The organism is Streptomyces sp. NPDC127068, from assembly GCF_042724695.1.
Classification (GTDB): Bacteria; Actinomycetota; Actinomycetes; order Streptomycetales; family Streptomycetaceae; genus Streptomyces.
Genome location: NZ_JBHXEN010000006.1, coordinates 1 through 114541 on the forward strand (window position 1 = coordinate 1; position 114541 = coordinate 114541).

The 114541-nt window shown below is 73.3% G+C and carries 94 protein-coding genes and 3 pseudogenes; 32 read left to right on the plus strand and 65 right to left on the minus strand.

Features of this window, described 5'->3' with window-relative positions:
* Positions 1–215: 215 nt before the first annotated feature.
* The 7 genes from cobT to ACFWIA_RS05015 form a co-directional block, all read right to left on the minus strand.
* The gene (gene cobT, locus ACFWIA_RS04985) at positions 216–4874 is read right to left on the minus strand and encodes a nicotinate-nucleotide--dimethylbenzimidazole phosphoribosyltransferase (RefSeq protein ID WP_387000489.1); all 4659 of its coding nucleotides are present in this window, start codon (positions 4872–4874) and stop codon (positions 216–218) included.
* A gap of 366 nt (positions 4875–5240) precedes the next feature.
* On the minus strand, positions 5241–6446 hold the full coding sequence (gene cbiE / locus ACFWIA_RS04990) for a precorrin-6y C5,15-methyltransferase (decarboxylating) subunit CbiE (protein WP_387000491.1): 1206 nt from the start codon (positions 6444–6446) through the stop codon (positions 5241–5243).
* A gap of 240 nt (positions 6447–6686) precedes the next feature.
* A complete protein-coding gene (locus tag ACFWIA_RS04995; protein WP_387000493.1) occupies positions 6687–7325 on the minus strand; it encodes a GNAT family N-acetyltransferase in 639 nt (212 codons plus the stop codon).
* Between the two features lie 170 nt (positions 7326–7495).
* Positions 7496–8323 (minus strand): MetQ/NlpA family ABC transporter substrate-binding protein, encoded by an 828-nt coding sequence (locus ACFWIA_RS05000; protein ID WP_387000495.1) that lies wholly within the window; start codon positions 8321–8323, stop codon positions 7496–7498.
* Positions 8324–8381: 58 nt separating this feature from the next.
* Positions 8382–9212 (minus strand): MetQ/NlpA family ABC transporter substrate-binding protein, encoded by an 831-nt coding sequence (locus ACFWIA_RS05005; RefSeq protein WP_387000498.1) that lies wholly within the window; start codon positions 9210–9212, stop codon positions 8382–8384.
* 92 nt (positions 9213–9304) lie between these two features.
* Complete coding sequence (locus ACFWIA_RS05010) at positions 9305–10069, minus strand: methionine ABC transporter permease (RefSeq protein WP_387000500.1); 765 nt, start codon at positions 10067–10069, stop codon at positions 9305–9307.
* Positions 10066–11106 carry a methionine ABC transporter ATP-binding protein gene (locus ACFWIA_RS05015; protein ID WP_387000502.1) on the minus strand — a complete coding sequence of 347 codons (1041 nt, stop codon included), beginning with the start codon at positions 11104–11106 and terminating at the stop codon, positions 10066–10068. The genes ACFWIA_RS05010 and ACFWIA_RS05015 overlap by 4 nt, the downstream gene beginning before the upstream one ends.
* A 597-nt stretch (positions 11107–11703) precedes the next feature.
* On the opposite strand from ACFWIA_RS05015, the gene ACFWIA_RS05020 reads away from it, so the two are divergent.
* Together ACFWIA_RS05020 and ACFWIA_RS05025 are read left to right on the plus strand one after the other, a co-directional pair.
* Positions 11704–12063, plus strand: coding sequence for a hypothetical protein (locus ACFWIA_RS05020; protein WP_387000503.1), 360 nt, complete (start codon positions 11704–11706; stop codon positions 12061–12063).
* Position 12064: 1 nt separating this feature from the next.
* Positions 12065–12514, plus strand: a complete 450-nt coding sequence (locus tag ACFWIA_RS05025) for a hypothetical protein (protein ID WP_387000505.1) — start codon at positions 12065–12067, stop codon at positions 12512–12514.
* Between the two features lie 46 nt (positions 12515–12560).
* On the opposite strand, the gene ACFWIA_RS05030 is transcribed toward ACFWIA_RS05025, so the two are convergent.
* The 3 genes from ACFWIA_RS05030 to ACFWIA_RS05040 form a co-directional block, all read right to left on the minus strand.
* Positions 12561–13058 (minus strand): GNAT family N-acetyltransferase, encoded by a 498-nt coding sequence (locus ACFWIA_RS05030; protein WP_387000506.1) that lies wholly within the window; start codon positions 13056–13058, stop codon positions 12561–12563.
* A gap of 37 nt (positions 13059–13095) precedes the next feature.
* Positions 13096–13629 (minus strand): RNA polymerase sigma factor, encoded by a 534-nt coding sequence (locus tag ACFWIA_RS05035; protein ID WP_387000507.1) that lies wholly within the window; start codon positions 13627–13629, stop codon positions 13096–13098.
* A 74-nt stretch (positions 13630–13703) separates the two neighbouring features.
* Positions 13704–14954, minus strand: coding sequence for a glycerophosphodiester phosphodiesterase (locus ACFWIA_RS05040; protein WP_387000509.1), 1251 nt, complete (start codon positions 14952–14954; stop codon positions 13704–13706).
* 319 nt (positions 14955–15273) lie between these two features.
* Here ACFWIA_RS05040 and ACFWIA_RS05045 point away from each other — a divergent pair, with 319 nt between their 5' ends.
* Positions 15274–15945 (plus strand): lysophospholipid acyltransferase family protein, encoded by a 672-nt coding sequence (locus tag ACFWIA_RS05045; protein WP_387000511.1) that lies wholly within the window; start codon positions 15274–15276, stop codon positions 15943–15945.
* A 23-nt stretch (positions 15946–15968) separates the two neighbouring features.
* On the opposite strand, the gene ACFWIA_RS05050 is transcribed toward ACFWIA_RS05045, so the two are convergent.
* Entirely contained in the window at positions 15969–17342 is a 1374-nt protein-coding gene (locus ACFWIA_RS05050) for an HEXXH motif domain-containing protein (protein WP_387000513.1), read from the minus strand.
* Complete coding sequence (locus tag ACFWIA_RS05055) at positions 17339–18649, minus strand: FxsB family cyclophane-forming radical SAM/SPASM peptide maturase (RefSeq protein ID WP_387000515.1); 1311 nt, start codon at positions 18647–18649, stop codon at positions 17339–17341. The genes ACFWIA_RS05050 and ACFWIA_RS05055 overlap by 4 nt, the downstream gene beginning before the upstream one ends.
* Positions 18650–19141: 492 nt before the next feature.
* Here ACFWIA_RS05055 and ACFWIA_RS05060 point away from each other — a divergent pair, with 492 nt between their 5' ends.
* From ACFWIA_RS05060 to ACFWIA_RS05070, 3 genes are all read left to right on the plus strand, one after another.
* On the plus strand, positions 19142–19324 hold the full coding sequence (locus ACFWIA_RS05060; RefSeq protein WP_387000517.1) for a hypothetical protein: 183 nt from the start codon (positions 19142–19144) through the stop codon (positions 19322–19324).
* A gap of 102 nt (positions 19325–19426) precedes the next feature.
* Positions 19427–23155 carry an FxSxx-COOH system tetratricopeptide repeat protein gene (fxsT, locus tag ACFWIA_RS05065; protein ID WP_387000520.1) on the plus strand — a complete coding sequence of 1243 codons (3729 nt, stop codon included), beginning with the start codon at positions 19427–19429 and terminating at the stop codon, positions 23153–23155.
* Positions 23156–23278: 123 nt separating this feature from the next.
* On the plus strand, positions 23279–24298 hold the full coding sequence (locus tag ACFWIA_RS05070) for a hypothetical protein (protein WP_387000522.1): 1020 nt from the start codon (positions 23279–23281) through the stop codon (positions 24296–24298).
* Here the strand turns inward: ACFWIA_RS05070 and ACFWIA_RS05075 are convergent.
* The 8 genes from ACFWIA_RS05075 to ACFWIA_RS05110 form a co-directional block, all read right to left on the minus strand.
* The gene (locus ACFWIA_RS05075; RefSeq protein ID WP_387000523.1) at positions 24249–26858 is read right to left on the minus strand and encodes a hypothetical protein; all 2610 of its coding nucleotides are present in this window, start codon (positions 26856–26858) and stop codon (positions 24249–24251) included. The genes ACFWIA_RS05070 and ACFWIA_RS05075 overlap by 50 nt on opposite strands.
* A gap of 35 nt (positions 26859–26893) precedes the next feature.
* Positions 26894–28045 (minus strand): hypothetical protein, encoded by a 1152-nt coding sequence (locus tag ACFWIA_RS05080; RefSeq protein ID WP_387000525.1) that lies wholly within the window; start codon positions 28043–28045, stop codon positions 26894–26896.
* The gene (locus tag ACFWIA_RS05085; protein ID WP_387000527.1) at positions 28042–28968 is read right to left on the minus strand and encodes a hypothetical protein; all 927 of its coding nucleotides are present in this window, start codon (positions 28966–28968) and stop codon (positions 28042–28044) included. Before ACFWIA_RS05085 ends, ACFWIA_RS05080 begins: the two co-directional genes overlap by 4 nt.
* Before the next feature lie 14 nt (positions 28969–28982).
* Positions 28983–30404, minus strand: a complete 1422-nt coding sequence (locus ACFWIA_RS05090; RefSeq protein WP_387000529.1) for a hypothetical protein — start codon at positions 30402–30404, stop codon at positions 28983–28985.
* A 520-nt stretch (positions 30405–30924) separates the two neighbouring features.
* On the minus strand, positions 30925–32499 hold the full coding sequence (locus tag ACFWIA_RS05095) for an MFS transporter (RefSeq protein ID WP_387000531.1): 1575 nt from the start codon (positions 32497–32499) through the stop codon (positions 30925–30927).
* On the minus strand, positions 32496–33047 hold the full coding sequence (locus tag ACFWIA_RS05100) for a TetR/AcrR family transcriptional regulator (protein ID WP_387000533.1): 552 nt from the start codon (positions 33045–33047) through the stop codon (positions 32496–32498). Before ACFWIA_RS05100 ends, ACFWIA_RS05095 begins: the two co-directional genes overlap by 4 nt.
* A gap of 170 nt (positions 33048–33217) precedes the next feature.
* The gene (gene argH, locus ACFWIA_RS05105) at positions 33218–34681 is read right to left on the minus strand and encodes an argininosuccinate lyase (RefSeq protein ID WP_387000535.1); all 1464 of its coding nucleotides are present in this window, start codon (positions 34679–34681) and stop codon (positions 33218–33220) included.
* A gap of 182 nt (positions 34682–34863) precedes the next feature.
* On the minus strand, positions 34864–36057 hold the full coding sequence (locus ACFWIA_RS05110; protein ID WP_387000537.1) for an argininosuccinate synthase: 1194 nt from the start codon (positions 36055–36057) through the stop codon (positions 34864–34866).
* Positions 36058–36229: 172 nt separating this feature from the next.
* Here ACFWIA_RS05110 and ACFWIA_RS05115 point away from each other — a divergent pair, with 172 nt between their 5' ends.
* Complete coding sequence (locus ACFWIA_RS05115; protein WP_387000539.1) at positions 36230–36949, plus strand: L,D-transpeptidase family protein; 720 nt, start codon at positions 36230–36232, stop codon at positions 36947–36949.
* Positions 36950–36999: 50 nt separating this feature from the next.
* Here ACFWIA_RS05115 and ACFWIA_RS05120 read toward each other — a convergent pair whose 3' ends face one another.
* The 5 genes and pseudogenes from ACFWIA_RS05120 to argC all read right to left on the minus strand — a co-directional run bounded on the left by ACFWIA_RS05120 (position 37000) and on the right by argC (position 42189).
* Positions 37000–37536 (minus strand): arginine repressor, encoded by a 537-nt coding sequence (locus ACFWIA_RS05120; RefSeq protein WP_385493172.1) that lies wholly within the window; start codon positions 37534–37536, stop codon positions 37000–37002.
* Between the two features lie 18 nt (positions 37537–37554).
* Entirely contained in the window at positions 37555–38697 is a 1143-nt protein-coding gene (locus ACFWIA_RS05125; protein WP_387000761.1) for an acetylornithine transaminase, read from the minus strand.
* 164 nt (positions 38698–38861) lie between these two features.
* A pseudogene (gene argB, locus ACFWIA_RS05130) lies at positions 38862–39758 on the minus strand (acetylglutamate kinase); the annotation flags it as partial.
* A 132-nt stretch (positions 39759–39890) separates the two neighbouring features.
* A complete protein-coding gene (gene argJ, locus ACFWIA_RS05135) occupies positions 39891–41042 on the minus strand; it encodes a bifunctional glutamate N-acetyltransferase/amino-acid acetyltransferase ArgJ (protein WP_387000541.1) in 1152 nt (383 codons plus the stop codon).
* Positions 41043–41160: 118 nt separating this feature from the next.
* Positions 41161–42189 (minus strand): N-acetyl-gamma-glutamyl-phosphate reductase, encoded by a 1029-nt coding sequence (argC, locus tag ACFWIA_RS05140; protein WP_387000544.1) that lies wholly within the window; start codon positions 42187–42189, stop codon positions 41161–41163.
* Between the two features lie 150 nt (positions 42190–42339).
* Between argC and ACFWIA_RS05145 the strand changes: the two genes are divergently transcribed.
* From ACFWIA_RS05145 to alaS, 5 genes are all read left to right on the plus strand, one after another.
* Positions 42340–43137 (plus strand): hypothetical protein, encoded by a 798-nt coding sequence (locus ACFWIA_RS05145; RefSeq protein WP_387000546.1) that lies wholly within the window; start codon positions 42340–42342, stop codon positions 43135–43137.
* Between the two features lie 155 nt (positions 43138–43292).
* The gene (locus ACFWIA_RS05150) at positions 43293–44327 is read left to right on the plus strand and encodes a hypothetical protein (protein ID WP_387000548.1); all 1035 of its coding nucleotides are present in this window, start codon (positions 43293–43295) and stop codon (positions 44325–44327) included.
* 87 nt (positions 44328–44414) lie between these two features.
* On the plus strand, positions 44415–45032 hold the full coding sequence (locus ACFWIA_RS05155; protein ID WP_387000550.1) for a TOPRIM nucleotidyl transferase/hydrolase domain-containing protein: 618 nt from the start codon (positions 44415–44417) through the stop codon (positions 45030–45032).
* Between the two features lie 78 nt (positions 45033–45110).
* On the plus strand, positions 45111–46181 hold the full coding sequence (gene tsaD, locus ACFWIA_RS05160; RefSeq protein WP_387000552.1) for a tRNA (adenosine(37)-N6)-threonylcarbamoyltransferase complex transferase subunit TsaD: 1071 nt from the start codon (positions 45111–45113) through the stop codon (positions 46179–46181).
* 68 nt (positions 46182–46249) lie between these two features.
* A complete protein-coding gene (gene alaS, locus ACFWIA_RS05165) occupies positions 46250–48895 on the plus strand; it encodes an alanine--tRNA ligase (RefSeq protein ID WP_387000554.1) in 2646 nt (881 codons plus the stop codon).
* A gap of 96 nt (positions 48896–48991) precedes the next feature.
* Here alaS and ACFWIA_RS05170 read toward each other — a convergent pair whose 3' ends face one another.
* Positions 48992–50062, minus strand: coding sequence for an NAD-dependent epimerase/dehydratase family protein (locus tag ACFWIA_RS05170; protein WP_387000556.1), 1071 nt, complete (start codon positions 50060–50062; stop codon positions 48992–48994).
* Between the two features lie 400 nt (positions 50063–50462).
* Between ACFWIA_RS05170 and ACFWIA_RS05175 the strand changes: the two genes are divergently transcribed.
* Complete coding sequence (locus tag ACFWIA_RS05175; protein WP_387000559.1) at positions 50463–52607, plus strand: HEAT repeat domain-containing protein; 2145 nt, start codon at positions 50463–50465, stop codon at positions 52605–52607.
* Positions 52608–52611: 4 nt separating this feature from the next.
* On the opposite strand, the gene ACFWIA_RS05180 is transcribed toward ACFWIA_RS05175, so the two are convergent.
* Positions 52612–53901, minus strand: coding sequence for a serine hydrolase domain-containing protein (locus tag ACFWIA_RS05180; RefSeq protein WP_387000560.1), 1290 nt, complete (start codon positions 53899–53901; stop codon positions 52612–52614).
* Between the two features lie 97 nt (positions 53902–53998).
* Entirely contained in the window at positions 53999–54358 is a 360-nt protein-coding gene (locus ACFWIA_RS05185; protein ID WP_387000562.1) for a hypothetical protein, read from the minus strand.
* Positions 54359–54639: 281 nt separating this feature from the next.
* Between ACFWIA_RS05185 and ACFWIA_RS05190 the strand changes: the two genes are divergently transcribed.
* Positions 54640–55110 (plus strand): hemerythrin domain-containing protein, encoded by a 471-nt coding sequence (locus ACFWIA_RS05190; RefSeq protein WP_387000565.1) that lies wholly within the window; start codon positions 54640–54642, stop codon positions 55108–55110.
* Between the two features lie 36 nt (positions 55111–55146).
* Here the strand turns inward: ACFWIA_RS05190 and ACFWIA_RS05195 are convergent, their stop codons facing one another.
* On the minus strand, positions 55147–56466 hold the full coding sequence (locus ACFWIA_RS05195) for a carboxylesterase family protein (protein ID WP_387000567.1): 1320 nt from the start codon (positions 56464–56466) through the stop codon (positions 55147–55149).
* 120 nt (positions 56467–56586) lie between these two features.
* Here ACFWIA_RS05195 and ACFWIA_RS05200 point away from each other — a divergent pair, with 120 nt between their 5' ends.
* Complete coding sequence (locus tag ACFWIA_RS05200) at positions 56587–56736, plus strand: hypothetical protein (RefSeq protein WP_387000569.1); 150 nt, start codon at positions 56587–56589, stop codon at positions 56734–56736.
* A gap of 22 nt (positions 56737–56758) precedes the next feature.
* Here the strand turns inward: ACFWIA_RS05200 and ACFWIA_RS05205 are convergent, their stop codons facing one another.
* On the minus strand, positions 56759–57340 hold the full coding sequence (locus ACFWIA_RS05205) for a histidine phosphatase family protein (protein WP_387000571.1): 582 nt from the start codon (positions 57338–57340) through the stop codon (positions 56759–56761).
* A gap of 176 nt (positions 57341–57516) precedes the next feature.
* A complete protein-coding gene (locus tag ACFWIA_RS05210) occupies positions 57517–58983 on the minus strand; it encodes a PLP-dependent aminotransferase family protein (RefSeq protein WP_387000573.1) in 1467 nt (488 codons plus the stop codon).
* On the opposite strand from ACFWIA_RS05210, the gene ACFWIA_RS05215 reads away from it, so the two are divergent.
* On the plus strand, positions 58982–59947 hold the full coding sequence (locus ACFWIA_RS05215) for a DMT family transporter (RefSeq protein ID WP_387000575.1): 966 nt from the start codon (positions 58982–58984) through the stop codon (positions 59945–59947). The two genes, ACFWIA_RS05210 and ACFWIA_RS05215, sit on opposite strands and share 2 nt — an antisense overlap.
* A gap of 174 nt (positions 59948–60121) precedes the next feature.
* On the plus strand, positions 60122–60334 hold the full coding sequence (locus ACFWIA_RS05220; protein WP_387000577.1) for a DUF1918 domain-containing protein: 213 nt from the start codon (positions 60122–60124) through the stop codon (positions 60332–60334).
* On the opposite strand, the gene ACFWIA_RS05225 is transcribed toward ACFWIA_RS05220, so the two are convergent.
* Entirely contained in the window at positions 60325–61584 is a 1260-nt protein-coding gene (locus ACFWIA_RS05225) for a glycoside hydrolase family 10 protein (protein ID WP_387000579.1), read from the minus strand. The two genes, ACFWIA_RS05220 and ACFWIA_RS05225, sit on opposite strands and share 10 nt — an antisense overlap.
* A gap of 205 nt (positions 61585–61789) precedes the next feature.
* Here ACFWIA_RS05225 and ACFWIA_RS05230 point away from each other — a divergent pair, with 205 nt between their 5' ends.
* Positions 61790–62650: a 3-hydroxybutyryl-CoA dehydrogenase gene (locus tag ACFWIA_RS05230; protein ID WP_387000763.1), complete on the plus strand. Its 861-nt coding sequence runs from the start codon at positions 61790–61792 to the stop codon at positions 62648–62650.
* A gap of 309 nt (positions 62651–62959) precedes the next feature.
* Here ACFWIA_RS05230 and ACFWIA_RS05235 read toward each other — a convergent pair whose 3' ends face one another.
* The 3 genes from ACFWIA_RS05235 to ACFWIA_RS05245 all read right to left on the minus strand — a co-directional run bounded on the left by ACFWIA_RS05235 (position 62960) and on the right by ACFWIA_RS05245 (position 66736).
* A complete protein-coding gene (locus ACFWIA_RS05235; protein WP_387000581.1) occupies positions 62960–63115 on the minus strand; it encodes a hypothetical protein in 156 nt (51 codons plus the stop codon).
* A 96-nt stretch (positions 63116–63211) separates the two neighbouring features.
* A complete protein-coding gene (locus ACFWIA_RS05240; protein ID WP_387000583.1) occupies positions 63212–63589 on the minus strand; it encodes a hypothetical protein in 378 nt (125 codons plus the stop codon).
* 399 nt (positions 63590–63988) lie between these two features.
* Positions 63989–66736, minus strand: a complete 2748-nt coding sequence (locus tag ACFWIA_RS05245) for a hypothetical protein (protein ID WP_387000585.1) — start codon at positions 66734–66736, stop codon at positions 63989–63991.
* A gap of 386 nt (positions 66737–67122) precedes the next feature.
* Between ACFWIA_RS05245 and ACFWIA_RS05250 the strand changes: the two are divergent.
* The 5 genes and pseudogenes from ACFWIA_RS05250 to ACFWIA_RS05270 form a co-directional block, all read left to right on the plus strand.
* Positions 67123–67239: pseudogene (locus ACFWIA_RS05250) on the plus strand (DUF4158 domain-containing protein); the annotation flags it as partial.
* A gap of 94 nt (positions 67240–67333) precedes the next feature.
* Positions 67334–68244, plus strand: a pseudogene (locus ACFWIA_RS05255) (DUF4158 domain-containing protein); the annotation flags it as partial.
* 272 nt (positions 68245–68516) lie between these two features.
* Positions 68517–69722: an NAD(P)/FAD-dependent oxidoreductase gene (locus tag ACFWIA_RS05260; RefSeq protein ID WP_387000587.1), complete on the plus strand. Its 1206-nt coding sequence runs from the start codon at positions 68517–68519 to the stop codon at positions 69720–69722.
* A gap of 33 nt (positions 69723–69755) precedes the next feature.
* Complete coding sequence (locus tag ACFWIA_RS05265) at positions 69756–70655, plus strand: RNA polymerase sigma-70 factor (RefSeq protein WP_387000589.1); 900 nt, start codon at positions 69756–69758, stop codon at positions 70653–70655.
* Between the two features lie 470 nt (positions 70656–71125).
* Positions 71126–71419: a hypothetical protein gene (locus tag ACFWIA_RS05270; protein WP_387000764.1), complete on the plus strand. Its 294-nt coding sequence runs from the start codon at positions 71126–71128 to the stop codon at positions 71417–71419.
* A gap of 711 nt (positions 71420–72130) precedes the next feature.
* On the opposite strand, the gene ACFWIA_RS05275 is transcribed toward ACFWIA_RS05270, so the two are convergent.
* The 8 genes from ACFWIA_RS05275 to infC form a co-directional block, all read right to left on the minus strand.
* Complete coding sequence (locus ACFWIA_RS05275; RefSeq protein ID WP_387000591.1) at positions 72131–73201, minus strand: PP2C family protein-serine/threonine phosphatase; 1071 nt, start codon at positions 73199–73201, stop codon at positions 72131–72133.
* 223 nt (positions 73202–73424) lie between these two features.
* Positions 73425–75953, minus strand: a complete 2529-nt coding sequence (gene pheT / locus ACFWIA_RS05280) for a phenylalanine--tRNA ligase subunit beta (protein ID WP_387000593.1) — start codon at positions 75951–75953, stop codon at positions 73425–73427.
* Positions 75953–77086, minus strand: coding sequence for a phenylalanine--tRNA ligase subunit alpha (pheS, locus tag ACFWIA_RS05285; protein WP_387000596.1), 1134 nt, complete (start codon positions 77084–77086; stop codon positions 75953–75955). Before pheS ends, pheT begins: the two co-directional genes overlap by 1 nt.
* A 229-nt stretch (positions 77087–77315) precedes the next feature.
* Positions 77316–78446: an ATP-binding protein gene (locus tag ACFWIA_RS05290; protein ID WP_385493143.1), complete on the minus strand. Its 1131-nt coding sequence runs from the start codon at positions 78444–78446 to the stop codon at positions 77316–77318.
* 159 nt (positions 78447–78605) lie between these two features.
* Positions 78606–79451: a TrmH family RNA methyltransferase gene (locus ACFWIA_RS05295; protein WP_387000598.1), complete on the minus strand. Its 846-nt coding sequence runs from the start codon at positions 79449–79451 to the stop codon at positions 78606–78608.
* A gap of 176 nt (positions 79452–79627) precedes the next feature.
* Positions 79628–80014, minus strand: coding sequence for a 50S ribosomal protein L20 (gene rplT / locus ACFWIA_RS05300; protein ID WP_351247848.1), 387 nt, complete (start codon positions 80012–80014; stop codon positions 79628–79630).
* A 101-nt stretch (positions 80015–80115) separates the two neighbouring features.
* Positions 80116–80310, minus strand: coding sequence for a 50S ribosomal protein L35 (gene rpmI, locus ACFWIA_RS05305; RefSeq protein ID WP_003947156.1), 195 nt, complete (start codon positions 80308–80310; stop codon positions 80116–80118).
* Between the two features lie 106 nt (positions 80311–80416).
* Positions 80417–81160, minus strand: a complete 744-nt coding sequence (gene infC / locus ACFWIA_RS05310) for a translation initiation factor IF-3 (protein WP_387000766.1) — start codon at positions 81158–81160, stop codon at positions 80417–80419.
* Between the two features lie 335 nt (positions 81161–81495).
* Here infC and ACFWIA_RS05315 point away from each other — a divergent pair, with 335 nt between their 5' ends.
* Positions 81496–81891 carry a DUF1844 domain-containing protein gene (locus tag ACFWIA_RS05315; RefSeq protein WP_387000600.1) on the plus strand — a complete coding sequence of 132 codons (396 nt, stop codon included), beginning with the start codon at positions 81496–81498 and terminating at the stop codon, positions 81889–81891.
* 68 nt (positions 81892–81959) lie between these two features.
* On the opposite strand, the gene ACFWIA_RS05320 is transcribed toward ACFWIA_RS05315, so the two are convergent.
* Both ACFWIA_RS05320 and ACFWIA_RS05325 read right to left on the minus strand, forming a co-directional pair.
* The gene (locus ACFWIA_RS05320; protein ID WP_387000602.1) at positions 81960–82691 is read right to left on the minus strand and encodes an SseB family protein; all 732 of its coding nucleotides are present in this window, start codon (positions 82689–82691) and stop codon (positions 81960–81962) included.
* Positions 82692–82783: 92 nt separating this feature from the next.
* Entirely contained in the window at positions 82784–83044 is a 261-nt protein-coding gene (locus tag ACFWIA_RS05325; RefSeq protein WP_387000604.1) for a hypothetical protein, read from the minus strand.
* 31 nt (positions 83045–83075) lie between these two features.
* On the opposite strand from ACFWIA_RS05325, the gene ACFWIA_RS05330 reads away from it, so the two are divergent.
* On the plus strand, positions 83076–83864 hold the full coding sequence (locus ACFWIA_RS05330; protein WP_387000606.1) for a serine hydrolase: 789 nt from the start codon (positions 83076–83078) through the stop codon (positions 83862–83864).
* A 28-nt stretch (positions 83865–83892) separates the two neighbouring features.
* On the opposite strand, the gene mycP is transcribed toward ACFWIA_RS05330, so the two are convergent.
* Both mycP and ACFWIA_RS05340 read right to left on the minus strand, forming a co-directional pair.
* A complete protein-coding gene (gene mycP, locus ACFWIA_RS05335) occupies positions 83893–85065 on the minus strand; it encodes a type VII secretion-associated serine protease mycosin (protein WP_387000608.1) in 1173 nt (390 codons plus the stop codon).
* A complete protein-coding gene (locus ACFWIA_RS05340; RefSeq protein WP_387000609.1) occupies positions 85062–86045 on the minus strand; it encodes a hypothetical protein in 984 nt (327 codons plus the stop codon). The genes mycP and ACFWIA_RS05340 overlap by 4 nt, the downstream gene beginning before the upstream one ends.
* A 1154-nt stretch (positions 86046–87199) precedes the next feature.
* Here ACFWIA_RS05340 and ACFWIA_RS05345 point away from each other — a divergent pair.
* Complete coding sequence (locus ACFWIA_RS05345; protein WP_387000611.1) at positions 87200–88399, plus strand: amino acid deaminase/aldolase; 1200 nt, start codon at positions 87200–87202, stop codon at positions 88397–88399.
* A gap of 19 nt (positions 88400–88418) precedes the next feature.
* Here the strand turns inward: ACFWIA_RS05345 and ACFWIA_RS05350 are convergent, their stop codons facing one another.
* Positions 88419–89039, minus strand: a complete 621-nt coding sequence (locus ACFWIA_RS05350) for a TetR/AcrR family transcriptional regulator (protein WP_387000613.1) — start codon at positions 89037–89039, stop codon at positions 88419–88421.
* A gap of 181 nt (positions 89040–89220) precedes the next feature.
* On the opposite strand from ACFWIA_RS05350, the gene ACFWIA_RS05355 reads away from it, so the two are divergent.
* Positions 89221–89649, plus strand: coding sequence for a pyridoxamine 5'-phosphate oxidase family protein (locus ACFWIA_RS05355; protein ID WP_387000614.1), 429 nt, complete (start codon positions 89221–89223; stop codon positions 89647–89649).
* A 16-nt stretch (positions 89650–89665) separates the two neighbouring features.
* On the opposite strand, the gene ACFWIA_RS05360 is transcribed toward ACFWIA_RS05355, so the two are convergent.
* Genes ACFWIA_RS05360 through ACFWIA_RS05370 form a run of 3 tightly spaced genes read right to left on the minus strand, consistent with a single transcriptional unit; the run spans position 89666 to position 93282 of the window.
* On the minus strand, positions 89666–90481 hold the full coding sequence (locus tag ACFWIA_RS05360; protein WP_387000615.1) for a 3-oxoacyl-ACP reductase: 816 nt from the start codon (positions 90479–90481) through the stop codon (positions 89666–89668).
* Positions 90482–90484: 3 nt separating this feature from the next.
* Complete coding sequence (locus ACFWIA_RS05365) at positions 90485–91864, minus strand: aldehyde dehydrogenase family protein (protein ID WP_387000768.1); 1380 nt, start codon at positions 91862–91864, stop codon at positions 90485–90487.
* A gap of 44 nt (positions 91865–91908) precedes the next feature.
* A complete protein-coding gene (locus ACFWIA_RS05370; protein ID WP_387000617.1) occupies positions 91909–93282 on the minus strand; it encodes a glutamine synthetase family protein in 1374 nt (457 codons plus the stop codon).
* A 196-nt stretch (positions 93283–93478) separates the two neighbouring features.
* On the opposite strand from ACFWIA_RS05370, the gene ACFWIA_RS05375 reads away from it, so the two are divergent.
* On the plus strand, positions 93479–94165 hold the full coding sequence (locus ACFWIA_RS05375) for a gamma-glutamyl-gamma-aminobutyrate hydrolase family protein (protein WP_387000619.1): 687 nt from the start codon (positions 93479–93481) through the stop codon (positions 94163–94165).
* Positions 94166–94182: 17 nt separating this feature from the next.
* Here ACFWIA_RS05375 and ACFWIA_RS05380 read toward each other — a convergent pair whose 3' ends face one another.
* Together ACFWIA_RS05380 and ACFWIA_RS05385 are read right to left on the minus strand one after the other, a co-directional pair.
* Complete coding sequence (locus ACFWIA_RS05380; protein WP_387000621.1) at positions 94183–94737, minus strand: AAA family ATPase; 555 nt, start codon at positions 94735–94737, stop codon at positions 94183–94185.
* Between the two features lie 10 nt (positions 94738–94747).
* Positions 94748–95674 (minus strand): LysR family transcriptional regulator, encoded by a 927-nt coding sequence (locus ACFWIA_RS05385; protein ID WP_387000623.1) that lies wholly within the window; start codon positions 95672–95674, stop codon positions 94748–94750.
* A gap of 70 nt (positions 95675–95744) precedes the next feature.
* Here ACFWIA_RS05385 and ACFWIA_RS05390 point away from each other — a divergent pair, with 70 nt between their 5' ends.
* The gene (locus tag ACFWIA_RS05390; RefSeq protein WP_387000625.1) at positions 95745–96893 is read left to right on the plus strand and encodes a C4-dicarboxylate ABC transporter; all 1149 of its coding nucleotides are present in this window, start codon (positions 95745–95747) and stop codon (positions 96891–96893) included.
* Between the two features lie 26 nt (positions 96894–96919).
* Here ACFWIA_RS05390 and ACFWIA_RS05395 read toward each other — a convergent pair whose 3' ends face one another.
* The 4 genes from ACFWIA_RS05395 to ACFWIA_RS05410 all read right to left on the minus strand — a co-directional run bounded on the left by ACFWIA_RS05395 (position 96920) and on the right by ACFWIA_RS05410 (position 101442).
* On the minus strand, positions 96920–97651 hold the full coding sequence (locus tag ACFWIA_RS05395) for a helical backbone metal receptor (RefSeq protein WP_387000627.1): 732 nt from the start codon (positions 97649–97651) through the stop codon (positions 96920–96922).
* Positions 97652–97697: 46 nt separating this feature from the next.
* Positions 97698–98276, minus strand: coding sequence for a helix-turn-helix domain-containing protein (locus ACFWIA_RS05400; protein WP_387000628.1), 579 nt, complete (start codon positions 98274–98276; stop codon positions 97698–97700).
* A 240-nt stretch (positions 98277–98516) separates the two neighbouring features.
* A complete protein-coding gene (locus ACFWIA_RS05405) occupies positions 98517–100325 on the minus strand; it encodes an ABC transporter permease/substrate binding protein (RefSeq protein WP_387000630.1) in 1809 nt (602 codons plus the stop codon).
* Positions 100318–101442 carry a glycine betaine/L-proline ABC transporter ATP-binding protein gene (locus ACFWIA_RS05410; protein ID WP_387000632.1) on the minus strand — a complete coding sequence of 375 codons (1125 nt, stop codon included), beginning with the start codon at positions 101440–101442 and terminating at the stop codon, positions 100318–100320. The genes ACFWIA_RS05405 and ACFWIA_RS05410 overlap by 8 nt, the downstream gene beginning before the upstream one ends.
* A gap of 369 nt (positions 101443–101811) precedes the next feature.
* Between ACFWIA_RS05410 and ACFWIA_RS05415 the strand changes: the two genes are divergently transcribed.
* Positions 101812–102720, plus strand: a complete 909-nt coding sequence (locus ACFWIA_RS05415; RefSeq protein WP_387000770.1) for a 5'-3' exonuclease H3TH domain-containing protein — start codon at positions 101812–101814, stop codon at positions 102718–102720.
* Positions 102721–102766: 46 nt separating this feature from the next.
* A complete protein-coding gene (locus ACFWIA_RS05420; protein ID WP_387000634.1) occupies positions 102767–103603 on the plus strand; it encodes a siderophore-interacting protein in 837 nt (278 codons plus the stop codon).
* 87 nt (positions 103604–103690) lie between these two features.
* On the opposite strand, the gene ACFWIA_RS05425 is transcribed toward ACFWIA_RS05420, so the two are convergent.
* A complete protein-coding gene (locus tag ACFWIA_RS05425; protein ID WP_387000635.1) occupies positions 103691–104290 on the minus strand; it encodes a GNAT family N-acetyltransferase in 600 nt (199 codons plus the stop codon).
* Between the two features lie 132 nt (positions 104291–104422).
* On the opposite strand from ACFWIA_RS05425, the gene ACFWIA_RS05430 reads away from it, so the two are divergent.
* Entirely contained in the window at positions 104423–105379 is a 957-nt protein-coding gene (locus tag ACFWIA_RS05430; RefSeq protein WP_387000637.1) for a pseudouridine synthase, read from the plus strand.
* 27 nt (positions 105380–105406) lie between these two features.
* Here ACFWIA_RS05430 and ACFWIA_RS05435 read toward each other — a convergent pair whose 3' ends face one another.
* The 7 genes from ACFWIA_RS05435 to ACFWIA_RS05465 all read right to left on the minus strand — a co-directional run bounded on the left by ACFWIA_RS05435 (position 105407) and on the right by ACFWIA_RS05465 (position 114541).
* Entirely contained in the window at positions 105407–106924 is a 1518-nt protein-coding gene (locus ACFWIA_RS05435) for a cytochrome P450 (RefSeq protein WP_387000639.1), read from the minus strand.
* Between the two features lie 141 nt (positions 106925–107065).
* Positions 107066–107716: an ATP/GTP-binding protein gene (locus tag ACFWIA_RS05440; RefSeq protein ID WP_387000641.1), complete on the minus strand. Its 651-nt coding sequence runs from the start codon at positions 107714–107716 to the stop codon at positions 107066–107068.
* Positions 107697–108071, minus strand: coding sequence for a DUF742 domain-containing protein (locus ACFWIA_RS05445; RefSeq protein ID WP_385493117.1), 375 nt, complete (start codon positions 108069–108071; stop codon positions 107697–107699). The genes ACFWIA_RS05440 and ACFWIA_RS05445 overlap by 20 nt, the downstream gene beginning before the upstream one ends.
* Positions 108068–108475: a roadblock/LC7 domain-containing protein gene (locus ACFWIA_RS05450; protein WP_385493116.1), complete on the minus strand. Its 408-nt coding sequence runs from the start codon at positions 108473–108475 to the stop codon at positions 108068–108070. Before ACFWIA_RS05450 ends, ACFWIA_RS05445 begins: the two co-directional genes overlap by 4 nt.
* Positions 108472–110133, minus strand: coding sequence for an ATP-binding protein (locus ACFWIA_RS05455; RefSeq protein WP_387000643.1), 1662 nt, complete (start codon positions 110131–110133; stop codon positions 108472–108474). Before ACFWIA_RS05455 ends, ACFWIA_RS05450 begins: the two co-directional genes overlap by 4 nt.
* A gap of 580 nt (positions 110134–110713) precedes the next feature.
* On the minus strand, positions 110714–113530 hold the full coding sequence (locus ACFWIA_RS05460; protein ID WP_387000645.1) for a DEAD/DEAH box helicase: 2817 nt from the start codon (positions 113528–113530) through the stop codon (positions 110714–110716).
* 90 nt (positions 113531–113620) lie between these two features.
* Positions 113621–114541, minus strand: a complete 921-nt coding sequence (locus ACFWIA_RS05465) for a diacylglycerol kinase (RefSeq protein ID WP_387000647.1) — start codon at positions 114539–114541, stop codon at positions 113621–113623.

Sequence of the window (114541 nt, forward strand, 5' to 3'; positions counted from 1 at the left end):
CCGGACGTGACAGGGCGCCCGTGGACAGGGGTTCCCGCTGGTCAACGATACGGTTTCGCTGGTCAAGGCCGTGGTCGGGGCCGTCCCCGGGGCGTCGGCACCGGGGCTCGGCGGGACGCCCCGCCGAGCCGGTGCCGAGCGGGGCGGTGACGGGCCCGGCGATCCGGGGGAACGGCGGCCGGTCGCGCGGCCGTGCTCCCCCGGATCGGGGCGGGTCACTTCTCGGTGACCCCGGCGGAGTCGAAGGTGGCCACCTCGTGCATCGCGCGGGCCGCGCTCTGGACGAGCGGCAGGGCGAGCAGCGCGCCGGTTCCCTCGCCGAGCCGCAGGTCCAGGTCGACCAGGGGCCGCAGTCCGAGCTTGTTGAGGGCCGCGACGTGGCCCGGCTCGGCGCTGCGGTGGCCGGCGATGCACGCCGCGAGCGCCTCGGGGGCGATGGCCCGGGCGACCAGGGCCGCCGCACCCGCGCTGACGCCGTCCAGGATGACGGGGGTGCGCAGGGAGGCGCCGCCCAGCACCAGGCCCACCAGTGCGGCGTGTTCCAGGCCGCCGACCGCGGCGAGCACGCCGATCGGGTCGGCCGGGTCCGGCTGGTGGAGTTGCAGCGCACGCCGGACCACGTCCGTCTTGCGGGCCAGCGTCTCGTCGTTGATGCCGGTGCCCCGACCGGTGACCTCCGCGGGGTCGGCCCCGGTGTACACGGAGATCAGCGCGGCCGACGCGGTGGTGTTGGCGATGCCCATCTCTCCGGTGAGCAGCGCCCTGTTGCCCGCGGCCACCAGGTCGCGGGCGGTCTCGATGCCGACCTCGATGGCCGAGGTGACCTCTTCGCGGGTCAGCGCGGGCCCGGTGGTCATGTCGGCGGTACCGGCGCGCACCTTGCGCGGCACCAGGCCGGGGGCGGCGGGCAGGTCGGACGCCACACCGACGTCGATGACGCACACCTCGGCGCCGACCTGCTGGGCGAAGGCGTTGCAGACCGCGCCGCCGCTGAGGAAGTTGGCGACCATCTGGCCGGTGACCTCCTGCGGCCAGGGGGTCACGCCCTGGGCATGCACACCGTGGTCGCCCGCGAAGACCGCGACGGCGGCCGGCTCCGGGATCGGCGGCGGGCACACCCGGGAGAGGCCGCTGAGCTGTGCCGAGATGATCTCCAGCATGCCGAGCGCGCCGGCGGGCTTGGTCATCCGCTTCTGCCGCTCCCACGCCTCGCCGAGCGCCTTGGCGTCCAGGGGGCGGATGCCGGCGACGGTCTCGGCGAGCAGGTCGTGCGGCTCCTCGCCCGGCAGGGCACGGCGCCCGTACGTCTCCTCGTGGACGACCCAGGACAACGGGCGGCGCTGGGACCAGCCGGCCTGCGCGAGCTCCGGCTCCTCGGGGAACTCGTCGACGTAGCCCACGCACAGGTACGCGACGACCTCCAGGTGCTCGGGGAGGTCGAGGGCGCGGACCATCTCGCGCTCGTCGAAGAAGCTGACCCAGCCGACGCCGAGGCCCTCGGCGCGGGCCGCGAGCCACAGGTTCTCCACGGCGAGCGCGGAGGAGTACGGGGCCATCTGCGGCTGGGTGTGGCGGCCGAGGGTGTGACGGCCACCGCGGGTCGGGTCGGCGGTGACGACGATGTTCACCGGGGTGTCGAGGATCGCCTCGATCTTCAGTTCCTTGAACTGCTTGGCCCGGCCCTTGGGCAGCGACTTGGCGTACGCGTCGCGCTGGCGGGCGGCCAGTTCGTGCATGGCCTGCCGGGTCTCCTCGGACCGGATCACCACGAAGTCCCAGGGCTGGGAGTGGCCGACGGACGGCGCCGTGTGCGCGGCTTCCAGGACCCGCAGCAGGACCTCGTGCGGAATGGGGTCGGAGCGGAACCCGTTGCGGATGTCCCGGCGCTCGCGCATGACCCGCAGCACCGCCTCGCGCTCGGCCTCGTCGTATCCCGGGGCGGCGGGGCGGGCGGCCCGGGGCGCTTCGGGGGCGACGGAGTCGGCGGGAGCGGTCGGTTCGGCGGGCTCGGGTGCCTGGTCCTCGGCCGGGGGCGGGGTGGCCGCCGGGCCGGTGGGGGCAGCGCCGCGGTCCTGGACGGAGACGGTGACGGTGTCCGCCTCCGTACCCGCGTCGGGGCCGCCGGGCTCGTCGTCGGCGGAGTGGGTGGGCAGGCTGTCCGGAGTCTGCGCGGGGGTCTCCGCCTCGGCTGCTTCGGCGCCTTCGGGGACGTCGGTCCCCTCGGCGCCTTCGGAGGCATCGGTCGCGTCGGTGGCGGGTGCTTCTTCCTCGGTGCCGGTGGGGGCGTCCGGGGCCTCGGCCGGCTCGGCGGCTGCCTCGGGGGTGACCGGGGCGTCCGGGGTCTCGGCGGGGGGCGCCTGGTCGGCGGGGGCCTGAGCGCTCGCGGGCTCCGGAGCCGCCACGGCTTCCGGCGCGCTCTGCGCCTCGGCGGGAGCTGCGGTGTCGGCCTCCGCCGTCACCTCGGCCTCCGCGGACGGCTCGGGGGTCGCTTCCGGTGCGTTCGGCGTCGCCTCGGTGGCCGGGACGGCGGGTGCTTCGGCGCCCTCGGCCGTGGCTACGGGGGCTTCGGCGGCCGGGACACCGGTCGGCGTCTCGTCAGCCGCTGCCTCGGCCGGGGACGCGGGCGCGGTGGGTGCGGGGGGCTGCGTGGGGGCCTCGTGCGGCTCAGCCGGTGGTGCCGCGGCGATCTCGCCGGTGGGCGCGGTGGGCGCCTCGGTGGCGGCGGGGGCCTCGGCGGGCGGCTCCTGCTGGGCAGGGGTGGCCGTCTCGGGTGCATCGGCCGGGTCCGGCCCTGCCGCGGGGGCGTCGGTCGCCGCCTCGGGCGCGGCCACGGCCGGAGTCGGCTCGGCGGGGGGCTCCTCGGGGGAGGGCTCCTCGGGGGCAGTGGCTTCGACGGGTGCCGCGGGCGTTGCTTCGGCAACCGGGTCCGGGGTGACCGGCTCGGGCACGGCCTCGGCCGCCGCGGGCTCGGCATCGGGGACGGCGGCCTCGGGAGCGGTGGCCTCGGGGGAATCCGGCCGGGCCGGTGCGACCTGGGCCGGGTCCGCGGTCGCGACCGCGGCCGGGGCGGTGACCGCGTCGGACGGCGGGGTGGCGGGCTGGTCCTGCACGGGGGCGGGGGCGGGCTCGACAGCGCCGGGCGCGACCCCGGCGGGGGTGGTCGGGGTCCGGTCGGCGGCCGGTTCAGCGGTGGTGGCCGCGGACTCGGGCTGCGGGTCCACGGGTCCGGCCGCCGGGGCGGCCTCGGGCTCCGCCGCCGGAGCGGGCGTCACGACCGGGGCGACGGGCGCGGGCGCGACGACCTCGGCGACGGTCTCCGGCGCGGGGGCCTCCGACACCGCCGGCGCGGCGGGTACGGGCGGCTCCTGCTGCGGAGGCAGGACGAGGGCGTGCGGCGGGGTCGGCGCGAGGTGCGGCGTGGAGGGCACGGAACCCGCGACCGGGACGAACTCCCCGACCGGGGCCGGAGTTTCGACCACCCGTGCCTCGTGGACCGGCGCCTCGTGGGCCGGGGCTTCCTGGGCGGGCGCTTCCTGAACGAGCACGTCCTGGATCGGGAACGTGCCGGTCGCCCGGGCCACCGCGGCGAGCGCGGCATCGGGCGCGGGGGTCACCGGCGCGACACTCACGGGCGCGGCGGCTTCGTGCGCTGCGGGGGCCATCCGCACGCCCCGGCCTTCGGTGGGGTCCCCGACCGGCTGCGCACCGGCAGCGGGGGTCGCCGCCCCGACGGCCTGGGCGGCCGGGGCGGATGCGTCGCCGTCCGGGCGGACCGTCGTCCCGGTGGACGGCTGCGGCTCCGCGGCGGGGGTGGGCGACGGGGTCTCGACGGGGAGCACGGGGGCGGGGGGCGCGTCGGTCACCGGGACGCCGGTCGTGGCCACGGGCGCGGACACCTCGGCCGCGGGCATGGTCTGGGCGCCCTGCGGGGCGGTCCCCCCCGGGTGCAGCAGCTCGTTCCGGCCCAGGGTGGCCCCTGCGGATGCGGGCGGCGGACCCCAGGGGGCACCGGCCTGCGGGGGGATCTCGGCGAGTTGGGGGCCCGGCAGCGGGTCCGCGGCGCGCTGGGGCTCCGACTGCTCGAGAGCGTCCGGCTGCTCAGCCTGCGGGCTCTGCCGGCGGGCCTTGACCGCACCCCGACGGGAGCCGGCGGGTCCCCGGTCGGCGAGCGAGCGCACCGGGCTGGAGGCGGTGTCCGGGGTGGGCGGACCGAGGTGCAGGGGGCGGCGGGGAGCGCCGGGTCCCTGGCCGGGCGCGGGGTGCGCGCCGGGGGCTCGACCGTCGGACACCTCGACGGAGGCGCTGTCGCGGCCGGCCGTCTCGTGCGGTCCTGGCTCGTGCCCGGTGGCGGCCCGGGGTGTCTCGGGACCGGCCGCGGGCGCCTGGGCGGCGGGGGTCGGTGTGGGGGGTTCGGCGGTCACGGGTGCGTCGGCCTCGTACGGGTTCGGGGGCTCGTCGTCGTCCGGTGTCTCCAGCGAGGTGGGCACCGAGAGGACGGGGGCGGGCCCTGCGGGCGCGGTGGGGCGCGGTTCGGCGGAAGCGGCGGCGGGCAGAGGGGACGCGGTGGGGTCCCCCGGCTGTGCCGGGGCGGGGCCCGGCGCCGGGGCACCGGTGGTGTGGACCACCGGCGGGTAGGTGTCGGCCGCCGGGGCGATGGGGAACACTCCGGAGCCGCTGCGGCCCTCGATCCACGCGCCCTGCGAGCCGGGCATCAGGAGTTGGTCGTCGTCGTGGGGCTCGGCGTGCTCGGGGTACGGTCCGGGAACTCCGGGGCCCGGCTGCGGTGCCGTCCGGCCGCGGACGGACGCGGCAGTGGTCCCCTCGCCGGGGTGGTCCGGCAGTGCCTCGTCCGGAATCCGGCCGGTGTCGGTCATGCGTACCCCTCGCCCATCGGTAGTGCTTCTACGACCGTCCCGGCCCCCGCCGGTCGGCGCGCCCGGACCGGGCGGCGTCCGACCGCCCGTCCGGAGAACGAGCGGGCGCGCCGCGCGGCACGTGCCGACGGCGCAGGCGGCGCCGTCACAAGGCATTGTCCCGGTTGGCCCCCACCTCGGCACGTAGTTCCCGGAACGGTCCCCTGTTGGACTGCTGGACTGCGCCACGTCGCGCGTCCTTGGCCTCTGCCGTACCACAGTCCACCCAAAACGGGCGGGATTTCTGGACATTGGGTCACGAATGAGCCAGGGGTCCAGTGCGGTACAACGATCGTCCAGCCTACCTCGCGCGCACCGCCGCGGCGTTCAGGGGGCGCGGTCCGGGAGGTGTCCGGAGAGGAGGAATCCGACCGTCCGTTCCTTCTCCGTCCAGGCGCGGGTGTCGAGTTCGACGGACTGGAGGAGGGCGCATTCGACTTCGTACCCGTGTTCGACCAGGTCACGACCGATGCGTTCGGCGGCGTCCCGGGTCGCGGCGTGCGTGACGATCCGGCCGGGGCGCCGATCGGCGACGGCGGCGACGACGGGGGCGCCGCCGCCGCCGATCCGTACGACGTCGGGCTCGGGCAGCGTCTCCAGGACGTGCGGGGCGCGACCGTGGACGGTGTGGAGCTGGACGCCGAAGCGGCGGGCGGCGGCCGCGGCGCGGGCGCAGTTGTCGGGGTGCTGGTCGACGGCGATCACGGCCGCGCCGAAGCGGGCCGCCTCCACGGCGAAGGCGCCGCTGGCGGAGCCGATGTCCCAGACCAGGTCGCCGACGCGGGGGCCGAGGCGGGCGAGTTGGGCGGCGCGCAGTCGTGCGTGCTCGCTCTCGCGCAGTCCGTGGCCGTAGGCGTCGGCGGGCAGGGCCCAGCCGCGCGGGCCGGCGCCGGGGTCGCGGCCGGCGATCCAGCCGGGTTCGGTGGCGGACGTCCCGCCGATGGAGATCACCACGTTGGGGTCGCGCCAGCTGCGGTCGGCGGCCTTGTCGGAGGTCATCACGGTGACCCGTTCGCGGTCGGTGCCGAGTTCCTCGCAGACGACGAAGGTGCGGTGCACGCCGTCGAGGAGGAGGCCGAGTTCCGCGGGGCCCGCGCCGGGGGCGGTGAGCACGGCGACCTTGGTGTGGGCGCGGCACACGTTGACGGCCCGGCGCAGGGTGCGGCGGTGGGCGACCACGACCTCGGCGTCGTCCCAGGGCATCCCGGCCCGGGCGAACGCCTGGGCCACCGCGGAGGTGGCGGGCACCACCTCGACCTCCAGGCCGAACTCGGGGTCGCGCAGGGCGCGGACGACACCGAAGAAGCCCGGGTCGCCGTCCGCGAGGACCACGGCGGTGCCCCGGTGGGCGGCGATCCGACGGGCGGCGAGGGCGAAGCTGCCGAGACGGATGCGTTCGGCCTGCTCGGGCACCTCGGGGAAGGCGAGGTGGTGCGGGGCCCCGGCGACCAGGGTGGCCACCGCGAGCGCCGAGCGAGCCCCGGCGGGGAGGGGTGAACCGTCCCAGCCGATCACCGTGACCCGGTCGGCCATCGTCGTCAGTCTCCAGGGGTCGAGGCGGTCGGCACGGTGTCCGGGCGGCGGTGCGGGACGTGGCGGGCGCGGGGGCGCGTGGGGGTGGGGCACCGAGGGGAACGGGGCGTGCGCGGAGCAGGGCGCGGGAGCGTGACCGGACGGCGGGAGGGTGCCGCGCGCGATCGGGCACCGTGAGCGTACCGGGTGCGGACGTCCGGTGCCCCCGGTGTGCACGGGCCGGCCGGGGAGGGGTTCCGGTCAGTTCCAGTCGGTGAAGGCCGTGTAGGCGCCGGCCTCCGCGAACTGCTCGCCGGAGCCCTCCAGGTCCTCGGGGAGCAGGCTCCACACGATGAGGTCGGTGCGCTGGTCGATCCAACCGTCGTCATCGGTGCGGGCACGCGCTATCCGCGCGCCGCGCAGGACCCCTTCGCTGATGCAGCCGATCTTCTGCGCGACCTGTTGTGCGGCCGTGTTGGCGGCGGCCGTCCGCAACTCCAGGCGCTCGAACTTCTGGTCGTGGAACAGCCACCCGGCGGTGGCGAGCGACGCCTCGCAGGCATAGCCCTCGCCGCGCGCCCAGGGGGCGGTGGCGTAGGCGAGTTCGGCGGACCGGACGCGCCAGTCGACGGCGCGCAGCCGGACGGTGCCGACCAGGCGCTGGGTGAGGAACTCCGTCACGGCGAAGGCGATGCCGTGGCCGCCGGTGCGTGTGCCCGGGGCCCCTTCGGTGATCCAACTGCGGGCGTCGTCCTCGGTGTACGGGTGCGGTGCCGAGCCCCACATGACGACGAGTTCGTCGTTCATCATCTCGGTCAGGGCCGGGGCGTCCACGTCCTCGAAGGGGCGTAGGACCAACCGTTCCGTGCTGAGGGAGATGTCGGGAAAGGTGGTCGTCATGGCGCCGCTCCGTAACCTTCAGGAATCTTCAGGTCTCTGTTGAGTGGACCAGCATGCAACATCTGCGGGCGCCGACGCACCACGGGGCCGCCGTCGGACGGGGGCGCGGGCGTGGTGCGGGCGGGCCCGGGGCGTCGCGGCGCGGTGGCCGAACGCCCCGGGCGCCGGGGTCAGCCGCGTCCGACGGGGAGGACGGAGCCCTGGTAGGTGTCCTCGATGAACTTCGCGACCTCGGGCGAGGTCAGCAGGTCGGCGAGCTTCTTGACCCGGGGGTCGTCCTCCTCGCCCTTCTTCACGGCGAGGACGTTGTTGTACGGGTTGTCCTTGGCGGTCTCCAGCAGGATCGCGTCCTTCTTCGGGCTGAGGCCCGCGTCCAGGGCGAAGTTGTTGTTGATGACCGCGGCATCGACGTCGTCGAGGGAGCGCGGCAGCTGCGCCGGGTCGAGTTCCTTGAACACCAGCTTCCTGGGGTTCTCGGCGACGTCGGCGGGGCTGGCGTCGGGGCCCGCGTCCGCCTTCAGTTCGATGAGGCCCTGGGAGGCGAGGAGCTGGAACGCCCGTCCCTCGTTGGTGGTGTCGTTGGGCACCGCGACGGTCGCCCCATCCGGCAGGTCGGCGAGGTCGTCGACCTCCTTGGAGTACACGCCCATGGGCGGCAGGTACACCTCGGCGACGGGGACCAGGTCGGTCTTCTTGGACTTGTTGAAGTCGTCCAGGTAGGGCTGGTGCTGGTACAGGTTGGCGTCGAGCGAGCCCTCCTGGAGGGCGGTGTTCGGCAGGACGTAGTCCTGGAACTCCTTGATCTCCAGGTCGAGGCCCGCCTTCTCGGCGAGTTCGTCCTTGACGTGGGCGAGGACCTCGCCGGCCGGGACGGGGGTGACGCCGACGACCAGGGCGCCGTTGTCGTCGCCCCCGGACGAGCCGGAGCCGCAGGCCGTGAGGGCGACGGCCAGTGCGGTCCCGGCCGCCGCGGCGAACAGGGTTCGGGTGGTGCGCATGGGGGTGGTACTCCGCTGCTGAGGGGTGCGAGGGGGAGGGGGTGCCGGGTCCGCCGGATCAGAAGGCGGGGATGACGGCGCCGTCGTACTTGTCCTCGATGAACTTCTTCACCTCGGGGGAGGTCAGCAGCTTGGCGAGCTTCTTGACCCGGGGGTCGCCCTCGTCGCCCTTCTTCACCGCGAGGAAGTTGCCGTACGGGTTGTCCTTGGCGTCCTCGGCAGCTATGGCGTCCTTGGCGGGGCTGAGCTTCGCCTCGATGGCGTAGTTGCCGTTGATCACCGCGGCGTCGACGTCCGACAGGGCCCGGGGCAACTGCGGGGCCTCCAGCTCGCTGAACTTGAGGTCCTTCGGGTTGTCGGTGATGTCCTTGGGGGTCGCCGCGAAGCCGACGCCTTCCTTCAGCTTGATGACGCCCTTCGCGGCGAGGAGCTGGAGGGCGCGGGCCTCGTTGGTGGTGTCGTTGGGGACCGCGATGGTGGCCCCCTTCTTCAGGTCGGCGAGGTCCTTGACGTTCTTGGAGTAGACGCCGAGCGGCTCCAGGTGGACCGTGGCACCCGGGACGGGCACGATGTCGGTGCCCTTCTTCTTGTTGAAGTCGTCCAGGTACGGCTTGTGCTGGAAGTAGTTGGCGTCGAGCTCGCCCTCCTGGACCGCGGTGTTCGGGGTCACGTACTCCGTGAACTCCTTGACCTCCAGCTCCAGGTCCTCCTTGGCCGCGAGGTTGTCCTTGACGTAGGCGAGGATCTCGCCCTGCGGGGTGGCGGTCGCGGCGACCTTCAGGGGCCCGTCGGAGCCGGAGTCGGAGTCGTCCGCACCGCAGGCGGTGAGGCCGAGGGTGAGGGCTCCGGTGGCGAGGACAGCGGTGGTGATCTTGGCGGTGTTACGCACGAAAAGTGCCTTTCTCCATGGTGCTGGTCCCGGCGGTCTGCGCGGGACGCGTGGGTGGGCGGCGGCGGTGCGGTCGGCACCGCCGGCCGAGGTCAGGGGACCTTGAGGGGGTCCAGTTCGGCGCTCGCCGGAGCGGCGCCGCCGGAGGGCGGCGGGGCGGCCCGCAGCAGGCGCAGTCGGGGCGCGGACCCGGCGCGGCCTGCCCTGCGGTGCAGGGAGCGGGCGGCGAAGTCGCCGGCGAACTGGATGAGGGAGATCACGACGGCGAGCACCGCCACGGTGATCCACATCAGTTCGGTCTCGAAGCGCTGGTAGCCGTAGCGGATGGCGATGTCGCCGAGTCCTCCGGCGCCGACCGTGCCGGCCATCGCGCTGTAGCCGATGAGGGCGACGACGGTGGTGGTGGCACTGGAGATCAGCGAGGGCAGCGACTCGGGGACGAGGACCTTGCGGACCACCGTCCAGGTGTTGCCGCCCATGGACTGCACGGCTTCCACCAGACCGCCGTCCACCTCGCGCACCGCGGTCTCCACCAGGCGGGCGAAGAACGGGATCGCGCCGATCGCCAGCGGGACGATCGCGGCCTCGCGGCCGATGGTGGTGCCGGTGATCGTCCGGGTGAAGCCCATGAGGGCCACCATCAGGATGATGAACGGCATCGAGCGGGCGATGTTGACGACCTGCCCGATCACCTTGTTCACGACGGTGTTCTGGAGGAGGCCGCCCCGGTCGGTGAGGACCAGGAGGACGCCGAGCGGCAGTCCGCCGACCACGGCGATCACCGTGGACCAGCCCACCATGTACAGGGTGTCCCAACACGCCTGCTCCAGCAGCGGCCACATCTCGGACCAGGTCACTTGGCACCTTCCTTCACCAGGGTGGACCGCTCGGTCCGCTCGACGACGTCCACCTGGAGGCCCTGCTCGCGCAGGAAACCGACCGGTACGACGTTGTCCTCGTAGCGGCCGGGCAGTTGGATGCGCATCCGACCGACCTGCTTCCCGGCGACGGTGTCCATCGCGGCGCCGAGGATCGAGATGTCGATGTTGTAGGTGCGGGAGAGCTGCGAGATGACGGGCTGGGTGGCCGCCTCGCCGTGGAAGGTGACGTCCACGACGGTCCGGTCGGGCCCGGTGGCGTCCCCGCTGACGGGGAAGAGGGCGGTGGCGAGTTCGGAGCCGGGGGTGGCGAGCAGTTCGCCGACCGTTCCGGACTCGACGATCTGACCGTGCTCCATCAGGGCGGCGGAGTCGCAGATCGACTTGACGACGTCCATCTCGTGGGTGATGAGCAGGACGGTCAGACCGAGCTGCCGGTTGAGGTCGCGCAGCAGCTGGAGGATGGAACGGGTGGTCTCCGGGTCGAGGGCGCTGGTCGCCTCGTCGGAGAGCAGGACCTTGGGGTCGCCGGCGAGGGCGCGGGCGATGCCGACGCGCTGCTTCTGGCCGCCGGACAGCTGGGCGGGATAGACCCGGGCCTTGTCCGAGAGCCCGACGAGGTCTAGCAGTTCGAGTGCCTTGCGGGAACGTTCCTTGCCGGAGACGCCGAGGATCTCCAACGGCAGTTCGACGTTGTCCTGGACGGTGCGCGTGGACAGCAGGTTGAAGTGCTGGAAGACCATGCCGATCCGGCTGCGGGCGTCGCGCAGGGCCTTGCCCGCGCGGGGACCGCGACCGGCGAGTGCCGTGAGGTCCTGACCGTCGACCGTCACGGTGCCGGCGGTCGGGCGTTCGAGGAGGTTGACGCAGCGGATGAGGGAGGACTTGCCGGCGCCGCTCTGTCCGATGACGCCGTACACCTCTCCTTCCCGTACGTGGAGGTCGACGCCGTCGAGGGCGGTGACCTCGCGACCGCGCGAACGGTAGACCTTGGTGAGGCCCTGGGTGGTGATCACTGGGATTCCGTCACTGTCGAGTGCGCGACGCCGTGGTGGGCGCCGGGCACGGGGCATACGTCTTCAGAACGCGGCACGGTTCTCGTGGTGGCGGTGGTGCGGGGGGAGAAACGTGCGCTCGGGGCAGGCGGGTCCGGCCGACGTGAGGTCGGGGACACGGCTCGACCGTCTCGCTTCGGGGCGCGAGGCTGGTGGTGCGGGGGCCCTCAGAAGGCGCACATTCGACACATACAAGCAGCACCGGGCGTCATCATCGCCTCGGTCGCAAGGGTGCGGCTGCTCGTCGTGGTCATGCGGGCAAGTAAAGCAGACGTCAGGGCGGTGTCCACCCCCTCTGTCCGAATAGCGGACGCTCTTGGACAATCCCTGGACACCCGCCCGTACCCCCGCCAACGCCCGCAACCCCGCCCGTCACCAGCCGGTACGGGACCCTCCGGGCATGCGCGCGTCCCCGGTGCGGCCCGGCGCGCACCCGGCGACTGTGGCCAAGACCACGGTCCGGGGGTGCGGAGCGCGCGACGGGCGCGCCCCGGCGAGCCGGTCGTGCGCGGCGGGGGCGGCGCGGGCCCGCGCCCGGCCGCGTAATAGGGTCACCGCATGCTTGCTGCACTGACGATCGCGACCGCGGTGGCCGCGCTCGTGCTCGCCGCCTGGTGCGGTTTCGCCGCGTACCGCGACCAGCCGACCAAGGACTGGCACTTCATGGGCATGGCCGTGGTGTCGGTCATGGCGCTGGCCCAGCTGGTGATCGGCGTCGTCCAGCTCGCGCGCGGCGAGGAACCGGTGAAGGGCACGGCGATCTTCGTGGGGTACCTGATCGGTTCGGCGTGCTGCGTCCCCGCCGCCGGATTCCTGTCGCTGGCCGAGCGCACCCGCTGGGGTTCGGTGACCGCGGCGGCCGGTGGCGTGGTCCTCGCGGTCCTCCAGGTACGGCTCTACGACATCTGGGGAGGCTGAGGTGGCGGGGACGACCGAGCAGGACGCGCCGAGCGCACGCCGGACGCTGATCAGCGGGCCGGGCACCCTGCTGGTGTGGTTGTACGGGGTGATGGTCGTCGGCGCGGTGTCGCGCTCCGCGGTGCAGATCGCCACCGACTTCGCACGGGCCCCGCTGGCCTACACCCTGTCCGCGATCGCCGGACTGGTGTACGGGTTCATCACCTACTCGTTGGTGCGCGGCGGCGAGCGGGCCCGGCGGGCCGCGCTGGTGTGCTGCGCGGCCGAACTGGCCGGGGTGCTGGTCGTGGGCACCTGGACGCTGGTCGACCCGTCGGCCTTCCCCGACACCACGGTCTGGTCCGAGTACGGGATGGGCTACCTCTTCATCCCGGTACTGCTGCCCCTGACCGCCATGTACTGGCTGCGGCGGGCGCGCACCGCGCCGTCCGCGGCCCCCGGGACGGGCTGAAGACACCCGTTCCGCGGCGGCGGGTGGCCCGCCGCCGCGGAGTCGCTCAGGCCGTGGCGGCCAGCAGGCCCACGGTCTTGGTGAGGGTGACGACGGTGAGCCGGTCGTCGATCTCCCGGGTGCCGACGGGCGCGTACCCGTGCTTGCGGTACAGCCGCAGGTTGCGGTCGGAGCGGTGGCCGGTGAACAGCTCGAAGCGGGTGGCCGTGCCCGCCGCGCCCAACCGTTCCTCGATCGCGGCGAGCAGCCGGCCGCCGAGCCCGTGCCGGCGCATCCGGGGGTGGACGATGAGCTTGCCGATGTGGGCCACGCCCACCGCGTCCACCGTGCCGCGGACCGAGGCCACGACCTCGTCGCCGAGCCGGGCGACCAGGACCAGGCCCGTGCTCAGTTCCGACCGGAGGGACGCCAGCGGTTGGGTGAGCGGCTCGATGGAGTAGTCGCCGTAGAGCTCCGCCTCGCTCTGGTAACACAGGTACTGCAACTTCAGGATCTGTTCGGCGTCCTGCTCCGTCGCCGCAGAGATGGTCACGCTCATGCCCATGTGCGCATGCCTCCCGCTCACCTGCTCCACCGGTTGTCTAACGCACCCTTCCCCGCGGGTCGGGAACCGCAACCTCCGCCGCGAGCATTCTGCGCAGACATCCCAGGCATCGGGAACGTTCCGGCCCCAGGCTCCCCTGTGAGATACCCAACTCCCCTGCGATTTCGCGGTACGTCAGCCGGTCCGGCGAGAGGAAGGCGAGCACCAGCCCACGACAGCGCGCGGGCAGTCGCCGGACCGCGGCGCGCAGGGAGCGACGCAGGTCGGCGGCGAACGCGAGGTCCTCGGGGTCCCCTTGCACCGCGACGGGCAGTCGGGTGCCGCAGGGCAGTTCGCGGCGGGCCGCGCACCGGGCGCGGTGGGCCTCCGCGCGGACGGCGGCACGCAACCAGCGGGCGGGGTCCACCGGCGGCCCGACGGCGTCCAGGTGTTCGAACAGGCGCAACCACACGTCCTGGGTGAGGTCCTCGGACGGGAACCCGGGGCGGTCCGCCTCGGCCGCCACCGCGCGGGCGAGCAACGGGGTGAGGTCATCCACCAACGGGTGCGGACGGGGGGTGGGGTGGCTCATGTGGACCAGGGACGTCGCCGGCCCGGTCCGGGTTGCCGGGGCGGCACCGATTCAGTCGCACGGGGGCCGACGGCTCAGCGGTTGACGAAGTCGGCGCGGGCCAACAGGGCGGTGTCGGGGTGGTCGGTGAAGATCCCGTCGATGCCGGTCGCGAAGTACCGGCGGAAGGCGCCGAAGGCGTCGCCGTAGCCGTCCGGTTCGGTGCCCCTGCGGTACTCGGCGGGGAGGAAGGGGTTCTCGTTGCGCAGGGTGTAGGGGTGCAGGAGCAGTCCGGCGCGGTGGGCGTCGGCGACGAGCGTCGTCGGCGTGGTGAGCCGTCCCGCCGCGTCCCTGGGGATCACCAGGTCGAGGGTGGGGCCGATGCCCCGCGCGTAGGAGGCGATCCAGGCCAGTCCGGACGGGGTGACCAGGTCGGCGGTGGTGCGCGGGTCGCCCCCGACGACGAAGTCCCACGGCCGCGATCCGGCGCCGGCCAGCAGCACGACCCCCGGAGTGTCCACGAGCCGGGCCAACCGCCGGACGCTGCTCGGCTCGAAGGACTGGACGAAGGCGGGCGCGTCGCGGCGGTGGCGACCGTACCGGCGCAGCAACCGGGCGAGCCGTTCCTCCAGCCCGAGGCCGAGTCCGCGGAAGTAGGTGGGGTGTTTGGTCTCGATGTGCAGCCAGACCGGTTCGCCGCGCCGACGGCCGGTGCGGTCGGCCCACTGGAGCACTTCCTCCAGGGTGGGCACTCGCCACCGGCCGTCGTAGAGGGTGTTGTGCGGCCGGTTCGCCGGGATGCGCTCCGTGGCACGCAGGGTCCTCAGTTCGGCGAGCGTGAAGTCCTCGGTGAACCAGCCGGTGATCCGGGTGCCGTCGATGGTCTTGGTCGTCTCGCGGTCCGCGAACTCGGGGTGGTCCGCCACGTCGGTGGTGCCGGTGATGTCGTTCTCGTGGCGGCACACCAGATGGCCGTCCCGGGTGGGGACGATGTCCTGCTCCACGACGTGGGCGCCCAGGTCGACGGCGAACTGGTAGGCGCCGAGGGTGTGTTCGGGACGGTGACCGCTGGCGCCCCGGTGGGCGATGACGGTGGGTACGGGGAGTGCGGCGCCGTCTCCCCTGCGCGATCGCCGGGCGGCCGAGGCGGGCGCCCCCAGGGCCAGTGCCGTTCCCGCAGCCGCCGTTCCCGCAGCCGCCGCGCCGAGGAGCGCCCGCCGACGGGGAGCGGCGCGCCCCGCTCCTGCCCCTCCCGCACCAGCCGTATCAGCCGTATCAGCCGTGGAGTGCGGGCGGTCGGTGCCGTCCGGGCGCGGTGCGTCCGGGGCTCCTGCTCGGGTACCCATCGCGTGCTCCCTCCGACGGGCGCCCTGTCGGTGCGCCCGTCCCGTGTGCGTGGCCGTCGTGTGCGGTGCCGATCGTAGGAGCGGGACGGTGACCGTCGAGGGACCTGCGGTGGAACACCGGTCGGACCGGAGCGGTACGGCCCGTGGCGCACCCCCGCCGACCGAAGGACCCTGCGTTACGTTTGATCGACACCGCGTGACCATTTCGTAAACCCGATGTGCGCGGGACGGTGACGCGCGAGTATCGTCCTTCACCTGCACGGACTGCTCGCGGATTCCGTGACCGGCGCACCCAAGAATCCCGACCCCGGAGGGCCCGTTGTCCCGTTTCGCGCTCATCAAGGCAGTGCTCGGACCGATCATGCGCCTGATCTTCCGGCTCCGGGTGGAGGGCGCTCAGCACATTCCGGGCACGGGACCGGTCATCCTGGCGGGCAATCACCTGACCTTCATCGACTCGATGATCCTGCCGCTCGTCTGTGACCGTCAGGTGGTCTTCATCGGCAAGGACGAGTACGTCACGGGCAAGGGCCTCAAGGGCCGTGCGATGGCGTGGTTCTTCACGGGCGTCGGCATGGTTCCGGTGGACCGCGACGGCGCCCGGGGCGGGGTGGCCGCCCTGATGACGGGGCGTCGCATCCTGGAGGACGGCCGGATGTTCGGCATCTACCCGGAGGGCACCCGCTCCCCCGACGGCCGGTTGTACCGGGGTCGCACGGGCATCGCCCGGCTCACCCTGATGACCGGGGCGCCCGTGGTGCCGTTCGCCATGATCGGCACCGACAAGCTCCAGCCCGGCGGCCGGGGCATCCCGCACCCGGGCAAGGTCACCGTCCGGTTCGGCGAGCCGATGGAGTTCTCCCGGTACGAGGGCATGGACCGCGACCGGTACGTGCTGCGGGCCGTCACCGACTCGGTGATGACGGAGGTCATGCAGCTGTCCGGGCAGGAGTACGTGGACGTGTACGCCACCAAGGCGAAAGCGGCGTAAGCGCACGCGGGCGACTCCGGCTGCTACGGCCGGGTGGCCCGTAGCGGGCCGGCGTGACGACGGGCCCAGCGGCCCCGGTGGGCCCGGGCCAGCTCGGCGGCGCGGGCCGCCGCCGGGGCCGGCACCCGATGGGCCTCCAGCGCGGTCAGGGCCTCCCCCGTCCGCCGGACGAACCGGGCGCCGACGGCGGTCAGTCGGCCGCTCCCGAGCAGGGTGGCGTTGGCCTCCCGGGTGACGTCCCGCCAGCGGGCGAACTCGATCCAGGCGCGGTGCCGTGCCTCCGCTTCGGCAGCGGCTTCGAGCTGCCGCAGCCAGAACCGGGCGACGCCGAGGTGCGCGTACACGCCGTGCAGCAGACCGACGAGCGGGCGGGGGTCGTCCCGCCAGGGGGCGTAGAAGAGTTCCCCGGGGCGCTCGTCGATGAGGTCGAACAGGTGGGTGAGGGCGGCGAGCTTGTTGTGCTGGGCTTCGTGGACCAGGTCCACCGCGAGGCCGAGCACCGAGCGGGGCGCGGACATGCCGGTGCACCCGAAGGTCTCGTTGGAACTGCCGCTCAGATCGCGGGAGTCGGGCGCGAGTACCGGGACGACGGCCCGGAACACGGCCGCCACCTCCGCCAGCGGCTGTGGATGGACGCCGTGCAACAGCTGCCAGGCACCGGTGAACGTCCGCTGCCAGTGGGCCCGTTCCCCGGGGGTCAGCCGGCCGGTTCCCGGGGAGGCGGGGAAGCAGTCCGGGTCGAGGTCGTCGAGGAGCAACGGCGGGCCCCCGGCCGATGCCGCGAGGGGGTGGAGGGCGAGCCAGCCCGTGCCGCCGGGCTCCGGGTCGGCCGGCGGTTCGGGGGTCGGGGTGCCGGGCACCAGCACGGGCACGCTGACGCTGCGGCCGGCGACGGTCACGGTCGCCCCGCGCGGCCCGGTGCGCACCCGCGCCGACTGTCCGGGGGCGGCGTCCCCGAACTGGGCCGCGCCGAGGGAGGGCAGCAGCACCCGGCCGTGCCGCAGCGGGAGCGACACCTCGGTGGACAGCCCCGCGCGCAGGGCCGCCACCGCGGCGGCGGCGAGCAACCGGTCCGGTCCGCCGACGGTGGCGGCGGCCGGGTCCAGCAGGGTGTTGAGGGCGCGCAGTTGGGCCGGCCCGAAGGAGGGGTGGGTGAGCGTCTCGCGTACCGCCCCGGGGGCCGCCCGGTGCACCGCGGCCAGCAGCGACCAGGCGTCGCGGGCGGTCCGTGCGGTCGGCCCGCCGTGCCGTTCGGCGTGCGCCACCACCTCGCGGGCCAGGAGCAGCCGACGGCTGTACTGGCCGCGGCGCAGGAGTTCGACGGCTTCCGGCCCGCCGCCGCCGAGGGCGATCCGGTCGAAGAGCGCTCCGCTCACCCGGTGTCGGGGGGTGCTCATGCCGCCCCCGTCGGGGCCGGTGCCGGACGGGCCAGCAGCCGTCCCAGGTCCTGGGTCAGTCGACGGCCGACGTGGGCGATGAGGGACGCGAGGTCGGGGCAGTAGACGCTGGGGTTGGCGAAGTGCGTGCCGTCGGCCCGGTAGCGGTGGGTGACGTGGCCGCCGCCGCAGACGCGGTGCAGCGGGCAGGCCCGGCAGGTCGCCGACAGCCCGGCGAGCCCGGGGCCCGGCACGGCGGCAGGGGCGGGGGCGCCGGGCGGCGGGCGGCTCCCGGCGGGGTGCAGGGCGCGGTCGAAGGGGTCGCGCAGGACGTGCAGTCCGGTGGTGATGGCGCCGGGGTAGGTGGTGCGCAGGGTCGCGTCCCGGCCGATGGCGCCGTCGGTCTCCACCACGGCGTAACCGACGGGGGCGAGCCCGAGCCCTTCCGTCTCGGCCCGCCCGCCCAACAGCAGGGCGACCAGGTCGTCGAGCAGTCTGATCCGGGTCTCCCGCACGGGCGCGTCGAACCACACGTCGAACACCGCGGCCAGCCAGTCGGCGTAGGGCGTGGCCGGGGAGCCGGGGAGGCGGCCCGGTGGGGGCTGGGACCAGTTCCCGTGGGGCAGCAGGAAGTCGATGACGGGCGGCGCGTAGCCCAGCAGGTGGCGGTAGGTGGCGAGCGGGTCGTTGCGCGGGTCGATGACGCACAGCAGCCCCCCGAACAGGTGGCGGTGGGGCCCCTCGGTGAGGCGCCGCAGGGCGGCGGCGACCTCGGTGTGGCTGCCGCGGCCGTTCGCCCGGCGCCGGTGCCGGTCGTGGCCGGCCGCGTCGCCGTCGAGGCTGACGCCGACCCGGACGTCCAGTTCGGCGAAGAGCGCCAGGTACCGCTCGTCCAGGCCGAGGCCGTTGGTCTGCACGGCGATGTCGACGCGTTCCACCGGGACCGCGTCGAGGGCCCGGCGCAGGGCGCGGACCGCGCGGCCCAGCCCGGCGGGGCCCATCAGCAGGGGTTCACCGCCGTGCAGGACGACCTTCACCGCGGACAGGCCGTGGGTGGTGGCGTGTTCGGCGATCCGGGCGGCGGTGCGGTCGAGCACCGCGGGTGACATCGTCCTCGGCTGCCCGCGCCAACTCTGGTCGGCGCCCTCGTACATGTAGCAGTAGTCGCAGGCGAGGTCACAACGGCTGTGGATCTTGAGGATGAAGGAGTGGAAGGGCACCGTCGGGGCGGGACCCTCGGGAGCGGCACCGGTGAGGACGGCCGCGTCCCGCACCCGGGTCCCCCTCGCCCCCGGTTCGTCGGACCGGGCCGGATTCGCGTCGCGCACGGTGCGTGCACCCCTCAGGACGGTCGTGCCGGGCCGTGCTCCGACCGAAGCACAGAAAGCCCACTCAGTATTTTCAGCGGCCCTCGCGATCGTCAAGAAGGCGAATCGGCCGTCCTGTCCCGTTGCCGCCCCACCACTGGCCCGCCGGGTCGCCGGGGGTCCGCCCGGGGCGTTTGCTCGGGCGACGTCCGCACCGGCCGACGGACGCCCCGGCGCCGCCCGGGCGCAGCCGCCACCGGGCCCGGGAGCTCCTGCGGCGGCGGCTCGCTGAGGGGCGCCCCGAGATGCCGAAACCTGGTCGCTGACTGGGGGAGATGGCTACCATGTCCTTGCGTGCGTCCGCCCGTCCAGCACCCCGCACAGCCACGCACCCGCACACCCGCTCCACCGCACCCCACCGGTACGCGACGCGCATCCGTACGCGAACCGCCCCGCACCACCAGTTCCGCGGCACGGGCCGTCCCGCAGACGAGAAGGGTGGACGATCCCCACATGGCCGATCCGGCCGAGGTGCTAGACGACCTCGAATCCCTGTTGGTGGACCTCTCCGAACTGCCCTTCGAGACGGTGTCGGAGCTACCCGACTCCGCCCTCGGCTGCGCCCTGCGCAGACTCCACGAGGCCGTGCGGACCCCGGACCGCATGTTCGCCTCCCAGTACCAGGATTCCCTGTAGCGTCCCGGCCGGCGGACCCGGCAGGCGCCGGCCCCTCCGGGGCCGCGTCCGAGCCGAGCGGGGAGGACCCGGGTTCGGCAGCCCAGAAGTGGAGCGACCCCCATGGCAGTTGAGGCCGACACCGACATCCGCCCGCGCGTCACCCTGTTCTGTTCCCCGGCCGAGAACATCGGGCAGACCACGACGGTCCTCAACACCGCGCTGATCCTCGCGGAGGCCGGCCGCCGGGTCCTCGTCGTCGATCACGGCGCCGCCGGGATCGGTGCCGCCCGCTACCTCGGTGCGCTGCCCGGGCACCGACGCGAGACGCCACCGGCCGAGGACCGCGTGCCCGGCACCGACCTGCCCCGGCCCACCGTGTGGTTCCTCGCCCCGCAGGGACGGCCGGTCCGGCTGGACCTGCTCAGCGCGCGGCGCCCGGCCGACCTCGCCGACCTCCCGGTGCGACAGGGCGGCACGGCCGCGGGCCGCGCCTCCTTCGCGGAGTACGACGACGTGCTCATCGACGCGCCCGTCCCGCGGTCCGCCGACGACCGGGCCGTCCTCGCGCCCCTGCCGCACGTCCTCGCCGTCTGCTTCACCCTCAACTCCTGGCTCATCGAGAGCGCGGCGACCCTCGCCCGCGCACTGCGCAAACGGGCCGCCGGACGGCTGGGGGTGCTGGCCGTCGGGCTCAAGGCGGACAGCAGGACCAACGACCAGCTCCGCATCGCCCGCGCCCTCATCCGGGACTCCTTCGAGGGATTCAGCGACGGAGCCGGCGCCCACTACGTCGAGTTCCCCTACGACCCGCTCTACACCCAGTCCGACACCCTCGCCGTCTACGAGGAACGGCCCGCGCCGAGTGGCGACGACACGGTGGCGGGCGGCGAAGGGCTGCGTCCCGGCTTCCTCCGGCTCGCCGACGAACTCTCCCGGTCCCGCCCCGTGGAGCTGCGCCGGGTCACCCTGCTGCACACGCCCCGGCACCTGGCCTGGGCGGAGTGGATCGAGACCCAGCTCCAGGCCCGGGGCGTGCGGGTGCGCCGCTCCGGCTACGGGCTCTACAAGGGCGAACCGCCGCTCCCCGGCGGGATGCTGGTGGCGCTGTCGCCGCTCGGGGTGGCCCCGGAACAGACGGACCTGCTCGCCACCCTGTCCCACCCCGACGTCCGCATGGTGCTCGTCGACGAGGAGCCCCTGCCGCGCGGGCTGTCCCACCACGAACAGATCGTGCTGCGCCGACTGACCGAACCGGAGGCCCTGCTACGGCTGCGGCGCGGACTACGACTGCCGCCGGCGGGCGAACTCCCGGTGGCGCTCAGCCGGTTCCCGAAGCTGCCGCCGTGCAACAACCTGCACCCGCGCAACCCGGACTTCGTCGGTCGGGACGAGGTCTTCGAGGGGATCAGGTCGATGCTGGCCGCCGCCGAACGGGCCCAGGGCCACGGCGTGCTGAGCGGGTCGCCCGGCATCGGCAAGAGCCAACTCGCCCTGGAGTACTGCCACCGCTTCCCCGGCGACCACGAGGTGGTGTGGTGGGTGCGCGCGGACAGCGCGGGGGCGGCCCGGCGCAGCCTCACCCGGCTCGCCGAACGCCTCGGGGTGCCCACCGTCGGGGACGTGCCCCGCCGGGTGATCGAACACCTGCGCTCCGCCGCCGTGGGTCCCTGGCTGCTGATCTACGACGACGTGCGGGACCCGGAGATCCTGTTCGACACCCATCTGGTTCCGCGCGGCGGCGACGGCGGCCACGTGCTGCTCACCGCCCGCCGCTCGGTCGGGCTGTCCGTTCCGCACCAACTGGACGTGCCCGCCTTCTCGGAGGTGGAGAGCCGGGCCCTGTTGACCACCCGGGTGCGGGGCCTGACCACGGAGCACGCCGAACGGCTCAGCCGGACCGTCGCCCACGTTCCGCTGCGGGTCAAGCTGGCCGCGGCCTGGGTGGAGGTGCGCACGGCCCTGCTGACCTCCTTGAACCGGCCGCGCAAGGACGCCGTCGACAAGGCCGTCGCCGAGTTCGCGGACGCGTTCGTGTCCCAACAACAGGAACTGCTGGCGCTGCACAAGGAGGTCTCCCCGTCCCGGGTGGTGCTGGAGGTGGCGCTGCGCGCGCTGCGCCAGTCCCCCGGCTCCGAGGCGTGGGGGCACGAACGCGGCGACAGCACCGTCACCCGCTGGTTGCTGGAGTGCTGCGCCCTGCTCACCGGCCCGGGCGCCAGCCTGCAACTGCTGCGGTCCCCGCAGATGCAGACCGCGCTCGCCCGGCGCACCGCCGAGGTGAACGGCGACACGCCGGACACCGCGATCAGCGACGAGCTGATGGTCGACGTGGCCCTGTGGGCGATGGCCCGCTACGGCCTGATCGAGGTCGACTTCGCCCGGCAGGAGCGTCCGGTCCGGCAGCACCAGGTGCTGCGCGACGCGGTGTTGGAGCGGATGAGCGCCGCCGAGCGCCAGCAGCGCGAACACGAACTGCGGGCCGTGGTCGCCGGATTCACCCAGGCGGAGCCCCGGGGACGGGCCCTCGCCGAGTTCAGCGACCAGCAGGCCCGCCAGCTCACCGCGCTGCGGATCTGGGAGGACCCGCGCCCCGAGGTCCGCAGGCGGCTCAACGAGCACCTGGGGAACCTCGCGAGGACCCGTGACGAGCTGCGGCTGCGGGAGGTCCTGGAACTGGGCGGCCGGGCCCACAAGCACTGGCAGGAGGACGAGCCGTCCGCGGAGTACCTCCGGCTGCACACGGTGATGGCCTCGGCGCTGCGCGTCCTCGGGGAGTACGCGGAGGCGTCCCGACACGCACGGATCGCCCTGCGCGGCTACCGCTCCGCGTTCGGCGTGAACCACCCGCGGACCCTGCTCTCCGCGGACGCGTACGGGGCACTGCTCCGCGCCGACGGGCACTTCGCGGACGCCCTCACCCAGGGCAACCACGTCTACCAGCGGATGCGGGAACTCCTCGGCCCGGACCACCGGACCACCGCACAGGCCGAACACAACCTCGCGCTGTGCGAGGCGCTGATGGGCAACGTGGCCTCCGCCCTCGACCGGCTCCAGGGCCAGTTGAACCGGCGGCGGGCCATCGGCGGGCCCGACGACCCCGCCGCCTGGACGGTCCTCGTGCCCCTGGCCGCCGCCCAACGGGCACTCGGGCAGGACCGGGAGTCGTACGACCTGCTCAAGCAGTTCGTGAGCCGCAAGAGCGGGGAGGCCGGGACGGGCATCCCCTACTCGGAGATGGCGCGGGTGGAGACCGGACTGGCGGTGTGCGAACGGCGGCTCGGCAATCCGACGGGTGCCTGGGAACGCGACGGCCGGGTCCTGCGGGAGTGCCTGCGGCTGTTCGGGGCGTCGAGCCCCGTCACCGTGCGCACCCGGTTCAGCTTCGCCAGCGACCTGCACGCCCTCGGTCGTCACGAGGCGGCGCTGGAGCAGTCCGCGCTGTGCCTGAAGGCCCTGGACAGCAGCATGGGCACGGACCACCCGTACACCCATCTGGCACGCATCCGGCACGCCGTGCACGAGCGCGCGGCGGGGCGGGTGGCCGCCGCACTGGAGTGGGGCGGCCATGCGTACCGACGGCTGGAGGCCCGGCTCGGCGCCACCCATCCGTGGACCCTGGCCGCCGCTTCCGGGCTCGCCGGGACGCTCGTCGCGGACGGCGCCTACGACGACGCGGAGTGGCTGGAGGAACAGGCCCTGGACGGCTTCGAGGAACTGCGCATGACCCAGCACCCCTCCCGTGCGCTGATCGCCGCCAACCTGGTGGACACCCGCGCCCACCTGGACACGGGCCGGCCCGCGCCCGGGGTGCGGCGCGGGGACGTCGATCTGGAGCTGCCCGGTGTCTGACGCGGGCGGCCCGGAATCCGGGTGGGGATCGGCGCGGGAACGCGACACGACGGGGCAGGGGGGCGTCCGACGCGCGAGCGGGGCGGCGGACGGGAACCCGACGGCACGAGGGAGTGACGGCACGTGAGTGGGGACCACCGACCGGACGAACGGCAGAGCGCCGAACTCGTCCCGCTGTACGCGGAGCACTGGCGCCGGGCGCCGTTCGAGGAGATCAGCGACCGCTGCACGAGTGCGGTGGCGGGGTGCGCCGCCCTGCGGTCGCTCAGCTACTTCAACAACGGCGTCGTCGACTTCGTCATCCGTCCCGCCGACGCCCCGCCGCTGCCCGGCGGCCGGGAGCTGGACCTACCGATCGATGTGGAGAGCCGCCCCGGACACCAACTGGTGCTGAGCATGGAGACCTTCGACAAGGCGCTCGGGCCGCTGCTCACCGGTGCGCTGATGCGGACGGTGGTGGCCACCCCGACGGGCGGGCTGTACTGCGGCCGGGTCAAGGAGCAGCAGCACATCGTGGGCATCACCCTGCGCGGGGACGGGGTGGACGCCATGGACCGCACCCTCAACGAACTGGTGACCGACATCCGGGTCCATGTGCTGAACCGGTCGGCGGAGAACCCCGGCGGGGTGCCCGAGCAGCCTTACCACTCCCCGGACGGTTCCCAGGAGTTGCACTTCACCGCCGGCAGCCGGGTGGACGAGCCATTGGTGGCGCGGCTGCGCGGGCTGTGGCAGCGCCATCTGAACCCGGTGGACCTCCAGTACCTGGCGTACTACGAGAACTGGCACCTGGCGTGCGTGGGCGACGCGTTCGACGACACCCGGATAGGCAAGCGGTTCCTGAACATCAAACCGTCGGCGCGGCGCCGCAAGTACCGGGACGTGGCCGACCAGTTGCGCGACGACATCGCCCGGCTGCGGGACATGCTCCAGCTGGTCAGCCGGGAGCCGATGAACCGGTTGGTGCTGGACGTGGAGGAGGGGGCGGTCTACTTCCACTGGCTGCCCGGCGGGCGCAGCGGTGACTTCCTGTGCGGGGTCACCCTCGACCAGCACGAGGTGGGCAACGCCGAGCGGCGGCTGCGCGAGGTGCTCAGTGAGCTGCCGCGGAAGGTGCCGCGCCCCCGTTCCGTCCGTTGGTGACGAGCCCGAGCACGGCCGACTGCACCCGTTCGGCCAGGCTGCTCAGGACCTCGGCGACCTGACTGCTGCGCAGTTCCCGGGTGCCGCGGTCGGGGTCGGCGGGGCCGGGCGGCAGGGTCTCCGGCCTGATCTCGGGCAGCACCTCCACGGTGATCTCGAAGCTGCGGCACAGTACGAAGAGGCTGTTGCGCTCGTCGTCGGTGGGTTCGCCGTCCCCGCCGGCGACGGTGGTGAGCCAGTCGCCGACGCCGTCGCGGAAGGCCCGGAGCAGCATCCGTACGAGGGTGGTGACGCCGATCGCCTGGAACTGCGGGGCGGAGAAGGTGACGCGTTGCGGGCGCCCGTCCGGCGGGGCCATGCCGGCGGCGTCCACGCCGAGCGAGCGGCGCAGGTCCGTGGGCTCCCCCATGAGCAGGTCGAGGGCTTCGGCGGCCTCGGCGAACAGTCGCCGCACGGGTTGCGGGAGTTCGTCGCGGAGCGGGTCCGCGGCGGGGCGGCGGTCCGGGGTGAGGGCCAACCGTTCGAGGCGGGAGTCGAGTTGTTCGATGCGCTCCAGGGTGCCGGTCTGCTGGGCGGTGACCCGACCGAGGCGGGCCCGCACCTGGTCGAGGGTGCTCTCGCGTTGGGCGGACTCCAGCCGCCGGGCCAACACCTCTACGGCGTGGTCGAGTTGTTCGCCGAACCCGCTGTCGGTGACGACCACGGGCGCGGTGCGGGTGGTCTCCGCGATGCGGTCGCGCATCCTCCGGGAGACGTAGCCGTTGGCGACGACGAGGATCTCGCACTCCCCGCGGGGGAAGGCGCCGTGCGCGGCCCGGGTCACGCGGCCGATCCGTTCGACGTCGTGCGGCTCCAGTACGGAGCGGGAGGGCAGCACGCCGAGGACGGCACCGGCGCCCACCCGTACCCAGTAGGCGATCTCCCGGGTGCTCGGAAGCGGGGGGTCGCCCAGCTCCGGGGGCTGGGCCTCGCGCCGCCACTGGCCCTGGGCGAGGGAGCGTTCGACGGTGCGCAGGACGTCGACCCCGGCCCGCTGTTCGTACAGGTGGCGGACGGCCTCGTGGACCCGGGGCACGTCCACGAGGGTCTCGCTGTCGGTCGTGTCGGTGTCGACGGCTGCGTCCGCCGCGTCGGTGGGGGCTTCGGCGGCGCCTGGTGGGCCGGTCGCGCTGTCCGGTGGGGTGGCGGTGGCGGCGATCCGGCTGGCCAGGGCGTCCCGGGCGAGTTGCCACGCCTGGCGGCAGATCTTGAGGATCTCCCGGGGCACGCCGTTCGACAGCTCGGCGACCTCCGCGACGGCGTCGGGAGCGAAGGGCGCCGTGACGACGTCTCCGGTGTCGTCGTCGGTGGGCGGCACCACGGTCTGGTAGTCGGCGGGTTCAGTGGGCAGGGTGCCCGCTGCGTCTGCCGCAACTGCTGCGTCTGCTGTGCCCTCGGGGGCGCGGGCGAGGCCCGACTGCGGGTCCTCGCCCGGGCGGTCGGTGGCGGTCGGCCCGTCGTGCACACCGCTGACCCGTAGGTAGCCGCTGATCAGCCGGGCCGTCTCGGTCTCGTCGAGTCCGGTGGGCCAGATCTGGAGCACCCGCTCGTGCAGCCCCTGGGGCATCCGGCTCCAGGGCTCGGGCTGGATGCACATGACCAGCAGCCCGTCCTGGTTGACATAGGTGTTGACGAGTTTCTCGAAACCGTTCATGAACTCGCTGCGGTCGCGCTGGGGCCAGCTCAGCACGGTTTCCAGCGCATCGATGACGAGGACGTACCGCTGCCCTACGCGGCCGTGGAGGAAGCTGAACACGCAGAGCGCGTCGAACACCGCCTCGGTGCTGTCGATGGCGCCCCCGATGCCCCGGTCGCGCAGGGCCTGGCTGGGCTCCTCCGCGGTCAGCCAGTCCCACACCTCCCGTTTGAAGTCCCCCTCCAGGAGCAGGGAGAGCCCCACGGCGAACTTGCGGTGGTCGACGGCGACCCGCAGGTGTTCGCGCAGGTGCCGGTGCATCAGTTCCTTGTCGATCCCGAACGCCTGGATGACCTTGCGCGGGTCGAAGGTGCCGTCGCTCAGTCCGGCGATCACGGCCTGGTGCTGGGGCCCGATGTGGAGTTCGGCCGCGTCCGAGCTGCGCAGGAGTTCCACCACCACGTTGGCGTAGTACGCGGACACCACCCGTTCGAACGCGATGCGGGCCTCGGTGTCGTCGCGCAGGCTCAGCATGCGGTTGCGGTAGACCACCCCGAGGTCGAGGGTCGGCTGGTTGATCACCCACAGCGGGACCGAGGCGTCGGCCCGGATCGCCGCGGTCACCTCGCGCGCCATGTGGCTCTTGCCGACCCCGAAGTCCCCGACCAGGGCGACCGCCCGTCCGAGGTCACCACCGGGTCCGGGGCGTTCGAGGTAGTCCGCGACCTGGCGGCGCAGCCGGGTCAGCTCGTCCGTGACGATCGTCGGGTACCGCTTGGGCGGTCGGGCGCCCATGCGCACCGCGTCGGCGAACCCGCCCAACTGCACGACCGGGCTGAAGGGAAAGGGGTTGTCGTTGCGCAGGAAGGTGTCGGTCTGGCTCATCTCGGTGGTCCTCCCGGGGGGCCGTGCGGTCGGCTTCAGAACTCCAGGTCCGGCAGATCGTCCGAGTCCCGGCGTTCGGCGAAGCGGAGCAGTCGATTCATCCTCACCGCCGCTTCCCGATTCCGAATAGCCTCGTCCGACATGTCGTACAGGAATCCCTGTAGTTGTCTGACATTTCTGTACAGATGCCGCCCTGGGCGGTTCTGAATGACTTCCTCCGCAAAGGTAATGCTGTCCCCCGGAAGTCCATCCACCACTGTACGGCGTGTAATGAACACATCCCAGTCCTCGGCGTTCACTGACCCCAACTCCAGGAGGGTGAGGTGGGGTTGGTGCACACCCTCGAACTCTTCCTTCAGCTCTTCCCGGAGCGTGGTGTGCGAGGTCTCCAGGAAGAAGACAATGGACGGTTGGGCCCAGCTGTGGAAACTGCTGACGAACTGCGTCGTCAATCCGGAATCCAGCCATCTCATATCGGGCACGATGATCAGAAGAATGCGGCGGACGAAGTTGAGTCGGCGGCTGATGTCCTCATAGAGGTATGACAGATCATCGGCCTGCGTACGACGCTCGTCGAAACCCTGCCAGAATTCCTCGTCGGCCCTGAGCCTTTCCAATACACGGTCGGCGATCTTCCGGTTGAGTTCGTCGACACCGCTTCGGCGGCCGTTCCGCCTGCTGAATCCGTTGTCGGCGTTGCGGAATCCGCCCACGGCGATTATCTCCACGCCCGGATAGCCGTCACGCGGTAGCCAGAGCCCCGAGGCGCCCTGTGACGGCCCGGCGTCGTGCTGCCCCGTGTCGGACGGACCGTCGGGGGGCAGCCCGGCCGTGGTCGGGGCGAGCCGCCTGGCCAGGTCGTCCACGCACCGGTTGATCAGCGAGGTCTTTCCGGTGCCCGCGGCACCGCTGGCGACCACGACGTGCCCGTGGTTGCCGGCGTCGGCCAGCACCACCGGGTCCGGTCCCCGTTCCACGAAGTGCTTGAACAGTGCCTCCGTGTGGTCGACCGGCACCCACAGGTCCGCGTGGCCCCGGATCCACCAGGGTGTGAGCGGGGCGTCGGCCTCCCAGCGGACCAGGTCGCGGCGCCCGGGGCGCTCGTAGGTCACGGGTACCCCGAAGGGGTTGAACGACTCCCCGTCCTGCGGCGGACGCCGGCGTTCCGGCTCCTCGTACGGGCTCATCGGCCGTCACCCCCTCCTTCGGATCGTCCCCAGCGCCGTCGTAGCGCACGCGTCCCGGCCGACCACAGGCGCAGCGCGCCCCGGCCGGTGCGGCGCAGGTGCCACACGGCGAACGAGGCGTTCACCCCCTCGACACCGGCCACCGCGTCGGCGAGCAGTCCGCGTTGCCGGGTGGCCTCGGCACGCAACTCCTGGGCGCCGAGCGGGTGGAAGCCCCCGGCGCCGGCGCGCACCGAGGTGGCCGGTGCGTCGGACAGCGGGAGTTCCACGGCGAGGCGCTGCGCGTGTCGGCGGCGGCTCCCGGTGTCCCGCAGTCCGCGTAGTGCGGTGGCGAGTTCCGCTCGGCAGCGGGCCACTTCCTCGTGCGGGGTGGCCGCCCCGGTCTGCCAGCCGGCGAGGTAGGACTCGGCGGCGTAGGAGTAGGCGTGCACCGCGGCGGCCAGGGCCTCGTCGCGCTGTCGACGGTAGGTGGCGCCCCGTTCGACCGCGCTGCCCAGCAGGGTGAACGCGGCGGCGACGGCGGCGAGCAGCAGTCCGGTGCCCAGCGCCCCGGGGCTGTCGCCGCCGCCCTTGTCGGGTGCGTCCCCGCGGGCCGCCATGACCGTCCGGCACACCCGTCGGAAGTCGTCCGGCTGCCGGTCCGCCCACTGGGCGACGGTGACTTCGCCGTCGGCGCCCGGACCGGTGCGCAGCTCTTCGGCCGCCCCGGGCACGGCGGTGGCGACGCCCAGCCGCACGGCGGCTTCGGCGACGTCCGACCGGCGGTCGTCGGCCAGGCAGTAGACGCGGTGCAGGTCGTCCTCGCGGCTGTCGGCGCGGGCGGTCTGCGGGGGTGTCAGGGCGAGGGCGGCGCCGGCCAGGAGCAGGGTGGCGACGGCGGCGCGGAACGCGGCGGGACGGCGTGCTGCGCCCGGGTTCGTCATGGGTTCCCGTCCGGTCAGGGCCGCGCGGTGTCGGTGGCCGGCAGGGTGGGGGCGGGCGGGTCCGGGGGCGCGGGGGTCGCCGTCCGGTCCGTGCCGTGCTCGTCGGTGGCCGACCGGTGGACCGCGCGCGTGCGGTGGGGGTCGGCGGGGTCGGACGGGGGCGGGCCGGCCGGGTGTTCCAGCGGTTCGTCGTCGGTACCCGGCCGTAGGGTGCGCTGGTGCTCGGGCGGGGGACCCTCGGGGGCGCGTCGGTCGACGCGGTCCCGGTGGGCGTGCCAGCCGCGGTTGGACGCGTAGTGCAGGGTGTTGATGGTGAGGATGGCCGGCCCGACGATGGCCACCGTGCCCGGGAAGTCGGGTTCCAGGGCGAGGGCGAGGATGATCGCGGTGATGCCGTTCTGCTGGCCGAGCCCGAGGTGGACCCGGTCGGACCGGTTCAGCCCCCGGAAGAGCAACGGCGCGACGAGCAGCCCGATCAGGGCCTGCGCCGCGAACGCCGCGAGACCGAGGGCCAGGCCGCGCCACGGGGAGACGCCATGGGCGAGGAGCAGTCCGAGGACCAGCGCGGCGAGGACGAACGCGACCGAGACCGCGTGGTTGATCAGGGCCGTGTGGCGGCCGGTGCGGACGACGAGGCCGAGCACCGCGACGGCGAGCATGAGCATGGTCTGGGCGGCCACCACCAGCACCGCGGTGACCAGGAGCAGGCAGAGCAGGTCCCGCAGACCGGAGGGTCCCGGGAACGGTACCGGGGTCGCCCCTCCCTCCGGGGCGGGGGGCCGTCCGGACCGGGCGCGTGCGCGCTCCAGGGCGCGGCGCCACAGCAGTCCGGGGAGGTACCACAGGCCCACGGCGGCGGCGAGCAGCAACAGGTTCCCGCCGAGGCCGGCCGCGTAGGCGCCCGCCCCGTCCCCGACGGGCCCGGTGCCCGGGGAGCCCGAGCGGCCGGCGAGGCGGAAGGCGAGGACGGAGAAGTAGAGGGTGAGCAGGACGGTCACCGGGTCGTCGAAGGACGCCCAGACGGAGAGCAGGTTCTTGGCCCGCGGCGACATGCGACTGCTGCGGCTCATCGCGGCCACCGACAGCGGGTCGATCTGGGCGACGGCGATGCCGAGGACCAGGTACTCCGGTTCCTGGAAGGCGGCGACCATGACGGCCGCGATGAGGGCCGACTTGAGCAGGACGCCCAGGGTCACGGTGAGGACGAGGGCCCGCAGGTCGCGGCGGACCTCCCGGAGGTCGATCTCGTGGGTGCTGCCGTAGAGGCCGAGGGCGAGGAGGAGTCCGGCGAGCAGCGGGTACCAGGTCGCGTCGGTGAGCGCACGGGACCCGGTGAGGTGCCCGGTGGCGACCCCGACGGCCACGGCACCGGACGCGGCCAGGAGGACTCCGGGCAGGGCGCGCGGTTCCACGCGGCGTAAGAGGCGCTTCCTCACGAGTGGTTCCCCCGTTCCTCGTGCACGATGCGGTCGTACCGGATCAGCCCGTACCCGTGGAACCCGTGGGACGGGACCGGAACGGGAACGCGCCGGGCGGGTCGGGCGGTGCCGATCCGCGGCCGGTCGGGAGCGGACGCCGTCGGTGCGGGCGCCTCATCATGCCGCACACGGGATGCGCCACGCCCGGCTTCCGCAACTTCCCCCGCTTCCGCGTCACGGTGTCCCCTCCCCCGGCGTCGCCCCGTTCCAACATGCCCCCTGGGCCCGCGATTCTCAAGGGGCGCCGGGTCCGCGGCGGCCGACCGCCGGAGCCCACCACGGCCTGCGTCCGGCGCGTGGCGGGTCACGGGCCGGGCGTCGTCAGTGCCGTGCGCCCCCGGGCGATTCGGCTTGGGGGATACGACTCGGGCGTTTCGACTCCGGGCGTTTCGGCTCCCGAGACCGGACACCGGGCCGGCTCCCGTGTGGGGGCCGGCCCGGTGTCACCCGTCGGGGTGATGGGGCGGTTGCGTGCCGGTCAGGAGTGCGCCGGCGCCTTCACCGGTTCGTCGGCGGGGGCGGCGCCCTCCAGTTGCTGGCCCCGGAGCATGAACCAGGCGGCCACCGCAGTGACGAGGAGCACCACGGCTCCGATGCCGGCGGCGAGTTGCATGCCGTCCACGAAGGCCGACTGCGCCGCCGACACCAGGGCGTCGGCCTGTGACGGCGGCAGGGCCCGCGCCACGTCGACGGCACCGCCCAGGGACTCCTGGGCCGCGGCGGCGACCTCGGGCGGGGTGTCGGCGGGGATCGGGAAGCCCCGGTAGACACCGGTCAGGATCGAGCCGAGCAGGGCGATGCCGAGGGCGGCGCCCAGTTCGTAGGCGGTTTCGGAGACCGCCGAGGCGGAGCCCGCGCGTTCCTTGGGGACGCTGGAGAGGATGACGTCCGCGGTGACGCTGAACGCGAAGCCCGCGCCCGCGCCGACGACCAGGAGCACCACACCGAGCACCGGGTAGCCGGTGGACTGGCCGAGGGCCGTCAGCGCGGCGAGCGCCAGTCCGATCGCGGCGAGCCCCCCGCTCACCACGGCGCGCACCGAGTAGCGGCGCGCCATGGTCCCGGCGATCAGGCCGGCGACCACCGCACCGATCGCGGCGGGCAGTTCGGCGAGTCCGGCCTCCAGTGGGCCCCGTCCCTGGACCAGTTGCAGGAACTGCGACAGGAAGAAGACCGTGCCGGCCATGCCGAGGATGGTCAGCAGGTCCGCGAGGACCGCCCCGGAGAAGCCCCGGTGTTGGAAGAGCCGCATGTCCAGCAGCGGTGACGGCAGCGACAACTGGCGCCGGACGAAGAGGAACAGGGCCAGGGCCCCGAGCACCGCGGCACCGGCCGCGCCGGCCGACGGCCCGTGGGCGGCGGCCTCCTTGATCGCGTAGACGACACCGATCATGCCGACCAGGGACAGGACCACGCTGGTCATGTCCCACGGGCCCGGCTCGGGGTTGCGGGACTCGGGCAGCAGCTTGCTGCCGACCAGGACCAGGACCGCCATCACCGGCAGGTTGATCAGGAAGACCGAGCCCCACCAGAAGTGTTCGAGCAGGAATCCACCGACGACCGGGCCGAGGGCGGCGCCGGCCGAGGCGGTGGCGCCCCAGATGCCGATGGCGAGGCTGCGCTCGCGCGGGTCGTGGAAGAGGTTGCGGATCAGGGCCAGGGTGGACGGCATCAGCGTGGCGCCGGCGACGCCGAGCAGCGCCCGGGCGAGGATCAACAGCTCAGGGGAGGTGGCGTACGCATTGAGCACGGACACCATGCCGAAGGCGCTGGCGCCGATGAGCAACAGCTTCTTGCGGCCGATGCGGTCGCCGAGGCTACCCATCGAGACCAGGAGACCGGCGATGACGAACGAGTAGACGTCACCGATCCACAGCAGCTGGGTGCCCGTGGGGGCCAGGTCCTCACTGATGTAGGGCGTCGCCAGGCCCAGCACCGTCGCGTCGACCGCGACGAGCAGCACGGCGAGGACCAGAACGGCGAGGGCGATCCACCGCCCGGGCCGACGCTCGACTTCCTCCGACCCGGTGGCGGGCCGGTTCTCGCTGATCATGGGGTCACTCTCCGTCGTACGCCGCCGAGCATCATCTCGACGAGCATGGGGTGGTAGTCGTTGGCGGCGGCCCGTCCGCTGGCGATCGCCCAGGCGGCGGCGCTGACGAGGCCGTAGAACGCGTCGGTGAGCCAGGCGGCGCTCAGGTCGATCCGGAACTCGCCGTCCTCCTGGCCCCGGCGGAACAGTTCCTCGATCCGGCGGTCGAGGCGGTCCCAGCCCTCGTTCATGCCCTCGCCCTCGAACAGCTGGTTCTCGGTGACCAGGAAGGCGATCAGGCCCGCCGAGGGTTCGGATGCGGTGACCAACCGCCGGAAGGCCGCTTCGGCGGTGCCCTCGTGGAGCCTGGCCTCGTCGAGGGCGGCTTCGCACTCGCGCAGACCGAGGTCCTCCAGGGCCCGGATCAGGGCGTCGCGACCCGCGAAGTGTCGGTGCAGGGTCGCCCGGCTGATCCCGGCGGCCTTCGCCACCTCGTCCATGGTGGCGGTGGCTTTCCGGGTGAGCAGCGCGGCGGCACTGCGCAGTACTGCTTCTCGATCTACGGCCATGAGACAACCATAACCCACATGAGACATCGATGTCTCATTCTGAACATGGAAGTACCGCCCCGCTGCACGTATCGGTCCCGTGCACGTATCGGTCCGCGACACCGCTGTACCCGCACGACGAGGGGCCCGCCGGATCGGCGGGCCCCTGGGGTCGAACGGCTGGCGGCGGGTTACTCCCCGGCGCCGGCGGACTGCTCGGTACCGGCGGACGCCTCGGGCGTGGCCCAGGAACGCTGCACCGCGAGGTCGAACTTCACCTCGACGAGTTGCAGCGCCACCGCGGACGGCGCGGTGCCGCCCCGGGCGTTGCGCGCCGCGAGCGCACCGGCCACGTCCAGCACCGAGCGCACCTCGGGCGTCAGGTGCGGGGAGATCTTCGCGAACTGCTCGTCGGTCAGCTGGTCCAGCTCGATCCCCCGGGCCTCGCACTCCTTGACGCACTCGCCCGCGACCTCGTGGGCCACCCGGAACGGCACCCCGCGCTTGACCAGCCACTCGGCGACATCGGTGGCCAGCGAGAACCCGGCGGGCGCCAACTCGGCCATCCGCTCCCGGTTGACCGTGAGGGTCGCCATCATCCCGGTGAACGCCGGGAGCAGCACCTCCAGCTGGTCACAGGAGTCGAAGACCGGCTCCTTGTCCTCCTGGAGGTCACGGTTGTAGGCGAGGGGCAGCGCCTTCAGCGTGGCGAGCAGCCCGGTCAGATTGCCGATCAGCCGCCCGCTCTTGCCGCGCGCCAACTCCGCGATGTCGGGGTTCTTCTTCTGCGGCATGATCGACGAGCCGGTGGAGAACGCGTCGTGCAGGGTGACGAAGGAGAACTCCTTCGTGTTCCAGATGATGACCTCCTCCGCGATCCGGGAGAGGTCGACGCCGATCATCGCGGTGATGAAGGCGAACTCCGCAGCGAAGTCCCGAGCGGCCGTGCCGTCGATGGAGTTGGCCACCGAACCGCCTTCGAACCCGAGGTCCCGGGCGACGGCCAGCGGGTCGAGCCCGAGCGAGGAACCGGCGAGCGCCCCGGAGCCGTACGGGGAGACGGCCGTGCGCTCGTCCCACTGGCGCAGCCGCTCGGCGTCCCGGGACAGCGCCTGGACGTGGGCCAGCACATGGTGGGAGAAGAGCACCGGCTGGGCGTGCTGGAGGTGCGTACGACCCGGCATCGCCACGTCGGCGTGCGCCTCGGCGAGGCCGACCAGCGCCTCCTGGAGGTCCGCGAGCAGCCCGCCGATGATCCGGGCGTGGTCGCGCAGGTACATCCGGAACAGGGTGGCGATCTGGTCGTTGCGGGAGCGTCCCGCGCGCAGCTTGCCGCCGAGGTCGGGGCCCAGCCGCTCCAGGAGCCCCCGCTCCAGCGCGGTGTGCACGTCCTCGTCCGCGACGGTCCCGGTGAAGGAACCGTCCGCGACGTCGGCGTCCAGCCGGTCGAGTCCGGCGAGCATCCGCTCCCGTTCGTCGTCGCTGAGGAGGCCCGCGGCGTGCAGGACCCGGGCGTGGGCGCGGGAGCCGGCGATGTCGTACGGGGCGAGCCGCCAGTCGAAGTGGACGGAGGCGGAGAGTTTCGCCAGGGCCTCGGCGGGACCGTCGGCGAACCGCGCGCCCCAGAGCCGGACGTCACCGCTGTTGCTGCTCACTGCACTTGCTCCTTGGCTCTTGCGACGGGTGGTGCGGGGCCGCTCGTGCGGACCGGTGGTCGTGATGCGCCACCGCCTCCCGGCCCGGGCGGCGAGGAGGCGGTGTGCACGTTACTGGGCGGCGGCGGACCGGGGTCGCTTTCGCGCCGGGTTCCGCACGGCTCGCGCCGGGCGGCGGGGGCTCAGACCAGGTCGCGCTTGGCGGCGATCTTCGCGGAGAGCGCGAAGATGTCGATGAAGCCCTGCGCCTTGGACTGGTCGAAGGTGTCGCCGGAGTCGTAGGTGGCGAGGTTGAAGTCGTACAGCGACTCCTGCGAGCGGCGTCCCGTGACGACGGCCCGTCCGCCGTGCAGGGTCAGGCGGATGTCGCCGGTGACGTGCTGGTTGGCCTCGTTGACGAAGCCGTCCAGGGCGCGCTTGAGCGGCGAGAACCACAGGCCGTCGTAGACCAGCTCGCCCCAGCGCTGCTCGACCTGACGCTTGTAGCGGGCGAGCTCGCGCTCGACGGTGACGTTCTCCAGCTCCTGGTGGGCAGTGATCAGGGCGATCGCGCCCGGCGCCTCGTACACCTCGCGGGACTTGATGCCGACGAGGCGGTCCTCGACGATGTCGATCCGGCCGACGCCCTGGGCGCCCGCACGCTCGTTGAGCTGCTGGATGGCCTGGAGGACGGTGACGGGCTTGCCGTCGATCGCGACGGGCACGCCCTCCTTGAAGCTGATCAGGACCTCGTCGGCCTCGCGGGGCAGCGCCGGGTTCTGCGTGTACTCGTAGATGTCCTCGATCGGGGCGTTCCAGATGTCCTCCAGGAAGCCCGTCTCGACCGCGCGCCCGAAGACGTTCTGGTCGATGGAGTACGGGGACTTCTTGGTGGTCGCGATCGGGAGGTTCTTCTCCTCGCAGAAGGCGATGGCCTTGTCCCGGGTCATCGCGTAGTCGCGGACCGGGGCGATGCACTTGAGGTCGGGGCCGAGGGCCTGGATGCCGGCCTCGAAGCGGACCTGGTCGTTGCCCTTGCCGGTGCAGCCGTGGGCGACGGTGGTGGCGCCGTGCTTCTGTGCCGCGGCGACCAGGTGCTTGACGATGGCCGGCCGGGAGAGGGCGGAGACCAGCGGGTAGCGGTCCATGTAGAGGGCGTTGGCCTTGATCGCCGGGAGGCAGTACTCGTCGGCGAACTCGTCCCGGGCGTCCGCGACCTCGGCTTCGACGGCGCCGCAGGCGAGCGCGCGCTTGCGGATGACGTCCAGGTCCTCACCGCCCTGGCCGACGTCCACGGCGACGGCGATGACCTCGGCACCCGTCTCCTCGGCGATCCAACCGATGGCGACGGAGGTGTCAAGGCCGCCCGAATAGGCGAGTACGACGCGCTCGGTCACGGGTTTCTCCTCACAGTGCATTCGCTGACATGCATGAGTATGCAGTTCTCTGCATGTTTCGTCAACGCCGGGATCGGGATCACGCCATCGATGACGCGGACCTGACCATCGGGCCCGCCCGGACGGACCACGCGGGCTGCCGCGGACCCGCCCCCGCACTACGGTCTGGGCCATGCGCACCGGTGCCGTCGCCCTCGTGTCCGTGGCCCTCGTCGCCCTCGCCGGACCGCTCCCGCCGCCGGCCGTCGCCGGCCCGGGGCCGGTGCGTCCGCTGCCCGCGCGGATGGCGGACACCGGCGGCGGCAGCCAGCTCGTCACCGCGACCGCGGCCACCGCGGGGGCGACCCGCGGCACGCTCACCTGGTGGGACCGCCGCGGAGGACGCTGGCGGGCGACCGGCACGGCCCCCGCCCGGTTCGGTGCGGGCGGCCTCACCGAGGGCACCACCCGCCAGCAGGGCACCCGCACCACCCCGACGGGCCTGTACGACCTGCCCTACGCCTTCGGGACGGCCGCCCCGCCGATCGGCACCCGGACCCCGTACCGGCCGGTGCGCGACTCGTCCTGGTGGTGCCAGGACAACGAGTCCACCGCGTACAACCGGTGGACCGACCCGCGGCCCGCCGACTGCCGCGCCACCGAGGCCGAACACCTCGTCGACTACGGCACCCAGTACGCGCACGCGCTGGTGGTCGGCTTCAACTACCACCGTCCGCAGCGCGGCCGGGGGGCGGGGATCTTCCTGCACGTCAACGGCGCGGGCGCGACGGCGGGCTGCGTGTCCGTACCGGCGGCGGCGATGGCCGCACTGCTGCGCTGGGCGGAACCCGCCCGCCGCCCGCACCTCGCCATCGGCACCGAGTCCGGCGCGACCGCAGTCACCCGGTACTGACGGCCGGGCGGCGGTCCCGGTCGCCCGCCCCGGACGGGCGGGCGACCGGGCTAGCGGGCGTTCTGCGCCAGGCGCAGCAGGTGGGCGGCGAGCGCCTGTCCGCCGGCCGGCTCCCGGCTGATGAGCAGCAGCGTGTCGTCGCCCGCGATCGTGCCCAGGATGTCGTGCAGTTCGGCCTGGTCGATGGCGGAGGCGAGGAACTGCGCCGCGCCGGGCGGGGTGCGCAGGACCACGAGGTTCGCGGACGCCTCGGCGGAGATCAGGAGTTCACCGGACAGCCGTCGCATCCGCTCCTCCTTCGCCGACTCGCCGAGCGGGGCACGGGGCGTGCGGAACCCGCCCTCGCTGGGCACCGCGTAGATCAGGTCCCCGTCGGAGTCGCGGATCTTCACCGCGTTCAACTCGTCGAGGTCCCGGGAGAGCGTCGCCTGAGTGACGCTCAGCCCGTCGTCCGAGAGCAGCTTCGCCAGCTGGCTCTGGGAGCGCACTGGCTGCCGGTTGAGGATGTCCACGATCCTGCGGTGCCGCGCGGTGCGGGTCTGCGGTACCGCGGGCCCGGTCTGCTCGTTGCCCTGCGCCTGCGTCATCGTCGTTTCATTCTCCGGCTAGTCCGTCCCGTGGGCTGCGTCGAGAACGCCGGGCAGGATCTGGAGAAACGCTTCCGCCTCGTCGTCGCGAAGGTTCAGCGGCGGCATCAGCCGGACGACATCGGGGGCGGGCGCGTTCACCAGGAGACCGGCGTCCTGGGCCGCGCGCTGCACCTGGGCCGCACGCGGTTCGGTGAGCACGATACCCAGCAGCAGCCCGGCGCCCCGGACCCGCCGGACCAAGGGGTGTCCCAGGGACTCGATCGCGTCACGCAGGTGGGCGCCGTGCCGCTTCACGTTCGCGAGCAGGTCCTCCCCCGCGATGGTGTCGAGCACGGCGAGCCCGGCGGCGCAGACCACGGGGTTGCCGCCGAAGGTGGAGCCGTGGTGGCCGGGCCGCAGCAGTTCCGCAGCGGGGCCGAAGGCGACGGTGGCGCCCAGCGGCAGTCCGCCGCCGAGGCCCTTGGCGAGGGTGACGACGTCGGGGCGCACGCCCTCGTGGGCCTGGTGCGCGAACCAGTGCCCGGTGCGTCCCACTCCGGTCTGCACCTCGTCCAGGACGAGCAGGGTGCCGGTGGCCTCGGTGATCTCGCGGGCCCGGACCAGGTAGTCGGCCGGCGGGACCACCACGCCGTTCTCGCCCTGGATCGGTTCGACGATCAGCAGGGCGGTCTCTTCGGTGACCGCCGCGCGCAGCGCGTCCACGTCGCCGTAGGGCACGTGGGTGACGTCGCCGGGCAGCGGCAGGAAGGGTTCGCGCTTGGCGGGCTGGCCGGTGAGGGCGAGGGCGCCCATGGTGCGGCCGTGGAATCCGCCGTCGGTGGCCACCACGTGGGTGCGTCCGGTCAGGCGACCGATCTTGAAGGCGCCCTCGTTGGCCTCCGCACCGGAGTTGCAGAAGTACACGCGCCCCTGGCGCCCGAAGAGTGCGAGGAGGCGTTCCGCCAGCGCGACGGGGGGCTCGGCGACGAACAGGTTGGAGACGTGCCCGAGGGAGGCGATCTGCCGGCTGACGGCCTCGACGACGGCCGGGTGCCCGTGGCCGAGCGCATTGACGGCGATCCCGCCGACGAAGTCCAGGTAGGCGGTGCCGTCGGCGTCCCACACCCGGGCTCCCGCACCGCGGACGAGGGGCAGCGCGGGGGTGCCGTAGTTGTCCATGAGTGCGCCCTGCCAGCGCTGGGTCAGGGCCTCGTTGGCGGTGGTCACCGGGTTCCTCCTTCAGTGGCGTTCCGGTCTTGGGGGGTGGTCGGGTCCGCGGTGGTGCTCTCGTCCGCGGTGGTCTCGTCGGCGGTGGTGGTCTCGTCGGCGGTGGTGGTCCGGCGCGGGCGCACCGAGTCGTCGAGCACGACCATGGTGCCGATGCCCTCGTCGGTGAAGATCTCCAGCAGGATCGAGTGGGGTACCCGGCCGTCGATCACGCGGGCGGTGCGCACTCCGTTGCGCACGGCGTACAGGCACCCCTCCATCTTCGGCACCATGCCGCTGGCCAGCTCGGGCAGCAGCTTCTCCAACTGGTGGGCGGTGAGGCGGCTGATGACCTCGTCGCTGTGGGGCCAGTCCTCGTAGAGCCCCTCGACGTCGGTGAGGACCATCAGCGTCTCGGCGCCGAGGGCCGCGGCGAGTGCGGCGGCTGCGGTGTCGGCGTTGACGTTGTAGACGTGCGTGTCGTCGGCGGAGCGGGCGATGGAGGAGACGACGGGGATGCGGCCGTCGGCGAGCAGCGCTTCGATCGCCCCGGTGTCGATGTCCGTGATCTCGCCGACCCGGCCGATGTCGACGAGTTCCCCGTCGATCTCGGGCCGGTGCTGACGGGCGGTGATGGTGTGGGCGTCTTCACCGGTGAGCCCGATCGCGAGCGGCCCGTGCTGGTTGAGGAGGCCGACCAGTTCGCGCTGCACCTGCCCGGCGAGGACCATCCGGACGACGTCCATGGCCTCGGGCGTGGTGACGCGCAGTCCCGCCTTGAACTCACTGACCAGGCCCTGGCGATCGAGCTGGGCGCTGATCTGGGGGCCGCCGCCGTGCACGACGACCGGGCGCAGGCCCGCGTGGTGCAGGAAGACGACGTCCTGGGCGAAGGCGGCCTTCAGCTCGTCGTCCACCATGGCGTTGCCGCCGAACTTGATGACGACGACCTTGCCGTGGTGCCGGGTCAGCCAGGGCAGCGCCTCGATGAGGGTCTGCGCCTTGGGGAGGGCGGTGTGCTTGCGGGTGCTCATGGCTCCTCTGGGGTCCTGGGGTCCTCGGCCCGCTCCGCCCCGGTGGGCACGGGCGGACCCGGTCGCGGTGGTGCGTCGGCCGGGAACACCGGGCCGCCCCGGGGTGGCCGGGGCGGTCCGGGCCCGCCGGGTTCAGGAGGAGTACGCGCTGTTCTCGTGGACGTAGTCGGCGGTGAGGTCGTTCGTCCAGATGGTCGCGGACTCGGCGCCCGCCGCGAGGTCGGCGGTGATCACGACCTCCCGGTAGCGCATGTCGACCAGGTCGCGGTCCTCGCCCACGCCGCCGTTTTTGCAGACCCAGATCCCGTTGATGGCGACGTTGAGCTGGTCGGGTTCGAAGGCCGCGGAGGTGGTGCCGATCGCGGACAGCACCCGGCCCCAGTTGGGGTCCTCGCCGTGCAGGGCGCACTTGAGGAGGTTGTTGCGGGCGATGGACCGGCCGACCTCGACCGCGTCGTCCTCGGTCGCGGCGCCCACGACGTCGATCCGGATCTCCTTGCTGGCGCCCTCGGCGTCCCCGATGAGCTGCCGGCCGAGGTCGTCGCAGACCTCCCGCACCGCGGCGGCGAACGCGGCGTCGTCGGGGGTGACGCCGGCGGCGCCGGAGGCGAGCAGCAGCACGGTGTCGTTGGTGGACATGCAGCCGTCGGAGTCGACCCGGTCGAAGGTGACGCGGGTGGCGTCGCGCAGGGCCCGGTCGAGCCCGGCGCTGTCGACGTCGGCGTCGGTGGTGAGGACGACCAGCATGGTGGCGAGGCCCGGTGCGAGCATGCCGGCGCCCTTGGCCATGCCGCCGACGGTCCAGCCGTCGCCGCCCCGGACGGCCGTCTTGTGGACGGTGTCGGTGGTCTTGATGGCGATCGCGGCCTTCTCGCCGCCGTGCTCGCTGAGCTGCGCGGCGGCCGTGGTGACGCCGGGCAGCAGCTTGTCCATCGGCAGGGGCAGGCCGATCAGGCCGGTGGAGGCGACGGCGACCTCGCCCGCGCTCAGTCCGAGGACCGAGGCGACCTCTTCGGCGGTGGCGTGCGTGTCCTGGAAGCCCTGGGGGCCGGTGCAGGCGTTGGCGCCACCGGAGTTGAGGACGACGGCGGAGACCTGGCCGCCCTTGAGGACCTGCTCCGACCAGAGGACGGGAGCGGCCTTGACCCGGTTGGAGGTGAAGACGCCCGCGGCGGCGAGGCGGGGCCCGGTGTTGACGACGAGTGCGAGGTCGGGGTCGCCGCTGCTCTTGATCCCGGCGGCGATTCCGGCCGCGGTGAATCCCTGTGCTGCCGTGACGCTCACTGCATCTCCTTCTCGAACGCCGCCGGGGGGCGGCGGAGGGCGTCCGCCGGCCGCTCGGTCGGCGGCGACGGGGGCGCGGTTCCTGGTGGTGACGGGTCGGTGCGGGGTGCGGCGGGGCTCAGGGGGCCACGCCGACCGTCGGCAGTCCGGTGGTCTCGGGCAGCCCGAGGGCGAGGTTCATGCTCTGGACGGCGCCGCCCGCGGTGCCCTTGGTGAGGTTGTCGATCGCGCTCACCGCGACGACCCGGTGGGCGGCCTCGTCGAGGACCACCTGGAGGTGGACGGCGTTGGAGCCGTACACGGAGGCGGTGGCGGGCCACTGGCCCTCGGGCAGCAGCCGCACGAACGGCTCGTCCGCGTACGCCTTCTCGTAGGCGGTGCGCACGGCTTCGGCGCTGACCCCGGCCCGGGCGCGGGCGGAGCAGGTGGCGAGGATGCCGCGGGACATGGGGACGAGGGTGGGGGTGAACGAGACGCTCACCGGTTCGCCGGCGACCGCGCCCAGGTTCTGGCTCATCTCGGGGGTGTGCCGGTGGAGGCCGCCGACCCCGTACGGGGAGGCCGAGCCCATGACCTCGCTGCCGAGCAGGTGCGGCTTGGGCGCCTTGCCCGCGCCGGAGGTTCCGGAGGCGGCGACGATCACGGCCTCCGGCTCGACGAGGCCGGCCGCGTAGGCGGGGAACAGGGCGAGGGTGACGGCCGTCGGGTAGCAGCCGGGGACCGCGATGCGCCGGGAACCCGCCAGCTCGGTGCGGGCGCCGGGGAGTTCGGGGAGGCCGTACGGCCAGGTCCCGGCGTGCGGGGAGCCGTAGAACCGTTCCCAGTCGGCCGCGTCCCGCAGGCGGAAGTCGGCGCCCATGTCGATGACGAGCACGTCCGGGCCCAGCTGTTCGGCCACGGCGGCGGACTCGCCGTGCGGCAGGGCGAGGAACACCACGTCGTGCCCGGCGAGCACCTCGGCGGTCGTCACCTCCAGCACGCGGTCGGCGAGCGGCCCGAGGTGCGGTTGGAGGGCGCCCAGTCGTTGCCCGGCGTTGGAGTTGCCGGTCAGCGCCCCGATCTCGACCTCCGGGTGCCCGACGAGCAGCCGCAGCACCTCTCCCCCGGCGTATCCACTGGCTCCGGCCACCGCAACCCGCGTAGTCATGCCGTTCCTCTCCTCTGGATGACATGACTATACGCAGGAGCGCACATTTATACAACGGCCGGAACTCCGGACCGCCGCCCCTCCAGTGTGACGGAGCACTTCACGGCCGGACCACCATCCCTGTCAGAGGTGCGTGCCACACTGCGGCGCATGTCCCTCGCCGACCTCACCCTCGCCCAGTGGCGGTCCCTCGAACCGCCCGCGGCACGTCGTCTCGCCCAGGAGGCGGCGGACCAGGTGGACGGTCGGGTGACCCTCGTCGAGACCGTGGAGCACCTCGGCGCCCCGCTGCACCGCGTGCGGATCGAGCGGAAGGCGCAGGAGTTCGCGTTGGTTCCCGGCGGTCCGCTGACCCTCGGTTTCGACCTCGACGCCTGGCGGCCGACGCCCCAACAGGCCGCCGACTACGCGGAGAGCCTGGATCAGGGCTTCGGACACGGCCCCGATCTCCGGGCCCACCTGGCGCACGTGCTCAGCCCGCGCCGGAGCGTCGTCCTGGCGACGGTGCTCATGGCCGTGGCGGACGAGGAGCTGACCGAGCCGCCCGCCGACATGCCGGCTTCGCTGGCCGCTCGCGGCCTGCGGATGCCGAGTTCCGACGAGTGGGAGCACGCCTGTGGAGCCGGCGCGGACACCCTCTTCCGGTGGGGCGACGACTGCCCCCTCGACCGCATCCCGTACGGAGACCGCCCCGGCCCGCAGCACCGGCTGAACGCCTTCGGCCTGCGCATCGCGTACGACACCTACCGCACGGAGCTGACCAGCGACGTCACCGCCGTCCACGGCGGGGACGGCGGCGAGTCGGCGTGCGGAGGTTACGGCCACCTGCTGGCGTGGCTGCCGCTGGCCACGGCCCATCGCCACCCGTCCCTGGCCGAGTTCGTGTACGGCCCGGACGGCGAGGACCTCCACGAGGAGTGCACCACCCGGCCGGTGCTCACGCTCTGATCCCGTGGCGCCGCTCCCGAGGACGAGCGCCCCGCCCGACGCAGCCGGGTGGCCCCGCAGGGCGAGGGGGGCTCATCACACCGGGGGAAGGCGAGGGCCCGAGGTACCCCGGAGGGCCGATGCCGGGCGGTCGGCGGCGGTGCGAGATTCGGGCCATGACCTCATCGACAGCGGGATCGCACACGCCGTGGCACGCGCGACGGCCGGGGCAGCCGCGCCGGGCGGTCCGGTCGACCGTGCTGTGGGGGGTGTCCTACGCCGGCTTCGCCCTGGTCTGCGTACGGAACGGGACCCCGCTGTTCCTCGGCCCGGCCGCCTCGGAACCCTCCTGGCCGGGATGGGCGGGGGTCGCCCTCGGGGTGCTGACCGCGCTGTCCGGCGCGGCGGTGCTGCGGTACGGGCTGCGACCGGCGCTCCGCGGGGTGCTCCTGGTGCTGTGCGCGCTGGCCGGGCTGGCCGCCTTCGGCCTGCTGATGGACGTGATCACCTTGCTGTTCGGTCAGGGGGTGGACGGTCGGGCGTCAGCGGCGAACCACGCGCTGGCCGCGGCCGGGGCCCTGCTGCTCGCGACCGCCGCCCGGCCGGTGGACCGACCGGGCGGCGGTGCCCGCGCACGCACCCCTTCGGCCGCGTCCCGGGCCGTCCAGCTGGCCGCCTGGGCCGGCACACTGGCCTTCCTCCCCTACGCGGGCATGAAGCTGGTCTGGGCGTCCGGGGGCACGTTCGCCGGGGTGTCCGGTGCGCAGATGCGGGCCGTCTCCCGGCGCAACGGCGCCTCGGACCTCTGGCTCGCCCTGGACTCCTGGGGGCTGGACGCCACGGTGCTGCTGGCCGCGGTCGGCGTCTTCCTGCTCTGGGGGCTGGTCCGCCCCTGGGGGCAGGTCTTCCCCCGGTGGACGCCGGTCGTGCGCGGCCGTCGCGTCCCGCGCTGGCTGCCGCTGGCCCCGGCGCTGCTCGGGGCCGCCACGCTCGCTCCCTACGGCGTGTTCGGGACGGCCTACTCGGCCCTGGCCACGGCGGGCGTGGTCACGATGCGCCGGGGCGACTTCCCCTCCGCGGACGACGCGCTGCTGGTCGCCTGGATCGGTACGGGCGCGTTCGCCGTCTACGGGCTGGCGCTGACCGTCGCCGCCCGCTCGTACTGGGCGCGGACCCGCCGCTCACCCGTACCGGCCGGGCGCGTCGGGTGACGGTGCCCACCGCGTCCACGCACCCGTCGGTCGCCCACCCACGGAAATTCCCTCGCGCCACGGCCGCCACGGGCCGAGACTCGTCCCATGGTGGACATGGGGGCGTTGCGGGACGCGGTCACCGCATGGGCGGCGGGTGGCCCCGGCGACCCGGCACGGGAGCTGGCCGCACGCCTCACCGTCCGGACGGCCGTCCTGCTCGAAGGGCCGAGCGACGTCGCGGCGGTCAACGCGCTGGCCGGGCGCCGCGGACGGGACCTGGCGGCCGAGGGGGTCTGCGTGCTGTCGATCGGCGGCGCGATGAGCGTCGGGCGTTACGCCCAGCTGCTCGGCCCGCCCGGCCTCGGCCTGCGCCTGGCGGGGCTGTGCGACGAGGCGGAGCGGCCCTACTACGCCCGCGGCTTCGCCCGCGCGGGTGTCCGGCCGCAGGACTTCTTCGTCTGTGCGGCGGACCTGGAGGACGAGCTGATCCGGGTCCTGGGCGTGGCCCGGGTGGCGGAACTCGTCCGGGCGGAAGGCGAGCTGCGGGCCCTGCGGACCTTCCTGCAACAGCCCGCGCAACGGGACCGGACCCCGCAGCAGCAGTTCAGGCGCTTCTTCGGGACGAAGAAGGGGCGCAAGATCCACTACGGCCGCGTCCTCGTCGAGGCCCTCGAACCCGATCGGGTCCCGGCCCCCCTCGACCAGCTGCTCGCCACCCTCTGACCGCCCGGACGGCGTGCTCCCCCACCTCCTGTTGCACATATATTGCAGTTGCAGGTATTGGGCAAAAGGAGTGGCGTGATGGGCGGACCGGTGGTCCTGGGGATCGAGTCGTCGTGCGACGAGACCGGCGCGGGGATCGTGCAGGACGGAAAGCTGCTGGCGCACGTGGTCGCGTCCAGCATGGACGAGCACGCACGCTTCGGCGGAGTGGTGCCGGAGATCGCGGCCCGTGCGCACCTGCACTCCTTCACCCCGGTCGTCCGCCGGGCCCTCGACCGGGCGGGGCTGCGGCTGAGCCAGATCGACGCCGTCGCCGTCACCACCGGGCCCGGTCTGTCCGGAGCCCTCCAGGTGGGCCTGGCCGGCGCCAAGTCCCTGGCCTACGCGGCCGGGGTGCCGCTGTACGGGGTGCACCACCTGGCCGGGCACGTCGCCGCCGACACGCTGGAGCACGGCCCGCTGCCCGACCCCTGCGTGGTGCTGATCGTCTCCGGCGGCCACACCTCCCTCCTCCTGGTACGGGACCTGGTGCGGGAGCCGATCCTGCACCTGGGCGACACCCGCGACGACGCGGCCGGCGAGTGCTTCGACAAGGTGGCCCGCATCCTCGGCCTGCCCTACCCCGGCGGACCGGCCATCGACCGGGCGGCCCGGGACGGCGACGCGTCGGCGGTGGTCTTCCCCCGGCCGCTCACCCGGTCGGGCGACGACCCGTACGCCTTCTCCTTCTCCGGGCTGAAGACGGCCGCGGCCCGCTGGGTCGAGCAACACCGCCTCCGCGGCGAGGAGCCGCCGGTCGCCGACGGTGCCGCCGCGCTCCAGGAGGCCGTCGCCGACGTGCTGACCCGCAAGGCGCTCGCGGCCTGCCGCGCCCACGACGTGAAGACGCTGATCGTGGTCGGCGGGGTGGCGGCCAACTCCCGGGTGCGCGCCCTGGCCGAGCAGCGGTGCGCCGCCGCCGGGATCGAGCTCCGCGTACCGCCGCTCACCCTGTGCACCGACAACGGCGCGATGATCGCCGCCGTCGGCGACCTGCTCGTGCGCTCCGGTGCCGAACCCGCACCGCTGGACGTGTCGATCGATCCGTCCGCGCCGCTCGACTTCGCCGCCCTGACCCCGCTTCCGGCGGCCGGGGCGAGAGCCGCCTGAGCGCCCCCGCAGCCGTTCTCCGCCCGAGCACCCCCCGCCTGATCCACCGACCCACGGAGCAGCGTCCCTTGCGCACCGCCGACATCCGCAGCCGCTTCCTCGACCACTTCGCCGCCCGCGGCCACACCGTGGTCCCCAGCGCGCCGCTGCCCACCCCCGACCCCACGCTGCTGTTCGTCAACGCCGGCATGGTCCCGTTCAAGCCGTACTTCACCGGCGAGGCCACCCCGCGGTGGGAGCGGGCCACCAGCGTGCAGAAGTGCGTGCGCACCCTGGACATCGAGGAGGTCGGCAAGACCACCCGGCACGGCTCGTTCTTCCAGATGAACGGCAACTTCTCCTTCGGCGACTACTTCAAGGAGGAGGCCATCGCCTTCGCCTGGGAGCTGTCCACGCACGCCCGGGACGAGGGCGGCTACGGTCTGGACCCGGAGCGGATCTGGGTGACCGTCCACCACTCCGACACCGACGCCCGGGCCATCTGGCGGGAGGTCGCGGGCCTGCCGGACGAGCGGATCGTGGCCCGCGGCGACGAGGACAACTTCTGGTCCATGGGGGTCCCCGGCCCTTGCGGGCCATGCTCGGAGCTGTACTACGACCGGGGCCCGGCGCTCGGCCGCGAGGGCGGTCCCGCGGTCGACGAGGACCGCTACATGGAGTTCTGGAACCTGGTCTTCATGCAGTACGAGCGCGGTGCGGGCCCGGGCAAGTCCGGCTACCCGATCCTCGGCGAGTTGCCCCGGCGCAACATCGACACCGGGATGGGCCTGGAGCGGATGGCGACCCTGCTCCAGGGGGTCGACAACCTCTACGAGATCGACGAGACCCGCCCCGTGCTCGACCGCGCCGCCGAACTCACCGGGGTCCGGTACGGGCAGGACGAGCGGGCCGACGTGCAGCTGCGGGTGGTCGCCGACCACGTCCGCACCGCGCTGATGCTGCTGGCCGACGGCACGGCACCGGGCAACGAGGGCCGCGGCTACGTCCTGCGCCGCATCCTGCGCCGCGCGGTGCGCTCCGTGCGCCAACTGGGCCACCACGACCCGGCGCTGCGCGAGCTCCTGCCGGTGGCCCGGGACTGCATGGCCCCCGGCTACCCCGAGGTGGTGGAGGGCTTCGCCCGGATCTCCGACCAGGCGTACGGCGAGGAGGACGCCTTCCGCGCCACCCTCCGGCAAGGCACCACCGTCCTGGACACCGCCGTCGCCAAGGTCAGGTCCGGCGGCGGCCGTTCGCTGCCCGGTGCGCAGGCGTTCCTGCTCCACGACACCTACGGCTTCCCCATCGACCTCACCCTGGAGATGGCCGCGGAGCAGGGCGTGGAGGTCGACCGGGAGGGCTTCACCGCGCTGATGAACGCCCAGCGAGAGCGGGCCCGCCTCGACGCCCGGGCCCGCAAGTCCGGCGGCGCGCTCGACACCACCGCCCTGCGCGCCCTCCTGGACGCGCACGGCCCGACCGACTGGCGGGCGTGGGACACCCTCACCACCGCGTCCCGGGTCCTCGCCGTCCTCGGCGCGCAGGGCCCGGTCGCGGTGGCCCGGACCGGGGACGTCGTCGGCGTGGTCCTGGACCGCACCCCCTTCTACGCGGAGTCCGGCGGCCAGGACAGCGACGCGGGCCTGCTGTCGGGGGCCTCGGTGGAGGCCGAGGTCATCGACGTCCAGCGCCCGTTGCCCGGGCTCGTGGTCCACCAGGTCAGGATCACCGCGGGTGAACTCGCCGCCGACGACGCGGTGCACGCCGCCGTCGACCCCGAATGGCGGCTCGGCGCCCGGCAGGCGCACTCCGGCACCCATGTGCTGCACGCCGCGCTGCGCGAGGTCCTCGGCCCCACCGCCCTCCAGTCCGGTTCCTCCAACCGGCCCGGCCACCTCCGGCTCGACTTCCCCTGGCGCGGTGCGCTGTCCGCGGCGGTGCGCGGTGCGGTCGAGGAGGCCGCCAACCGTGCCCTGCGCCGGGACCTCCCCGTCGACGTGCGCTGGATGCCCCTCCCGCAGGCCAAGGAGATCGGCGCGCTCGCCCTCTTCGACGAGACGTACGGGGAGGAGGTGCGCGTCGTGGAGATCGGCGGTGCCTGGTCGCGCGAACTGTGCGGCGGCACCCATGTCGACCGCGCGGCGCAGATCGGCACGGTGGCCCTCACCTCCGAGTCCTCGGTCGGTGCCGGCATGCGCCGGCTGGAGGCGGCCGTCGGCATCGAGGGCTTCGGCTACCTCGCCCGGGAGCGCGACCTGGTGACCCGCATCGCCGAACAGGTGGGCGCCCCCCGTGCCGAACTGACCGAGCGGATCGCCGGCCTGCTCGACCGGCTCAAGGCGTCCGACCGGGAGAACGCCCGTCTCACGGCGCAGGCCACCGCGGCGCGCGCCGTCGACCTGGCCGGGCGGGCGACCGAGGTGGGCGACGTGCTCGTGGCCACCACGACCGTCGAGGGCGCGGTCGACGAGGCGCGCGCTCTCGCCCTCGCGGTCCGCGACCGCCTCCCGCGGACGCGGCCCGGTGTGGTGGCCGTCGCCACCGCCAGCGGTGGGTTGGTGCTGACCGTCAACGCTCCGGCCCGGGCGGCGGGCCGCAACGCCGCCGCGTTGGTCAAGGCGCTCCTCGGCGGCAAGGGCGGCGGCTCCGCGGAGGTCGCCCAGGGCGGCGGCGTCCCGGCCGGGGAACTGACCGCGATCCTGGCGGACCTGCCCCGCGTCCTCGCCGACGGCTGACGGCCCGCGGCCCCGTGGGCACCCGGTCGGGACGGTCCGGATGCCCACGCGTACCTGCCGGGACGGTCCGGGTGCCCACGGCGACCTGCCGGGACGTCAGGCTGCCGCGCCGGCCACGAGCACCGGCGAGGACCGCTCGCGCCAGGCCCTGAGCACCTCGCCCTCCTGGGTCGTCGTCAGGGCGGTCGGGTACGTCCCCCGGTGTTCGAGTCCACCGCCGTACCCGGCGCTGTCGCGGGCGGTCCTGGCCAGTGGTCGGGGACGCAGCCCCGCCTCCAGCGAGGGGGTGACGTCCCGGCTCATGAATCCGGCGCACTCCGGCAGGGGCAGCCACATCGGCAGCGAACGCGGCCCGGCCCACGGCCGGACCCGCTGTTCGATCAGGAACTCCTGCGGTACGTAGGTCAGGGTGACCTCGTCGCCGGCCAGCCCGGTCAGGAAGGCGTGCCAGGTCATGGGCGGCCCGACGCCGTCGAAGGTGCCGCTCAGCCCGCGCTCGCCGGCCTCGACGATCCAGGCGGCCAGATCCCGTACGTCGACGAACTGGACCAGGTCGTCCGGGGCGCCGGGGACCAGGATCTCCCCGCCGCGGACCACGAAGAGTTCACCGGCCAGGGAGCGCAGCGAGGCCGTGGCGCTGGCCCGCGCGACCCAGTAGTCGAACCGTCCCAACGGGTCGTCCGGTCCCACCACGAGTCCGGCCCGGCACACGAACACCCGGTCGGCGCCCAGGCCGTCCCGGGCGAGCTGTTCGCAGGCCACCTTGCAGGGACCGTAGACGGCGGGGTCCATGCCGGGGTCGTCGTCCTCCGGTGCTGCGGCCGGCACCACGGGCGCGGTGTCCGCGCGCTGACCGGGCGTCTCGTTGTCCGAGTACACCGAGCCGGTCGAGACGAAGGTGAAGTGGCCGACGCGGTCGGCGAGGGAGCGCATCGCGTGACGGACGTGGCTCGGGCGCCGGGAGACGTCCATCGCGGCGTCGAACTCCCCCTCCACGGCGTCCAGGCAGTGGGGGTCGTCGCGGTCCACCCGGACGAACCGGGCCCCGGCGACCGGGGCGCCGGACGAACCGCGTGCGAGACAGGTGACGTCATGGCCGGCGGCGAGTGCGTGCCGGGCGACCGAGCGGCCGAGGAAGGCAGTTCCACCCAAAATGAGATACCGCATCGTTTCATGATGTGCCGGCCCCCGACGGCCGTCGAGACGACTGCGCGCAGTTGGCCGAAGTGCCCCTCCCCGCCCGGTCGGCCCCCGATCTTCGCAAGCCCGGCCGGGGTCTCGGGCCGCGTCGGAGGGCCCGCCACACCGCGCCCACGCCCCTCGTTGGCGTCGGAGTCCACCAGGGGCGACCGTCGGTGCACGGGTCGGGGGCGGCGTCGCCCGGGGCCCGCCGGCGGGGTGGATGGCCGATTCGCCCTCCCGGTGGCGGGCGGGCCCCGCGGAGCCCGCTGCACCGCGCGCGGAAGCGGATGGGGCGGGGCGTCGTACGGTGGCCCGGTGGGGAGTGTGCGGCAGTGGGGGACGGTGTCCGTCGCCGGGTCGGCGCCGGCGAGGTCCGCACCCGTCCGTGACGGACTGTCAGTGGGACGGGGCACGCTGGGTCATCGAAGGCAGCGGGCCACGGGGCAACGGGGAGGGCCAAGCGGTGTTGAACGGGATCGAGGACGTCGACTGGGCGTCGATGCAGCACGCCTACGGCGACGCGTCGGACGTGCCGTCGCTGTTGCGCGGCCTGGCCTCGGACGACCCCGCGGAACGGGACACCGCGCTGGACGGCATGTACGGCGCCGTGCACCACCAGGGCGACGTCTACGCCTGTACGGTCGCCAGCGTGCCGTTCCTGTTCGCGCTGCTGGGCCTGCCGGCGGTACGGGACCGGTCCGCGGTCCTGGAGCTGCTGTGCAGCATCGCGGGCGAGCGGGAACCGGACCCGGAGGAGATCGGGAGCGACTGCGCGGACGAGGCGGAACACGCCGCGTGGGTGGCCCCCTTCGTGGACGCCTCCGCGCTGATCCGGGGACGTTCGGCGGAGCTGTTCCCCCTGCTCGACGATCCGGACCCGCAGGTGCGCGCCGTGGCACCGGGTGCCCTGGTCCGGCTGCACGGCGATGCCGGACGGCTGCTCACGGCCCTGCGCCGGCGACTGCGGGCCGAGCCGGACCCCGAGGCCGCGCGCGCCCTGGTGACCGCGATCGGCGATCTGGGCGTGCGGACCGGTGAGGTGGGCGCGGCTGCGGGCGGCTGTCTGGCGGAGGTGGCCCGGGACCCGCTCGCGCCTCCCGCACTGCTGCTCGCGGCCCTGACCGGACTGGCCCGGTGCGCGCCCGATCGGTTGCCGCCCGGCGCGGTGGCGGCGGTCGGCGCCGCGATGCGCGGGGCCCGGCAGGCGCCCGAAGCCGCTCCGGCGGAGCCGCGCCCGCGGACGGACACCCTGGTGTCGTACCTGCGGGAGCTGCGGACCGAGCACCGGACTGCGGTCGATGCGGACGGGGCGATCGAACAACTCGGGCAGTTGCACCTGGCCCTCATGGACCGCACGGACGAGCGGCTGGCGCTGCTGGTCGACCAGTTGCGCAACCCGTCCCGGGGGCAGCGCCGCGCCGCGGTGGAGCAGGCGGGCATGTTGCTGACCGGCTGGCGGCTGCCGGGCGGGGAAGCGGTCCGGTTGTTGGCCCGGCAGGCACTGGACGGCGACGAGCGGCTGGCCCGGGCCGCGCTGGGCGAGTTGGTGCACCTGCACCCCCTTGCCCGGGGGGTCGCCGATGTGATCGCCGAGGCGCTGCCGGCGTTCCGGCACGAGGCGGACGACGCCGACTGGTTCTGGACCCGGTTCGGTCGTGCGGTCGCCCTGCTCGCGGCGCAGGGCGACCCCCGGGCCGTGCCGGAGCTGGCCCGGGCGCTGCGGTCCGGGAGCGTGCCCGATGACCTCCAGGAGGGGTTGGCGGCCCTGTCCACACACGCGGCGCCGCTGGGCGAGGTGCTGGGGGATCGACTCGCCCGGCTGCACCCCGGGGCCCACCGGCGCCGGGCGCGGCTCCTGGACGCCTTGGCGGTGCCCGCCCCCGCCGCGGCCCTGCCGCTGGTGGCGTCCTTCCTCGACAGCGAGGACGTCGCCACCCGCCTGGCCGCCCAACGCACGGTGGCGCGGTACGGAGTCGGGGCGGCGGAGCACGCCCCGGCCCTGCGGGCGGCAGCGGTCTCGGACCCGTCGCCGTACCGTCGTTCGGTCGCTGCCGAGGCGTTGTGGTCGGTCGTCGGGGCGGAGGGGCTGGAGCTCGTCCTCGGCGCCGTCGAGGACGTCCTGCGGCTGGACCGGCCGAACGACCGCGGGAGCGGCTTCCGCACGGCCGGGCGTCTCGGGCGGTCCGGCGCTGCGCTCGCGCCGCTGCTGCGGACCCGGCTGGCGGAGGACGGTCACCGCCCCGAGGCCGCGCTCGCCCTGTGGCGGGTCGTCGGGGACGCGCAGGAGGTGGCGCCGGTGCTGGTGGCGGAGTGGACGCGGTCCCCCTTCCACCTGGTCGAGATCGCCGGGTGCCTGGCCGAACTCGGTGCCGCCGGGGCGGACGCGGCGCCCTTGGCCCGGGCCGAGTTGGCCCGCCCGCGCCGCCACGGCAACGAGCAACCGGCGATCCGGCTGCGGTGCCACGTCGCCTCGGACGAGAAGCTGCTGCACGGGTGCCGGCGCGTCCTCGCCCGTGCGCCGCAGCGGTAGGCGCCTACCGGGACGACGCCGAAGACGCCGCGGACGCCGCTGACGACTCGGACGGGGAGGACGAGGGCGGGTTCTGCACCGGGAGGTCGAACACGTGCGCAGGGGTGACGATCCTGGTGATCGCCTGGCCGAACAGCGTGCTGGGTTCCTGTCCGTCGTGCAGGATGTCCGTGTTGAGCAGCACCACCAGGGTCGCCTTCGGTCCCGGCAGGTAGATCGTCAGGGACTCGTACCCGGGCAGTGAGCCGTTGTGGCCGATCCAGCCCTGGACGTTGAAGATGCCGAGTCCGTATCCGGCGCCCGGGATGGTGGTGGGAGCGGTCTTCAGTCGCTCCGCCTGGGTCTCTGGCGTCAGCAGGGTGCCGTTGGCGAGCACCGGGGCCCAGATCCGCAGATCGTGCAGGTTGGAGATCATCGCGCCGGCGGCCCAGCCCCAGGAGGGGTCCCAGTCGGTGGCGTTCTCGACCTTGCCGGTGGCCGTCTGGTCGGTGTAGCCCTGCGCGTGCGGGCTGGGGAAGGCGGCGTCCGTCGGGAAGACGGTGTTGCGCAGCCCCGCGGGGTCCAACACGTTTTGCTGGATGTACTCGTTCAGGGGCTTGCCGCCCATCTTCTCCACCACGAGCCCCAACAGGATGAGGTTGGTGTTGGAGTACTCGAACTGGCTGCCCGGCTCGAACTGGAGCGGGTGCTTGAACGCGTAGTTGAGCAGTTCCTGCGGAGTGAAGGGCCGTCGTGGATCGGAGGTCAGGGCCTTGAAGAAGTCCGGGTCCATGGAGTAGTTGAACAGGCCGCTGCGCATGCTGGCGAGGTCCCGCAGGGTGATCCGGTCGCCGTCCGGCACCCCGTCGACGTACCGGGCGATCGTGTCGTCGATGCCCACCTTGCCCTGGTCGACGAGTTCGAGGAGGGCGGTCACGGTGAACGTCTTGGTCTCGCTGCCGATCCTCGTGTAGAGGTCGGGGTTCATCGCCTCGCCCGTCGACTTGTCGGCGACGCCGAACGACCGGACGTAGTTGCCCTTGCCCGACGCCCACAGTCCGACGGTCACGCCCGGGACGTTCGTCTCGTCCATGACCTTCCGGACGGCGGAGTCGATCCGGGCCGCGAGGGCGGCGTCGAGCTCGGGGAACGCGGTGCTGGTCACCGTCGGCGGTGGCGAAGGGGTGTCCGAGGCGACGTGTGCCGGAGCCGCTGCCCCGGCGTAGGCACTGCCCGAGGACACCGGGGCGACCAGCAGGCCGGCCGCTGCCGCGGTGACGCACGCTCCTCGCCAGTGCCTGCGTGGGAACCTCATGGGGGCCTCCCTGCTGACCGGGGACAAAGGCTCTCCCAGGCTAGGCCCGCGCGATCGGCCCCGCACGGCGGCGCCGCCGTCGCCGGAATCCGGCCGGTCAGGGCCCGGGACGGGGGCTGTTCCGGTAGTCCTCGACCTGCTCCCGACACCGCTCGGGGACCCCGTGGCTCTCCGCCACGAGCGTTCCCGGAATCGGTCGACGCGTCGCCCGTTCCCGGTCGTGCGCGCGCAGCCAGGCGACCACCTCGGCGCAGGTCGCCTCCCTCGGGCGGGCGCACAGACCGGCGGGGTCGGCCGCGCATCCCGTGGGGTCCTGGCTGGCGTACGGCGCGGGTGGACTGGTCCTGGGCGCGGTGCTGTTGAGGAACTCCGTGGCCCCCCAGCCCGCGGTGCTCAGGACCGCTGCCGCAGCGGCGAAGGCCAGCGTCCGCCGCCTGCCGTTCGTCCGTCCCCCCATCCGTTTCCCCTTCCGCGGCCGGGCGGACGGAGCCCGTCGCCCACCACTCTTCTTGATCTGCTCATGTTACCTACGGGGCAAGGGAGTTGACGTCGCGCCCGGAGCAACAGGAGCGGTGCGGCTGCCCGGCTCGTCCTCCCGCACGGAGGACAGCGGCGTCGACCGACAGCAGGCACGGTAGGGTGAGGGCAGCGTCGCGTGCCGATGGCAGACCGTGTCAGGCATGGAGGCGCCGGATCGAAGGAGGTCGACGATGTACGCGTCGCATCCTTTGTTCTCGCGTGACTGAGCGCGAGACGACCAGGCTCGTCGCCTGGAGCCGAGAACTCCGCCAGGTGCACGAACGACTACGAGAAGCGCTGGCCGTGGCCCGCGACTCCGTTGCCGAAGGCACTGCCGGCGAGGCGGCCACCCGTGAACTGCTGCTGTACTGCCACGGCTTCTGCGCGGCTCTCGACGGCCACCACCAGGGCGAGGACCGCACCCTGTTCCCGGCCATCGCAGCCGCGCACCCCGAGCTTCGGCCGGTGCTGCGCTCGCTCGAACAGGATCACTCGATGATCGCCCACCTGCTGGGCGGCCTGCGCAACGCCGTCGAGCGGGCCGCACCGCCCGAGGAGCTCGACCGCCACCTCGAAGGCATCGCCGCGATCATGGAGAACCACTTCCGCTACGAGGAGCGGCAACTGCTCTCCGTACTCGAAACCCTGGAGCTGGCAGCCGCACCCGAGGAGGTGTTGGGCCCGCTGTGACCCCGCGTGCGGAGACCGTGGACGGGGAACGGGCGCTCAGGGCAGGGGGTGCGCCGCGCCGCCCGGGGTGTGCCGGGGCCAGCCGGGCGCACCGTCGTGCACGAAGGCGGACCACCGGGACCGCATCCGGGTTCCGGCGGCGGCCAGGTCCGCGGCCGGGGCGCCGGCCAGGACCGGCGCGTCCCGCCAGGCCGCGTCGTCTCCGAGCAGCAGCGGCAGTTCGGCGCAGTGGCAGGCGCCCAGCGGGTTGTCGGGGGCGAGCCGGCCGAAGACGTAGCGGTACGTGTCCGCGCCGGAGGAGGCCAACAGATCGGCGAACTGGCGGTTCGGGCCGTCGAACGCCTTCTCCTGCGCCCGGTGTCGGGCGCGGTCGGCGAGCCCCTCGCCGATCACCGGGAGGGCGCGGACCCGGGTGAACAGCGGGTGCCGCAGGTGGAAGGCGCGCATTTCGTCGCGGTTGGTGCCGAGGAGGACGGCGAGGCCCCGGCCCGCGCGCCGCACCAGGGCGCGGTGCCAGGCGGGCGGGGCGGGCAGCGGCCCGGCGTCGGCCACCGGGCCGAACGCGGGCGCGGTGTTCAGGCCGAACCGGCCGGCGAGTTGGATCACGGTGCGGGTCTGGGCGGTGAGGACCTGCTCCACGGATGCGGTCAGCGGGTCGGCGCCCAGGTGCTCCAGGAAGGTCCCGGCGGTCCGTTCGGCGGCGTGCGGCAGGATGAACGGCATGCCGAGGGGCGCGCTCTGGAGGACGGCCCGGTGGAAGAGTCGCGCGGCGTCCGGGATGCCGAGCAGCGCGGCGACGGAGTGGGCTCCGGCCGACTGGCCGGCGAGGGTGACCCGGTCGGGGTCGCCGCCGAAGGCCGCGATGTTCTCCTGGACCCAGCGCAGGGCGGCGAGTTGGTCCTGGAGTCCGAGGTTGCCGTCGCTGGTGCCGGGCGCGTACAGGTATCCGAGGGCGCCGACCCGGTAGCTGACGGTGACGACCACGAGGTCGCCCTCGGCACTGAGCCGCCGGCCGTCGTAGAAGTTCCACTCGCCGCTGCCGGTCAGGTAGGCACCGCCGGGCAACCAGACGAGCACGGGCCGCGACCCCTGCGGGTCGGGGGTGGTGATCGTGAGCCGCAGACAGTCCTCGGACTGGGGCACGGGGGCCGGGGTGCCCATCACGGCGGCCAGCCGGGAGGGCGACTGCGGGGCGCCGGGGCCGGACCGGGTCGCGTCGACCGTCGTCTCGTGCGGGGGTACGGGTTCCGGTGGGGCGAACCGGTCGGCGCGGGCGTACCGCAGGCCCCGGAAGGTCCAGCCCTCGTCCTGTCGCTCGCCCCGCCACGTCCCGGCGGGAGCCTTCACCACCGTCACGAGGATCTCCCCTCCCCTCGCACGTCACCTTGCGATGCCCGGACCGTACGACGTTCGGGAGACAGCACGCAAGTTCACTTGCGATGACCCCGCCGCCCCCCGGCCGAGGCCGTCCGGGGGGTGCGCGGGGCCCGGCTGCGGGACGGTGGTGTCCGACCGGACCCCGAGGTCGAGGCCGCGCGACGGGAGTTCTGGACCCGGCGGCTGGGCCGGGCCGTCGATCCGGTGCTCGACGGGATGCGCCCTGCTGTCCGCCCGGCAGCGGAGTGAAGGGGAGCGCGGGCACGGCGGGTTACGGGGCGGTGCCGTCGCCGAGCCGCAGGCTCCACCGACCGGCGCCGCCCGCCAGGGTCACCGCCGACAGGGGGCGTGCGTCGATGCTCCAGTAGGTGCTGGGGTGCACCTGGAGCGCGTACACCAGGGCAGCGCGCACGACGGCGGGTTCGGCGACGGCGACGATGCACACTCCGGCATCGGCGGGGCGGGTGTCGAGCCAGTGCCCGACCCGGGTGATGAAGGTCAGCAGGGACTCGCCGCCGTGCGGGGCGGAGCGCGGATCGCGCAACCAGGCGTCGAACGCACCGGGTTCCCGCCCGGCCACCTCGCCCAGGGTGCACCCGCGCCACCGGCCCATGTCGCAGTCGCTGAGGGCGGGTTGGACGAGCGGGGCGAATCCGAGCGCGGTACCGGTGGAACGGCTGCGCGGAGTCGGTGAGCAGTAGCGCAGTTCGGCGGCCCCGAACGCAACGAGCGCAGGGGCGGCGAGCCGTACGTCCTGCCAGCCGGCCTCGTCGAGCGGCCGGTCCTCGTCGAAGCGTTCCGCGAGCAGCGAGGAGCTGCGGGCGGCGGCGATGAGCGTGACCCGAACCTGCATGCGGTGATCGTGGAGTCCCGCAAGGCCAAGGTCAAGACTTCACGGAAGGTAATCTTCCGCACCCGTGGACGCCCGCGCCTCCCCGCCGACCTCCCGAAGCACCCACCCGCCACCCGGCGGGCATTCGCGGCCACCACCGCCTCCGCGCGGGCACCACGGTCTCCGCCGGGCGACGCTCAGCCGTGCGGCACGCCGCCGCGGTCCAGGTCCTCCCGCGCGGCGCCCAACCGACGGGCGCCCTCGGCGATCTCGTCGGGGCCGGCGACCCCGGCGTAGCTCAGTCGCAGGTGCGGCGCCGGGGGCTCGGCGCAGAAGTAGGGCCGGCCGGGCGCCACGGCCACCCCGCGGCGCAGCGCCGCAGCGGCGAGGGCGGCCTCGTCGGTGCCGTCGGGCAGCCGCAGCCACATCTGGTACCCCCCGAGCGCCACGTGCAGCGGGTGTGCGCCCCCCGTCGCCGCCGGCGAGCACTCCAGGGCCAGCCGCATCCGTTCCCGCCGCACTCGCAAGGCCTCGGCGACGGACCGCAGATGGCGGGGCCAGGCCGGCGATCCGACGAGTTCCAGTGCGGCTTCCTGGAGGGGGCGCGGGACGAAGAAGGTGTCGACGACCTGGATGGCCCGCAGTCGTTCCAGTACGGGTCCCCGGGCGGCGAGCGCCCCGATCCGGAAGCTGGGCGAGGTGGACTTGGTGAGCGAATCCACGTGGACGACCACACCGTCGGCGTCGTCGGCGGCGAGCGGCCGGGGCAGCGGGCCGTGGTCCTGGTGGGCGAGGCGACGCACGAAGTCGTCCTCGATCACGAAGGCGCCCGCCCGACGCGCGATGCGCAGCACCTCGGGGCGGCGGGCGGCGGACAGCACGGCCCCGGTCGGGTTCTGGAACAGGGGTTGGCAGACGAACACCCGGGCCCCGGTGGCCCGGAACGCGTCGGCGAGCAGTGCGGGCCGCACGCCGTCCGCGTCCAACGGGACGGGGACCGGGCGCAGCCCGGCGGCGCGGGCGATGGCCAGCATCCCCGGGTAGGTGGGCGACTCCACGAGGACGGGGGCACCGGGCGGGGCCAGGGCGCGCAGGGCGGTGGTGAGCGCGGACTGTCCGCCGGAGGTGACGAGGACCTCGGCCGCGGTGGTCGCGCCGCCGATCTCCCGCGCGAACCAGTCGCGCAGTTCCGGCAGCCCGTCCACGGGCGGGCGGGTCCACGCCCCGGGGCGGCGTCCGGCGCGGGCCAGCGCCCCGGCCATGGCACGTTCCGGCTGGAGGGAGGGGTGCAGATAGCCGCCGTTGAACTCGATGACCCCGGCCGGCGGTGCGGCGAGCGTGACCAGGACCCCGGAGGCGTCCACGGAGCGGGGCACCGGGTCGGCGGTGGCGTCGGCGCTGAGCGCGACCTCCTGCCAGGATGTGTCCCCGGTGGGGACGACCGGGGCGGCCGGGCCGCCGGCGCGGAAGGCACCGGCGCCGGGGCGGGTGACCACCCACCCTTCCGTCGCGAGTCGGGCGAGGGCACGCGACACGGTGACGGGGCTGACCCGGTAGCGCTCGACCATCGCACGACTCGACGGCAGCTTCTCGTCGAGCGAGTAGCGCTTCACTTCCGTCCGCAGGAGATTGACCAGCTCGTCCACGCTGCTACGCTCGTTCATGAGAGCCCACGATAGCGCTACCGTCGATGAGTCGATAGCGGTCGCCCGGCACCCCTCGGCCGCTCCCCCTGAGTCGGCCCCTCCACCGGCCCCTCCGTCGGCCGCCGCGTCGGCCGGAGGCACCGCGCTGGCCGCCCTCGGTGTCCTCGCCTTCTCCCTCACCTTCCCCGCCACCGCCTGGGGACTGGAGGGCTTCGGCCCCTGGTCCCTGGTGACGGTCCGCAGCGCGCTGGCCGCCCTGATCGCGGGCGGTTGCCTGCTCGCGCTGCGGGTGCCGGTACCGGACCGGCGGTACTGGCCGGGCCTGGCGGTCGTCGCGGCGGGCACGGTGCTCGGCTTCCCCCTGCTCACCACCCTCGCGCTCCGGACCGCCAGCACCGCGCACGCGGCCGTCGTCGTCGGGTTGCTCCCGCTGACCACGGCAGTCTTCGCGACGGTGCGCACGGGCAGCCGCCCCTCCCCCGCGTTCTGGGGCGCCGCCGGTGCCGGTGCCGTCGCGGTGCTCGCGTTCACCGTCGCCCGCAGCGGCGGCGCCCTCACCACCGCCGATCTGTACCTCTTCGGTGCCCTGCTGATCTGCGCCGCCGGCTACACCGAGGGCGGCCGGTTGGCCCGGGTCCTCCCGGGGTGGCAGGTCATCGCCTGGGCCCTGGTGATGTGTCTGCCGCTGGTCGTGCCGGGTGCCCTGATCGCCCTGGCGCACGAGCCGGTGGAGCTGACCGGGCGGGGCGTGGCCGGACTGCTGTGGGTGGCGGTCGGTTCCCAGTTCCTGGGGTTGGTGGTCTGGTACCGGGGCATGGCGGCGATCGGCGTTGCGCGCGCCAGCCAGCTCCAGCTCGCCCAGCCGCTGCTGACCCTGGGCTGGTCGGTGCTGCTGCTCGGCGAGCCCCTCGGCTGGACGGCACCGCTCACCGCGGTCGCGGTCCTGGTGTGCATCGCGGTCACCCAACGCGCCCGGACCTGAGCCGCGGCCCCGGGGCGGCGGCCCGGACGCGGGTACCCGTGACGGCGGCCGGTCGTAGACTGACGAACACGGCACGGATCGTCGGCCCCGGCGCCCGTCCGGGCCGCCCGACCGGGCGGTGCACGGGCCCCACCGGGTACGACGCTCCCCGGGCGGTACGAGGAGGGCACCGTGATGCGGGCAACCAAGGGCGACCACCTGGTGGTGCACGGCAGGACCGTGGGCCAGCACGACAGGGTCGCGGAGATCGTCGAGGTGATGGGCGACGCGGGCGGCCCGCCGTACCGCGTCCGCTACGACAACGGGCACGAGTCGGTCAAGTCCCCCGGGCCGGACTGCGTGATCCGGCACGAGACGCGCCGGCGGACGGACGACGGCTACCGCTGAGCCGGTCGGCGTCGGCCCCGCACCCGGGTCCGGTAGTGGTCCGCGACCACCCGGGCCAGGGCGCCGGACGGGTCGTCGCGGACCTCCCGGCCCGAGAAGAAGACGTGTCCGTCGACGCGCGGGTGGTCCCGGGCGAGCGTGAGGTGGCGGGAGAGTTCGGCGGGGTCCTGCCAGGCGGCGGGCTGCTTCGGATCGCCCGCCTTGTACAGGGCCTCGCCGATGTACAGGTCCACGTCCGTGCCCTCGGCGACCCGCGCCCACCAGCCGATCAGCTCGGCGTAGTCGGCGGGCTCGAAGCCGATGTTCCAGTACAGCTGCGGGCAGAGGTAGTCGATCCAGCCCTTGCGCACCCAGCTGCGGGTGTCCGCGTACAGGTCGTCGTAGGTCTGCACCCCGGCCCGGGTGTCCGAGCCGCGCGGGTCCGTCGCGGCGTTGCGCCACACCCCGAAGGGGCTGACCCCCAGCCGGGTGCCCGGCCGCACCTCCCGCAGCCGCTCGGCGGTCTCCCGGACCAGCAGGTCGACGTTGTGCCTGCGCCAGTCGGCCCGCGAGTCGAAGCCGTCGCCGTGCTCCGCGAACGCGGCGTCGTCGTCGAACTCCTGGCCCGCGACCGGGTACGGGTAGAAGTAGTCGTCCCAGTGCATCGCGTCGATCGGGTAGCGGCGGGCGGCGTCGAGCATCGCCTCCCGGACGAAGGCCCGCACCTCGGGCAGGCCCGGGTTGTAGTAGAGCTTGCCGCCGTACGGCACGACCCAGTCGGGGTGTCGGCGCGCGGGATGCCCGGCGGCGAGCCGGGTCGGGTCGGTGTGGAAGGCCACGCGGTACGGGTTGAACCACGCGTGCAGTTCCAGTCCCCGGCGGTGGGCCTCCGCGACGGCGGTGCCCAGGGGGTCCCAGCCGGGGTCGCGCCCCTGGGTCCCGGTGAGGTACTGCGACCACGGCTCGTGCGGTGACGGCCACAGGGCGTCGGCGGTGGGGCGGACCTGGAGGATCACGGCGGTGAGCCGCCGCTCCACGGCGACGTCCAGGAAGTCGGTCAGCTCGGCGCGCTGCTCCTGTGCCGTGAGCCCCGCCGCGGAGGGCCAGTCCCGGTTGGTGACGCTGGCGAGCCACATGCCCCGGGTCTCGGGGCCGTCCCGGGGCACGGGCACGGGCAGCTCGGGGCCCGCCGCCGCGTCGCCGGCCACCGCGAGCCCGGTCAGCGCCGTCATCGTGCCCACCGTGAACGCCCTACGGCTCACGAACCCCATGCATCCGCCCTTCCGTGGGCTGCGCACTCGCCCGGCGACCTTCGTCCGGCGACCGGTGCCGTCCGCGGCCCCGTCCGACCAGCATGCCCGACCCGACGCCCCGGTCCCGGCAGGTTCCGGAGTACCGTGCGGGGGAAGGCAGACGCCTGGGCCATACGGGTCCTGCCTGGACGAAGTTCACGAAAGGGACGAAGTGACGGACACGCTGACCGACATCACCCGCGTCGGAGTGGTGGGCTGCGGCCAGATGGGCGCGGGCATCGCCGAGGTCTTCGCCCGTGCCGGCCTGGACGTCAAGGTCGCCGAGACGACCGGCGAGGCGCTGGAACTCGGCCGCACCCGGCTCCACGGCTCCCTGGCCAAGGCCGCCGAACGCGGGAAGATCAGCGAGGAGGAGCGCACCGCCGCCGAGGCGCGGCTCACCTTCACCACGGACCTCGGCGCCTTCGCCGACCGCGATCTGGTGATCGAGGCCGTCGTCGAGAACGAGCAGGTCAAGACCGAGATCTTCCAGGTGCTCGACCAGGTGGTGACCCGCCCGGACGCGATCCTCGCCTCCAACACCTCCTCCATCCCGCTGGTGCGGCTCGCGGTCGCCACCTCGCGCCCCGACCAGGTCATCGGCATCCACTTCTTCAACCCGGCCCCCGTACAGGCGCTCGTCGAGCTGATCCCGGCGCTCACCACCTCCGAGGCCACCATCAGCCGCGCCCAACTGATGGTCGAGAAGGCGCTGGGCAAACACGCCATCCGGGCGCAGGACCGCTCCGGCTTCGTGGTGAACGCGCTCCTGATCCCGTACCTGCTGTCCGCGATCCGGATGTTCGAGTCGGGCATCGCCAGCCGCGAGGACATCGACAACGGCATGGAGCTGGGCTGTGCCCATCCGATGGGGCCGCTCAAGCTCGCGGACCTGATCGGCCTGGACACGGTGGCCTCGGTCGCCGACTCGATGTACGCGGAGTACAAGGAACCCCTCTACGGCGCGCCGCCGTTGCTCCAGCGGATGGTGGACGCGGGGCGACTGGGCCGCAAGTCCGGCTTCGGGTTCTACCCCTACGGTTAAGCCTCTGACCTGCTACGCAGCCGGTACAGCCCCCGCAACGGGCCTGTCAGGAGCTGAGACACGAGGAAAGTCCCTGAAGAGTCCCTGGGAAGTCCCAGCGCGGACATCCAGAACCGGCAACCTGTCGGCCCCGTAGCCCCTGCCCGCCGGGTCCAGCCGCCCGACCCTGCACCCCCTTCTGTCAGGGGTGCGATCGTTTCGGAGCGTGAAGGCCGCGTGCGCGGGCTGGCAAGCGGTGAACCGGCCGTTCCCGGACGGCGGGTACGGCCGGTTCACCGCAAGGCGTGGCCGGCCCGGCGGGGCATCGGTTCAGGCGCCGATGCCGATGGTGAGGCTGAAGATCTCGCGTACGGAGGTTCCGAACGTCAGCAGGGTCACGGACCCGAGCAGGGCGAACGAGGACGCGGAGAGCACGGACGCGGGGAGTGCGGTGGCCGCTGTCGCGGCGCGGCGGATGGCGGTCATGGACGGGTCCTCGTCACAGGGCTCGGGCGAGCGGTCAGAGCGGGGCGATCAAGGGGCCGAGGGCGTTGAGCAGGGCGACGATGGCGTCGGTCAGGGTCATGGAGGAGTCCTCTTTCCGGGGTCGGGGTCGGTGGTGTGCGCGCAGCGGCAGGGCGGTGGTGCGGCCTGTTGTTCTTCGAGGTGGCGCAGGCGGCGGGAGAGTTCCTGGACTGCGGCGATCAGCACGCCCTGGCCGTCGACGACGTCGATCGTGGTTTCCCGGCGGCCGTAGCCGAAGGCGGCCCGCCAGTCCTGGGCCATCGGCCCGATGTGCAGGGTGTCGGGGTCCCAGTCGTAGCGCCACTCGCTCACAGGCAGACCGTCCAGGAGCGCGAGGATCTGCGCACGGGTGAGAGGTTCGGCCCTCTCGGTCCGCGGCGGCCGGGGCCGCAGGAACGTCGAGGCGAACCCCCGGACCAGGGCGGCGAAACGCATGACAGGCTCCCGTCGGCGACGGCAAGGGCCGCCGCCGACTGCTGGGTTCGGGACGGGTTCAGGAGAGAGGCTCGATGTCGTGCTTCACGTCACGGTTGCTCGTGATGAGGGGCACGATGATCGGTTCGAGAGCGTCGACAACGCGCCGGATTGCGTCAAGCACATTCATGAAGGCTCCACGGCGATAGAGACAGATCTGGGTCGGTGATCATTCCATCAGCCCGGCCCGGCGGTTCGCCGGGGAAGATCGAAATTGATCGCCCGCAGCCGGTTCCGATCGCCTCGGCAGGAGGCTCGCGGACCGGAGGCCCGGCGTTTGCGGACTCGCGTCCCTGGCAAGCCCGGGGCTGCGGCTTTCGGCGGCTGCACTGCGGTGTGAACCGCTCCCGCCGACTGGAGTCAGGGCTGGTCGCCGGCCTGTTCGGCGATGGTGGCGCGTGTTTCGTCGGCTTGTTGCTGGATGTGCTGCTGGACGTGGGCGGGGACGCCCTGGTGGTGGAAGTGGGTGGTGAGGTCGGTCAGGACGGCTTCGGCCCGTTCCAGGTCGCCGGCCTTGGCGTGGACGCCTGCGAGGCGGCGCATGGCGGCGTTGAGGGTGAGGTTGTCCAGGCCGGTCGCCTCGTCCGTGCGGGAGGTGTCGATGGCGTCGGTCAGTTCGGTGACGGCGGTGGCGATGTCGGGCTGGCGGACGGTGAGGCGGCCGTCGGTGACGGTCTGGAAGTGGCGTCCGGCGTTGGCACCGTGGGCGAGGCGGGCGTGGGCGGCGAGCGGGTGGTCGCCGTGGCGTTCGATGAGTTCCTGGAGGGCGTCGTTGCCGGCGGTGAGAGTGGGGGTGTCGGAGCCGAGGAGGGTGAGCAGGGCTCCCTGTTCCTCGCCGAGGAGGAGTTCGCCGGCTTCCTGGTCGGTGCGGTCGAGGGGAAGGCGGACCCGGAGGGTGCGGGTAGGCGAGACGAGGCGGGTGCCGTCGAGGGCGGTGTGCACGGCGGTGACCCGGTAGAGGCCGGGGTCGGCGAAGGTGAGGCCGTCGGCGCCGTAACCGAGGTAGACCGTCTCGTACACCGCGGGCTGCGCGGCGGTGAGGGTGAGGGTCTGCTCGGCGGCGCCGTGCCCGTGGCAGGCGCGGACCATGGGGCGGAACGGGGTGGTGCGGCCTCGGGGGTCGGTGACCAGGACTACGGTCCGCTCACCGCCCGGCCCGATGTGCCGGGCGGCGGTCACCTCGTCGCGTGCGCCGGTGAGGGCGAGCTTCAGCTCGGCCGTGACCGGCTCGCCGTAGCCGAACACCTGCTTTCCGCCGAGGGTCAGCACCAGCCCGGAGCCGTCGTCCCGCAGAGGTGTCTGCGCCGTGGCGAGGGCCTCGTCGGGCAGGAGCGCGCCGTTGGTCTGGAAGGCGGAACCTCCCGGCACGACGTGCCGGTAGTGGCCGTGCCGCAAGTGGCGCAGTTCGTCCGTGGAGAAGTGGAAGGGGAAGTCCATCCAGAAGTGTCCGGGGCCCTGTCGGCCCGCTCCGTCGTCGTATCCCCAGGGGTAGTTCATCCAGGACAGTTCGCCGTAGCCCTGGTTGGGGCCCAGGGGGGACGGGGGATCGTTGATGTCCTTGCGCCAGGAGTGGGACAGGTTGAAGGCGTGGCCGATCTCGTGGACGTAGGTGAAGAGTTCGTCGGCGGTGCCCAGCGCCTGGTGGTCACGCAGGGACTTGTAGAGGATGACCAGGCCCTGACGGCCCCGAAACTGTGTGTCGAACATGAGCCCGAAGGCGTTCATGTAGGTGTAGGAGGCGATGAACGACCAGAGTTTCCACTGGGGGCTGGTGCCGCGGAGGCTGTAGTTCGCCCTCATCGCCGCGTACAGCTCGGACGGTGACCACAGCAGGTCCGTGCCGGAGCTGTCGGCGATGGTGTTGACGGTGCCGGCGGCCCGGATCTCCACCCCGGCCTCGGCGTAGGCGGAGGCGACGCTCAGCACCCGGTTGCGGTAGCCGGGCGGCACCGGCGCCAGGGTGGTGTCGTAGCTCTGGAAGACCTCCACCCCCTCGATCACGTCGGTCTCCAGCTCCACCGTCCGCAGCGCCGTGCCGGTCTGCGCGCAGGCGAACCGGATCGGGGCGGTGCCGTCCGGCTTGCTGAGGGCGAGGGCGGCGGCGGTGGGCGTGGCCGTGGCGGGGACGCGGGGGACGGTGAGGGTGAGGGTGGTCTGGGCGACGCTGCCGGCCCAGGCCAGGCCGTTCTGGGTCAGGGTGTACTGGTCGCCGTGCTGTTCGACGGTCAGGGCGTCGGTGCTGCGGAAGGAGCTGTAGTAGGAGCCGTCCGGGTTGAAGATGTCGGCGCTGACCATGCCCAGGGCCCTGCTGCCCTCCAGGTCCACGCGCAGCTCCGCGCGCTGGCCGGTGCCGGAGTCGTTCTTCCAGGTGCCCGTCACCGTCCGGTAGGGCGTCCGGTACGGCTCGGGCAGCGCGGCCAGGCCCGGTATCCCGAGTTCGTGCAGCTTCGCGGCGGCACCCACCGGGCCGGTCCGCCAGTTCAGTAAGAGCCCCTGGTCGCCCTTGACCAGCAGGCTCTGCCGGGTCCCGTCGGTGGCCGGCTTGTAGGCGATCACCTGGTCGAGATCGGCGCGGAAGCCCTCCGGCAGCCGGGCCCAGCCCGCGCAGCCCGACGCGTCCGGCCCCTCGGTGATCAGCGCGTTCCGGACCACCCCGCCGGTCCAGTGCAGGGTCAGCACCCGCGAGCCCTTGAAGAAGTACGTCTGCCAGTTCCCGTCCGCCGCGTTCGGCGCCTGCAGCAGTGCGTCGACCTGGGAACGGAAGAACTCGGGCAGCGCGGTGCCCCAGTTGTAGAAGGCGTCCCACCGGCCCTCGCTGATCTGCCCCCGGTCCCAGTTGTAGAACAGGATGCTGCTGCCCCGGACGAACAGCGTCGCCCACGACCCGCGATCCAGCGGTGTCATCACCACCGCCTCACTCGACTTCCGGTACGCCTCCGGCACCCCCTGGAAGTGGGTCACCACCGTGGTCAGCGGCCCCGAGGAGACCAGCGACTGCCCGTTGACCAGAGCGGCCTCCTCCCCCCGGCGGAACAGCGCCTTCCACTCCCCCTCCGGGTACGCCACCGCCCACGCGAAGCCCGTCGTCTTGTACCGCATGAACGCCATGAGCCATCCCCTCCCCAAGCGCCGCGGAACCTCGTGCCCGCGGCCCAGGGGCGAGTCTGACAGCGGTGAACCCCCAGCTCACAGACCGCAAAACGAGATTGACCCGATCCCCGGCACCATGCCGGTACCGCCCCGAACGCGCATACGACTTCACCCATCCGCCGGCGGTGTCCGGGGTGACCATCTGACCGGATTCTTCTTGATCCGCCCCGGACGCCGCCCTGCTGGAATCCCGCACCCCACCCTGCATGTCGAATGGGTGGACGATGAGAACGCGTCACGGAGAACACCTGCCGCACCGGGCGTTGGGGACCAGTGGTACAGCCATTGGCGCTGAGCGCTTGATCAAGGCCGTCCAGCACAGGTGATCGGCGACGAGGCCCGAGCTGGAGCGGTCCTTCGTCCTCGACGACGAGGATCGGAAGCTGATCGCGAAGCGGCGTGGTGAGCACAATCGGCTCGGCTTCGCCCTCCAGATGTGCACGGTCCGCTACATCGGGCTGCTTCTGGAGACCCCCTGGCCGTGCCGTGGCCGGTGGTGGAGCAGCTGGCGCGCAGCTGGAGATCGAGGACGTCTCCTGCGTCAAGGAGTACACCGAGCGGATGAAGACGGCGTACGAGCACGCGTGGGAGATCCGCGACGCGTACGGCTACTGCCCGTTCGAGGACCACGCCCAGGGCCGGAAGTTCCGAGCGTTCCTGCATGGCCGGGCGTGGACGGCGCACGCCGAGGGGCCGAAGGCGTTGTTCGACCACTCGGTGGGCCGGCTGCGCCGACACCGAGTGCTGCTGCCTGGGGTGAGCGTGCTGGCCCGGCAGGTCTCCGAGGTCCGCACGATCCTGCCGAACCGGTTGTCCGCGCTCGCCCGCTACGGTCTGGGCACCAAGGCGCCGAAGCTGGAGCGAACCCCCGGAGCCCAAGCGCACGGCGATGCTCACCGCGGTGATGCGCCACCTGGAGGCCAAGGCGATCGACGACGCCCTGGACCTGTTCGAGATCCCGGGAGGCGGTGCGCGAGGACGTCGTGGCGGGCCTGAGCTTGGCGGGGGACGCCGATCAGCACCTCAAGGAACTGGTCGAGGTCCTGGACGCGACGTGGAAGCAGATGGCCGAGCGCCTGGAGGAGTCCGGCACAGACGCGAAGATCAGTATCGAGATGCAGCCGAACGGCCGGGCGAAGCAGAACGTGGAGAAGCTCCACGCGCTCGGCGAGCCGAAGCCGTTGGCCTGGCTGCGTGGTCGGGTCGAGAAGATGCTCCCCAACATCGACCTGCCGAACCTGCTGTTCGACGTGCACGCCCGGACCGGGTCCTTGGACGCCTTCGTACACCTGGGCGACGGGAGGGCCCGCATGAAGGACCTGACCACCTCGGTCGTCGCCCTGCTCGTGAGCGAGGCGTGCAACATCGGCACGACCCCGGTGATCAACCCGAACGACGAGGCGCTCACCCGTGCCCGGCTCGTCCACGTCGACCAGTACTACCTGCGGGCCGACACCACCGCCGCGGGACGGGATCAGGCGGACCCTGACGCTGCGGTCCACGTACTGGCTGAGCGGCGCCGTCGGGGTCTCGCCGCTGTTCTCGGCCGACCATCGGTCCTCACCAGCTTCGCGACGACGGCACCGGCCAAGCAGATGATGGCGCCGGTGGCGTCCCGGCGGTCGGACCGGAATCCGTCCAGACGGCCACGCCTGAGAAGTGATCTGGCTCACACACTGTCACACGGATCGATCAGGCGGTGTCTTGTGCTCGAACCGCTCGAAACGAGGGAGACATCATGGCTGAGAACACCGATGTGGTCGTGATCGGCGGCGGGTACGCCGGCGTCATGGCGGCCAACCGCCTGACGCAGCGCGACGACGTCACCGTGACGCTGATCAACCCGCGCCCGACCTTCGTCCACCGGGTCCGCCTGCACCAGCTGGTGGGCGGGACCGACGCCGCCGTCGTCGACTACCAGGAGGTCTTGGCGGAGGGCGTCCGGCTGGTGGTCGACAGCGTGACGCGGATCGACGCGGCGGGGCGCGGTGTGGAGCTGGCGGGCGGTGGTGCGGTCGGCTACGACTACCTGGTCTACGCGGTAGGCAGTGGCAGCGCCGACCCGCAGGTGCCCGGAGCGGCCGAGTTCGCCTACCCGATCGCCACCCTGGAGGAGGCGGAGCGGCTGCGGCCGGTCCTCGACTCCGCGCCCACGACGGCCGCGGTGACGGTGGTCGGCGCCGGGCCCACCGGCATCGAGACCGCCGCCGAACTGGCCGAGCAGGGCCGCACCGTCACCCTTGTCTGCGGCGGCGCGCTCGGCCCGTACCTGCACACCCGGGGCCGGCGTTCGGTGGCTGGGCGGCTGGCGGCACTCGGAGTGACCGTGCTCCACGGCTCGGACGCCAAGGTGACGGCGGTGACCCGCGATGCCGTGCGGCTCGCCGACGGCCGGGAGCTGCCGAGCGCGGTGACCATCTGGACCGCCGGCTTCGGCGTGCCGGACCTGGCCACGCGCAGTGGGCTGAGCGCCGATGTCCTGGGCCGCCTGCTCACCGACGAAACGTTGACGAGCGTGGATGACGACCGCATCGTCGCGGCCGGCGACTCGGCGGCGCCGTCGGGCCTGCCGCTGCGGATGAGCTGCCAGGCCGCGATGCCGCTGGGCGCGCGGGCCGCCGACACGGTGCTCAGCCGGTTGGCGGGAGAGCAGCCCGAGACCCTCAACCAGTCGTTCGGAGCGCAGTGCATCAGCCTGGGACGGGGCACCGGCATCTTCCAGTTCGGCAACAGGTCCGACGTCGCGGTGTGGTTCCACCTTGACGGTCGCCTCGGCGCGAAGATGAAGGAGGCCGTCTGCAAGGGCATCGTGAAGCACCTGGCCGATGAGGCGCACAAGCCCGGCGGGTACAGCCTGCACCGCATGAAGGGAGGCGCCGGGCGCCAGGAGGCGCTGGAGGTCATGCGCGCCGAGGCGCCGGTCGTCGTCGAACGGGTTTCGTAGGTCCGGGCCGGCCGAGGAGGAGATGATCAAGACATGAGCGATGATCACGCCATTGACCGGGCGACCGAGACATTCGTCGCCCACCGCAATCTGCTCTTCACCGTCGCGTACGAGATGCTCGGCTCGGCAACCGATGCCGAGGACGTCCTGCAGGAGACCTGGCTGCGGTGGGTCGAGGCCGACCTGGAGCAGGTGCGCGACCAGCGCGCGTACCTCGTCCGGATCACGACCCGGCAGGCGCTCAACCGGCTGCGCACGGTGTCGCGGCGCAAGGAGTCGTACGTGGGCCCGTGGCTGCCGGAGCCGCTGCTGACCGCGCCCGACGTGGCCCAGGACGTCGAGCTCGCCGAGAGCGTGTCGATGGCGGTGATGCTCGTCCTGGAGACGCTGTCGCCGACCGAGCGGGCCGTTTTCGTGCTGCGCGAGGTCTTCGACGTCAGCTACAACGAGATCGCGGCGGCGGTCGACAAGACCCCGGCGGCCGTCCGCCAGATCGCGCACCGGGCCCGCCGGCACGTGGATGCCCGGCGCCCGCGCGAAGTGGTGTCCCAGAGCCAGACGCGGGCGGCTCTGGAGTCGTTCTCGCGGGCACTGGAGGGCGGAGACCTGCAGGGCCTGCTCGACGTGCTTGCGCCCGCGGTCGTCTACATGGGCGACGGCGGCGGTGTGAAGCACGCTGCGCTGCGGCCGATCGTCGGCGCCGACAAGGTGGCCCGCCTCTTGGTCGGCGGCCTCGGCAAGAGCACGATTCCGATCACCTTCGGCCCCACCGTGCTCAACGGCAGCCCGGCGCTGGTGGTCCACATGGACGGCGAGCTGGACGGCATCCTGGCAGCCCGCGTAGAGGCCGGCCGCATCACCGGCCTCTACGTCGTCCGCAACCCTGAGAAGCTGTCCCGCATCGAATCCGAGACCCCCCTCGCCCTGCGATGAACTCCCAGTGCCGGATCAGCCACTTGGGGATCAGGCGCAGCACTGAATCCGTACGGTTCACCTCGCGTGTCACAACATCGCCTATCAGAACACGTGAAGCTCGCCATGTTCATCTGCTCGGCGGCGGCATCTACCCCCGGGGTGGGCACGCCCGGGAGAGCCTCGAAGGCGATCACGTCTCCGCAGGTCGCCATTCGCAAGACCCCTCTCGAAACCGGCATGTTGTGCGAGGCACTTCTGAGAGATCCCCGCATGGATCTCCCGCCCGATCAGGCCGCATCGGTGGTAGAACGTCACAACTGCCCGAACTGTGATGCGCCTGCCGCGCCCGGGGCGGGAAGACTGCCGCGAAGCAACACACCCCCAGGTTCGTCCTCGTCCCCGCGCCCCGCGAGGAACGGGAGGTCCCGGAGAAGACTCTCGCCCTGGCCCACCAGTTCAAGGAGGCCGCCCCCGAGACGCCCGTCATCATCACCGTCCACGAGCTGAAGCGTCTGGCCAGGAACGCCGCCGAGCTGATGACGCTGTCCGCCGACCTCCAGGCTGGCGGCATCCAGCTCGAACTCCTCACAGGCCCGCTCACCGGCATCTACGACCCTGATGGCATCGGCGCCATGTTCTTCGCCGTCCTCGCCGTCCCGGGCAGATCGAGCGCAACCACATCCGGGAGAAGACCCTCGAAGACCCGCGTACCGCTGAGGAGATCGACCTCCGCGAGCGGCTCCAGTCCCAGTCCCCGTCCGAACGCCGAGACCCGCAGCTGACAGCCGCGATCAGGCGCTTCGCGCCAACGGCTGTACCGCTGGTACCCATGGCCGAAAAGCGACGGCCGTGTCCCGGTATGAACCCGACCGGTGTTCGGCCCACTGGGCCTCCAGGCCCCGGCTCACGGGGTCCACACAGGAGAAGCCCGGCGGGGCGGCAGCGACTAGGCCGACAATGAGACCACACCCCCGGAAGCACCAAGCCTCTCCAAGGCCCAGTCGAGCGCGGACGCCTCGGTGTCACACAGACGCGCGATCAGGTTCGTCTGCTCGGGCAGGAGGATCCTCCGGGGGATCACGAAGGTCTCGCGAACCCGGTCGAGGGGCAGTCCGCGCCGGAAGCCCTGCGCGGTGCGCCGGAGTACGCTCTCGTCCGGTGGGAGGAGCAGTTCCCGGGGTCCGGCGTTGGAGACGACGATTCCGGCGACGTGGACGTGTTCAGCGTGCCCTGGTCGGTCTCCACCAGGTCCCCGGACAGGGTGGTGCCCTGGGGCGCCTGCCCGGGATGGACGGTCAGCCGCCTCCCCACAGGGCTGCGGACGTCGACTGCGGCGCCGGTGGTCGCGCACTGTTCGGCGGCCTGATCGGGACACCTGCCGCTCCATGAAATAGCAGGTCAGAGGCATAACCAAGTGATGGACTGGATGTACGCGGAATACAGTCCGGCTTCGGGTTCTCCCCCTACGGCTGACGCATCGCGGCCGGGCGCAGTCAGATCACCCGGTGGGCGGGCCGGGGCGACGGCGGGCCCGACCGGGTGCCCACACCCACCCGGTCGTTGCGCAGGACCAGCAGCGCCACGTCATCGGCGGGCGCCCCCGAGACGTGCCGCGTCAACTGCCCGAAGACGGCCCGGACCACCCCGTCCGGGGAGAGCGGGACGCTACGGATGGCGTCCAACAGCGCCACCTCCAGCGGGAAGAAACGACCGCGCCGGTCCCGGGCGTCCGCCGCCCCGTCGGTGTGCAGGAACAACGCCTCGCCGGACAGCAGCCGCCCGCAGCGCACCAACGGCAGTTCGGCGGGCAGCGGGAAGAGCCCCAGCGGCGGCAGCGGATCGGCCTCGGTGACGGGGAACGCCCGTCCCCGGGCCCCCCGCGGACCGGCGAGGGCGCGCAGCCGGTAGGGCCAGGGGTGGCCGCAGTTGACGGCGACGACCTCGCCGGCCGGGTCGATCTCCACGACCAGCAGGCTGACGAACTCCTCGGCGACCGGGCCGTCCGGTGCCGGGTCGAGTCGGGCCCGGTCGTCCAGGTGACGGGCGAGGGCGCGGTCCAGCCGGCGGACGACCCCGGCGAGTTCGGGCTCGTCGTGCCCCGCCTCGCGGAAGCTCCCGATGACCGCGGCGACCGTCGACAGGGCGGCGAGGCCGTGTCCCCGTACGTCGCCCATGACGATCCGCACCCCGTACTCGGTGGCGAGGACGTCGTAGAGGTCGCCGCCGACGCACGCGTCGCGCTCCACCGAGAGCCGTCCACCGGCGAGGGCGAGGCCGTCGATCCGGGCCGGGAGGGGGCGCAGTAGGGCGTTCTGCGCGGCGCGGGCGACCCGCAGGGCCTGTTGGACCTCCCGCTGCACCACGGTGCGGACGTGGACGACGAACCCGGTGCCCACGGCGAAGAACACCGCGCCGTTGACGAGCCGGGCCTCGATGCCCGCCTCCCGGGCCAGGGGGCAGACGAGCTTGTAGGTGACGGCGATCGCACCCCAGAGGGTCGGCAGACCGAGCACCCGTGCGGAGGAACGGACCCAGGGCGGAACCCCCGCGCTGCTACGGATCATGCCGACGGCCCCCCTCGTAGGCCCTGCATTCGGGTCGAAACCCTTACGGCCGGATCGATTCTGGCGACCCGATCGGCCGTTCGGGCCACTTCGCCCGACTGTGCCACCCGAACGAGTGAGCAAGAGTGCGGGCAAGCAGAAGGGGCGCGTCCGATGACTCGGACGCGCCCCTTGAGAGACACCCACCCGAGGAGGGCCCGCGCAGTGCGGGGCCTCCCTCGGGTCAGACTCCGCGCAGCACCGCACCCGCTCCGTCGGCCGCCCGGGCGACGGCCGCGTCACGGGCCGCGGACGCCTCCTCGACGGTCAGCGTGCGGTCGGGCGCCCGGAAGCGCAGCGCGTACGCGAGCGACTTCTTGCCCTCCCCGACCTGGTCGCCGGTGTAGACGTCGAACAGGCGGACGGACTCCAGCAGCGGACCCGCGCCGAGCCGGAGCTGGTGCTCCACGAAGGCGGCGGGAACCGCGGCGTCCACCACGAGCGCCACGTCCTGGGTCGCCACCGGGAAGGTGGAGATCCGGGGCGCCTGCGGCAGCCCCTCGCCCGCGCGCTGGAGCAGGTCGAGGTTCAGCTCCATCGCACTGGTCCGGGCGGGCAGCCCGAACGCCTTGACCACCCGCGGGTGCAGTTCGCCCGCGTACCCGACGGGCGTCTTCACCCCGTCGACCGCCACGAACAGCGCCGCGCAACGCCCCGGGTGCCAGGGACCGTACTGGCCCTGCTCGACGGCGAGTTCGGTACCGGCCTCCCGGGCCACCGTGCGTGCCGCCTCGACCGCGTCGGCCCAGCCGGCGGGACGGCCGGCGCCCCACCAGCCGGCCTGCTCGCGGGCGCCCGCGAGGACCACGGCGAGGTGCCGGGGCTGGACGGGCAGCGCGGCGGTGAGCGCCACGACCTCCTCGTCCGAGGGGCGGCGGTCGACGGGCAGCCGGCCCGCGATCCGCTGCTCCTGACGGGGGTGGAACACCAACCCGGTCTCGAAGAGCGCGAGGTCGTGGCTGCCGCGCCCGTCGTTGCGCCGCAGCGCGTTCAGAAGGCCCGGCAGCAGCGTGGTGCGCAGCGCGGGTTCCTCGTCGCTCAGCGGGTTGACGAGCCGGACCGTCCGACGGTTCGGGTCGTCGGCGGCCAGCGCGAGCTGGTCGAGGGCCTGCTCACCGAGGAACGGGTAGTTCAGCGCCTCGACGTAGCCGGCCCCGGCGAGCGCCCGGCCGACCCGGCTGTGCAGCCGCTGCCGGTCGGTGAGCCCGCGGCCCGCGGGGGGCCGGGGCAGCGTGGAGGGCAGGTTCTCGTAGCCCTCCAGCCGGATGACCTCCTCGGCGAGGTCGTTCGGGTCGGTGAGGTCGGGCCGCCAGGTGGGCACGGTGACGGTCAGCTCGTCCTGCCCGTACACGTCGCAACCGACCTGCTGGAGGCGGCGGACGACCGTTTCCCGCCCGTAGGTGACGCCGGCGACCTTGTCCGGGTGGTCGGCCGGGATGCGGATGGTGTGCGGGGCGTCCGGGCCGATGAACTCGGTGACGCCCGCGTCAGCGGTGCCGCCGGCGAGCAGGATCAGCAGGTCGACGGTGCGCTGCGCGGCGGCGGACGCGGCGAGCGGGTCGACACCGCGCTCGAAGCGCTTGGACGCCTCGGAGGCCAGCTTGTGACGGCGGGCGGTCCGCGCGATGGTCACGGCGTCGAAGTGCGCGGCCTCGACCACGACCTCGCTGGTGCCGGTGACCGCGCCGGTCTGCGGGTCGACGACCGCGTCCGCGATCTCCGTGTGGGCGCCGCCCATGACACCCGCGAGGCCGATGGGCCCGCGGTCGTCGGTGATCACCAGGTCCTCGGCGTCGAGGGTCCGCCGGACGCCGTCCAGGGTGGTCAGCTGCTCACCGGCCTCCGCGCGACGCACCCCGATGGGTCCGTCGACGCGGCTGCGGTCGTAGGCGTGCAGCGGCTGGCCCAGCTCCAGCATCACGTAGTTGGTGATGTCGACGGCCAGGGAGATCGGGCGCATCCCGGCCTTCTGGAGGCGGCGGCGCAGCCAGATCGGGGACCGGGCCTCGGGGTCGAGCCCGGTGACCGTGCGGGCGGTGAACCGGTCGCAGGCGCGCGGGTCGGCGACCTGGACGGGGTAGCCGTAGGCGTTGGGGCCGGGCACGTCGAGCAGGGCCGGGTCGCGCAGCGGCAGCCCGTAGGCGGTGGCGGCCTCGCGGGCGACGCCGCGCATCGACAGGCAGTAGCCCCGGTCGGGGGTGACGGCGATGTCGAGGACCTCGTCGACGAGTTCCAGGAGTTCGATCGCGTCGGTGCCGACCTCGTGCTCGGGCGGCAGGACGATGATGCCCTTGGTGCCGTCGTCGCCCATGCCCAGCTCGTCGGCGGAGCAGATCATGCCGCGCGAGACCCTGCCGTACGTCTTGCGCTCGGCGATCGCGAAGCCGCCGGGCAGTTCGGCGCCGGGCAGCACGACGACGACCTTGTCGCCGACCGCGAAGTTGCGGGCGCCGCAGACGATCTCCTGCGGTTCGCCGGTGCCGTTGGCGGTGCCGACGTCGACGGTGCAGAAGCGGATGGGCTTCTTGAACCCCTCCAGCTCCTCGATGGTGAGGACCCGACCGACGACGAGGGGGCCCTTGAGGCCGGCGCCGAGCTGTTCGACCGTCTCGACCTCCAGGCCGGCGGCGACGAGCCGGTCCTGTACGTCACGGCCGGTCTCGGTGGCGGGGAGGTCGACGTACTCCCGCAGCCAGGAAAGCGGGACCCGCATCAGATCTCCATCCCGAACGGCCGGGTGAAGCGGACGTCACCCTCGACCATGTCTCGCATGTCTTCGACGTTGTGGCGGAACATCAGCATCCGTTCGATGCCGAACCCGAAGGCGAATCCGCTGTACTTCTCCGGGTCGACGCCACAGGCGACGAGCACCCGCGGGTTGACCATGCCGCAGCCGCCGAGCTCGATCCACCCCTCGCTGCCACAGGTGCGGCAGGGGCGGTCCGGGTTGCCGATGGACTCGCCGCGACACACGTAGCAGAGCATGTCCATCTCGGCGGACGGCTCGGTGAACGGGAAGTAGTTGGGCCGCAGTCGGGTCTTCATCCCGGCCCCGAAGAGCGCCTGGACCATGTGGTCGAGGGTGCCCTTGAGGTCGGCCATGGTGAGGCCCTCGTCGACGGCGAGCAGCTCGATCTGGTGGAAGACCGGCGTGTGCGTCGCGTCCAGCTCGTCGGTGCGGTAGACCCGGCCCGGGCAGACCACGTAGACGGGGAGTTCACGGCCGAGCAGCGCACGGGCCTGCACCGGGGAGGTGTGGGTGCGCAGTACCACGCCCGAGTCGGCAGCCCGGTCTCCGGGGGCCTCGGGGCCCGCGACGAAGAACGTGTCCTGCATCTGCCGGGCGGGGTGGTCGGGGGTGAAGTTCAGGGCGTCGAAGTTGAACCACTCGGCCTCGACCTCGGGGCCCTCGGCGACCTCGTAGCCCATGTCGACGAAGACGTCGGCGACCCGCTCCATCAGGGTGGTCAGCGGGTGACGGGCCCCGGCCGGTACGCGGTCGTACGGCAGGGTGACGTCGACCGCTTCCTCGACGAGGACCCGGGCGTCCCGCTCGGCCTCCAGTTCGGTCTGGCGGGCGGCGAACGCCTTGTTCACCGCGCCCCGGGCCTGGCCGACGCGCTTGCCCGCCTCGGCCTTGGCCTGCGGGGGCAGGGCGCCGATCTCCCGGTTGGCGAGCGCCAGCGGGGAGGTGCCGCCCGTGTGGGCGATCTTCGCCTCCTGGAGCTGTGCGAGGTCGCCGGCGGCGGCGAAGGCGGCGAGCGCCTCGTCCCGCCTGCGCTCGATCTCTTCCGGTTTCAGTGCCTCGACCTCGACAGGGTCGTACGACTTGTTCGGTGCCGACATCTCTTCCCGTGCTTCCGATTGGCTGGCGGATGGTCCCCGTCCCGGCTCGTGGACGCCCCGTCCCCGGTGGGGGACGTTGCCGCCCCGGACCGTGGGGACGCAAAGGTGCCAAAGGCCGAGTCTAACGGGGTCGGGAGCCGCCCCTGCGCCGTAGGCCCGTGGTGCGGGGACCCGTCGGGGCGGGCGGCTGCCCTGACCGCGCGTGTGCGCGGAGCGTGCCCGTGACCCCTCAGACCAGATAGGCGGGGGTGGCCACGGGCAACGTAAATCGGAACTCGGCGCCGCCCGCGGGGCCCCGGCCGACGGTGATGGTGCCGCCGTGGGCCTCGACGATGCCCTTGACGATGTACAGGCCGAGCCCGGTGCCGCCGCGCTTGCTCCCCCGCCAGAAGCGGGTGAAGACACGGTTCATGGACTCCTCCGGGATGCCTGGCCCCTCGTCGCTGACGGTGACCGACGTCCCGGTGATGCCGGGTTCGCGCGGGGACGGCGAGGGCTCCACGTCGATGCTGACAGTTCCCTCGCCGTGGCGCACCGCGTTTTCCAGGAGGTTGCTGAGCACCTGGTCGATCTTGTCGGGGTCCGCCCACAGTCCGGGCAGTGGTTGCCGCAGCCGGACGAGGAACCGGTCGACGGGCTGCCCGGCGGCCACGTGCGCCTGGACGTGGCGGCCCACGGCGGCGCCGATGTCGACGGGCTGGCGCCGGACCTCCAGCCGTCCCGAATCGATGCGGGAGATGTCCAGGAGTTCCGCGATGAGCCGGGTGACGCGGTTGGCGTCGGCGTCGACGGTCTCCAGCATCAGTTTCTTCTGGTCGTCCGTGAAGCGCTCCCACTTGGCCAGCAGGGTCGCGGTGAAGCCCTTGACGGAGGTCAGCGGGGAACGCAGTTCGTGGGCGACGGTGGCGATCAGCTCGGCGTGGCTGCGCTCGGTGCGCCGGCGGGCCTCGGTGTCCCGCAGCGAGACGACCACCCGGCGCACGGGGCCCCGCGGCTCGGTGCGGACGTAGCGCGCGGTGACCATGACCTCCCGGCCGCCGGGGAGCAGCAGGTTGCGCTCGGGCTGGCCGCCGCGGATGACGAGCCCGCCGTACGGGTCGGTCAGGCGCCACCAGCGGCGGCCTTCCAGGTCCTCCAGCGGCAGGGCGCGCTCCAGCGGGGCGCCGAGGGCGGCAGCGGGGCTGACGGCGGTGATCCGGGCGGCGGCGGCGTTGAAACAGATGACCCGCCCGGTCTCGTCGGCGATGACCAGCCCGTCGGGGAGGTCGTCCGCGGTGATCCCGTGCGCGTCCGGGCAGGACGGCGCGTCCGGACCGGGCGCGCCGCCCGTGTCCGCGGCGCTGCTGGTGCCGACAGCCATAACCCCGTACCCCACCTCTCGAACTGGTGCAGTGGGCCCCCGAGTTCGTCACCCTACTAGCCACCGGTCCCCGACTGCCAGAAACCGCCGGCCGCCCGGGGACGTACCCGAGGCACGGGGCGGGCGGGCACGCCGGTGCGTGTGCGCCCCGGGCGCGCCCTACGCCTGGCAACCGCCCCGCGTGCGCTGCGCCCGGGCCGAGGCGTAGAGGCAGACCGCGGCGGCGGTCGCGAGGTTCAGGCTCTCCGCCTTGCCGTGGATGGGGACCCGGACCACGGCGTCGGCGAGGGCGCGGGTCTCCTCGGGCAGGCCCCAGGCCTCGTTGCCGAACACCCAGGCGGTGGGCCCGCCCATGGTGCCCCGGTCGAGCTCGGTGTCGAGGTCGTCGGCGCCCGCGCCGTCGGCGGCCACGATCCGCACGCCCGCCTCCCGCAGCCGGGTGACCGCCACCTCCACGGGGACTCCGACGGCCACCGGCAGGTGGAACAGGGAACCCACCGAGGCGCGGACGGCCTTGGGGTTGTAGAGGTCCACGGAGGCGTCGGTGAGGACGACGGCGTCGGCGCCGGCCGCGTCGGCGCAGCGCAGGACGGTGCCGGCGTTGCCCGGGTCGCGGACGTGGGCGAGGACCGCGACCAGGCGGGGGCGGGCGGCGACGACGTCCTCGAAGGGGGTGTCGAGGAACCGGCAGACGCCGACGAGGCCCTGCGGGGTGACGGTGGTGGAGATCTCCGCGATGACCTCTTCACCGGCGAGGTGGACGCGGGCGCCCGCGCGGCGGGCGTCGGCCACGATGTCGGGGTAGCGGTCCGCGGCGTCCGGCGTGGCGAAGATCTCCACCAGGGTGGGCTGCCCCGCGGTGCGGTGGGCCGCCGCCTCCCGGACGGCCTGGGGCCCCTCGGCCAGGAAGAGGCGCTCCTTGCCCCGGAAGTTGCGGCGCGCCAGCCGCTTGGCCGCCGTGACCCGCGCGGATCGCGCGGAGATCGGCTCGGGACCGGTGGACATCGGGGCTCTCCCTGGGGTCGGTGCGGGCCGGCTCGCTCCCCGCGGCGGACTCGCGGACCGGCGGTCCGGCACTTCGGCCGGGGGAACGGGCGGCGGGGGCGGACGCAGCCGGACCCGTGGACCGGGTCGGTCCACGGGTCCGGGCGTCACCGTCTGGGTGCGGCGGGAGCGGTGTTTCAGGCAGCCGCGCGCGGCGCGTTCACATCGCTGGGCAGCGCCTTCTGCGCGACCTCGACGAGCGCCGCGAAGGCGTTCGCGTCGTTGACGGCCAGCTCGGCGAGGATCTTGCGGTCCACCTCGATGTTGGCGGCCTTCAGACCCTGGATGAAGCGGTTGTAGGTGATGCCGTTGGCGCGGGCCGCGGCGTTGATCCGCTGGATCCACAGCTGACGGAAGTCGCCCTTGCGCTTCTTGCGGTCGTTGTAGTTGTAAACGAGGGAGTGGGTGACCTGCTCCTTCGCCTTGCGGTACAGGCGCGAACGCTGACCGCGGTAACCGCTGGCCTGCTCCAGGATTGCCCGGCGCTTCTTGTGGGCGTTGACTGCCCGCTTGACGCGTGCCACTTGTTAGCTCCTTGTAGCGGGGCCGCGGTGTTCGTCACGCGGCCCGGTATCGATTGGGTCCCGGTCCTGGCGTCGCACGGCCCCCTGGGGGGCCCGCGACGTCACTTGCCGAGAAGCTTCTTGATCTTCTTGGCGTCGCCCGGGGCCATCTCGGCGTTGCCGGTGAGACGACGCGTCAAACGGGACGACTTGTGCTCGAGCAGGTGGCGCTTGCCGGCGCGCTCGCGGAGCACCTTGCCGGAGCCGGTGATCTTGAAGCGCTTGCTGGCACCGCTGTGCGACTTGTTCTTCGGCATAGCGCCGTTATCTCCTCGTCGGTGGCGCCCCGGTGCCCGGTCCGGAGACCGGGCACGGTGGAGCGTCATGTGTGTTGATGGACATCCCCGGACGCGAGTCCCGGGATCACGCCTCGGCGGGCGCCTCGGCCGGAGTCTCCGCGACCGGAGCCTCTTCGACCTGAGCTTCCTCAGCCGGAGCATCCTCAGCCAGAGCTTCCCCAGCGGCGGGCTGCTGCGTGCGGCCCGGCTGCAGGGCCTGGCGCTCGGCCTTGCGGGCGGCCTGGGCCTCCCGGGCTTCGGCCATCGCCTCGGTCTTCTTCTTGTGCGGACCGAGGACCATGATCATGTTGCGGCCGTCCTGCTTCGGGTTCGACTCAACGAAACCCAGGTCCTGGACGTCCTCCGCGAGCCGCTGGAGCAGGCGGTAGCCGAGCTCCGGCCGGGACTGCTCACGGCCACGGAACATGATCGTGATCTTGACCTTGTCACCCTGCTTGAGGAACCGGACGACATGACCCTTCTTGGTGTCATAGTCGTGCGGGTCGATCTTCGGCCGGAGCTTCATCTCCTTGATGACCGTGTGCGCCTGGTTCTTGCGCGCCTCACGGGCCTTCATGGCCGACTCGTACTTGAACTTCCCGTAGTCCATGAGCTTGCAGACCGGCGGACGGGCGTTCGCCGCGACCTCGACCAGGTCCAGGTCGTACTCCTGCGCAAGCTCCAGGGCCTTGGCAAGCGGGACAATCCCGACCTGCTCGCCGCTGGGACCGACAAGTCGCACCTCGGGAACGCGAATCCGGTCGTTGATGCGGGGCTCGGCGCTGATGGATCCTCCTCGGTAGCACCACGCGGCGGCCTGGCTGGACAGCCGCGTAACGTCTCTTTTCGTTAGACCTAACCGCGCCGACACACGAAAAATGCCCCGGACGATCACAGCGGGGCTCCTCACGTACCGGAACACCGCCGCGACAGCGCGGGGCGTACATTCGGGCTGATCACACCTCGGGGACGTGATCGCCTGACCGGTGACCCGCCACCCCGGAGGGCGGTCAGGTGGGAGAGCGGAGCCTCCACTTGTGGGCCGGGCACGCGAATGCCCAGCCGGTCGTTCACCCAGATTAACAGTTCCGGGACTGCACGGCCAATCAGCGCCACGGGGGCCGCACCCCCTGGTCGCGGGGCGCTGGGCCTATCGTGTGGGGCATGAGTGACGCCACCCCAGAGAACCCGGCCGGCCCGGCCCCCGCGGACGCCGACGGCTCGGCCCCCGACTTCGACACCATGACCCGCGACATCGCCGATGTCCCCGCGGTCGAGGTGATCACGACGGTGGCGGTCCATCTGATGAGTGCCGCCGCCGTGAACCTCGGTCTCGCGGAGGAGGGCGACCAGCACAAGGACCTCGACGAGGCCCGCAAGCTGATCCACGCGCTGGCCGGTCTGGTGGACGCGGGCGGCACCGAGATCAGCTCCTTCCACGCGGCTCCGCTGCGCGACGGCCTCAAGTCGCTCCAGTTGGCCTTCCGCGAGGCGTCCACCGTCCCGGACGCGCCGGGCCAGGGGCCGGGCGAGAAGTACACGGGCGCGGTCTACGGCTGACCCGCGCACCCGGAACACCACGGATGTGAGGAGAGGGGCCCCGCGGGGCCCCTCTCCTCATGCCCGCTTCAGACGCGCGCGTACAGCGGCTCCCCCGGCGGGGTGCTGCCCGGCGGCAACAGCGCCAGGTCGAGACCGCGCACCAGCCGGGCGCGCAGGGTCAGGTCATCGGCCAGGCGCTCGGCCAGGGCCCGCACCACGTCGGTGGCGGGCGCCGTCGGGTCCAGGACGAGGGCGAGGACGGCGTCCGCGTGACCCGCGCCGAGGTGGGCGCTGACCACGGCGGGCTCGGCCGCGACCACGGCCCGCACCGCCTCGGCGACCGCCGGGTCGGCGAGCGGATCGGTGCTGGTGCGGCCCTCGGCGAGGGCGAGCAGAGCGGGCCCGGTGAGCTCGTACGGGACGGGCCCGGCCAGGTCGATGACGATCGTGTCGGCCTTCTCGTGGGCGGCGGCCTGGAGGGCCTGCTCCAGCGGCACCGCGACGGGCCGGGCCGTGGGGTCCCAACGGGCGAGGGACGCGGTGGAGGTGAACGCGGGCAGGGCGGTGCGGCCCCGGGCCTTGAGCGTCGGGACGGCCATCTCGCTCGTCTTCTCGCGGCGCAACCCGTTCTCGTCCTCCTCGACCTCACCGAGCAGGGCCACCATCGGCACCAGCAGGCGGGTGCCCCGGAGGGCTTCGAGGAGCGGGCCCTCGGCGCTGCGGTCGGCGGCCCAGGCGGTGAGCGCGGCGCTCAGCCGGGGGTCGGCGGAACCGTCGTCGTCGGAGTAGCCGGGCTGCGGGATGTTCTTCTTCGCCACGGGGCACGATCCTAGTGGGCCCACCGCGGGGCCCACCGGGCGGGAGGACCCGGGTCACGGTCCGACATTCTCAGCGGAAGCTGAGATTCATCTCACGGCGCCCACACGAGGACACCGGAGCATCCCCGCATGTTCCCGCGCTCACCCAACCCGGCGAGGACCAGCACGCCGTCCCCGCGCCCTGTCGTCCTGTTGACGTTCGTCGGCTCCCTGCTGGTCGTCCTGTTGGGGTGTTCGTCCCCCGGGCACACCCGTCCGGGGTCCGGCGGGCCACCGGGCTCCGGCGCCTCGGCGTCGTCCTCCTCCTTATCCTCGCCGTCGACCGCACCCGCCCCGTCGACCGCGCCGAGCACGAGCCCGAGCGCACGGCCCGAGGAGACCACCGTGGAGCAGGAGGAGCGGCTCGCCCGCGCCCTGGAACCCGTACGCACCCGGGGCAAGTCCCGGTACTCGGTGGCGTTGACCCCGCTGGACGGGGAGGGCGCCCCGGTCGCCTACCGGGGCACGACGGCGTTCGCGACGGCGAGCATAGTGAAGGTGGACATACTGGCGGCCCTCCTGCTCGGCGCCCAGCGGTCGGGGCGGCGGCTCACCCCGGGCGAACGGGGGAACGCGACGGCGATGATCGAGCGCAGCGACAACGCCTCCGCGAGCGCGCTGTGGACCGCGATAGGCGGTGCCGGGGGTCTCGACGCGGCGAACGAACGGCTCGGGTTGACCGGGACCACGGGTGGCGCGGCCGGGCGGTGGGGGCTGACCCAGACCACCGCGGTGGACCAGGTGGCCCTGTTGCGGGCGGTGTTCGACTCGCAGGGCGGTTCCGCGCTGAGCGCGGCCTCACGCGCCTACGTGCAGCAGTTGATGGGGCGGGTGGTGTCCGGCCAGGACTGGGGGGTCTCGGCGGCGGGCGGTTCCGAACGGGCCCTGAAGAACGGGTGGTTGCCCAGGTCCGCGACCGGACTGTGGGTGATCAACAGCGTGGGGCGGGTGTCCGTGGAGGGGCGGAGCTATCTGGTGGCCGTGCTGTCGGACGGTCACACCTCGATGAACGAGGGCGTGCGCCTGGTGGAGAAGGTCGCCTCGCTGGCGGTGGAGGCACTGGAGGACGGGTCGGGGACGGACGGGGCGACGGCGGACGGGTCGCGGGCCGCTCCGGTGCCCTCCGCCCCTTGAGCCGCGCGGACCCGACGGCTCCCGGAGCTCAGTCGGCGGGGCGGCGCCGCCACAGGACGACCGCCACGGCCAGCAGGACGACCCCGACGCCCCCGGCGAACGGCCCGACCCATCCGTTGTCCTCCTTCTTCACGGGACGGTCGGGGCCGGGCCCGAAGTACCGCTGGCCGTAGGCGGCGGCGCTCGGCTCGGGGCCCAGGTCGGCGCCCGCCCTGATCGCGGCGGCGGGGGCGACCAGGCCGAAGCCCCGGGAGTCGTCACGACCGCCCTCGGGCGGGTGCTGGGCGGTGTCCTCCAGCAGGCGCTTGATCTGGGCGGGGCTCAGATCGGGGTGGGCGGCCCGGACCAGGGCGACGGCACCGGAGACGAACGCGGCCGCGGCACTGGTGCCCCAGCCCTCGTAGTAACGGCGGTCCGGGTCCACCAGCACGACGTCCTCACCGGGCGCGCTGACGGTCGCGTACCAGCGGCGGGTGGAGAAGGGCGCACGGGTCCCGAACCGGTCCACGGCGGTGGCCGCGATGACCCCGGGATAGGCGGCCGGGTACGAGACGTGGTCGCCCTTCTCGCCGCCGTTGCCCGCAGAGGCGATGACCGACGCGCCCTTCTTCAGGGCGTACTGGACGGCCGCGTCCTCCGCGGGCTCGGGGTGGGCGGAGGCGGAGTCGTCGCCGAGCGAGAGGTTGATGACGTCGGCGCCCTGGTCGGCGGCCCAGCGGATGCCTTCGGCGAGGGCGGTGCCCCGGGTGTCGCGGGCCTTCTTGCGGGACGGGTCCCCGTCCTCCAGGATCACCCGGATCGGGAGGATCCTGGCGCCGGGTGCGATGCCGAGGACGCCGTCGGCGTTGCCGGGGCCGTGTCCGTGGCCGGCGATGATCCCGGCCATCGCCGTGCCGTGCCGTGCCCAGGGCCGGTCGCCGCGTTGGGCGCCGAAGCCGATCAGGTCCTTGCCGGGCAGGACGTTGCCGGTCAGGTCGGGGTGGGAGTCGTCGACGCCGGTGTCGAGTACCGCGACCGTGATGCCCTCGCCCTTCGTGGTGCGCCACGCCTCCTCGACCCGGAGGGCCTCGTGGCTCCACTGGCGGGCCCGGATGTTGTCGGCGTGGACCGGTGCGGTGGGCAGGAGCGCGAGTGCGGTGGCGAGGCCGGCGCAGACGAGGGTGGTGGCGGCGCGGCGGGCCGCTCGGGGGCGGGAGGTCATGGCGTCTTCTCCGCGGCTGCGGTGACCCGGGCGCGCAGGCCCCGTTCGATGCGGTCCGCGAGCCCCTTGGCCTCGTGGCCGAGTCCGGACTGGGCGGCGGCGGAGGTGCCGTCGCCGCGGGCGGCCTCGGTGGCGGGCTCCGGGTCGGTGACGGTGCGGCCGTCCGCGAACCCGGAGACGGCGAAGGCGATGACCGGGGCGTCGGTGAGGACGGAGAGGGTCCAGGTCGCGCGCTGCTGGTCCCCGAACCCGGCGGCGGGGGTGCCCGCGACGGCGTACGGACGGGGCATCAGTTCGCGGCTCCGGTCGAGGCCCTGCGCGGTGACGCGGGTGCGCAGCGCGCGCATTCCCTTGGCGTCCGCCTTGGTGAACAGCAGGCCGACGGTGGTGAGGTGGCTGCGGGTGTCGTCGGTGTACGTGGCGCGCACCAACCGTTCGCAGCCGGCGGGGTCGAGGGCCTTGTGCAGCAGGGGGTCGAGGCCCTTGGCGCAGCTGCTGTCGGGGGCGACGGCGACGCGGCGCCACAGGCGGTCCGCCCCGCCGGGGCCCGCTTCCTCGCCGCGCACGGTCCGGGGGAAGAGTTCGTCCACCGGGGTGCTGTGCCACAGCTCGGCCAGGGCGGCGAACCGATCGGCCGGGCCGGGGGCCGCGGTGCTGTCCCCGGTGAGCCAACTGCCGGTGACGGCGCCGCCGATGAGGCCGAGTCCGAGGATGATGCAGCCCGCGGCGGTGGCGGCCCGGTAGCGGGCGAAGCGGCCGGGCCGGTGGTCCGGCTCCCGGTCGGCGGGGTCGCGCAGGCCGTCGCCGGGCAGTCGGTGCACCGGTTCGTCGTCGTACGGCCCCGGTTCGTAGGGGCCGGTCGGGGCGGGCCAGGTGCGCGGGTCGCCCGGTCCGGGCGGGAGGGGGCCGTGCGGGTCGTCGTCCCAGTACCCGCCGCCGGTGCGGTGGTCGGGCGCCGGCGTGGGGTGGTGCTCCCCCACCGCGGGGTACGGGGGGTGGGGCGCGCGCGGTCCCGGCCGGGTCGGTCGGCGGGGCGCGGATGGTCGGCCCGGGTACGGGGGGCGGGGCGGGTGCACGGGCCCGGCGCCCGGCAGTTCGGACCCGGCGGCGCCCGGCGGCGGGACGCCGGGGGTGCGGGGCTCGGGCGGCGGCTCGTCGGGGAAACGGGCCGAGGCGATCGGAGGCGGAGGCGGAGGCGGGGGCGGGGTGGGGCCCGGGGGGCCGGGGGGACCCGGGGGGACGGCGGGGGGTGCGGGCACACCGAAGTGGGGGCCGTGGCCCGGCCGGCTCCGGCCGGGAGGGCCGGCGTATCCCGGGCCGTCCGGCAACGGGTTGTCGTCAGCCATTCCGCGAACGTCGAACACCCCTTGAGTATCCAGTGACTTGCGGGTTCCGGGAGTGCGAGGACGGGAACTCGCCGTCGGGGGACGGTCCGGAGCGGGGGCGGGCAGGCCGACGCCGGGGTGCGTGCGGGGCGCACCGGTGGGGCGCGGGGGTGCCGAAGGGCGTGGTGGGTGAAGCGGCGGGGGCGGCGGGCCCACCGGGCCTATCCGGCCCGCAGGGGCCACCGGGAAGGAGCGGGTCGGCGCGGGGGCGGGCGGTGCCGGGGGGCTGAGGGGGGCGGGTGGGTGGGCGGGGGCCGGCCCGGTCGTGTCCGTGCTCATGCGCCCCCCGTTTCCTGGCCGGTCCCCCTGGGACCGGGTCACCCGTGCCGGGCTCGCTGCCCGGCTCCTCTCCAGCGGCCTGCGCCCGGACCCCGCCGCGGGCCCCGGACGGTGCGTGCCCCGTCCGGCTCCCGGGCGGGTCGTTGCCGACCTCTCCACGGCTCGCGCCCGCGAAGACCTCGGCGGTCGGCCCGCCGGCTCCCGGCTGCGGGCCGGGGCCGCCCGGGCAACGGGACCGCGACGGAACCCGCCGGTGACGGGGCCGGCCACCGCGACCGGTCCGGCCGGGTCGTGCGGCGGACGGTGCGGTCGACCGGTTCGGCGGGTGGTTCCACGGGCCCGGTCGTTCGTTTGCGTTCGCGTCACTCTACGGGCTGATGACCTTCATCGGGGAGTCGGAGCGGCCACCGGCGGCATCTGCCCGGTACGTCCCCCTACCCTCCGGTAACCGCATCTGGCAGGCTGCGGGCATGACTGCGCGCGCCGCCGACCGGGCCCGTTACGACCGCGCCACCGCCGGGCTGGACGCCCCGTTGGCGATCGTGGACCTGGACGCCTTCGACGCCAACGCCGCGGATCTGGTGCGCCGCGCGGGCGGCACACCGGTCCGGGTGGCCACCAAGTCGGTGCGCTGCCGGGCGCTGTTGGAACGGGTCCTGGAGCGGGAGGGCTTCGCCGGCGTCCTGTCCTTCACCCTCGCCGAGTCGCTCTGGCTGGCGCGCTCCGGCTTCGATGACGTCCTGCTCGCCTACCCGTCCACCGACCGCGCCGCCTTCGCCGAGCTCACGTCCGATCCGAAGCTGGCCCGGGCCGTCACCGTGATGGTGGACGACCCCGCGCAGTTGAGGCTGATCGACGCGGCGCGCGGGGGTCGGGAGGAGGTGCGGGTGTGTCTGGAGTGGGACACCTCGCTGTGGCGGGTCGGCGGTTTGGTCCGGGTGGGGGCGCGCCGGTCGCCGCTGCGCTCCCCCGCCGCCCTGGTGGAGGTGGCCCGCGCGGTGGCCGGGACGCCCGGGTTCCGGCTGGTGGGAGTGATGGGGTACGAGGGGCACATCGCCGGGGTCGGTGACGCGGTGGCGGGCCGTCCGGTGCTGTCGCGCGGTGTCCGGCTGATGCAGTCGGCGGCCCGGCGGGAGTTGGTGGTGCGGCGCGCGGCGGCGGTGCGTGCGGTGCGGTCGGTCGCACCGGACCTGGAGTTCGTCAACGGTGGCGGGACCGGCAGCGTGCAGCACACGGCGGCGGAGGACGCGGTGACGGAGGTCGCCGCGGGGTCGGGGCTCTTCGTGCCCCGACTGTTCGACCACTACGCGTCGTTCAGGGGGCGCCCGGCGGCCCTGTTCGCCCAGCCGGTGGTGCGGCGCCCGGGGGTCGGCGTGGTGACCGTGCTGGGCGGCGGCTACCCGGCGTCGGGTCCGGCGGGGGCGGACCGACTGCCCGTCCCGTACCTGCCCGAGGGGCTGCGGTACGGCCGGACGGAGGGCGCCGGTGAGGTCCAGACCCCGCTGTTCGGCGCGCCGGCGGACGATCTGCTGCTCGGGGACAAGGTGTGGTTCCGCCATGCGAAGGCGGGCGAGCTGTGCGAGCGCTTCGCTGCGCTGCACCTGGTGCGGGGCGACCGGGTGACCGCCGTGGTGCCGACCTACCGGGGCGAGGGCCGGACGTTCCTGTGAGTCCCGGCGCGGTGGGCGGTCACGTCGTGGAGCGGTCCACGCCGAGCAGTCCGGCGACGGCGTCGACCGCGATGACCCGGACCTGCTCCTCCCGGACGTAGTCGTGGGCGCACAGGCGGGGCACCACCATGCCGTCGAGGAGGGCGAGCACGACCGTCACCAGGTCCTCGGGGTCCTGGTCGGTGGTGAACCGGCCGGTCCGCACGCCCTCGTGGACCGCTTCGACGAACGGGCGCCGGTAGCGGCGCTGGAGATCGGCGCTGTGGGCCCGCAGTTCAGGGTCGCGGACCGCGGCGTACCAGAATTCGAGCAGCATCCGCCAGGTCTGTTCCGGCTGGCTCGCCAGTCCGCGCTCCAGGAGTCGGAGCAGGCGCTCCCACGGCCCGTCCTCCTGGGCGGCGCAGCGTTCCATGACCCGGACCTCCTCCTCGGTGGAGTGGTGGAGGGCCGCGACGAGCATGTCGTCGCGTGAGCCGAAGTAGAACTGGAGCGTGCTCACGGCGACGCCCGCGGCACTCGCGACGTCGCTGAACCGGGTCCGGTCGTAGCCCCGTTCGGCCAGGACGGCGGCGGCCACCCGCAGCACCTCGACGCGCCGTTCGCCACCGGCCCGACGACGGTGCCCCCGCTCGTTGTCCACTACCGGCCCCTCCGTTGCGCGTTGCTCGCTGGACCGGTCGACTGTACAGCCGACCGGTACGGCGGTACGGAGTGGGCTACCGTATGGCCGACCGGTACCGCCGTACGGTAACCGTGTCCGTGCTCCCCGAACGCGCCCGCTCCCCGACCAGGAGCGGCCCACGTCACCCAGGAGATCCGCCATGCCGTTGACCCGTCACGAACGCGAAGAGTTCCTCGCCGAGCCCCACATCGCAGCGATCTCGATCGACTCGGGCGACCCGGGCCGCGCCCCGGTCTCGGTGCCCATCTGGTACCAGTACGCGCCGGGCGGCGACCTCTGGATCCTCACCGGAACCACCTCGCGCAAGGCCGAACTGATCGCGGCGGCCGGCCGGTTCACCCTGTTGGTGGACCGGGTGGAACCGACCGTGCGGTACGTCTCCGTGGAAGGGCCCGTCATCAGTACGGCACCCGCGGACCGGGAACACATCCGGGAGCTGGCGGCCCGCTACCTGCCCGCCGAGAAGGTCTCCGGGTACCTCGACTTCGCCGCACGCGAGCAGGGCGACCAACTGATCGTCCACATGCGCCCGGAGCGTTGGATCACGGCCGAGCTCGGCTCCCTGTGAGCGCCCCGCGGGGCGCTCACAGCGGGGTGACGTAGGCGCCGGAGATCCCGCCGTCCACCAGGAAGTCGGTGGCGTTGACGAACGACGCGTCGTCGCTCGCCAGGAACGCGACGGCGGCGGCGATCTCCTCGGCCTCGGCGAACCGCCCGACGGGGATGTGCACCAGCCGGCGGGCCGCCCGCTCGGGGTCCTTGGCGAACAGCTCCCGGAGCAGGGGGGTGTTGACCGGGCCGGGGCACAACGCGTTCACCCGGATGCCCTCGCGGGCGAACTGCACGCCCAGTTCGCGGGACATGGCGAGGACCCCGCCCTTGGAGGCGGTGTACGAGATCTGCGAGGTCGCCGCGCCCATCCGGGCCACGAACGAGGCGGTGTTGATGATCGAGCCCCTGCCCTGGCGGCGCATGTAGGGGATGGCCGCCTTGCAACACAGGTAGACGGAGGTGAGGTTGACCTCCTGGACCCGCTGCCACGCCGCCAGCGAGGTGTCGAGGATGGAGTCGTCGTCCGGCGGTGAGATCCCGGCGTTGTTGAAGGCGACGTCCACCGAGCCGTAGGTGTCGTGGGCCGCCCGGAACAGCGCCTCGACCTGGTCGGCGTCGGTGACGTCGGCGGCGACGAAGGTGCCGCCGACCTCGTCGGCGACCGCGGTGCCGGCCCGTTCGTCGATGTCGCCGCAGACGACGTGGGCGCCCTCGGCGGCCAGCCGACGGGCGGTGGCGAGGCCGATCCCGCTGGCCGCTCCGGTGATCACGGCGGTGCGGCCGACCAGTCGTCGGCAGACGGGCGCGGCGGCGGTCGGCCGGGGGTCGGCCGCTGGGGTTCCGGTCATGGGTCAGACCTCCGTGCTCAGGAAGACGTTCTTGGTCTCGGTGAAGGCCGCCAGCGCGTCGGGGCCCAGTTCGCGCCCGAGCCCGGACTGTTTGAAGCCGCCGAACGGGGTCCAGTAGCGGACGCTGGAGTGGGAGTTCACGGACAGGTTGCCCGCGGCGACCGCGCCGCAGACCCGCAGGGCCCGGCCCAGGTCGCGGGTCCACACCGAGCCGGCCAGGCCGTACTCGGTGGCGTTGGCGAGTCGGACGGCCTCCGCCTCGTCGCGGAAGGGCAGCACCACGGCCACCGGACCGAAGACCTCCTCGGTGGCGGCGGGCGCGTCGGGAGCGAGGCCGGTGAGGACGGTCGGCGCGAACCAGAAGCCGGGCCCGTCGGGACACCGGCCCCGGATTCCGGGCAGGTCGTCGGGGACGTAGCCGCGGACCCGGTCGCGCTGGGCCCGGGAGATCAACGGGCCCATCTGGGTGCGTTCGTCTGCCGGGTCGCCGACGCGCACGGACTCCACCGCGGGAGCGAGGAGTCCGAGGAAGCGGTCGTACACCGTGTCCTGCACCAGGATGCGGGTCCGGGCACAGCAGTCCTGGCCGCTGTTGTCGAGGAAGGACAGGGGCGCGGCGGCAGCGGCGGCCTCGATGTCGGCGTCGGCGAAGACCAGGTTGGGGCTCTTGCCGCCGAGTTCGAGGGTCACCCGCTTCACCCGGTCGGCGCACTTCGCCATGATCGCCTTGCCCACGGCGGTGGAGCCGGTGAACACGATCTTCGCGACGCCCGGATGGGTCACCAGTGCGTCGCCCGCGATCCTCCCCGCGCCGGGCAGCACCTGGAACAGGTGCTCCGGCAGCCCGGACTCACGGCCGATCTCGGCCAGCCGCAGTGCGGTGAGGGGAGTGGTCTCGGCGGGCTTCAGGAGGACGGCGTTGCCCGCCGCGAGTGCCGGCGCGGTCCCCCAGGCGGCGATCGGCAGGGGGAAGTTCCAGGGGGCGATGACCCCGATGACCCCGAGCGGTTCGAGGATCGTGACGTCGAGTCCGCCGGCGACCGGGATCTGTCGCCCGCTCAGCCTTTCCACCCCGCCGGCCGCGTAGTCGAGGAGGTCCCGTACGTTGCCCGCCTCCCAGCGGGCGTTGCCGATCGTGTGGCCGGCCTCGCGGACCTCCAGGTCGGCGAGTTCTTCGAGGTGGGCGTCGACCGCGGCGGCGAACCGGCGCAGGGCGCGGGCCCGGTCGCCGGGTGCCAGGCCGGCCCAGGCGCGTTGGGCGGCGGCGGCACGGGTGACGGCCCGGTCGACGTCGACGGCGGTGGCGCCGGGGACGGTGGCGACCACCTCTTCGGTGCTCGGGTTGAGGACGGTCAGGTCGTAAGGCTCGTCGGGCGCGGGCAACGGGGGCGGGAGGTGCGGGTCGGACGCGTTCGGCAAGGCGTTCCTCACAAGCGTTCGAAGGAGCGGCGCAGTTCCCAGTCGGTCACCGCGGTGTCGAAGGCGTCGAGTTCGACGCGGGCCGCGTGGTGGTAGTGGTCGACCACCTCGTCGCCGAAGGCCGCGCGGGCGATCGTGCTGCCCTCCCAGAGGTCGGCCGCCTCCCGCAGGGTGGTGGGGACCCGGGGGAAGTCGGCCGTGTAGGCGTTGCCCGGGCAGGGCTCGGGGAGGTCGAGTCCCTGCTCGATGCCGTGCAGTCCGGCGGCGACGAGGCCCGCGACGGCGAGGTGCGGATTGACGTCGCCGCCGGGGAGCCGGTTCTCGAAGCGGAGCGAGGCCCCGTGGCCGACGACCCGTAGCGCACAGGTCCGGTTGTCGTGCCCCCAGGCGACGGCGGTCGGCGCGAACGAGCCGGGTCTGAAGCGCTTGTACGAGTTGACGTTCGGCGCGTAGAGCAGCGAGAACTCCCGGAGCGCGGCGAGTTGCCCGGCGAGGAAGTGCCGCATCACGGGCGCCATGCCGTGCGGGTGGGACGCGTCGTCCGCCGCCATCGCGGGGCGGCCCTCCGCATCGGTGAGGGAGAGGTGGATGTGGCAGGAGTTGCCCTCGCGCTCGTTGAACTTGGCCATGAAGGTGAGGGAGACGCCTTCCTGCGCGGCGATCTCCTTGGCCCCGGTCTTGTAGAGGGCGTGTTGGTCGCAGGTGACGAGGGCCTCGTCGTAGCGGAACGCGATCTCGTGCTGTCCGGGGTTGCACTCGCCCTTGGCCGACTCGACGGTGAGGCCGGCGACCGCCATCTCGTTGCGGATGCGGCGCAGCAGCGGTTCGATGCGGCCGGTGCCCAGGACGGAGTAGTCGACGTTGTACCGGTTGGCCGGGGTCAGTCCGCGGTAGGCGGCGTCCCACGCCTGTTCGTAGGTGTCCGTGAAGACGATGAACTCCAACTCGGTGCCCACCCGGGCCCGCCAGCCGTGGCCGGCGAGCCGGTCGAGTTGGCGGCGCAGTACCTGACGGGGCGCGGCGACCACCGGTGAGCCGTCCTGCCAGACGAGGTCGGCGAGGAGCAGGGCGGTGCCCTCGTTCCAGGGGACGCGGCGCAGGGTGGCCGGGTCGGGGCGCATCACGAAGTCGCCGTAGCCGCGGTCCCAGGAGGACATGGCGTACCCGTCGACGGTGTTCATCTCGGTGTCCACGGCGAGCAGGTAGGCGCAGCCCTCCGTGCCGTGCTGCACCACCTCGTCGAGGAAGAAGCCGGCGGCGAACCGCTTGCCCTGGAGCCGCCCCTGCATGTCGGGGAAGGCCAGGACGACCGTGTCGATCTCACCGTGGGCGACGAGGGTGCGCAGCCGCTCGACGGTGAGCGGGGGTGTGCGGTCTGCCACGGGAAGGGCCTCCTTGGGTCAGCCGGAGCATGCAAGGTAGTCCCGCCGGACACGGACGGGGAAGGGAGCGCGGGCGAATGCATCCGGATGCCACGGCGTGGGGTGTCGTCCGCGACCGGGAGGGGCAGTGACCCCCCTGAACGGAGGGGATGGAGGGGCCTCAGAGGCGCGGGGGCACAGAAGGTGAGGAGTGTGCGTGGTGGACGGGCCGCTGATCGGAGTGAGCACCTACCGGGAGGTCGCGCGTTGGGGCGTGTGGGAGTTGCCGGCCGCCCTGCTCCCGGCCGGCTATCCGCGGCTGGTGCAGGCTGCCGGGGGGCTCGCCGCGCTGTTGCCGCCCGACGACCCGGCGCACGCGGTGGCGGCGGTCGCCCGGTTCGACGGGCTGGTCATCGCGGGCGGCCCCGATGTGGAGCCGGGCCGGTACGGGGCCGAGCCGGAGCCCGGGACCGGGGCGCCCGCCCGGGCCCGGGACGCCTGGGAGTTGGCCCTCATCGGGGCGGCGCTCACCGCGGGGACCCCGTTGCTGGGGATCTGTCGGGGGATGCAGCTGCTGAACGTCGCCCTCGGCGGCACCCTCGTCCAGCACCTGGACGGGCACGCCGAGGCGGTGGGGGTCTTCGGAACGCATCCGGTGACCGCGGTGCCGGGCACCCGGTACGGGGCGTTGGCTCCGGGTACGACATCGGTGCCGACGTACCACCACCAGGCGGTGGCGCGGCTGGGTGCGGGGCTGGTGGCCTCGGCGCACGCGCCGGACGGCACGGTGGAGGCGGTGGAACTGCCCGGGGCGCGGTGGGTGCTCGGGGTGCAGTGGCACCCCGAGATGGGTGAGGACCTGCGGGTCGTGCGGGGTCTGGTCGCGGCGAGCGCCGGGAGCTGATCAGGGGCCGGCAGCGGTCAGCGCAGGGCGTCGACGAGGAACCGGGCCCGCTCCGCGACGGGCACGAGCGGCAGGCGCACCAGCTCGTAGCCGTAGGCGGTGTAGGTCTCGACCATCGACTCGTAGGTGCGCACGGCCTCGTCGTAGGACTGCTTGCGCTCCGCGTCCCGTCGGTAGATCTCGGGCCACGGGGGTGCGATGAACACCCGGCGGTGGTACCGGAACCGCTGTGCGGCGGTGTGCAGGTGGTCCGGTACGGGCAGCCGCTCGGTCCTCAGGTAGCCCACGACGTCGGGGACGCCCCGGTCGAAGAGGACGGGTGCCGTTCCCGCCGAGGCGATGCGGTGGGAGCGCATCTCCCAACCGAGCATCAACTCGGCGAACAGGGCGGGGTCCTTCCAGGGCAGCCCGGGTCCGTCGATGGCGACCTGTTCCCTGATGATCCCGCGTCCCGCCTCCGGCGAGCCGGCGTAGCCCTGCTCCCGCAGGTGGTCGATCAGGGTGCTCTTGCCGGACCCCGGCCCCCCGGTCAGGACGATGAGCCGCTCCGTCTGCACCGTCTGCGCCGTCATGGAGCGGAGTCTACGGGGACCGGGTCAGGGCCAGCAGGTCGCGGGCGGGGCCCGTGGGGCGGGGGCCCTGGGGCCAGGCGGCGCGCAGGGCGCGGGTGAGGGTGACGTCCCGCAGCGGGATCGCGACCAGCCGGCGGGCGGCCAACTCCTCGCGGACGGCGAGTTCGCTGAGGACCGCGGGCCCCGCCCCGCTGACCGCGGCGGCCTTGACCGCGGTGGTGGAGGACAGCTCGATCAGGGGGCGGGCCGGTTCGCCGATGGCCGCCGTCAGCACCTGTCGGGTCCCGGAGCCCTCCTCGCGGAGGATCAGCGGGGTGCGCGCCAGTTCGGCGGCCGGCACCGGGCTGCGGCGACGGGCCCAGGGGTGGGTGGGCGCGGTGACGACGAGGAGCCGGTCGTGGCCGATCACCGTCGCGTCCAGCCCGGACGGCACCCGCACCCCCTCGACGAACCCGAGGTCGGCCGCGCCGGACAGCAACCGCTCGGCGACCGTCGTGGAGTTCCCTGCGTGCAGGGACACCGCCGTGTCGGGCCGCCCGGCGCGCAGGGCGAGGAGCCAGCCGGGCAGCAGGTACTCCGCGATGGTCATGCTGGCGGCGACCCGCAGCCGTGAGTCGCGCCGGTCGCGCAGGGCCTGCGTCCCCGCGTCGAACGCTTCCGCCGCCTCGATCACCCGACGGGCCCAGTCGGTGACCAGGGCCCCGGCCTCGGTGAGCCGGGAGCCCCGGGGCGAACGGTCCACCAGCGTCACCCCGAGCCGCCGTTCCATGGCCCGGACGCGGCTGCTCGCCGCGGGTTGGGTGATGCCGAGTTCCCTGGCCGCGCGGCCGAGGCTGCCGAGCCGCGCCACCGCGAGCAGCAGTTCCATCGCCCCGAGGTCCGGTACGCGGTGCGCGAGCGGTACCGATCGCCCCGTGTCTCCGTCCGGTCCGCTCATCAATCCAGCTTATGTCCTCATAGGGAGAAGACCCCTGGTGGGCGCCCGGTCGGGGGGCGACGGTGGTCCCATGGCCACCGCCACCCGCACTCCGACCGACGCCCCCCTGCCGCCGCGGGCGCCCGCGCCCGGCCCGCCGCGTTCCGGACTGACCGTCCGGGTGCGCCGGGCGGTCCGGCACCTCGGGCCGAACTGGTACGCCACGGTGATGGGCACCGCGATCCTGGCGTCGGCGGGGGCCGAGCTCACCGGGCGGCTGCCCGGGCTCCGCCCGTTGTGGGTCTCGATCTGGTCGCTGTCGCTGCTGGTGCTGGTGCTGCTGTCGGCGGCCCGGTCCCTGCACTGGCGCCACCACCGCGACCGGGCCCTCGCTCAGCTCGACGACCCGGCGGCGGCGCCCTTCTACGGCTGCCTCGCGATGGCGCTGCTGGCGGTCGGCGGCGGTGCGGTGGGGGTCGGACGGGACGTGCTGGGCGAGGGCGTCGCGGTGGGGCTGGGGCTGTTGTTGTTCGTGCTGGGGACTGCGGTGGGACTGGTGGTCGCGGTCGGCGTCCCGTACCGGCTGGTCGTGGGGCGGGGCGCGGTCCGCGTGACACCGGTGTGGCTGCTGGTGGTCGTGGCTCCGGTGGTGTCCGCGGCGACCGGGCCGCTGTTCGTTCCGCACCTTCCGGCGGGGGCCGGGGAGGGCCTGTTGTTCGGCTCGTTCGCGCTGCTCGGGGTGGGGTTGCTCGGCACGTTGGTCCTGTTGCCGTCGGTGTTCGCCGGGCTGGTGGCCGACGGTCCGCCGGCGCCGGCGCTGACCCCGACGTTGTTCCTGGTGCTCGGGCCGCTCGGCCAGTCCACGACCGCGCTCGGTCGGCTCGCGGACGCCGCGCCCGCGGTGACCGGGCCCGGACTCGCGGACGGGTTCGGGGTGCTCGCCGTGTGGTACGGGGTGCCGGTGATGGGGTTCGCGCTGCTGTGGCTGGCGCTGGCGACCGCCCTGGTGGTGCGGGCCCGGCACCGGGGCATGCGGTTCTCGATGACGTGGTGGGCGTTCACCTTCCCCGTCGGCACCTGCGTGACGGGCGCGGCGGAGCTGGCCGACCGCACCGGGTGGGGTGCCTACGCGGTGGTGGCGGCGTTGCTGGGCGCGGGGCTGGCGGCGGCCTGGACGGTGGTCGCGGCGCGGACGGTCCTGGAGCTGGTGCGCGGACGGCTTCCGGCCCCGCCCCGTTGAGCCGGCGGTGCACGGGTACCGAGGCTTCACAGGGCCCGCAGCACGCCCCGCAGACTTGCGCCGATCATGCCGGGTGCCTGCGCCATGGACGGCCCGTACCAGGTGAGGTGGCGTCCGCTCACGCAGGCGGCGGGCATCGCGAAGGACTCGGGTCCGTCGTCGGTGCCGAACGGGTACGGCTCGTCCGGCAGGACCACGATCTCCGCGCCCGATTCGCGCAGCTCCTCCAGCGGGACGTGGGGGTAGCGGTCCGGGTGGTTCGCGTACACGTTGTCGACGCCGAGGCGGGCGAGGACGTCCCCCGCGAAGGTGTCGCGACCGAGGACCATCCAGGGCCGCCGCCAGACCGGGATCACGGCGGTGACGCGCTCCCAGGGCTCCGGCATCCCCGACCACACCGACTCGGCGAGGTCCAGCCAGCCGGGCCGCCGGTCACCGCCGCAGGCTCTGAGGACCCGGTCGAGTTCACGGAACGCCTGCTGGACCGAGCGGATCTCGGTGACGACGACCTCGATGCCGGCGGCGCGCAGGTCGGCAATGTCGCGGGCGCGGTTCTCCTCCTCGTTGGTGACCACCAGATCGGGGCCGAGGGCGATGATGCGCGGCACGTCGGGGTTCTTGGTGCCGCCGATGCGCACCGCGTCCAGCCCGTCGGGTTGGGTGCACCAGTCGGTGGCGCCGACGAGGGCGCCGGGCAGGGTCACCGCCACGGCTTCGGTCAGCGAGGGGACCAGGGAGACGATCCGGACAGAATTCACGGGATCAGCCTAGTGAGCGCACGGCCGCCCGTCGGACGTCTCGACCTCATCTCCTCCGGTCCTGCACGGCGTCGATGTGCTCCGCGACGGCGACCACCAGGACCCGGGTGTCGGGTTCCGTGGCGCGCCAGCGGTGCCGCACTCCCCCGGTGAGGTAGAGGGTGTCACCGCGGCCGAGCCGGTAGGCCCGGCCCTCCGCCTCGATCTCCACCGCGCCGTCGGCGACGTACAGCACTTCGTCGTTGCGGTGCTGGAACTCGCGGGCCGTGTCGTGGTCGCCGGTGAACTCGGTGGCGTGGAGTTGTTGATGGCCCCTGACCAGGGAACGGACCCGGCTGGCGGACGGTCCGTCGGTGCGCGGGGCGTCCGTCGGGAGTTCGTCGCGGACCACGTCCACCGTGCAGGCGGGGTCGGCGGCGGCCAGCAGTTCCACGGCGGTGGTGCCGAGCGCGTCGGCGACCTTCTCCAGGGAGGCCCGGCTGGGCCGGGCGCGCTCGTTCTCGACCTGGCTGAGGAAGGGCACGGACAGCCCGCTGCGGGCGGCGACCGCGGCGAGCGTCAGCTCCAGGGAACGGCGCCGTCGTCGGACGGCCGCACCCACCCGAAAGGATTCCTTCTCGTCCATCGTCACGGCTCCCTCCCCCGCTCGTCGTGGCACCGGGGTCCGCTGCGGACCCCCCGTGGGGTTTCTGCACCCTACGCATGTTCGGCAAACAGCCGTCGCCAGTAGAGCACGCGGACGGGGCGGACCCCGCCGGAACGGCGAAGCCCGCCCCGTCCACGACGCACGCTGACAGCTCGGGTCCGCGTCCGTGCGCCGTTCCCCCGGGGAGGCGGGGCGTCGTGTTGACGCCCCGGGTGGCGATCAGCTGTCGGCGGGCAGCGGTGCCCACTCGTCGAGCAGGTCCGGACGCTCGTCCAGCCAACCGCGGACGGCCGCCTGCTCCTTGCCCTTGCCGGCCTTCTGGATGTCGGCCTCCAGGCTGGTCAGCTGCTCCTCGGTCATCCGGAAGTCCTTCAGCCAGCGTCCGGCCTCCGGGTGGTCCTCGGTGAAGCCGTCCCGGCTGAGGGTGTGCACGCCGTCGCCCTCGCCCCAGGAGTCCTCGGGGTCGGCGAGCTTCTTGAGGTCGTAGTCGCTGTACGCCCAGTGGGGGGACCAGAGGGTGACCGCGATGGGTTCCTTCTTGGCGTACGCCCGCTTCAGTTCGGCGAGCATCGCGGGGGTGGAACCGTCCACGACCTCGTACTCCCCGTCGAGGCCGTAGGCCCCGAGGACGTCCTTCTTGAGCAGACCCATCATGCCGGCGCTGGGCTCGATCCCGACGATCCGCCCGTCGAACAGGTCGGACTTGCCCTTGAGGTCGGCGAGCGAGTCCACGCCCTTCACGTACGAGGGGACGGTGATCTCCAGCGAGGTCGGGCTGTACCAGGACCCGAGGTCGTCGAGCCGGTCGCCGTACTTCTTCCAGTACTCGGCGTGGGTGACCGGCAGCCAGCTGTCGGTCTGGAAGTCGATCTGCCCCTGGGCCAGGCCCGTGTACAGGGGGCCGGCGGCGTACTGCGTGGCCTCCACCTCGAAGCCGCGACGCTCCAGCAGTTCCTTCCACAGGAAGGTCGAGGCGATGGCCTCGTCCCAGGGGATGTAGCCGATCTCGATCTTCTCGCCCCGACCCACGTCGGAGCCGGCGGCCACCTCGCCCTTCGACTCGCCGCGGCCGAAGACGCCCATGCCGCCCGCGACGAGGGCGAGGACCACGACGCCGACCACGGCGACGACCGGCCGGGGACGGTGCTGCCAGATCTTCAGGTTCCCGCCGGCCCGGGCCTTGGCGGCGGCCCGCCGGCCGAGCGGTGACACGCGTTCGCCCAGCGCGCCGGTCATCCGGTCGAGGTAGATCGCGAGGACGACGATGCCCAGGCCCGCCTCGAAGCCGAGGCCGATGTTGAGCTGGCCGATGGCCTCGTTGACGGCCCCGCCGAGGCCACCGGTGCCGACCATGCCGGCGATGACGACCATCGACAGGCCCAGCATGATGACCTGGTTGACGCCCGCCATGATCGTGGGCAGCGCGAGCGGCAGCTGCACCCGCAGCAGGGTGTCGCGGGGCGTGGTGCCGAACGCCTCGGCCGCCTCCACGAGCTCGGCGTCCACCTGTCGGATGCCGAGTTCGGTCATCCGGACGCCGGGGGCGAGGGCGAAGATCAGCGTGGCGACGACACCGGCCGGCACGCCCATCCCGAAGAAGAGGATCGCCGGGATCAGCAACACCATCGACGGCATCGTCTGGAGCAGGTCCAGGACCGGTCTGACGACGGCGCTCACGGTCTGCGAACGGGCCGCCCAGATGCCGAGCGGCACCCCGATGACCAGGGCGATCAGCGTGGCGACGAGCACCAGGGACAGCGTCGACATCGACTTGTCCCACAGCTCCATCGCATCGATCAGCGCGAAGCCGCCGAAGGCGAGCACACCGGCCAGCAGACCGCGCAGCCACCAGGCGAACAGGGCGAACAGGCCCGCGAGGATCAGGGGTTCGGGGGCGCCGAGCACGGCGTTGACCCCGTCGTACAGGCCCTCGACCACGCTCTTGAGCGAGTCGAAGAGCCAGGCCATGTGGGTGACCAACCAGTCGACACCGCTGTCGACCCAGTCCCCGAGGTGCAGCCTAGGCATCGGTGCTCACCGCCCCGGTGCGGGTGGCGGTCGCGGCGCCGTGGGAAGCGGCCGGGTTCCGGGGTGCGTTGCAGGGCGCGGCGGGCGGCGGGGGCCCGTCGGCGTCACCGAACGCGCCGAGCAGCCGGCGGCGCGGCACCACGCCGACCAGCCGTCGCTGGGCGTCGAGCACCGCGACGGGGTGCGGAACGCGGGCGCTCAGCGCGCACAGCTCGGCGAACGGGGTGTCCACGTCGGCCGTGACGCAGGAGCAGTCGGCCTCGTCGCCGACCGGGTCGCCGTCCATGACGGACGCCGCGGTCAGCACCCGGGAGCGGTCGACGTCCTGGGTGAAGGCGGCCACGTAGTCGTTCGCCGGGGTCAGCAGGATGTCCTCGGCGGTTCCGGTCTGCACGATGCGGCCGTCCCGCATCACCGCGACCCGGTCGCCGAGCCGCATGGCCTCGTTGAGGTCGTGGGTGATGAACACGATCGTCTTCTTCAGCCGGGTCTGGAGTTCGAGGAGCTGGTCCTGCATGTCGCGGCGGATCAGCGGGTCCAGCGCGCTGAACGACTCGTCCATGAGGAGCAGGTCGGCGTCCGTGGCCAGGGCCCGGGCCAGGCCGACGCGCTGCTGCATGCCGCCGGACAGCTCGTCGGGCCAGCTCTTCTCCCAGCCGGCGAGGCCGGTGAGCGTCAGCGCCTCGGCGGCGCGTTCCTCGCGCGCGGCCCGCGGCACGCCCTGGACCTCCAGGCCGTAGGCGGCGTTCTCCAGGACGCTGCGGTGCGGGAACAGCGCGAAGTGCTGGAACACCATGCTGATCTTGCGGGCCCGGACCTCGCGCAGCTCACGGGGGCTGAGTGCGGTGAGGTCCTGGCCGTCGAACAGCACCTGTCCGGCGGTGGGCTCCAGGAGCCCGTTGAGCATCCGCAGGAGGGTCGACTTGCCCGAGCCGGAGAGACCCATCACCACGAAGATCTGGCCGGGGTCGACCGTGAAGGAGGCGTCGATGACGGCGGCGGTGACCCCGTCGGCGCGCAGCTCCTCGCGGTCGGCGCCCCCACGGAGCCTCTCGACGGCGGATTCGGGTCGTCTTCCGAACACCTTGTACAGGTGCGCGGCCTCTAGCTTGGACACATAAACCTCTCGGGTAGGGCCAACGACGGCCCGCCTTCCCCCGGGCGGGCCGCGGAGCGTGGCGGGGTCGGCCCGCGGGCCGGTCCGGACGTCGGCGAGGACGTGCGGAGCCGGGTTCACTCCGGCCGCGCGCCTGCCCGGGTCCCCCGCATGGAAACGTGTAAGTGACACGGGTCACTGTTCGTCCCCATCCGCCCCTCTCGTCCAGCGGGACACGGACCACCGTCCCGGGGCACGCACGGACCGCCCTCCGAGAGCGGGCACGGACCACCGGAACGCAGGAACCCGGGCCCGCACCGGACCGCGGAACGGCCCCCTGTCAGCGGTGTGGGGCATGATGCGGACGTGACGCAGCGAACCCGACGACTCATGCTCCTCGACACCGCTTCCCTGTACTTCCGGGCCTACTTCGGCGTCCCGGAGTCGGTGCGGGCCCCGGACGGCACCCCGGTCAACGCGGTGCGCGGCCTGCTGGAGTTCATCGACCGACTGGTCCGGGACCACCACCCCGACGACCTGGTCGCCTGCATGGACGCGGACTGGCGTCCGCAGTGGCGGGTCGACCTCATCCCCTCCTACAAGGCGCACCGGGTCGCGGTGGAGACGGGCCCCGAACAGCCCGACGAGGAGGAGGTGCCGGACACGCTGTCCCCGCAGGTGCCCGTGATCGAAGAGGTCCTGGACGCGCTCGGCATCGCCCGGGTGGGCGTCGCCGGTTACGAGGCCGACGACGTGATCGGCACCTTCACCGCCCGTGCGACCGGCCCCGTCGACATCGTCACCGGGGACCGCGACCTCTACCAGCTGGTGGACGACGCCCGGGGCGTACGGGTGCTGTACCCGATCAAGGGCGTCGGCACCCTCCAGCTCACCGACGAGGCGGTACTGCGCGAGAAGTACGGGGTCGGGGGCTCCGGGTACGCCGATCTGGCCCTGCTGCGCGGCGACCCGTCCGACGGGCTGCCCGGGGTGCCCGGCATCGGCGAGAAGACGGCGGCCAAGCTGCTCGCGGAGTTCGGCGACCTCGCCGGGATCATGGCCGCGGTCGACCGGCCGGCCGCGAAGCTGACCCCGACGCAGCGCAAGCGCCTGCACGAGTCGCGCCCGTACCTCGCCGTCGCGCCACGGGTGGTCCGGGTCGCCGAGGACGTCCCGCTGCCGGAGGTGGAACCGGCCCTGCCGCACGCCCCGCGCGACCCGGCGGCGCTCGACCGGCTCGCCGAGCGCTGGGGCCTCGGCGGCTCCCTGCACCGCCTGCTTGCCACGCTCACCGCATGAGATGTTAACTTAGGTAAGCCTAAGTTAACGCGATCAGGGAGTCCGCATGGCCGAGCGACCGGCACGCAAAGCACCGATGACACATGTGGGGCGCGTGGTGCGCACGGAGCGGCTCACCCCCCACATGCACCGGGTGGTGCTCGGCGGTGACGGTCTCTCCGCGTTCTCCGCGGACGAGTGGACCGACCACTACGTGAAGATCCTCTTCACCCCGCCCGGCGTCAGCTACCCGGAGCCCTTCGACGTCCAGCAGGTGCGCGCGGACTTCCCGCGGGACCAGTGGCCGGTCCCGCGCACCTACTCCGTGCGGGCCTGGGACCCGAAGGCCAGGGAACTGTCCCTCGACTTCGTCCTCCACGGCGACGCCGGCATCGCGGGCCCCTGGGCCGCGCGCGTCCAGCCCGGCGAGGAGGTCCGCATCCTCGGCCCGGGCGGCGCGTACGCGCCCTCCCCGGATGCCGACTGGCACCTGCTGGCCGGTGACGAGAGCGCGCTGCCCGCCATCGCCGCCTCGCTGGAGGCCCTGCCCCCGGGTGCCACGGTCCATGCGTTCATCGAGGTCACCGGCCCCGAGGAGGAGCAGCAGATCGCGACGGACGCCGAGGTGGTCTGGCTGCACCGGGGCGAGCGCCCGGTCGGCGAGGCCCTGCTCGACGCCGTGCGCGCCCTGGAGTTCCCCGCGGGTCGCTGCCAGGCGTTCGTGCACGGCGAGGCCGGGTTCGTGAAGGAACTCCGGCGCATCCTGCGGTTGGAGCACCAGATGCCCCGTGAGGACCTGTCGATCTCCGGGTACTGGCGCCTCGGTCACAACGAGGACGGCTGGCAGGCGTCCAAGCCGGAGTGGAACGCCCAGGTGGAGGCCGAGCAGGAGACGGCGGCCTGACCTTCCGGGCACCCCGCCCCCGAACGGAACCCCCAGGGACCGGAGCCCCCTGGGGGTTCTTCGCGTTCACGCGCACGCACCCAATGCTCAGTCGGTGCCCGGATCGGGGTCGTCCGCCACCCGGGCGTGCAGGTGCATGTCGTGCCAGCCGTCGCCGTGCAGCAGCGCCGACCGCTTGGTGCCCTCCAGGGCGAACCCGGCCTTGGCCGCGACCCGGCAGGAGGCGTCGTTGCCGAGCGCGTGCAGGAGTTCCAGTCGGTGCAGGCCGACCTCGTCGAAGGCCCAGCGGGTCAGTGCGGTGACGGAGCGCGGGGCTATCCCGCGCCCCCGCGTGTCGGGCAGCATCCAGTACCCGAGTTCCGCGCTGCCGTCCGCCAGGACGATCTCCCGCAGCGCCACCCGGCCCAGTACCTCGCCGGTGTCCGTGCCGATCACCGCCCAGGAGGCCATCCGCTCTCCCCGCCAGGCGTCCCGCCACTCGCCGATCCAGCCGAGCGCCTCCTCCCACGAATCGGCGGAGCGGCAGTGCCACCGTTGCACGGCCGGGTCCTGGAAGGCGCGCAGCACCACGGGCGCGTCGTCGTCCTGCCAGGGGCGCAGGGCCAGGCCCCCGGCCGCCGGGATCGTCGGCTGGGGTGACCCGGCCAAGGTGCCGGCCGCCACCACGTCATCGATGAACCAAGGCATGGCCGCATCCTCGCAGCGACCCGGCGCGCGGGACACCGGTTTTCCGTCCGGTCGCCGACGCCCCACGACGGGCGACGGGCGGCAGGTCACCCGTCGGACCAGGACTGCGCACGGACTACGCTCGGCACCACCATGCCCCGCAGATCACCGCCCGCTCCCCTCCCCCAGCGCCAGGGGGTGGACCCGTCCCGTCTCCGGCTGCCCGCCACGGGCGGCCCCTGGACCACGATCCGGGACCATCTGGTCGACCGGCTGGCCCCGCCCGCCGAGGTCATCGACGCGATGCTGCGCTCGGGAGCCTTCGTCACGGCCGACGGCCACCCGGTCGCGCCGGACGCGCCCTACGCCCCCGGCGCCTCCCTCTGGTTCCACCGGGAGCTGCGGCCGGAGCCGCCCGTTCCGTTCCCGCTGCCGGTCGTCCACCGCGACGAGCACATCGTGGTGGTGGACAAACCGCACTTCCTCGCCACGACGCCGCGTGGCAGTCACGTCACCGAGACCGCCCTGGCCCGGCTGCGGCGGGAACTCGGTCTCCCCGGGCTCGGCGCCGCGCACCGGCTGGACCGGTTGACGGCGGGCCTCGTGCTGTTCATCGTCCGGCCCGAGGAGCGCGGCGCCTACCAGAACCTGTTCCGGGACCGGCGCGTCCACAAGGAGTACGAGGCGCTGGCGCCCTTCGACGAGGGGCTGGAGCTGCCGCGCACGGTCCGCAGCCGGATCGAGAAGGAGCGCGGGGTGTTGACCGCGCGGGAGGTGCCCGGCGAGCCGAACGCGATCAGCCGCGTCGAACTCCTCGACCTGCTCCCCCCGGCCCGGACCCCCGTCGCCCGGTACCGGTTGGTCCCGCTGACCGGCCGCACCCATCAGCTGCGGGTGCACATGAACGCGCTCGGCGTACCGATCGTCGGCGATCCGCTGTACCCGGTGGTCCGCGACGCCACCGCGCCCGGGGACTTCCGCGAGCCGCTGAAGCTGCTGGCCCGGGTACTGGAGTTCAGGGACCCGGTCACCGGCTTGGAGCACCGTTTCACCAGCGCCCGCGACCTCACCGGGGAGCCGCCCGAGGCACCGGACGGCTCCCCGACCTGATCGGGCCGCCCGTGGGGCGGTCCCCGGTCAGGCGCCGCGCCACCACCGGACGAGGCGCCCCCACAGCCCCGGCCGTGCGGGCCGGGGCTCGGGGGAGGCCGGTTCGGTGGTCGGCGGCAGCGGCACCGAACCGACGCCGGCCAACTCGCTCACCGCGGTGGAACTCGGTGCGGACAGCGGAGCGGGCGACGAGACCTGCCAGTCACCGGCGCCGCCCACGGGCTTGCCGATGCTCGGGCGGGCACGCACGTCCTGCGGCGGCCTGGGGACGAAGGTGACGGGAAGTTCGACCAGGTGCCGGGAGAGGATGGTCGAACGCCAGCGCAGGTCCGCCTCGTCGAGGGCGAGCCGGATGTCGGGCAACCGCATCAACAGGGCGTCGACCCCGGTGTCCGCGATGGCCCGGCCGATGTCCTGGCCGGGGCATTCGTGCGGTCCGCTGCCGAAGGCGAGGTGCGAGCGGTTGCCCTGCATGCTCGCGGTCAGGTCGGGGCGGACGGCCGGGTCGAGGTTGCCCGGGGCGATCCCGAAGATGAGGCCGTCGCCCGCGCGGATGCGCTGCCCGCCCAACTCGGTGTCGTGCTTGGCGAAGTAGGCGACCATCGCGGAGAACGGCGGCTCGTCCCACAGCGTCTGTTCCACCGCCTCCGGCACCGTCATCTGTCCGCCGTTGAGTTGGGCGCGGAACCGCGGGTCGGTGAGCACCATCCGCAGCACGTTGGCGATGAGGTTGGCGGTCGCTTCGTAGGCGGCGATGAGCACCAACCGCAGGTGCTGGGCCACCTCGTCGTCGGTGAGCCGCGACTCGTGGCCGATGAGCGCACTGGTGAAGTCCTCCGCCGGTTTCGCCCGCCGGCGCGCGACCAGCAGCATCAGCGCGCTCATCACGTACTCGTTGCTGGCGATGGCGGTCTCGGTGCCCTTGATCATGTCGCGGGCCGACTGCACCATGCGTTCGTTGTACTCCTCGGGCATGCCGAGGATCTCGCACATCACCGCCATGGGCAGTTGCTCGGCGAACTGGCTGACGAGGTCGGCGCGGCCCTGTTCGCAGATGTCGTTGACGAGGCGTTGGCTGTAGCGGTTGATGTAACGCCGGGCGCCGCGGTGGTCGATGGCGGAGATGGCCCCGGTCACGGCCCCGCGCAGCCGCTGGTGCTCGGCTCCCTCGGCGAAGCTGCAGATGGGTTGCCAGGAGTAGACGGGCGCCAGGGGGTGGGTCGGCCCGGCGGTGCCGTCCTTGACCGCGTTCCAGCCACGGGCGTCCCGGTTGTACTGCGAGGGCGTACGCACCATGTGCAGGTTCTCGCTGTGGCCGAGCACCGCCCACATGGGAACGTCGTTGTGGATCAACACGGGTGCTACCGGACCGTGTTCGGCGCGCAGCTTGCCGTAGAGGCTGGTCAGGTCCGCGTCGGCGTCGGGACCGTACAGACGCCGCCGGGCGGCCGGGACGTGCGCGGGGCAGCCCGGCGGCGGGGACGCGGACGGGACGGGATCGTCGGTGCCGGGCGGGCTGTCGGGGAGACGGGGTGGCGTGGTCACGGTGATCGCTCCGAGGAGTCCGGGCCGGTGGCCCGTGAGGTCGGCGGCCTCGACGGGTGCCGGGGTCCGGGATGGGAAGGACGGTCGGGGGCGCCGGGGGCGCGGTCGACGGTGCGGGGCACGGGCCCGGTCGCGGGTCGCTCAGGCGGGTGCGCCGGAGAGCGAGTGCAGGAAGTGCAGCAGGGTCATCAGGGCGTCACGGCTGGAGGCGCGCCGACGGGCGTCGCACTTCACGATGGGGACGTACTCCGGCAGGTCGAGCGCGGTCCGCAGCTCCACCGTCGGGTAGCGGGGCGCGTCCGGGAAGTCGTTGACCGCGATGACGAACGGCACCCCGCGCTCCTCCAGCCGGCCGATGACGTCGAAGCTGACCTCCAGGCGCCGGGTGTCGACGAGGACGACGGCACCGAGGGCCCCTTCGAACAGGCCGTTCCAGAGGAACCAGAACCGCTCCTGTCCCGGGGTGCCGAACAGGTACAGCACCAGTTGTTCGGTGATGCTGATCCGGCCGAAGTCCATGGCCACGGTGGTGGCGGTCTTGGAGTCGGAGCCGTAGTCGTCGTCGACCCCGATCCCGGCCTGGGTCATGGTCTCCTCGGTGGTGAGCGGACGGATCTCGCTCACCGCGCGGACCATGGTGGTCTTGCCGACCCCGAACCCGCCCACGATCACGATCTTGACGGCCGCGTTGGCGGTGTCCGGGAGGTGGTCCTCGGCGCGCGGGCCGTGTCGGACGACCGGGCCCTCGTCGGACGGGTCGTCCACCGCGTTCTCACAGTTTTTGAAGTCCATGCATCACCGCTTCGAGGAGGGAACGGTCGGGCAGTGCGGACCGCACGATCGGCGAGCGCGCCTGCACCAGTTCGGCCGTCAGCAGTTCCGACAGCAGCACGGTCACGACGCTGAACGGCAGATTGAGGTACGCCGAGATCTCGGCCACGGACAGGGGGGACTGGCACAGGCGGAGCACCGCCGCCTGTTCGGGTTGGGCGGTGGGCGAGGGGTCGGCGCGGGTGACGATGAGGGTGACCAGGTCGACTTCGGCCCGATCGCCCTCCTGGGAGGCTCCGGTGATGACGTAGAGGCGCTCCGGATCCTTCTCCTGGCCCGGTTGGGGGGTGTGGCGTTGGCGTTGCGGAGGAGTCATACGGTCTGCCCGTCACGCCTGGGCGGGCTGGTGAGGTGGGCCCCGATCCGTACCACGAGGTCGCGCATGCGGTTGCTCATGAGGCCCGCGTCGACGGTTTCGTCGGCGAGGACGGCGAGGAAGGCGCCCGCGCCGGCGGCCATCAGGTAGAAGTAGCCGCCGCTGACCTCGATGATGACCATGCGCATCCGGCCGTCGCTGTCGGGGATCTCCGCGGCGACCGCGCTGGCGAGGCTCTGGAGTCCGGCGCAGGCCGCGGCGAGGCGGTCGGCCGCGTCGGGCTCTCCGCCGTACCGGGCGATGCGCAGTCCGTCGGCGGACAGCACGACCACTTGACGGGTCTGCGGCACTCCGTCCGCGAGGTCCTTGAGCATCCAGTCGAAGTTGGCTCGCTGCTGGATCACGTGCGGTCTCCCTCGTCCATGAGGTCGTCGTTCTGCGGGTGTGCCTGCGGGTACGAGCCGATGTGCCCCACGCCGGAGCCGTTCACGACGCCGGCGGCGCCCTCCGGGTCGCCCCCGGTGGTGGGGTCCGGGTCGGGCTGCCCCTTGATGCCGTTCATGAACGCCTCGACCCACAGGCCCGGTTCGGGCTCGTCGGGCTGCGCCGGGGCGGGGACGGACGTGCGCCAGAGGTCCGGTTCCCCGGCGGCCTCCGCGGCGGCGGCCTCGGCGTAGCGCTGGGTGAGCGGGGTCTTCACCCTGCTGCGGCGCTGCGGCAGACCGCCCGCGGTCCATTCGGTGACGACGGGCAGGTCCTCGCCGCCGCGCCCCGCGGGCACCAGGTCGTCGTCGGGGCGGCGCGGACCGGTGGTGGGGCGGCGCTTCTTGGCCTTGCGCTGCGGCTCCTGGACCGGGGTGCCGTCGTCGTTGACCCGGGGGACGGCAGTGGCGCCGATGCCGTGGGCGACGCCGGGCGCGGGGCCGGAGGTGAGCATGTCGCGGGGCACGATGAGCACCGCGCGGACGCCACCGTAGGCGGACTGCCGCAGCGAGACCTGCATGTCGTACATCTGCGAGAGGCGACCGACGACGGCCATGCCGAGCCGGGGGGTCTCGCCGAGGTCCTTGAGGTCGATGCCGGCCTGGGCCTGGGCGAGCATCCGTTCGGCGCGCAGCCGGGCCTCCTCGCTGAGGCTCACCCCGCCGTCCTCGATCTCGATGGCGATGCCCGTCTGCACCTCGACCGCGGTGACGTGGACGCGGGTCTGGGGCGGCGAGTAGCGGGTGGCGTTGTCGAGGAGTTCGGCGGCGGCGTGGATCAGCGGCTCCACGTGGGTGCCCCGGACGGCGACCTTGGCGATGGAGTGCAGGTCCACCCGGCGGTACTCCAGGATGCGGGACATCGCGCCGCGCAACACGCTGAACAGGGGTACGGGTTTGGGCCACTGGCGACCGGGCCGGGCGCCGCCGAGCACCGCGATGGAGTCGGCGAGGCGACCGATCAGCGCGGTGCCGTGGTCGATGCGCAGCAGGTCGTCGAAAACCTCCGGGTTGCGTCCGTGGTCCTCCTCCATCTCGCGCAGTTCCGCGGCCTGCTGATGGACGATCGCCTGGACCCGGCGGGCGATGTTGACGAAGGCGCGCTGGGTCGATTCGCGGACCGCCTCCTCGTTGTCCACGATGTCGAGGACGTCCTTCAGCAGGGCGCGCTGGGTGTCGGGCAGGTCGCGGTAGGCGGGGTCGGAGTCGACGACGGCCCGGACCACGTCGGCGGGCGACTCCCCTTGGCGGAGCCGGAACAGGGCGTCGGGCAGGAGCTGCTGGCCCAGGTGGATCAGTTCGGCGTCCTGGGTGGCGAGGCGCTTCTCCAGGTACGCGGCCCGGCGGGCGAAGTCGGCGCGCAGGGCCGTCAGCAGCCGCCCCCGGCGAGCGGCCTCACCTGCCGAGGCGAGGACCAGTACGGTGCCGATCGCTCCGCACAGGCCCACCGCGAGCCGGGCCGGTTCCGCGACGGCGGCGACGGACCCTCCGGTCACGGCGGCCATCAGGAAGGTCGGCAGCAGGAGTACGCGTAGCTGGGGGATCTTTCGGCCACCGGGAGGCGCTTGAACACTCACCATGTATGCCCTCTGAGGGAGTCGGCTCGGGGATGGTCGGTACGTCCGGAGGAACTCGGGGTTTCGCGTGGATCGGTGCGGGTTTCCAGTGTGAGTTCCGGGTGCCGGGCGTGCGGGAGCGTCCGGAACGATTCCCACCAACGGGAATCCCGGAGAACAAACGCACGATTCAGCCTTATTACGCCTCAACTCAGGGCGCTGCGGGCGAGCTTAGTGCGGCTGGTTCATCGCCGTGTCATATTCGGCAAGCGCCTGAAATCCGGGCGCGCGGGCCACTACACTCGGGCGATTTACACGCAGGGGAATCCCACCGACACATGGAGTGACGGAATTCGGGGATGCGGAGGGGCCGTTCCGGGCCGATCGCACAGGTCGGACGGGGGTCCGGCCGGGAGCGGAACGTCCCGCCGGACCGCGGCGCCCGCCCGGGGCGGACGGACGCGGACGCGTCCACGCCCCTTCGCCCGGTCACTCGGACGGGACCTTTCTCCACGGCGCTCCGTCCCGCCCGGCAACGGCGGACGGCCCGCCCCCTGAGGGACGGGCCGTCTCGTGCGGACCGGGAACTCCACCCGCGGGGCGGTCACCCCACCGAGGAGTACGCGACCACGCCCCGCAGCAGACCGTCCACGGCCCGCCGGGCGTTCTTGGCGACCGTCGACGGCGCCTCACCGCCCGCGGGAGCCGCCGCGATCTGCCCCAGGACGTCGATGAGCTGCTTGCACCAGCGGACGAAGTCGCCGGCCGGCATCTCCGCCTCGCGCAGCACCTCGTCGAGGCCCGCGCCGGAGGCCCACATGTACGCGGCCCAGGCGAAGCCGAGGTCGGGTTCGCGCTGGCCGACGCCCTCCGTCTGGTTGATCTTGAAGTCCTCTTCCAGGGCGTCGAGCCGGCCCCAGATCCGCACCATCTCCCCGAGGGCCGCCTTGGCCTGGCCGGAGGGCAGTTTGGGCGCCGTCGCGTCATCGGCCGCCCTGGCCTCGTAGACCAGGGCGGAGGCGCAGGCGGCGAGTTCCGCCGGGTTGAGGCCCTCCCAGATGCCGGCCCGCAGGCACTCGCTGGCGAGCAGGTCGAGTTCGCCGTAGAGCCGCGCCAACCGCTTGCCGTTCCCGGTGACCTCGTCGCCCCGTAGGTAGTCGAGTTCGGTGAGGAGGGCGACGATCCGGTCGAAGGTGCGGGCGATGGTGTTGGTGCGCCCCTCGATCCGGCGCTCCAACTGCGTGGTGTCCCGCACCAGACGGTGGTACCGCTCGGCCCACCGGGCGTGGTCCTCACGGTCGGCGCAGCCGTGGCAGGGGTGCGCGCGGATCTCCGTGCGCAGCCGGGCGAGTTCGCGGTCGTCGGCGGCGGCGGCGCGCTGCTTGCGGTGGCGCTCCGGCACGAGGTGCCCGGCCTTGGTGCGCAGCGCCGAGGCGAGGTCGCGACGGGACTGGGGGGAGCGCGCGTTGAAGGACTTGGGGATGCGCATCCGCTCCAGTGCCTCCACCGGGACCGGGAAGTCCATCGCGGCCAGCCGCTTGACCTGGCGTTCGGCGGTGAGGACCACGGGGCGCGGGCCGTCGTGGTGGTCGAAGCCGCGGTGTCCGTTCGAACGTCCGGCGGGCAGTCCCGGGTCGAGGACCAGGGCGAGACCGGCGTACTTGCCCGTCGGGACGTGGATCACGTCGCCGGGCTTGAGCTTCTCCAGGGCGGTCGACGCGGCGGCCCGGCGCTGGGACACGCCCTGTCGGGCCAGGTCCGTCTCGCGGTCCTTGAGTTGCCGGCGCAGTCGGGCGTACTCCTCGAAGTCGCCCAGGTGGCAGGTCATGGACTCCTTGTAGCCTTCGAGTCCCTCCTCGTTGCGCTGCACCTGCCGGGAGATCCCGACGACCGAGCGGTCCGCCTGGAACTGCGCGAAGGACGTCTCCAGCAGTTCCCGGGAGCGGTGGCGCCCGAACTGCTCCACGAGGTTGACGGCCATGTTGTACGAGGGCCGGAAGCTGGAGCGCAGCGGGTAGGTGCGCGTCCCGGCGAGGCCCGCGAGGTGGTCGGGGTTCATTCCGCGCTGCCACAGCACCACGGCGTGGCCCTCGACGTCGATGCCGCGGCGGCCGGCCCGTCCGGTGAGCTGGGTGTACTCGCCGGGGGTGATGTCGGCGTGCTGCTCGCCGTTCCACTTGACGAGCTTCTCCAGGACGACGGACCGGGCGGGCATGTTGATGCCCAGGGCGAGGGTCTCCGTCGCGAAGACCGCCTTCACCAGGCCGCGCACGAAGAGGTCCTCGACGACCTCCTTGAAGGTCGGCAGCATGCCCGCGTGATGGGCCGCGATGCCGCGCTCCAGCCCCTCCAACCACTCGTAGTAGCCGAGGACGTGCAGGTCCTCGGTGGGGATCGACGAGGTGCGCTCCTCGACGATCGCCCGGACCCTGGCCCTGCCTTCGTCGTCGTTGAGCCGCAGTCCCGCGTAGAGGCACTGCTGGACGGCCGCCTCACAGCCGGCGCGGCTGAAGATGAAGGTGATCGCGGGCAGCAGGCCGTCGGCGTCGAGGCGTTCGATGACCTCGGGGCGGCCCGGGGTCCAGACCCGGGTGCGCTGCCGGCGCTCCCGCTCGCGGTCGGCCTCCCGGACGCCGCGGCCCCGGCGTTTGTCCCGTCCCCAGGTGGGGCGGGAGGACTCCATCCGCGCCATCCGGGTCAGATCCGGGTTGACGGCCTTCTTCTGGCCCTCGCCCTCCTCGAAGAGGTCGTAGACCCGACGCCCGGCCAGTACGTGCTGGAACAGCGGGACCGGACGGTGTTCGGAGACGATGACGGCGGTGTCGCCGCGGACCGTGTCGAGCCAGTCGCCGAACTCCTCCGCGTTGGAGACCGTCGCGGAGAGCGACACCAGGGTCACCGACTCGGGGAGGTGGATGATCACTTCCTCCCAGACCGCGCCGCGGAACCGGTCGGAGAGGTAGTGCACCTCGTCCATGACCACGTGGCCGAGGCCCAGGAGGGCCTGCGAGCCGGCGTACAGCATGTTGCGCAGCACCTCCGTGGTCATCACGACCACGGGGGCGTCGGAGTTGATGCTGTTGTCACCCGTGAGCAGGCCGACCTTGTCCGCTCCGTAGCGTTTGGCCAGGTCGGCGTACTTCTGGTTGGAGAGGGCCTTGATCGGCGTGGTGTAGAAGCACTTCTTGCCGTGGCGGAGTGCGAGGTGGACGGCGAACTCGCCGACGATCGTCTTGCCGGAGCCGGTGGGGGCCGCGACCAGCACGCCCTTGCCCGCTTCGAGGGCCTGGCATGCCTCGATCTGGAAGGGGTCCAGACCGAAGTCGTACATCTCGCGGAAGGAGGCGAGTGCGGTGGCCTGCTCGGCGGCACGTTGCCGTGACGCCGCGTACCGCTCGGCCGGGGAGAGGTCCTCAGTCATCGTGCTTTCGAGGTTACCCGCCACCCCTGACAGAGGGCGATCATTATCCGGATCGTCATATCCGGGCTGGTCAGCCGGGCACCCGAGCGGTCAGCCGGCTGCGGACGTGGATACGGACGGTCGGGCGCCGGCCACCCGCACGGCTCCCGGCACGCAGGTGACGGCCAGCGGCAGGGGGCCCAGCGGTTCCCCGTCCGCGTACCCGGTGACCCCGGGGGCCGCCAGCTCGACCCGTGCGGCGCGGTGGACGGTGACCTTGGGGTGGTCGAGGTGGGTGCCGCGGTAGACCCGGGGGAACACCCTCAGCAGGGTGGTGCGGCTACAGTCGCCGACCACCGTGACGTCGAGGAGGCCGTCCGTCGGGTCGGCCCCCGCGCAGATCCGCATGCCGCCCCCGTAGGAGGTGCCGTTGCCGACCGCCACCAAGGTCGCCTCCAGTTCCAGGGCGGGGCCCCGGTCCAGGGTGAGGCGGTAGGGCAGTGGCTGGAAGGCGGCCAGTTCCGCGAGGAGCGCCAGGTCGTAGGTGAAGCGGCCGAGCGGCAGCCGCATCCGGTTGCCGCGGTCGTTGACGCGCGAGTCGAAGCCGGAGGCGAGGACGGTGCCGAACCAGCGGTCCCCGGCCAGGCCCAGGTCGACGGCGGGGGTGTCGCCCTGCTTCAGCGCTTCGGCGACGAGCCGCGCGGCGGCGGTCGGGTCGCGCAGCGGCAGGCCCAGGGTGCGGGCGAAGTCGTTCCCGGTGCCGACCGCGACGACCCCCAGCGGGGTGTCCGTCCCGGCGACGGCCTGGAGGGCGAGCCCCGTCATGCCGTCACCGCCGACCACCACCAGCGCCCCGGTGCCGGCGCGCACGGTTTCCCGGGCGCGGCGCAGCGCGTCGGCCGGCGTCTCACCGACGAGGGTGCGCACGCGGAATCCGGCGGCGCGGAGTGCGGTGGCGGCCGGGCGGGCCGCCCGGGCGCCCCGGCCGCGGCCCGCGGTGGGGTTGACGAAAAGGGTGATCTCGCTGGTCAC

Coding starts and splice junctions, on each gene's coding strand:
- cobT (WP_387000489.1), bottom strand. CDS start 4,874: ATGACCGACACCGGCCGGATTCCGGACGAGGCACTGCCGGACCACCCC.
- cbiE (WP_387000491.1), bottom strand. CDS start 6,446: ATGGCCGACCGGGTCACGGTGATCGGCTGGGACGGTTCACCCCTCCCC.
- ACFWIA_RS04995 (WP_387000493.1), bottom strand. CDS start 7,325: ATGACGACCACCTTTCCCGACATCTCCCTCAGCACGGAACGGTTGGTC.
- ACFWIA_RS05000 (WP_387000495.1), bottom strand. CDS start 8,323: ATGCGCACCACCCGAACCCTGTTCGCCGCGGCGGCCGGGACCGCACTG.
- ACFWIA_RS05020 (WP_387000503.1), top strand. CDS start 11,704: ATGCTTGCTGCACTGACGATCGCGACCGCGGTGGCCGCGCTCGTGCTC.
- ACFWIA_RS05030 (WP_387000506.1), bottom strand. CDS start 13,058: ATGGGCATGAGCGTGACCATCTCTGCGGCGACGGAGCAGGACGCCGAA.
- ACFWIA_RS05035 (WP_387000507.1), bottom strand. CDS start 13,629: ATGAGCCACCCCACCCCCCGTCCGCACCCGTTGGTGGATGACCTCACC.
- ACFWIA_RS05040 (WP_387000509.1), bottom strand. CDS start 14,954: ATGGGTACCCGAGCAGGAGCCCCGGACGCACCGCGCCCGGACGGCACC.
- ACFWIA_RS05050 (WP_387000513.1), bottom strand. CDS start 17,342: ATGAGCACCCCCCGACACCGGGTGAGCGGAGCGCTCTTCGACCGGATC.
- ACFWIA_RS05060 (WP_387000517.1), top strand. CDS start 19,142: ATGGCCGATCCGGCCGAGGTGCTAGACGACCTCGAATCCCTGTTGGTG.
- fxsT (WP_387000520.1), top strand. CDS start 19,427: ATGGCAGTTGAGGCCGACACCGACATCCGCCCGCGCGTCACCCTGTTC.
- ACFWIA_RS05075 (WP_387000523.1), bottom strand. CDS start 26,858: ATGAGCCAGACCGACACCTTCCTGCGCAACGACAACCCCTTTCCCTTC.
- ACFWIA_RS05080 (WP_387000525.1), bottom strand. CDS start 28,045: ATGAGCCCGTACGAGGAGCCGGAACGCCGGCGTCCGCCGCAGGACGGG.
- ACFWIA_RS05085 (WP_387000527.1), bottom strand. CDS start 28,968: ATGACGAACCCGGGCGCAGCACGCCGTCCCGCCGCGTTCCGCGCCGCC.
- ACFWIA_RS05095 (WP_387000531.1), bottom strand. CDS start 32,499: ATGATCAGCGAGAACCGGCCCGCCACCGGGTCGGAGGAAGTCGAGCGT.
- ACFWIA_RS05100 (WP_387000533.1), bottom strand. CDS start 33,047: ATGGCCGTAGATCGAGAAGCAGTACTGCGCAGTGCCGCCGCGCTGCTC.
- ACFWIA_RS05115 (WP_387000539.1), top strand. CDS start 36,230: ATGCGCACCGGTGCCGTCGCCCTCGTGTCCGTGGCCCTCGTCGCCCTC.
- ACFWIA_RS05120 (WP_385493172.1), bottom strand. CDS start 37,536: ATGACGCAGGCGCAGGGCAACGAGCAGACCGGGCCCGCGGTACCGCAG.
- ACFWIA_RS05125 (WP_387000761.1), bottom strand. CDS start 38,697: ATGGACAACTACGGCACCCCCGCGCTGCCCCTCGTCCGCGGTGCGGGA.
- argC (WP_387000544.1), bottom strand. CDS start 42,189: ATGACTACGCGGGTTGCGGTGGCCGGAGCCAGTGGATACGCCGGGGGA.
- ACFWIA_RS05145 (WP_387000546.1), top strand. CDS start 42,340: ATGTCCCTCGCCGACCTCACCCTCGCCCAGTGGCGGTCCCTCGAACCG.
- ACFWIA_RS05150 (WP_387000548.1), top strand. CDS start 43,293: ATGACCTCATCGACAGCGGGATCGCACACGCCGTGGCACGCGCGACGG.
- ACFWIA_RS05155 (WP_387000550.1), top strand. CDS start 44,415: ATGGTGGACATGGGGGCGTTGCGGGACGCGGTCACCGCATGGGCGGCG.
- tsaD (WP_387000552.1), top strand. CDS start 45,111: ATGGGCGGACCGGTGGTCCTGGGGATCGAGTCGTCGTGCGACGAGACC.
- ACFWIA_RS05170 (WP_387000556.1), bottom strand. CDS start 50,062: ATGCGGTATCTCATTTTGGGTGGAACTGCCTTCCTCGGCCGCTCGGTC.
- ACFWIA_RS05180 (WP_387000560.1), bottom strand. CDS start 53,901: ATGAGGTTCCCACGCAGGCACTGGCGAGGAGCGTGCGTCACCGCGGCA.
- ACFWIA_RS05185 (WP_387000562.1), bottom strand. CDS start 54,358: ATGGGGGGACGGACGAACGGCAGGCGGCGGACGCTGGCCTTCGCCGCT.
- ACFWIA_RS05205 (WP_387000571.1), bottom strand. CDS start 57,340: ATGCAGGTTCGGGTCACGCTCATCGCCGCCGCCCGCAGCTCCTCGCTG.
- ACFWIA_RS05215 (WP_387000575.1), top strand. CDS start 58,982: ATGAGAGCCCACGATAGCGCTACCGTCGATGAGTCGATAGCGGTCGCC.
- ACFWIA_RS05210 (WP_387000573.1), bottom strand. CDS start 58,983: ATGAACGAGCGTAGCAGCGTGGACGAGCTGGTCAATCTCCTGCGGACG.
- ACFWIA_RS05220 (WP_387000577.1), top strand. CDS start 60,122: ATGCGGGCAACCAAGGGCGACCACCTGGTGGTGCACGGCAGGACCGTG.
- ACFWIA_RS05225 (WP_387000579.1), bottom strand. CDS start 61,584: ATGGGGTTCGTGAGCCGTAGGGCGTTCACGGTGGGCACGATGACGGCG.
- ACFWIA_RS05235 (WP_387000581.1), bottom strand. CDS start 63,115: ATGACCGCCATCCGCCGCGCCGCGACAGCGGCCACCGCACTCCCCGCG.
- ACFWIA_RS05240 (WP_387000583.1), bottom strand. CDS start 63,589: ATGCGTTTCGCCGCCCTGGTCCGGGGGTTCGCCTCGACGTTCCTGCGG.
- ACFWIA_RS05245 (WP_387000585.1), bottom strand. CDS start 66,736: ATGGCGTTCATGCGGTACAAGACGACGGGCTTCGCGTGGGCGGTGGCG.
- ACFWIA_RS05260 (WP_387000587.1), top strand. CDS start 68,517: ATGGCTGAGAACACCGATGTGGTCGTGATCGGCGGCGGGTACGCCGGC.
- ACFWIA_RS05265 (WP_387000589.1), top strand. CDS start 69,756: ATGAGCGATGATCACGCCATTGACCGGGCGACCGAGACATTCGTCGCC.
- ACFWIA_RS05275 (WP_387000591.1), bottom strand. CDS start 73,201: ATGATCCGTAGCAGCGCGGGGGTTCCGCCCTGGGTCCGTTCCTCCGCA.
- pheT (WP_387000593.1), bottom strand. CDS start 75,953: ATGCGGGTCCCGCTTTCCTGGCTGCGGGAGTACGTCGACCTCCCCGCC.
- pheS (WP_387000596.1), bottom strand. CDS start 77,086: ATGTCGGCACCGAACAAGTCGTACGACCCTGTCGAGGTCGAGGCACTG.
- ACFWIA_RS05290 (WP_385493143.1), bottom strand. CDS start 78,446: ATGGCTGTCGGCACCAGCAGCGCCGCGGACACGGGCGGCGCGCCCGGT.
- ACFWIA_RS05295 (WP_387000598.1), bottom strand. CDS start 79,451: ATGTCCACCGGTCCCGAGCCGATCTCCGCGCGATCCGCGCGGGTCACG.
- rpmI (WP_003947156.1), bottom strand. CDS start 80,310: ATGCCGAAGAACAAGTCGCACAGCGGTGCCAGCAAGCGCTTCAAGATC.
- ACFWIA_RS05315 (WP_387000600.1), top strand. CDS start 81,496: ATGAGTGACGCCACCCCAGAGAACCCGGCCGGCCCGGCCCCCGCGGAC.
- mycP (WP_387000608.1), bottom strand. CDS start 85,065: ATGACCTCCCGCCCCCGAGCGGCCCGCCGCGCCGCCACCACCCTCGTC.
- ACFWIA_RS05345 (WP_387000611.1), top strand. CDS start 87,200: ATGACTGCGCGCGCCGCCGACCGGGCCCGTTACGACCGCGCCACCGCC.
- ACFWIA_RS05355 (WP_387000614.1), top strand. CDS start 89,221: ATGCCGTTGACCCGTCACGAACGCGAAGAGTTCCTCGCCGAGCCCCAC.
- ACFWIA_RS05360 (WP_387000615.1), bottom strand. CDS start 90,481: ATGACCGGAACCCCAGCGGCCGACCCCCGGCCGACCGCCGCCGCGCCC.
- ACFWIA_RS05380 (WP_387000621.1), bottom strand. CDS start 94,737: ATGACGGCGCAGACGGTGCAGACGGAGCGGCTCATCGTCCTGACCGGG.
- ACFWIA_RS05385 (WP_387000623.1), bottom strand. CDS start 95,674: ATGAGCGGACCGGACGGAGACACGGGGCGATCGGTACCGCTCGCGCAC.
- ACFWIA_RS05390 (WP_387000625.1), top strand. CDS start 95,745: ATGGCCACCGCCACCCGCACTCCGACCGACGCCCCCCTGCCGCCGCGG.
- ACFWIA_RS05400 (WP_387000628.1), bottom strand. CDS start 98,276: ATGGACGAGAAGGAATCCTTTCGGGTGGGTGCGGCCGTCCGACGACGG.
- ACFWIA_RS05405 (WP_387000630.1), bottom strand. CDS start 100,325: ATGCCTAGGCTGCACCTCGGGGACTGGGTCGACAGCGGTGTCGACTGG.
- ACFWIA_RS05415 (WP_387000770.1), top strand. CDS start 101,812: ATGCTCCTCGACACCGCTTCCCTGTACTTCCGGGCCTACTTCGGCGTC.
- ACFWIA_RS05420 (WP_387000634.1), top strand. CDS start 102,767: ATGGCCGAGCGACCGGCACGCAAAGCACCGATGACACATGTGGGGCGC.
- ACFWIA_RS05425 (WP_387000635.1), bottom strand. CDS start 104,290: ATGCCTTGGTTCATCGATGACGTGGTGGCGGCCGGCACCTTGGCCGGG.
- ACFWIA_RS05430 (WP_387000637.1), top strand. CDS start 104,423: ATGCCCCGCAGATCACCGCCCGCTCCCCTCCCCCAGCGCCAGGGGGTG.
- ACFWIA_RS05440 (WP_387000641.1), bottom strand. CDS start 107,716: ATGGACTTCAAAAACTGTGAGAACGCGGTGGACGACCCGTCCGACGAG.
- ACFWIA_RS05445 (WP_385493117.1), bottom strand. CDS start 108,071: ATGACTCCTCCGCAACGCCAACGCCACACCCCCCAACCGGGCCAGGAG.
- ACFWIA_RS05455 (WP_387000643.1), bottom strand. CDS start 110,133: ATGGTGAGTGTTCAAGCGCCTCCCGGTGGCCGAAAGATCCCCCAGCTA.
- ACFWIA_RS05460 (WP_387000645.1), bottom strand. CDS start 113,530: ATGACTGAGGACCTCTCCCCGGCCGAGCGGTACGCGGCGTCACGGCAA.